Here is a 111,691-nt window from a genome sequence, read left to right on the forward strand (position 1 = left end):
ACGGAAGTTAAGCCCTCCAGAGCCGATGGTACTCCGCGGGAAACCGCGTGGGAGAGTAGGTCGCTGCCGGATTTTTTCTTCGCGCCCCTGGCGCCCTTCACTGGGCTCCAGGGGCGCTTTTTTTTGGGGCCTGAGGCCCGTGGCCCAGGTCGATCGGCCGGGCCCTTCAGGCTCCTTGCCTGGGCGAGCTGGCGGCGGCGTTCGGTCGCACCTGGCCCGCCTGGGGGCAGCGCTCTCTCGGCGGCAGCGGACAGCGGCAGGGCAGGCGAGCCCCAAAACGCGCCCAAGTCAGCGGATTCTCTAGGTAATTTGGGAGTGCAGTGTTGTTTGACGGACCGTTGCGGCTCCGTCTAAAGTCCCTAGCTCCGCCCGGTTTACTTCCGCCTCCCATGGCACCGTTGCTGCCCGGGTCGGGGCGACTCCACGAGATGAAGCGGCCTACCACATTCGGCAAGTACCTGCTCCTCGAGCGAATCAACGTCGGCGGCATGGCCGAAGTGTTCATCGCCAAGGCCTTCGGCGTGGAGGGCTTCGAGCGCTTCCTGGCCATCAAGAAGATCCTCCCGACGATGGCCGAGGACCAGGAGTTCATCACGATGTTCATCGATGAGGCGCGGATCAGCGTTCAGCTGAACCACGCCAACGTCGTGCACATCCACGAGCTCGGGAAGTACGACGAAACCTTCTACATCGCGATGGAGTACGTCGCCGGAAGGGACCTGCGCACCATCCTCGAGCGCTACCGTCGCCGCAAGGAGATCATGCCGACCGCCCAGGCGGTCTTCATCGCCTCGAAGATGTGCGAAGGGCTCGACTACGCGCACCGCAAGAAGGACGCGCGCGGGCAGGACCTCTCCATCATCCACCGCGACGTGTCTCCGCAGAACATCCTCGTCTCGTACGAGGGTGATGTGAAGATCATCGACTTCGGCATCGCCAAGGCGGCCAACCGCGCGCAGAAGACCCAGGCCGGCATCCTCAAGGGCAAGTTCGGGTACATGAGCCCGGAGCAGGTCCGCGGCATGCCCATCGACCGGCGCAGCGACGTCTTCGCCGTCGGCGTCATCCTCTACGAGATGCTCACCGGCGAGAAGCTCTTCGTCGGCGAGTCCGACTTCTCCACCCTGGAGGCCGTGCGCAACGCCGAGGTGCCGCTGCCTCGCCAGTTCAACCCGAACATCCCCGCCGGCCTCGAGAAGGTCGTCCTCAAGAGCCTCGCCCGCGAGCCCGAGGAGCGCTACCAGTGGGCGTCGGACCTGCAGGAGGACCTGATGCGCTTCCTCCTCGCGGGGGATGCCATCTACTCCGGCAAGCATCTGTCCTCCTACATGAAGGAGGCCTTCGCCGAGGACATGCTCCGCGAAGCGGAGAAGATGGAGCGCTACGCGGCCATCGAGAAGCCGGACCAGATCGAGTCCTCGGGTGTCACCGCGACGCCTTCTCCGCCGACGCGCGCGCAGCGCAAGCCGTCCATGGTCACTCCGGTGGGGCCGCAGCCGCCCGCTCCGGTGCGCTCCTCTTCCTCCGCGAAGCTCACCCCTCCGCCCCTCATTCCGCCTCCCAGCGCCGAAGAGCTCGCCGAGATGGACGGGGCAGGGGACAAGACGCAGATCGTCGACTCCTCCATGGCCCTCAGTGGTGGGGCCGAAGGCGTGCTCTTCGACGACAGCTCGACGGGCAAGAACGCCAACCCCATCGATGACGGCGCGACGGGCGAGACCGAGACTCCGCTCGACGAGAACGAGACGCTCGATGGGAGCGCGCCCAACCCGTTCACCAGCGAGTCCACCATGGCGGCGCCCCGGCCCACGGGCTCGGTGCCCGCGGTTCGTGGCAAGGGAAAGAACGGCGCCAGGTCCCAGGTCGTCATCGGCGAGGGTGAGCCCGAGAACTTTGGCGGCGCCACCATGATCGGTCCGGCGCCCACCTCTCGTGACGGCGACGGCGAAGCCGAGCCTGCCGAGGAGGAAGAGGAGGATCAGCCCGACGAGATGCGGGCCAAGGGCCGCTCCGCCAGGGACCGCTCCCAGCGCGTCGACGAGGACGAGGTGTCCAGCCCCAACGGGCGGGCCCTCGAAGAGGAGGAGGAGCCCCACGAGACGGACAAGGCTCCCGTGGTGGCCAACAAGAAAGCCGCCCCCAATAAGGGCGGCAAGGCCGCCAAGCCTGGCCCGACCGGGCCTCGCAAGCCCATCAACCCCAAGGTCTTCATCATCGCCGGCGCCGCCGTGCTGCTGCTCGGCGTGCTCGGGACCATCGTGGCGATTGCCTCCGGGTCCAACAAGGGCAGCGTCATGTTCGCCGTGGAGCCCGCCACCGCCAAGGTGGCGCTACGGGTCGATGGCCAGCCCGTCAGCCCCAATGCCGTCATCGAGCTCGAGCCCGGGCAGCACCGGGTGTTCGCTGGCGCCGACGGCTTTGCTCCCCTCGAGCAGACGATCACCGTCGTCGAGGGCCAGAAGCCTCTTCCCGTGGTGCTGAAGCTCAAGCCCGAGGGCAATGCTGGCACGGACGAGCAGCCCCCTCCCGACAAGCAGCCTTCCGAGCCTGACAAGGTCGCGGGTGGCGACTCGACGGAGACGCCTCCAAAGGATCCGGCCAATCCCGATGCCGTGGCCAAGAACCCCGACACGCCCAAGGACAGCCCCAAGCCCCCCGAGCCGGAGAAGCCGAAGACGTTCGCGGCCGTCTTCGTGGGTGACACGGGCGCGGAGATCCAGGTCGATGGCAAGTCCGTCGGCCAGACGCCCAACGCCAAGGCCGCGAACCTGGCCATCGGGAAGACCTACAAGTTCGTGGCCCGCCGTTCGGGCTACAAGCCGTTCACGGGTGAGTTCGAGTACGACGGCAGCCCCGAGGTGAAGGTCGAGTTCGCGCTCGAGAAGGAGGCCCCCAAGGATCCTCCCAGGGACGACCCGCCCAAGCAGGTCGAGCGCCCCAAGCCCCCTGTCGCCAATACGCCCAAGGCCCCGGTCAAGACCGGCAAGTTCGCCGCCAGCACCAAGCCCGCGGGCGCGCAGATCTGGGTGGACGGCAAGTACTCACAGCGGGATACCCCCGTGGCCATCGGCAGGCCGCTGCTCCTGCCCGTGGGCGAACGCAAGATCGTCTTCAAGCTCAACGGCAAACAGACCAAGCCTCAGACCGTCACCATCACCGAGTCGGAGGTCGCGAAGCTGATCAACGTGCCCATCGAGTGAGCGGGCATGTGTCACCCTCCTCGATTGTTCGGTATGGAGGGCCACCGCTGCGGGAGTGCTCTCGCTGACGGAGCTTCACGGTAAGGTGAATCGCCATGCAAACGAAGCCCAGCCGAGTGCCGGTCGAGACCGGTCCCGCCCCACAGCCCATTTCGTATCCCACTCGCCGGGAGTTCCTCGAGCCCGACTGGCGGCGCATCCCCGCCTACAAGGACGTCTCCGCCGCCGAATGGGAGAGCTCCGTCTGGCAGCGCAAGCACACCATCAAGAACCTGCGCGAGCTCAAGGCCGCGCTGGGCTCCCTCCTGCCCGACGATCTGGCGGAGAGCATCGACCGTGACCAGAAGGAGCGGGCGACCATGTCGCTGCTCCTCCCTCCGCAGATGCTCAACACCATGAACGTGGAGGACCTCTGGAACGATCCGGTCCGCCGCTACATGCTGCCGGCGTTCGCGGACCGTCGCACCGACTGGCCCAATCACCCCAAGGCCAGCCGCGACAGCCTCCATGAGGCCGAGATGTGGGTGGTGGAGGGCCTCACCCACCGCTACCCCACCAAGGTGCTCGCGGAGATGCTGCCCACCTGCCCCCAGTACTGTGGGCACTGCACCCGCATGGACCTGGTGGGCAATGACGTGCCCCAGGTGCCCAAGCACAAGTTCGCCATCGGGCCCAAGGAGCGCTACGAGCAGATGCTGGACTACCTGCGCCGCACGCCCACCGTGCGCGACGTGGTGGTGTCCGGCGGCGACATCGCCAACCTGCCCATCCAGCAGCTCGAGCCCTTCGTCAGCGCCCTGATGGACATCCCCAACATCCGGGACATCCGTCTGGCCAGCAAAGGCCTCATGGGCATCCCCCAGCACTTCCTCCAGGACAGCGTCCTCCAGGGGCTGGACCGGCTGGCCAAGAAGTCCATCGAGCGGGGCGTGGACCTGGCGCTCCACACCCACGTCAACAATGCCCAGCAGCTCACTCCGCTGGTGGGCAAGGCCGTGCGCAAGCTGCTCGACATGGGCTTCCGCGACGTGCGCAACCAGGGCGTCCTGCTGCGCGGCGTGAATGACAGCGCCCACGCCCTGCTGGACCTGTGCTTCACGCTGCTCGACCATGCGAAGATCCTGCCGTACTACTTCTATATGTGCGACATGATCCCCAACTCGGAGCACTGGCGGCTGTCCGTCGACCAGGCCCAGAAGCTCCAGCACGACATCATGGGCTACATGCCCGGCTTCGCCACGCCGCGCATCGTCTGTGACGTGCCCTTCGTCGGCAAGCGCTGGGTCCACCAGGTCGCCGAGTACGATCGCGAGCGCGGCATCTCGTACTGGACCAAGAACTATCGCACCGGCATCGAGGCCAATGACCCCGATGCGCTCAACCGCAAGTACGAGTACTACGATCCCATCGACACCCTGCCGGAGTCCGGTCAGGCGTGGTGGCGCGATCAGCTCAAGGCGGCGTGATGGACTCGTCCCCCCAGACGGGTGGGGCCTCAGCCACTGGCCCATCGAAGGCCCGGGCCGGTCGTGCTCCCTCGAGCGCCGAGGGCCGCCGCCGCCTGTTTCCCCAGGCGACGGATGCGGAGTGGGGTGACTGGCGCTGGCAGCAGCGCCACGCCGTCCGCAACCTCGAGCAGCTCGAGCGCTATGTGCCCCTGACGGCCGACGAGCGCGCAGGCGTCCAGGAGACGGCCTCGCTGTTCCGCATCGGCATCAGCCCGTACTACCTGTCGCTCATCGACCCGGAGCATCCGTTCTGCCCCGTGCGCATGCAGTCCATCCCCGTGCGGGCCGAGGCGCGCGTCCGCCCCGGTGAGCTGACCGATCCGCTGGGCGAGGACAAGACCCGGCCCGAGGAGGCCATCGTCCACAAGTATCCGGACCGGGTGCTCTTCCTCGCGCTGGACACGTGCTCCGTCTACTGCCGGCACTGCACCCGCCGCCGCATCACCAAGGGCGGCGAGGCCGAGCTGAGCAAGGAGCAGATGCGCCGCGGCATCGAGTACATCCGCAGCCACCCCGAGGTGCGCGATGTGCTCATCTCCGGGGGCGATCCGTTCCTTCTCAGCGATACCCGTCTGGAGGAGCTGCTCGCGCCGCTGCAGGAGATTCCCCATGTGGAGATGATCCGCATCGGGACCCGGGTGCCGGTGTGTCTGCCAATGCGTGTCACCGACTCGCTCGCGCGCACGTTGCGGCGCTACGCGCCCGTCTATGTGGTGACGCACTTCAACCACCCCAAGGAGATCACTCCCGAGGCCAGTGAGGCCTGCGAGCGTCTGGTGGACCATGGCGTGCCCGTGGAGAACCAGGCCGTGCTCATGCGCCGGCTCAACTCGGACGCTCGCATCATCAAAGAGCTGTCCCACGCCCTGCTGCGCATCCGCGTGCGGCCGTACTACCTCCACCAGATGGATGTCGCCGAGGGCTGCGAGCACCTGCGCACCCCCATCTCCAAGGGCGTGGAGATCCTCCAGCAGCTCCGGGGCTTCACCACCGGGCTCGCCGTGCCGCACCTCGCCGTGGACCTGCCCGGGGGCGGCGGCAAGGTCACGCTCCAGCCGGACTATGTGGTCGAGCGCGGTGAGCGGGAGACCCTCTTCCGCAACTTCAAGGGCCAGCAGTACGCCTACCCCGAGCCGGAGCAGACCGACTGCTCCTGCCCCTATGACGAGGTCTGGCGGGCTCGGGCCCGCTGAGGGGGCGGCGGCGGCGGCTACCTCCTCTTCGACTTCGCCTTCTTCGCGGGGGCGGGCTCGGGAGTGGTGGCGATCGGCGTCGTCGCATCCTCGATGACGGCATCGCCGGGGGCTGCTTCCGTGAAGTTCTCCAGCCCCTCCTCGCCCGGGGGCAGGCCCTCCTCGACTTCCACTCCCGCCTCCTCCGTGGACTCCAGCACCACCGGGTTCTCGTCGCTGAAGCCCCGCTGGATGGGGATCTCGTCGGGATCCAGGCCCTGCTCCTCCTTCCGCCTCCGCTCCGCCTCCTTGGCCTCCCTTGCCTCCCGGGCGGCCTTGTCACGAGCCTCCAGCTGCTTCTCCGCCTGGGCGACGGCCTCGCGCTCCTCGCGGTCCATCTGGGCCACGTGGCGCGAGTACTCCTTGTCCGACACCCCGTGCTTCTCCAGCACCGCCAGGCCCGCTGCCTGCTGCTCCTTCGCAGCCTGGCCACGCTCCTCGTTGCTCATCTCCGAGGGCTTCCGGTTGCCGTAGGCCGCGTCCACCTTGGCCTTCGCGGCCTGCTCGTCCCGGCGGATCTCCGCGATCTTCTCGGGCGTGAGTGCCTCCTGCGCCACGGCCAGCCCTGGCACGGCAAGCCAGGAGGCGACAAGCAGGACGGACGTTCGGCGGGACATGACGGCTCCTCGAGGGTTGCCTCAATCTAGGAGGGGGAGGGGGACCCGGGCAATCCGCCCGTTGGCCGACTCCTCCGCACTCAGCCGTTCTGGCACCGCGTACACCCGGCGTTGGCCTGGGCGCACTGCTCTCGCGCCTGGACGCAGCGCGGCGGCAGATCCGTCCGGTCCGGGTGGGCCTCCACCAGCCCACACAGTTCCTCCGCCACCGTGCAGGTCTGCTGGGCCACCGTGCAGCGGTCCGGGCAGGGCAGCTCCTCGGACTGCTCCTTGAGTCGCAGCTCCTCGAGCTGGGCAGAGGCTGCATCGATTCGCGAGTCGTCGGTGCCAGCCACCCGTTCCACCTGCTTGGGACAGCCAGCGAGCACCAGGGCCAACAGGGCAAGGCAGGAAGCGCGCATGGCCTTCCCTTATGCGCCGGCCCGCCACCGCGTCCAGCGTGCTCAGCGCAGGCCGGGGATGCCGGGGCCGGGACGAGGCGGCGGGGTCTCCGGGGGCCGCGTCCAATAGAAGTACGCCGCCAGCGCCAGCAGCAGCCCCACCGCGATCCTCCGGAAGAGGTCCTCCCGCTGGCGGCGAGGAGAGGCGGCCTCCACGCGCTCGGCGGCCTCGAGTGCCGCGCTCACCTCCTGGCCCACCGCGAGCAGCCTCCGGCAGAGCCCCACCGTGTCCGCGAGGGCCGGGCTGGCGGAGGCGCCCTCCCGCTCCATCGCCGCCGAGAGCTGCCGGGCCCAGGCCGCCTCCTCGTCCGGGCTCCCCGGGGGGCGGGCACTCCCTCCGGCCGCCACCGTGAGTGACAGCGCCTCCCGCAGCAGGTTCACCGAGAACGCCTCCGGCGACACGCCGTAGAAGGCCGCGCAGGCCTCCAGGGACGCTCCCTGGGCCAGCCGCCGCCGGAGCAGCGCGGCCGAGCGGGGCGGCAGCGCTCGCAGCAGCGCCCCCAGCGCGGTGGGAGCCAGTGCCGAAGGATCGAAGGTGGGGGGCATCGGCTTGTCAGTCTCCCTCATCCGGTGGCCGTTTTCTTGAGCCGCGATCCAGGCCTCCTACACTGTCGGGACCATGTTGCGTCCTGTTGCACTGCTCCTCGTCCTGTTCATGGCCCTGCCCGCGGCCGCGGTGGAGACCATGCGCATCGCGATGAGCGAGGGGCGAGACGAGGTCCAGGTGAGCGGCCAGGGCCTGTCGCTCGGGATGGATACCGAGGATGCGACCTTCCACCCGCTGGGCAAGAGCCGGGTGACGGTGCGGCGCAAAGGCCGGAAGCTGGAGGTCAACGGTGCTCCCGTCGTCGGCGACGCGGTGCGCTTGCGCGCCGGCTGGGTGTCCGATGACGCAGGCGTCCCCGGAGATGCGCCCCTGCGCGCCGGGGACATGCGGGTCCGCGGGGACGTGGTGGTGCGGCTCTACCGGGACGGGCTGCAGCTCATCAACGTCATCCCCCTGGAGGACTACCTGGCCGCGGTGCTCGGCAGCGAGATGCCAGTCTCGTTCCCTCCCGAGGCGCTCAAGGCCCAGGCCATCGCCGCCCGCACCTATGCCCTCCAGAAGAAGCTGGAGGCCTACGGGAGCGCCTTCTACATGGGCAGCAGCGTGCTCCATCAGGTGTACGGGGGCGTCACCAGCGAGGACCCCCGCACCCGCGCCGCCGTGGAGGCCACCCGGGGCGAGGTGCTCACCTATGAGCTCGCTCCCATCGAGGCCTACTTCCATGCCTCGTGCGGCGGGCACACCGAGTCCGGTCAGGCCGCGCTCCAGCGCGATCTGCCCTACCTCCAGGCCGTCGAGTGCCCCTGCGGCAAGCTGCCCTCCAGCCGCTGGTCCGCCACCGTGAGTGAGCAGGAGCTCCGGGATGCGCTCGAGGGCTCTCCCGAGGGCCTGCGCATCGCTGGCCGCACCTCGACGCACCGGGTCACCCGGATGAGCACCTCCGGCGGAGCGACGCTGGATGGCGCCCGCTTCCGGCAGCGTCTGGGCTATACCAAGCTCAAGAGCCTGGACTTCGAGGTGGAGCGCACCGCCCACGGCTACCACTTCACCGGCCGCGGCTATGGCCACGGGGCCGGGCTCTGCCAGTGGGGCGCTAAGGTGCTCGCGGACGGGGGCTGGAGCTACAAGGACATCCTCTCGCACTACTACCCGGGTGCCGAGCTCCAGCAGCTCTACTGAGTTCGGTTCCGGGGCGGCACCGAGGCTGCTACAAGCGCCCCCGTGTCGTCCCGTCTCTCCGACTATGACTTCGAGCTGCCCGACGCGCAGATCGCCCAGCAGCCCCTGGGCTCTCGTGACGCGTCGCGCCTGATGACCGTGAGCCGGGCCACCGGCGCCTGGGAGCACCGGCGCTTCTCGGACCTGCCCACGCTGCTGCGCCCGGGCGATCTGCTCGTCCTCAACGATGCGCGCGTCATCCCCGCCCGCCTGCTGGGCGCCAAGGCAGGCACCGGCGGCCGCGTGGAGCTGCTCGTCGTCCGCCCCGCCGCCAGCACCCTCACTTCCACCGCGCTCGCCCAGGCCCCCGAATCCAGTGACTGGATCTGCCTGGGGCAGGCCTCCAAGGGCCTCAAGCCCGGCGCGCGGGTGGACTTCCCCGGCGGGCTCACCGCCGAGGTGCTCGAGGTCTTCGGCGGAGGGGAGTACCGCGTGCGCTTCCAGGCCCCGCCGGGCGCCTCCTTCCAGGAGCTGCTGGCCCAGGCCGGGCGGCTGCCGCTGCCGCCCTACATCAGCCGCGAGCCGGATGCCGCGGACGCCGAGCGCTACCAGACCGTGTATGCCCGCTCCTCCGGCTCGGTGGCGGCGCCCACCGCCGGCCTGCACTTCACCGAGGCCACCTTCGCCGCCCTGGAGGCCCGAGGCGTCCAGCGCGCCATGGTGACGCTGGACGTGGGCCCGGGCACCTTCCTCCCCGTGCGCGAGGAGGAGCTCGACAAGCACAAGATGCACCCGGAGCGCTACGGCGTGCCCGAGGAGACGGCCGCCGCGGTGAATGCCGCCAAGGCCGAGGGCCGCCGGGTGATCGCCGTGGGCACCACCGTCGTGCGCACCCTGGAGGCCGCCACGGACCCCCAGACGGGGCGGCTGCGCGCCGGCATGGGCGACACCACGATCTTCATCCGCCCGGGCTTCACCTTCCGCCAGGTGGACGTGCTGCTCACCAACTTCCACCTGCCACGCTCCACCCTGGTCATGCTGGTGAGCGCGCTGCTGGGCCGTGAGCGCACCCTGGCGGCGTATGCCGAGGCGGTCCGCGCGGGTTATCGGTTCTTCTCGTATGGCGATGCCATGCTGGTGACGGAGTGAGCGATGGGCGAGCAGAAGGGTAGGGGAGACACGCGGGTGCCACCGAGCCTGGTGCGCTTCGAGTTGCTCCACGAGGACTCGGGCACCAAGGCGCGGCGCGGACGGGTGCACACCCCCCACGGGCCCGTGGAGACGCCCATCTTCATGCCCGTGGGCACCGTGGGCAGCGTCAAGGCCGTGGGCCCGGACGATCTGCTCACCCTGGATGCCCAGATCATCCTCGGCAACACCTACCACCTCATGCTGCGGCCCGGAGAGGCGCTCGTGGGCGAGATGGGCGGCCTGCACCGCTTCATCTCCTGGAACCGGCCCATGCTCACCGACAGCGGCGGCTTCCAGGTCTTCAGCCTCTCCGAGAAGCGGAAGATCACCGAGGAGGGCGCCGCCTTCCAGTCCCACCTGGATGGTGCGCGCCACATGCTCACCCCCGAGCGCTCCATCGAGATCCAGGAGACGCTCGGCGCCGACATCATCATGGCCTTCGACGAGTGCCCGCCCGCCAAGTCCGAGCGCTCCTACATGGAGCAGTCCATGGCGCGCACCACGCGCTGGCTCCACCGCTGCGCCAAGGCCTGGAGCCGCGAGCGCTCCTCCCTCTTCGGCATCGTCCAGGGCGGGCTCCACGAGGACCTGCGCAAGGCTCACGCCGAGCAGGTGTGCGCGGTGGACCTGCCCGGGTACGCCCTGGGCGGCTACTCGGTGGGTGAGACGCCCGAGGCCATGCACGCCGGCGTCGCGTACTCGGCGCCGCTGCTGCCGCGCGACAAGCCGCGCTACCTGATGGGTGTGGGCACCCCGGTGGATCTCGTCACCTGCGTGGAGGCCGGGGTGGACATGTTCGACTGCGTCCTGCCCACCCGCTGCGCCCGCAACGGCCTGCTCTTCACCTCGGAGGGCAAGGTCGTCATCCGCAATGCCGTGTATGCCAAGGACCCACGTCCGGTGGACCCGGCGTGCTCCTGCTACACCTGCCGGACGTTCAGCCGGGCGTACCTCCGCCACCTCTTCGTGGCCCAGGAGATCCTCGCCATGCGGCTGAACACGCTGCACAACCTCCACTACTTCCTGGGGCTCATGGCCCAGGTGCGCCGCGCCATCTCCGAGGACCGGTACGCCACCTTCGCCCGGGAGTTCCGCGCCCGGGCGGCGGATCAGGAGGCCGAGCGCACCCGCGCTCGCTGAGCACAGGGGGGGCCCAGGTGTTGGGAAGGGGGCTTCGCCTCCCGCGTTCACTTGCTCACGATGGAGGCTGCTGCTAAGAGGCGCACCCTTCTGGGTTGACCTTTACCCACACCCGGGTGGGGGTCGAAACCGAACCTTCCAAGCGACGAGGCGGTACGTGGCAGACAGCTTCCTGATTCTGGCGCAGGCCCCGGCCGGGGGCGCGAGCCCCCTGGTCAACATGGGCTTCATCGCCCTGCTGGTGGCCATCATGTACTTCGTGATGATCCGTCCCCAGCAGAAGCAGGCCAAGACGCATCGCGAGCTGCTCGCGGGCCTGAAGAAGGGCGACGAGGTCGTCACGCAGGGTGGCATCCTGGGGAAGATCCACCAGGTCGCCGAGCAGACGGTGACGCTGGAGGTGGCCAACGGGGTGCGCCTGCGCGTGCTCAAGCGGTCCATCTACGCCAAGGGCTCGATCGCTGACGACGCTCAGGCCTCGGCCAAGTCCGAGGACAAGGACAAGAAGGAGGAGAAGTAATGGACCGCGGCTGGTGGTGGAAGTTCGGAATGATCGTCGCGGTGACGCTGGCGACGCTGTGGCTGCTCATTCCCACCTACGTCTCGCTGGTGCAGATGAGCCCGGCGGAGCGCAACAACGTCGCCCTGCTTCAGCAGAAGCTGGACGCCATCAAGATCGCTCCCCCGGCCAAGTACCGGCTGAACCTGGGGCTGGATCTGCAGGGCGGCATCCACATGGTGATGCGTGTGGACACCAAGACGGCGCTGCAGAAGCGCACCGAGCGCCGCGGCCAGCAGATCGCGCGCTGGGTCACCCAGGACAAGAAGCTGGGTGAGGTGAGCGCGGACACGGATCCGGAGCGGCTGCAGCTGACGCTGACGGCCAAGGATCCGGCCACCATGGACGCCATCGAGAAGGAGGTGCTGGCCACCTTCACCGACTTCAGCCGCGTGAGCCGGGAGGGCGGCAGGCTGGTGCTGGCGCCGGACGAGAGCCAGGTGACGCGCTTCGAGCAGGAGTCCGTGGACCAGGCCATGCTCGTCATCCGCAACCGCATCGACAAGTGGGGCGTGGCCGAGCTGGACGTGCGCAAGCTGGGCACCGACTCGATCCAGATCTCCCTGCCGGGCCGCTCGGATCCGGAGCAGGCCAAGGAGCTGGTGGGCACCACCGCGCAGCTCGAGTTCCGGATGGTGGATGACACCAACCCGAACTTCTTCCGGGAGATGCTCCAGAAGACGCCGCCCCCCGAGACGGCCGGCATCAGCGTCACCGACGAGGAGGGCTTCACGCAGCTCAAGGGCTCCAACCGCGAGGCGCTGCTGGAGTACGTGAAGGGCAAGGTGCCGGAGGGCCGCCAGGTGCTGCTGGAGTGCGTGGCCAACCCGCTCCGCAAGAACGAGTGCCTGGCCTACCGCACCTACCTGGTGCACCGCGACGTGCCGCTGACGGGCGAGAGCCTGGAGAGCGCCAGCGCCAATATCAGCCAGATCAACGAGCCCGAGGTGAACATCACCTTCGACGCGGTGGGCGCGCGCGAGTTCGAGCGCCTCACCGAGGCCAGCGTGGGCAGGCGGATGGCCATCGTGCTGGACGAGTACGTGCACTCGGCCCCGCGCATCAACGAGAAGATCGGCGGCGGCAGCGCGCGCATCACCATGGGCCGCGCCGGTGGCAAGTCGTTCGACGAGTGGTTCCAGGAGGCCAACACGCTGGCGCTGGTGCTGAAGGCGGGCGCGCTGCCCGCGCCGGTGACGGTGGGTGAGATCCGGCAGGTGGGCGCCTCGCTGGGCGAGGAGCTCATCAAGAAGGGCAGCCTGGCGGCGCTGGTGGGCCTGGCGCTCGTCATCCTCTTCATGGGCATCTACTACAAGAAGACGGGCCTTATCGCGGACGTGGCGCTGCTGCTCAACGGCCTGCTCATCCTGGCGGGGCTGGCGCTGTTCAACGCCACGCTGACGCTGCCGGGCATCGCCGGCTTCGTGCTCACGCTGGGCATCGCGGTGGACGCCAACGTGCTCATCAACGAGCGCATCCGCGAGGAGCTGGACCACGGCAAGACGGCGCGGCAGGCGGTGGACCAGGGCTACGATCGCGCCTTCTGGACCATCTTCGACGCGCACGTCACCACGCTGATCGCCGGCGCCATCCTCTTCGCCACGGGCACCGGCCCCATCCGCGGTTTCGCCACCACGCTCATCGTGGGCCTGCTGGCGTCGCTGTTCACGTCCATCGTGGTGACGCGCGTCATCACCACCTACTTCGTCCACGGCCGCAACGCCCAGACGGTCTCGGTCTGAGAAAGGGACGCCATGCGCATCATCAAGAACAAGACGAACATCGACTTCATCGGTAAGCGGAAGATCGCCGTCTTCGTGTCGTCCATCGTCAACCTGGCCATCATCGTCGGCATCGCCACGGTGGGGTTCAACTACGGCGTGGACTTCGCGGGCGGCACGGTGGTGGAGCTGAAGTTCAACCAGCCCGTCACCGCGGCCGAGGTGCGCAAGCGCGCCGAGGCGGGCGGGCTGCATGACGTGTCGGTGCAGGGCATCGGCTCGGAGGACGAGAACGCCTTCCTGCTCCGCATGGGCGGCGTCACCCAGCTCAACGAGGAGAACGCGGAGAAGGCCAAGGTCGCCATCAACGGCCTGGGCAACGTGCGCAACGTCTACACGGACCTGGCCAACGGCATCATCAACGTCCGTGCGGGTTCCGCGCTGGATGTCGCCGCCATCAAGAGGGCGGTGGAGGGCACCGGCACGGGCGTGCAAGAGGTGCGCACCCTGCCTCAGGCCCAGGGCGGTGGGTTCGACTACCAGGTGGTGGCCAGTGGCATGGCGGACAAGGTCCGGGCCGCGATGAGCCAGGGCCTGTCGGCGCCGGACTTCCAGGAGCGCCGCGTGGACTACGTGGGCCCGCAGGTCGGCAAGCAGCTGCGCAACAAGGGCATCGCCGCGCTGCTGTACGCGATGGTGGCCATCCTCATCTACGTGGCGTTCCGGTTCGACTTCAAGTTCGGTCCGGGCGCGCTGCTGGCCATGCTCCACGACGTGGTGATGGTGGCCGGCTTCTATCTGGTGAGCCGGCGCGAGTTCAACCTCACCGCCATCGCGGCCCTGCTGACGATCATCGGCTACTCGGTCAACGACACCATCGTGATCTACGACCGCATCCGCGAGGACATGGCCAAGTACAAGGGCAAGCCGCTGGCTGAGGTCATCAACATCGCCGTCAACGACACGCTGGCCCGCACGCTGCTCACCTCGCTCGTCACCGCGCTGTCGCTGGTGGGTCTGCTCATCTTCGGCGTGGGCGAGATCTGGGACTTCGCCATGGCGATGCTCGTGGGCATCCTCGTGGGCACCTACTCGTCCGTGTACATCGCCAGCCCGCTGACGATCTGGCTGGATGAGCGCGCCGCCGCCCGCGAGGCTGGGGCCAAGGGTGGCATGAAGACGAAGACGGCCTGAGCCGTCACCCCGCTTCGTTCGGAAGTGGAAGCACAGGCCCTCCTCCCCCTCGGGGAGCGAGGGCCTCGCTTTTTGCGCGAGCAGGGAGAACCCTGGCGCGGGGTTCCGCTAGAATGCTCCGGCGATGACCCAGGCCCCGACCCACGTCACCGACTGCGCGCTCGATCGTGTTCGTCCCCCGGAAGCATCCACCCGTGCCGCCGGGCCCGTCATCGCCATCGATCTGGGCACGACGAACTGCCGGGTGGCGGCCATCCAGGGCTACAACCCGGTGTGCATCCCCTCGGAGCGCATGGAGGGCTCTCCCTCCGTCGTGGCGCTCGGGCCCGGCGGGCGCATCCTGACCGGACACGCCGCCCGGGGGCAGCAGGCCGCCAACCCCGCGCTGGCCGTGTGGGGCATCAAGGGGCTGCTGTCCGCGCCGTACGGGGACCGGAAGGTGAAGTGGCTGTACGACCAGCTCCGCTGCAAGGTGGTGCGGGGTGACGACGGGCTGCCCGCGGTGGTGCTCGGGGACCGGACGTTCGCCGCGCGGGAGCTGGCGGCGCTGATCCTGCTCGAGGCCCGGGAGCGCGCGCAGAACTTCCTGCGCCAGCCCGTCTACCGCGTGGTGCTGACGCTGCCTCCCGTGCGCAAGGAAGACCCGCTGCCGCAGATCATGTCGGCGGCCGCCGGGCTGGCCGGGATGCACGTGGAGCGCACCATCTCCGAGCCTACCGCCGTGGCGCTGGGCGCCTTCGGCAAGCACAAGGGCAAGCCCGAGCGCACCGCCATGGTGTGCGACTGGGGCGGAGGCCGCGTCCAGGTGTCGCTCGTGCGCTACGCGGCGCGGCAGTGCCAGGTGCTGGGCAGCGAGGGCAACGTGGCCCTGTGCGGCGCCGAGCTGGACAAGCGCGTGCTGGACCTGCTGCTGCGCAAGCTCCCCACGGGCGTGAGGGTGGCCGGGGACGCGAACAACCCCGCCGCGCTCTACCGGGTGGCGAGCGCCGCCGAGTACGCGAAGATCCTGCTGTCCACGCAGACGGAGACGCGCGTGCGCGTGCCCTTCGCCGCCACCGTGAACAACCAGGTGGGCGACTTCGATGTGATGCTCTCCCGGCAGGAGCTGGAGGGGCTGGCAAAGCCCCTCGTCGACGCCGCCCTGAAGATGTGCGAGCAGGTGCTGTCGCAGAAGACGATGTTCCCCGGGGACGTGGACGAGGTGCTGATGGTGGGCGAGCAGTGCCGCATGCCCCTGTTCCAGCAGCGCGCCAAGGAGTTCTTCGTCGGCGTGCCCATCTACGTGGACGAGCCCGGCCCCTCCGTGGTGCTGAGCGCCGCGAGGCTGGGCTCCTCCACGAGCACCCCGCCTCCCAGCTCGACGGCGCCTCGGCGCTGAGCCTCAGCCACCGCGTGGTCCACGTGCGCCAGGTGCCCGCCCGGCCTCAGTTCCCGCGAGAGGCACGTCCGGTCGAGGTGCCGGCCGCGCTGGGGCCGGGCTGCCGGTCGATCTCGCTGGAGGGGTAGGCCTTCGCCGCTTCCAGGTAGTGCTGAGGCTGGATGCGGCGCCGCTCCCGGCGGCTGAGCCCCTCTGGAGTGATGAGCTGGGGCTCGCCGCCGGGGGGCGCTTCCACCTTGAGCCCGTCACAGAAGAGCCACTCGGTGCGGCCGTCGGGGTGCTGCCGGGCGAAGTACAGATCTCCGTTGCCGACCGTGGGGCTGGGCGTGCACCACGACTGCTTCGCGGTGGCCTCGCGCATGGGCGCCTCCTCCTTCCACTTCTGCTGGGCCTTTCGGAGCTCGACGGCGGCCAGCGCGGCCGGTGCCTCGTCCAGCCGGGCCGTCGCCAGGCTCAGCAGCTCGGCGCCTCGTTTGGAGATCTCCGGAAAGGCTCCGGTCCGCTGGAAGGAGCACTGGCTCAGCCCCTGCAGGTTGCGACGGTGGATCTCCATGACGGGCGGCAGGCTCTGGAGCGCCTGCTGCAACAGCGCCAGGTGCTCGGCGTGCTGGAGCGCGTCGGGGTTCGTCGCCTCCTCTGTGCTGAAGAGGAAGCGCGAGAGCATTCCATTCACGGAGCTCAGTTCATCCACCAGCCAGCGGGGCTCGGTGTCGCAGAGCGCCGCATGCTCTCCGCCATAGCTTCGGTACTCCGCGCGGGACATCCCCAGCGAGTAGCGCTGGAGCGGCGCCGGCTTTCTGGCCGCGCAGGCGCCCATCAGCGCGCACAGCCCCACGAGAAGGATTCGAGGTGTCCTCATGCCCCGAATCTAGCACTTGATTTGAGCTCAAACAATCCCGGGGCCGGGCCCGTTTCACTCTCCGAGCGCTCCGTACTTCACCAGGGTGAAGCGGTACTTCGCCTGGGCGCGCATCTTCGCGGCCAGGGCGCCGTGGAGGGACTCGTCCCAGCGGGTGTACTTCTCGATGAACCGGTCCGAGGCGGCCTTGTCGCCCGCGCGCTGGATGGCGAGCACCTCGCGCAGCAGCTTGCCGACGACGTCGTGGTACTTGTCGTAGCGGATGTGGAGCCCGTCCGAGCGGGGCTCGAGCAGGCCGTTCTCGAGGAAGTAGTTCATCTGCATGAGCTGCATCATCTGGTACGACTGATCGCGCCGCGGGCGGACGATCTGCAGCACGCGCTGGATGCCGCTGGCGTAGAGCTCTCGCAGGGTGGTGTCGTCGTAGAAGAGCCGCTCGCGCAGCGCCTTGCCGAGGTACAGGGACACCAGGTCCGACTTCATCTCCTCGAAGATGCTCGAGTTCTCCTCCAGGGCGTTGCTGTTCACCGCGCGGCCCTTCACGTCCCGGTCCACGCCCAGGTAGTGGCCCACCTCGTGCCAGAGCGTCCGGTTGAAGTTGCCGCTGAGGCCCAGGTGGCCGCGGTAGGGCTCGGCCATCACCGCGTCCCACGAGGCGCGTCCGTTCGCGAAGAGGTCCGGGTGCTTCATGATGTTCTCGCGCAGCAGGATGGTGCGGCCGTAGCGCCGGGCGTGCAGCGGATCGTTGGGCAGGATGGTGGCGGTGTTGATGCCCCGCGCCTGCGCGAAGTCCGCGATGATCTGGTAGACGCCCACCGGGATGTCCGAGCTCACCGTCTTGTGCGGCTCGTAGGGCAGGCTGTTCTCGAAGGCCTGGAGCCCCTGCAGCGCCTTCTCGAGCCGCGCCGTCGCCGCGTCGTCCCGGATGAGCAGGCTCAGTGAGTAGAACGCCTTCACGCCGAACAGATCGTCGTCGTACACCTCGTAGGCGCCGATCTGGGCGTTGAGGCGCTGGAACCGGCCTCGCACCCAGGAGGCGTCGCCGGACTCATAGTCGTTGGCGAGCAGATCCCTGGCGCGGTTGCGGAGGTAGCCGGCGAACTCGGGATCGACGCCCTCCACGGCCGAGGCCGCCTCCCAGATGAGCCCGTGGGCCTTCGTCATCTGCGGCGCGTAGGCGACGGCATACGGCACGGCGTACAGCATCGCTGGATCGGGCTTCGCCGCGAGCGCGCGGAGCCGGTCGCCCAGTCCCGGGTGGAGCCCGTCGATGACGGGGTAGCGCTTGAGCGTGTCGAGATCCTTGCGCAGCAGGGCCGCGTCGGCCCGGCGGACGACGGTGCGCTGATCGAGGATCGAGGCGCGGAGCTGGGGGTGTCGCTGCAGCACCTGCTGTACCTGCTCCTTGGTGATGCCCCACGGGTAGACGTTCATGCCGGGGACGACGGGGTCCGCGGCCAGGAACGGGATGCGATGGTTCTCCAGCGTGTTGGCGATGGGGCCCTGGAACAGCCGGTAGAACGTCCGCTGCTGCTCGGCCAGAGGCGTCTTCTGTCCCTCGAGCCGCTTCCGGAGCTCGAGCGCCTGCCGGTGACGGGAGTCCTCGTAGATGTCCTGGAAGAGCTTGCCCACCTCCAGGAGCCTGGCGACGGCGGTGCGCTCACCGGGGGTGAGGCCGGACAGGTCCGGCGTGAGCCGGATGGTCTGGGTCTTCGCGAGGACCTCCTGGGCTTGATGGTCGGTCCAGGTGGGCGTGTCTGAAGGCGCGGTCGTGACGGTGGCCATGAGGAGCAGGAGGGGGACGCGGAACATGCGCGGAGAGTACCCGCCCGCCTCGAGAATGCCCAAGACAGGTCCTGGACTCGTGGTCAATGGGCCACGTACTCGCGGCACGGCTGACACACCGAGGAGCTGGCCAGGGGGGGAGTGAACTGGCCCGTCACTTGCTGCTAAGGCACCCCGCAAACCCCGCGCGAAAGCCTCCATGAGCCTGCCGCTGCTGACGCTTCCCCTTCTGCTGCTCCACGCCGCCTCGGTCTCCCCCGCGACCGTCCCTGCTCGAGGGGCGCAGGAGGCCATCCTCACGCTCGACAAGGCCGGGCGCTACATCGTCAAGGCCCACAGCCCTGCGGGCACGGCGTGTGACATCGTCGATCACGTCCGCGGACCGTTCGAGCACTCCGGCCAGGTGGGGCGCTCCAGCTGCGAGCTGGACCTGCTGCTGGACGCGGGCACGTACAAGCTGCGCCTGCGCTCGAAGTCCAAGGGCAAGGGGAACGTCACGCTGTCGGTGACGCCGTACACGGAGCTCAACCCCGCGCCGGTGCGCCTGGAGCCTCGGCGCGAGGTGAAGCAGACGCTCAAGGCCCGCCAGCAGGCCTCGTACTGGCTCAAGCTCGACCAGCGCCAGCCGGTGACGCTGCGCATCGCCGGGCGGCACGTGGGGGACGTGCGGCTGTGGCGCACGGGCGAGTGGCTGGAGCCCATCACCGCGCGAGACACCACCCCTCGGCCCCGCCCCGGCCAGCCCATCCACGAGTGGTGGTTCGAGTCCATGCTGGAGCCCGGCGTGTACCTGCTCACCGCGTATGGCTCGGGCTCCATGAAGTGGACCCAGACCGAGCCGGCGGATGACGCGGGGCTCACCGTGACGTGGGGCTTCCCGAAGGCCTCCGAGGATCGGATCGCCACCGTCACCCTGCCGGAGACGGGCCTGGCCACGCTGGAGTTCCCGGCCGAGCCGGCGGCGTTCTTCCTGTCGCGCGAGGGGGGCTCGAAGACGACCACGCGCCTGAGCCTGCACGGCATGGGAGATGACGGCTCCACGAGCGTGTTCTCCTCGGCCGAGACCACCTGCGAGATCGACGGCAAGGCGCTGGTGCCCGAGTGCGGCACATCCTCCAGCGTCAAGCGCCGCCGGGTCGCGCTCATCCGGGGCGAGCCGGGCGCCCGGCTCACGCTGCGGTGGGCTCGGCTGCTGGAGAGCCAGTGGCAGGACGGCGTCTACGCGAGCGGGGCTCAGTCGGTGCGCTTCAACGTCGTGAAGGGGGGCGACTACTTCGTCGGGATTCATGAGACGCCGCTCGACCAGGACTTCGCGCCCGTCGGCTGCGCGCTGAGCCAGCTCTTCTCCAATGGCGAGACGCTGCTGCAGCGGCGGGATCTGCTCCAGGTGGGGCCCGAGACGCCGTTCCGCCGCGCGTTCAACTACAACGGCAGCTCCGCCACGCTGCAGTTCGAGCTCACCCGCTCCGGGCGCTACGTCTTCCAGACGGCGGGCGAGCGGAAGAGCCGCTGCGAGCTGTTCCGCTACGACGGGGACAAGGTCACCCGTCTCACGGAGACCCAGCCGGAGGCGAAGACGTGCCGTGTCGCCTTCCCCGCGACCCCGGGTATGTACGAGCTGCGGCTGTACGGCGGGACCGAGGGCATCGAGAACGTGACGCTCGCCGCGGACGGGCCGCAGCCGCCGGCGGACACGGCTACCAAGGTGTCGTGCTCCTTCCCCAGGGTGCGCCTGAGCGACAACTCCACCTATGCGCTGACCAGCACGCGCAGCTCGGAGCGGGCGCTGCGAGGGCTGTTCGTCCGCCCGCTGCCGCTCACCTTGAGCGAGTCCATGGCGCTGGTGGTCGATGGGCGACGGAGCGTGAAGATCCCCGTGGCCAGCGGGCGACCCGTGGAGATCCGGGCGCTGGGCGGCGAGGCGTTCAGCTGCGCGCTCGGCGAGACGAAGGTGGAGGCCAAGGGAGGCACCTGCGCGCTGCCGGGCAACGCCGGGGAGCTCACGATCGAGAACCCCGGCACCTCGGCCATCACGCTCTCGCTGCGTCGGCCGCCACCGCCGCCTCCCGCGCCTCCGCCGCTGGTGGCGTTCAGCCCGAACCTCGCGCCGCTGCCGGTGCTCGCGCCCGCGACGCCCATGTGGCTGGACTTCGAGCGGGAGCAGTCGCACGCGCTCACCTTCGACGTGAAGGACGCCGGGCTCTACCACGTGACGAGCCAGGGGCTGCTCTCCACCGAGTGCCGCATCCGGACTCCGGTGGTGCAGGAGGTCGGCGCGGCGTCGGGAGGAGGACGCGGGCGCAACTGCCTGGTGTCCTCGTACCTGCGGCCCGGCCGCTACCTGCTCAACGTTCGCACGGTGGGCCAGAGCCGAGGCCGTGGTGCGGTGCTGCTCGAGCGGCGCTCGGTCAAGGCGGCGGAGGGGCTGAGCGGCGAGGCCCAGATCTTCTTCCGCGCCGACGCGGGCGATCTCATCCAGCAGAAGCTCCGAGTGCCGAAGCGGGGGACCTACACGCTGAGCACCGCCGCGCAGAGCGGGACGCTCCAGTGCCGGCTCGATGATCCGCAGGGCTGGCCCGTGGTGCCCATCCCGGCGCCCTGCACCAACTTGATGAACCTGGCGCCCGGGAACTATCTGTGGACGCAGCTGCCGCTCACGGTGGAGAGCATGCGCCGTACCTCGCTGGAGCGCGTACGGCCCACCGTCACGCTCAAGGGCAACAAGGTGCACGCGCTGCCGTTCAACGCCTGGTCTCGCGTGGAGCTGGGCAAGGACGGCAAGGACGAGTTCTCCTTCGAGCTGCCCTCCGGGCTGGACGTGTTCTTCGCGCTGACCCACGGCATGCAGGGGCGGCTCTACCAGGTGGGCGCGGACAACCAGCTCAAGCCGATCGACACCATCGCCCCGATGAGCGCGGACCTCACCCAGCCTCAGGCGAGCGCCGTGCCCCGGGTGCGCACGTACGTGCCACCTCCCGAGCCGGTCTCGGAGGAAGGGGAGGGCGGCGGCGAAGGTGAGGGCGAGGAGGGCTCGTCCGAGGAGAGCTATCAGGAGCCCGAGCCCTCCTATGAGGAGGAGGCGGAGGAGTCCCCCAGCCCGCCCGTCGCGGAGCCGCTGCCGGAGACGGATGCGCCCGCTCCCGCGGGGCGGGTGCTGTCCCTGGCGCCGGGACGCTACCGGCTCATCACCGAGCACAGCCGGGGGGACGTGGCCATCACCTACGCGGTCTACCTGCGCGTCGACACGCTGGCGCCGGGGATCGTCCGCGCGGTGTACGCACCGGCCCAGGTCCCGCTGCGCCTGCCCGCCGAGGGCACCCTGCGGCTCTCCACCAAGGGCGACACGGACGTGCGCTGCCGCATCTTCGACAGCGAGGGCCGCCTGGTCGTCGAGAACGCGGATCGCGGCGCGGACTGGAACTGCGCCATCGCCGAGCCGTTCGCCGCGGGCGACTACACGCTCGTGCTCGAGAGCCAGACGCAGCAGCCCGGCCCCACGCGCGTCTCCGTCGCGGTGGCGAAGGTGACGGACGCGGGCGTGCTCGCGGACAAGGCGACGCTCAAGCTGGATGCGGGCGTGCAGCGCGCGACGCTGCCTCCCCAGGCCGACAACGCGGTGCAGGAGGTGGCGCTGCGCTCCAAGACGGCCATCTCGTGCGCGCTCGAGGATGACAGGGGCGCGGTCGTCACGCGGCAGCTCGACACGCGCGAGTGCATGCTGCTCGTGCGCCCCGGCGGCGCCACCTGGCGCGTCCGGGTGTGGACGCTGAACAGCAGCGCCCAGGTGACGGCGGCCGTGGTTGCCCACCCGGTGGTGCCTTCCTCGGGCGGCAGCATCGCCCCCACCGCGGCGGTGCTGACGAAGGTTCCCCAGCCCGGTCGGTACCAGACGGGCGCCGGGCTGTACTGCCTGCCCGCGAGCCAGAAGGGGCCTCTGGAGCGGTGCGCGGGCGAGGTGTCGCTGGAGGCGGGAGACTGGATCTTCAGCGGCGCCGGTGGGCAGGAGGCCTCGCTGAAGCTCAACGAGGTGGTGGATGCGCTCAGCGAGCCGAAGACCGAGCGCGTGCGCCTCACCCGGGCCGCGTCGCTGCTGCGGCAGTCCACCCGGGCTCCCTCGCTCCACCTCTTCAAGGCCAGTGTGCAGGTCGGCGACCGGAGCAACCCCGCCTGTACGCTCGTGGGAGGCACGTCGCGGCAGGATGACTTCATGTGCGTGGCGGCGACCGGCCCTACGCAGCAGTCCCTGGCCCGCTGGTGGACGCCGTCACCCAGCGCGAGCGAGGCGACCCTGACGCGGCTCTCGGTGCCGATCCCCTCGGCCGCGGGAGCGCTGCAGCCAGGACTGCAGAACCTCACCTGGACGCAGGGCACGGCGCTCCAGCTGCGGATGCCCTCCACTCCCACCCGCGTGCAGCTCGCGCTGCCTCGGAATGCGTGGGCGGTGCAGGTGGAGGAGCAGGGCACGGCGGTCGACCTGTGCGCGCCATCTCCGGCGCTCGCGGCCTGCGTGCTCACCGGCAAGGGAGGCTCCATCTTCGTGTACTCCCCCGAGGAGCCGCGCACGCAGGCGGAGGTGGTCGCGATCGATCCCACGCCGCGCCGCGAGAACCTGGAGCGCCTCTATGAGCGGGTGAGCACCGCGCCCGCTCAGCAGCCCCTCGCCTTCGCCTCGCAGCCCACGCCGCGCCTGCTGACGGTCTCCGGGGCGCTCCGCTGCGTGACGACACTCGATGACGGCACGCGGCTGGAGGGGTGCGAGGCCCGCATCCCGGCAGGCCGCGCGGGCGAGACGGTGCTCGATCTGGGCGTGGGCGGCGTGCGCGCCGTGCTCACTTCCCCCACCGAGCTGAAGAGTGCCGCGCTCGGGCCCCTCTCGGCCCAGGCGAGCCCCGACCTCCCCGCGGCTCGGGCGCTCAAGCTGTCGGGGCCGCGCGTGGAGCGCTCCTTCACGCTGGCCTCCGACGCGGTGGTGCACGTCCGGGCGGACTCGGGCGTGTGCGGCCTGGCCCAGGGGGCCACGGTGCTCCGGGTGCAGGGCAGCGAGAAGGGCTGCTCGTTCGATGAGGTGCTCAAGGCCGGCAGCTATCGCCTGGCGGTTCGCGGCTTCGCGGACCGGGCGCTCTCCGGCACCGTCACCTGGACCCAGGAGCCCGTGAGGGAGCTGAAGGAGGGCGTGGCCAGCGAGGAGAGCTGGATCACTGCCTCGCAGACGCGCTTCTTCCGGTTCTCCACGCAGTCTCCGGGCCGGATCGGCCTGGGCCTGCAGGTGCCGGCGGAGCTCCTCGAGTGCACCGTGCTCGATCAGGATCAGAAGGTGCTGGGGGAGGGCTGCCAGCAGTTCCTCCAGCTCGACAAGGGCACCTGGCTGCTCGCGATCCACGCGCCCGCCAACGCCCGACCCCTCAAGTTCAAGCCCGTCCTCGTGGGACTCGCCGGCGCCAAGGCCGACGTCCCCGAGGAGTACCTGCGCGACTTCTTCCAGCGGATTGGAGAGAACCCGTGATTGCCGTTTCCCCGAGAGCCCTCGCGCTCCTCGCATTGCTCGCGGCCTTCCCCGCCGCGGCCCAGGACTACCGCCCCGCGGACGAGGACCAGCGTCCCGTGGGAGGCTCGGTCCGCATCCTCCCCGAGCAGTTCCTGCGCGGGTTCGATCCCGTCACCGTGTACTTCGACGACAACGAGGGCCCCGGCAAGCGTCCCGCGGATGACGGCGCGAAGCGGCTGAAGATCTCTCCGACCTGGCCCGGCCAGTACTTCTGGGCGGACAAGAAGACGCTCCAGTTCCGTCCCGCCGAGCCCTGGCCTCCGCTCCAGCGCTTCGCCTTCGAGGCCTCCGGCGCGCGCAAGGTGCTGGCGACGATGATGTCCGCGCCGTCGGCGATGTCTCCCTACGCGGACAGCACGAACCTGCGGCCCTTCCGCACGCTGACGCTCACCTTCCCGCAGCCGCTCCCGCTCGCGGCGCTCAAGCAGATGCTCACGCTCGAGATTCGCGACCTGCCGGGCCTGGCGGACTCGCCCACGCGGGTGGTGAAGGACTTCAACCTCTCCCAGCTTCCGCGGGACAACCAGCGCAGCCCGGCCGTCTACGCCATCACGCTCGACGAGGACGTTCCCGAGGGCAAGCAGCTCCGGGTGACGGTGAGCCTGGCGCTGGGCGAGGAGGGCAAGGTGCTCTGGACGGGGCGGCTCTCCACCCGGCCGGCCTTCCACCTCCAGTCCATCCAGTGCGGCTCGGCGAGCTTCGCGCTGACGGGCGGGGCCTCGGTGCCTCGCGACATGGCGCTCTCGTGCGGCAACCAGGGAGACCTGCCGCAGCTGGCGTTCTCCGCCGACGTGCAGGACCTGACGCTCACCGCGCTCAAGAAGCTGGTGCGCCTGGAGCCCGCCGTCCCGGATCTCCACTTCGAGGGCTACGGCAGCCGCGTCGCCCTGCGCGGAAAGTTCGTCCCCGACACGCTCTACCAGATGCGGATCTCCGCCGCGCCCATCCGGGACGACAGCGGCCGGCCGCTGCGCGATCCCGGCGACGTGCAGGTGTTCTTCCACCTCGGGTGGAAGACGGCCTTCCTTCGCTGGAGCCAGGCGAACGCGATCATCGAGTCCAAGGGGCCGCGGATGCTGCCGCTCCAGGGCTACGGCGACGCGCGGGCGGACGTGCGCATCTACCGCGTCGATCCCCTGCATGAGGGGCTCTGGCCCTTCCCCGAGCGCCCCGTCGTCATCAACGAGGAGAGCGCGCCGCCCTTCCCGGGCGAGGAGCCCTCCACGCCGGCGAACACGGCGGGCTACATCGGGCCCGAGGAGCTGATGTCCCATATCCGGCTGCTCGGCTCGCCGCTGATCTCGCGGGTGGTGGATCTGCCCCTGGCGAGCAAGAGCGGGACGACGAGCTTCGGCCTGGATCTGGGGCCGCTGCTGGACGAGGCGGTGGGCCGCCAGCGTCCGGGCTCGTACCTGGTGGGCCTGCGCCGGCTCACGGGAGCGCCCGAGCGCGCCTATGTCCGCGTGCAGGTGACGAACCTCTCGCTCACGGCGGTGGAGGAGCGCGACCGCGCGGTGTTCTTCGTCCGCACGCTGGATGACGCGAAGGAGGTCCGCGGCGCCAGGCTCGTGATCGAGGGCCAGCGCCGGGTGCCGGATCCCAAGCGCCCCGGCCAGATGATGTACGTGCCCTTCTCGCAGCCGCTCACGACGGATGACGGGGGCCGGGCGGTGCTCGGGCCGCAGTCGGACTGGCAGAGCATCAAGCGCATCTCGGTCCAGAGCGGGGATGACATCCTGGTGCTGGATCCTCGAGATCCGCCGGCTACGTTCGCCCGGAACCACTGGTCCCCGTCCTCCGGGTTCCTCGAGTGGATCGGGCAGGACATCCCGCCTCCGCCGAACGATGCGCTGCTCGGGTTCCTCTTCACCGAGCGCCCCATCTACAAGCCGGGGGAGAAGGTCTTCATCAAGGGCTTCGTGCGGCGGAAGACGGGCGGCGAGCTGCAGCTGGTCCCCGCCGCCGCGAGCACCTACGAGCTGCGGGTGACGGGGCCCGGCAACCAGAGCTGGACGCTGCAGACCACCTTCAGCGCGCTCGGGTTCTCGGCGGAGTTCGCGGAGAAGGACGTGCCCACCGGTGAGTTCCAGGTGGTGCTCCTGGAGAAGAAGACGCTGACGGAGGTCGCCCGGCGCTCGTTCCAGATCGAGGCGTACCGCGTGCCCCAGTTCGAGGTGCAGCTGTCCTCCTCGAGCACCGTGCGGCTGGACGCGCCCTTCAAGGTGAAGGCGGTGGCGCGCTACTACGCGGGCGGCAACGTGTCCGGGCAGCCCATCGCGTGGACGGTGACGCGCCGGCCGCACTACTACGTGCCGAAGGGGCGCGAGGGCTTCCTCTTCGCGTCCAGCACCCAGTTCGCCCGCGAGGGCCAGAGCCGCGCGCCGGAGACGATCAGCCGCAACGCGGAGCTGGACGAGGGCGGCGCGGACGAGATCCAGGTGAACCCCGCGCTGGACCTCGACGGGAGCGCCCGCGTCTACCGCTTCGAGGCGACGGTGACGGGCGCGGACAACCAGCCGGTCTCCGCCGCCACCGAGGTGAAGGCGCTGCCGCCCTTCGTGCTGGGCATGAAGCTGCCGCGCTACTCGGACAAGCCCTTCGAGCTGAAGCCGGAGATCATCGCCGTCGGCGTGGATGACAAGGCCGTCAAGGGCCAGGACGTGACGGTGCGGCTGTTCCGCCGCGTGTGGCACAGCCAGCTCCGGGAGACGCACTTCGCCACGGGCGACGCGCGGTACGTGACGGAGCAGGAGGACGTGAAGCTCTCCGAGCAGGTGGTGAAGACGGACGTGCAGCCGGTGTTGCCGTCCTTCGCGCTCAAGGAGGCGGGCGTGTACGTGGTGGAGCTCATCGCCCGCGACAAGCTGGGCCGCGTGCAGACGCTCACCGCGGACCTGTACGTGGGCGGGCAGACGCCCGTGGCCTGGAAGAAGCCACGCCAGGGCGTGTTCGAGCTCGCCACCGACAAGCCGAAGTACCGGCCGGGAGACACCGCCCGCATCATCATCCAGAGCCCGTTCCAGCAGGGCCGCGCGCTGGTGGTCGTCGAGGAGCCGGGTGGCAACACGTACACCTGGCGCGAGGTCTCCGGCGGCAAGGCGGTGCACGAGCTGACCATCAAGCCGAACCACGTCCCGAACGTGGCCGTGCACGTGGCGCTCATGCGCGGCCGGCTCGGGGAGGGGAAGACGGAGGATGCGCGCTATCGGCCGCAGACGCTCGGGGCGTCCATCGACGTCGAGGTGGAGCCCGCGCGCAACCAGGTGGCGGTGGAGCTCAAGCACCCGGACACGGCTCGGCCGGGGACGAAGATCCCCGTGGAGATCTCCCTCAAGGATGACCGGGGCGGGGCCGTGGCGGGCGAGGTGACGCTGTGGCTGGTGGACGAGGCGGTGCTCTCGCTCGCGCCGGAGGGCCCGCTGGATCCGCTCAGCGCGTTCATCATCCGGAACTCTCGCGGCACCACGCTCCGGGACTCGCGCAACAGCCTCGTCGGCAAGCTGTTCGAGCAGGAGGATCCCGGCGGTGACGGCTCCGAGGAGGATGCCGCCGCGATGAGCGGCAAGCGCATCGTGCGCAAGAACTTCCAGACCGTGCCCTTCTACCAGGCGACCGTGCAGGTGCCCGCGTCGGGCCGGCTCACGCTGGAGGTGCCGCTGTCGGACGACCTGACCAACTTCCGGGTGCGCGCGGTGGCGGCGTCCGGCGGCCAGCGGTTCGGCTTCAAGCAGCAGACGCTCAAGGTGCGGCTGCCGGTGCTGGTGCAGCCGCAGCTGCCGCGCTTCGTGCGCCAGGGCGATCGGTTCTGGGGCGGAGCGGTGGGGCGCGTGGTCGAGGGCAGCGGCGGGCCGGGCGCGGTGAGCATCCAGCTCTCCGGCCCCGTGGAGGCCAGGCCCTTCGCCCAGGCCGTGGACCTGCAGCTCAACAAGGCCATGTCCTTCGTCACGCCCATCCAGGTGAAGGAGGCGGACGTGTCCAAGCCCCACTCGCTCACCGTGCGAGTCGACGTGGAGCGCAAGTCCGACAAGGCCGGGGACGCGTTCGAGGTGCAGATCCCCGTGCTCCCGGACCGGGTGACGGAGCAGTTCGCCTACTTCGACACGCTGAAGGCCGGGAAGAGCGCGCTCAAGCCCATCCCCGAGCCGGCCCGCCCTGGGACGGCCTCCCAGGAGGTGGTCGTCTCGTCGGTCCCCGGTGTGCTCGAGCTGTTCGCGGGCCTGGACTACCTGGCGGCGTACCCGCACGGCTGTCTGGAGCAGAAGATGTCCAAGCTCTACCCGGAGGTGGTGCAGAGCTCGCTGTTCCAGCGGCTCGGGGTGGAGACCGCCTTCTCCAAGCAGGTGGGCGTCCACGTGAAGCGGCTCCAGGAGGAGATGACCACGTACCAGGACTCCAGCGGCCTCTTCGCCTTCTGGCCCGGTGGCCCGGGCGACGTGCAGGTGACGGCGCAGGCGGTGGAGTTCCTCGAGTCCGCCAGGCGCGCCGGGCTGCCGGTGGATGCGAAGCTCCTGGAGCGCTCCACGGAGGCGCTCAGGCGCGTGCTGCGCAGCGACTACGCCGGGTTGCTGCCGGACTGGCGCTACAACCAGCAGGTCGCCGCGCTGAGGGCGCTCGCGTGGACGGACAAGCTGGACGAGCACTACCTCGTGGACCTGTTCCAGCAGCGCGAGCGGATGGACGTGATGGCGCTCGCGGACCTGGCGAGCACCATGTCCCGCGAGCCGAAGATCTACCGCACCAACCTGGACGCGCTGAAGGGCGAGCTGTGGGATCGGGTCATCATCAAGCTCAACCGCGGCAAGCCCACGTTCGAGGGCGTGAAGGCGGGGCGCAGCTCCTGGGGCTACGGCTTCCTCTCGTCCCAGCCGTCCATGGTCGCCGCCGTCTTCGAGGCGCTGCTGCGCCTGGCCCCGGAGGACAGCCGGCACGACCTGATGCGCGACGCGCTCCTGTCCTACGCGAGCCCCACGCAGGGCTTCCAGAGCACCTATGAGAACCGGCGGGCCATCGCCGCGCTGGCGCTCTACCTGGATCGCGCCAGGCCGAACGTGCCGAACACCACCGTCGCGCTCTCGTCCGCCAGGCCGCTCACCGTGAACGGAGACGTCAAGTCGGCGAAGGTGACGATGGCCACGGACAAGCCCCAGGAGGCCACCGTGACGGGCGGACCGGTGGGCGTGCGCGTCGCCTACAAGTACGTCCCCGCCACGCCGGGCGACAAGGTCGCCTCGACGCAGCAGGGCTTCCTCGTCTCTCGCAGCGAGACGCACCTGCACGCGGATGGCTCCGACCAGACGCGCTTCCAGGACAAGGCCGGCGAGACGCAGATCCTCAAGGTGGGGGACATCCTCGAGGTCCACGCCCAGCTCGTGAACGATCAGCCGCGGCCCCATGTCGCCTTCGTGGTGCCGTTCGCCGCCGGCCTGGAGCCGCTCAACCCCGCGCTCGAGAACGCCGGCTCGGACGCTCAGCCCTCGCAGGCGGACTCGATCACGCCGGCGTACGTGCAGCGGCTCGATCACGAGGTCCGCTACTATTTCCTCCAGCTCCCGCAGGGGACGCACACGTTCCACTTCCGCGTCCGCGCGGCGACGGAGGGCTCGTTCGTCCACCCGGCGCCCTATGCCGAGCAGATGTACCGCCAGGAGGTGCGCGGCCGGGGCGAGGGCATGCGCATCGTCATCCAGGGGGCCAATGAGCGCTAGGCGGACAGCCGCGGACGCCCTCCGGCGTCTCGCTCCTCGGCTCCGATCGAGGCGGACGTGGCTGGCGCTCCTGGCGCTGCTGCTCGTCGCCGGGGGGCTGTATGTGTACGCCCTCGACGACGCGCTCCTGTCCGTCGAGCCCTCGCGGCTGGTGCTCGATCGGCGGGGGCGCTACCTCGGTGAGGTTCCCGCCGGGGATGGGGAGCTCGGCTACTGGCCGCTGCCCTATGTGATGCCGGAGCGCGTCGTGGCGGCGACGCTCATCACCGAGGATCAGCACTTCCACGACCACCCCGGCGTCTACCTGCCGTCCGTCGCGCGCGCCGTCCTGCAGAACACCCGGAACGTCCGGGTCATCTCGGGAGCGTCCACGATCGCGATGCAGGTGGCGCGCATGCAGGAGCCGGGGCCGCGCACGCTGCTCCGGAAGGTCTCCGAGGCCCTGGAGGCGCTGCTGCTCATCCGCCGCCACGGGCACGAGCAGGTCCTCCGGCAGTACCTCATGCTCGCGCCCTACGGGAACCGGGCGCACGGCGTCGCTCGCGCGGCGCGGCTGTATTTCGACAAGCCGGTGGAGGATCTCTCGTGGGCCCAGGCGGCCTTCCTCGCCGGGCTGCCGCAGATGCCGGGCCGCATGAACCCGTACTCCCCCGATGGCCTGCGCCGCGCGACCAGGCGCAGCCACCGCATCCTCCGGGCGCTCCACGCCAAGGGGCTGCTCTCGGCGGTGGAGCTGGAGCAGTCGCTCGGCGCGGAGCTGGGCATCGTCCCGCGCCCGCGCCGGCGCTCCGAGGCGATGCATGCGGTGCTCGAGTGGAGCGCTCAGGCGAAGCGTCGCCAGAGCCCCATCTCGGTCGCGACGATCGATCTGGAGATCCAGGAGCAGGCGGCAGCCATCCTGAGGGACAACCTGGAGCGGATCGAGGACTCGGGGGCGGGCAACACCTCCGCGCTCGTGGTGGACACGGCCACGGGAGACATCCTCGCGTGGGTCGGCTCGCGGGACTTCTTCTCCGAGGAGCACAAGGGCGCGATCGACTTCGTGCGCACCCGTCGCTCTCCGGGCTCGGCGCTCAAGCCGTTCCTCTATGCGCTCGGGCTGGAGAAGGGCGCCTTCACCGCCGCCTCCGAGCTGCCCGACACGCCCATGGACGTCCGGAGCGACGCGGGCGGCGCGTACCTGCCCGAGAACATCAACCACACGTTCATGGGCCCCATGCTCCTGCGCGAGGCGCTGGGCAACTCGCGCAACATCCCCGCGCTGCGGGTGCTCTCGGAGGTGGGGGTGGAGCCCGCCCTGCGCTTCTTCGAGAAGGCCGGAGTGGGGGACATCCGCTGGGAGCCGGATCGCTACGGCCTGGGGCTGGCGATCGGGAACCTGCCCGTCACGCTGGAGGAGCTGGCAGGGCTGTACGGAGTCCTCGCTCGCGAGGGCGAGAGCCTGCCCCTGCGCCGCTTCGTGGACGAGCCGCAGGTCCCCTCCCGGCGCCTGCTGAACCGGGAGGCCGCGCAGCTCGTCCGGCACATGCTCGCCGATCCGCTGGCGCGCCGGCCCATGTTCCCCGCGGGAGGAGCGCTCGACTATCACTACGCCGTCGCGGTGAAGACCGGCACCAGCCAGGGCTACCGGGATGCCTGGACGGTGGCGTTCAGCGACCGGCTGCTCGTGGCGGTGTGGATCGGCAACCATGACTGGCGCCGGATGCGTGGCGTGGGAGGCGCGAACGGCGCGGCCGCCGCGGCACACCGGATCATGGATCTGGTGATGGAGGACCACCGCCCCTGGCAGCCCATGCTGGACGCGTTCCCTCCGCCCGAAAGGGCCGTGGCGGTGGATGTCTGCCCCCTGTCCGGCAGGCTCGCGAGCGTGGACTGTCCGCACCGCAAGAGCGAGTGGTTCGTCCCGGGCAGCGCGCCCACCCAGCACTGTCCGTTCCACGCCCAGGTGAAGCTGGACCGGCGCAACGGGCTCAGGGCGAGCCCCTCGTGTCCTGAGTCCGAGGTGATCTCCCGCGTGATGCTGGACCTGCCGGACACGTACACGCAGTGGGCGCGGAGCCAGCACCTCGATGTCTCTCCCCGGTTGGAGAGCCCCCTGTGCCCGGCGCATGAGGAGGCCCTGCAGCCGAAGGTCGTCATCCGCGAGCCGCGAGGCCAGGTGCGGCTGCTCTTCGACCCGGACACGCCGGCCTCCGCCTCCACGCTGCGACTGGCGGCGGAGGTGACGCCCAGCACGGAGCCCATCGTGTGGCTCGTGGACGGTGTGCCCGTGGCCACCGTGTCCTATCCCCATGAGTACCGCTGGAGCGTGACGCCGGGCCGGCACGTCATCACCGCGGCCATGTCACGGCACGCGGAGGTGAGCTCCCCGCTCACCGTGGTCGTCGAGGACTGAGCCTGCCTGGCAGGCGGCGGAAGCGCCCTGAGAGGGATGCTGTCTCGCGCTCCCTCGTTCTCCCGCCTGCTGCTGCGCGCCCGGAGGGCCCCCAGCGTGAGGGAAGCGCGAGGAGAATCCACATGCAAGAGCAAGAGACCCAGTCCTGGTCCGGCCTGGGCGTCGGCACGGATCGTCAGTCCTTCCTGAACAAGGTGGCCGAGCAGCTCCCGGACTATGAGCCCGTGAAAGCCGTCGAGGCCGTGTTCTGTGCCCTGACCGAGCGCCTTCCCGGCGGCATCATCCAGCAGCTCCTGGAGCAGCTGACCCCGGATGTGCGCGACATCGTGGGACGCTGTCACAAGCGCCTGGAGGCCGGGCCGGAGAAGCTGGACAAGGACGACTTCTATCTCCACGTGGCCAACCACCTGAACGCCGAGCCGGAGAACGTGCGGCTGGTCCTCTTTGGCGTCTTCGCGGCGCTGCACACCCAGATCACCCTGGCCGAGTCCGAGAAGGTGGCCAGCCAGCTCCCCGACTACGTGAAGGGCACCTGGGTGGACTCGCGCCGGGTCGCGGACCGACCGTACTGACAGGCCCCCCGGGGACCGTGGCCCGCCGTTGACTCCCCAACACGAGCAGGCTGGCGGGCCGTCGCGGCCTGCTCGGGACATGCGAGAGGAGAGGTGCTAGCCCTCTCCCTCCGATGCCCGACTCCCTCGACTTCAGGGCGCTCTTCGACCGCTCGCCCAACCCATACATGGTGCTGGACCGTGGGCTGCGGTACGTCTGGGCCAACGCGGCATATCTGCGAGTCACGGCGTCCCGGCTCGAGGACCTGCTCGGGCGCTCCCTGTTCGAGGTGTTCCCGCACGATCCCGAGGATCCCTCCAACCGGAGCGCGCGCGAGCTGAGGGAGTCGCTCGAGCGCGTCCTGTCCGGGCGCGTGCCGGATACGCTGGCGCTGATTCCCTACCGGGTGCCGCGTGAGACGGCTACGGGCCCCGTCCTGGAGGAGCGCTACTGGAGCGCCACCCACACGCCCATCCTCGACGAGCGGGGCGAGGTGGCCTTCATCCTCCAGCACACCGTCGATGTGACGGAGGTCCAGCGGCTCCAGCAGGCCATGAGCGCCGCGGAGGCGCGTCGGGGCTCCGTCAGCTCCGCGGAGCAGGTGCAGGCGGGGCTTCTCGGTCGCGCCCAGGCCGTCCAGGAGGCGAACAGGACGCTGGATGCCGAGCGCCGCCACCTGCGCCGGCTGTTCAAGCAGGCCCCCGGGTTCATGTGCTTCCTGCGCGGGGCCCAGCATGTGTTCGAGCTGGCCAATGACGCCTACTCTCAGCTGATCGGCCATCGCCCCGTGCTCGGCAGGCCGGTCAGGCAAGCCCTCCCGGAGATCGAGGGGCAGGGCTTCTTCGAGCTGCTCGACAAGGTGTTCGCGACGGGAGAGCCCTTCGTCGGCCGGAACCTGCCGGTCTTCCTTCAGCGGAAGCCCGGGGCACCGCTCGAGGAGGTGTTCATCGATCTGGTGTACCAGCCCATCATCGAGCCCGACGGGAGCATCTCGGGCATCTTCGTTCAGGGCCACGACATCACCGCGCAGAAGCGCGCCCAGGACGAGCTGCGGCGCTACCGCGAGCACCTCGAGGAGCTGGTGCGTGAGCGCACCCGCGCCCTGGAGGAGAGCGAGGCCGAGCGGCGTCAGGCCCAGGCGGAGCTGCACCACGCACAGAAGATGGAGGCCGTGGGCCAGCTCACGGGAGGCGTGGCGCACGACTTCAACAACCTGCTCCAGATCATCGGCGGCAACCTCCAGCTCCTGCAGAGGGACCTCGCCGGCAGCGAGCAGGCCGAGCGGCGCCTCCAGAGCGCCATTGGCGCCGTCGATCGCGGGGCCAGGCTTGCGTCCCACCTGCTCGCGTTCGCGCGCCGGCAGCCCCTGGAGCCTCGGGTCATCCACCTGGGGCGGCTCGTGCGCGGCATGGACGAGCTGCTGCGGCGGGCCCTGGGCGAGGACATCGAGGTCGAGACGACCATCGGCGGCGGCCTCTGGAACACCTTCGCGGACCCCAATCAGCTCGAGAACGTCGTCCTGAACCTGGCGATCAACGCCCGGGACGCCATGCAGGGCGCGGGCAAGCTGACCATCGAGGCCGACAACGCCGAGCTGGACGCCCACCATGCCCAGCTCCATCCGGATGTCACGCCCGGCCAGTACGTGCGCCTGTCCATCACCGACACCGGCTGCGGCATGCCTCCCGAGGTCCTCGAGCGGGTCTTCGAGCCGTTCTTCACCACCAAGCCCGAGGGGCGCGGCACGGGCCTGGGCCTGAGCATGGTGTACGGCTTCGTCCAGCAGACGGGCGGCCACATCAAGATCTACAGCGAGGTGGGGCGGGGGACGACCATCCAGATCCACTTCCCGCGCTCGCTCCAGGTCGAGGAGCCACACACCGAGCTGGACACCGGACCCATCGAGGGGGGCACGGAGACGATCCTGGTGGTCGAGGACGACGCCGGGGTGCGCACCACGGTCGTGGAGATGCTGTTGGAGCTGGGCTATCGCGTGCTCAAGGCCTCGGACGGACAGAGCGCGCTGGCCATCCTCCAGAGTGGCCTGCCCATCGATCTGCTGTTCACCGACGTGGTCATGCCGGGGCCGGTGCGCAGCACCGAGGTCGCCCGGCAGGCCCGGGCGCTGCTGCCCGACATCGAGGTGCTGTTCACCTCGGGCTACACGGAGGACGTCATCGTCCACGGCGGCCGGCTCGACTCCGGCGTGAGCCTGCTGAGCAAGCCGTACCGCCGCGAGGAGCTGGCCCGGAAGGTCCGCGCGATGCTCCGCCAGCGCCAGCAGCGGCTCGCCGCGAAGCCGGCGGAGGGCAGCGAGGCTGGTCGCACGCCCGAGTCCACCAAGAAGGAGCCCCTGCGCATCCTCCTCGTGGAGGATGACGAGGCGATCCGCTCGTCCGCGAGCGAGCTGCTGGAGGAGCTGGGGCACGGCGTGCGGGCCACGTCGAGCGCGGAGGAGGCGCTGGTGGAGCTCGGGGCCGAGAGCTTCGACGTGCTGTTCACGGACGTGAACCTGCCTGGCGGCTCGGGGGTGGAGCTGGCTCGCGAGGCGGTGCGCCAGCGTCCCAGGCTGCGCGTCATCATCGCCTCCGGCTACGGCAGCGCGGCGCTCTCCGAGGAGGGCGGACTGAAGGGGGCCGTGGTGCTGCCCAAGCCCTATGATCTCTCCCGGCTCGGCAGGGCGCTGGAGCAGGTCATGGCCCAGGCCTGAGCTCCTCGTTAACGAGGCTAGGCGTTGATACCCTCTCACGTGTTCTCGGCTCGGAGTTCCTCTCTCGTGCAGATTCGCCCGGTGACGCTCGCTCGGCTGTTGTGCCTCTTCCCCCTGGCGATGCTCGCCGCCTGCAGCGCGCATGGCGCCTCGCAGGGCGCGCCGACGTCCGGGTTCGAGATCATCCAGAGCTGGCCCCATGATCCGAAGGCCTTCACCCAGGGCCTGGTCTACCGGGACGGCAGGCTGTACGAGGGCACGGGCCTCAACGGTCGCTCCGAGCTGCGCGAGGTGAACCTCGAGACCGGTGAGGTCCTCCGCCGCGTCGCGCTGGAGGACCGCCATTTCGGCGAGGGGCTCACGCTGCTGGGCGGCAAGCTCTACCAGCTCACCTGGCGCTCGCAGGTGGGCTTCATCCACGACGCCGCGACGTTCCAGCCCGCGGGGCAGTTCCGCTACACCGGCGAGGGCTGGGGGCTGACGAATGACGGCACCTCGCTCATCATGAGCGACGGCAGCAGCGTGCTGCGCTTCCTGGATCCCGCCACGTTCACGGTCCAGCGCACCGTCAAGGTGAAGGACGGTGGGCGCGAGGTCTCCCGGCTCAACGAGCTGGAGTTCGTGGACGGCGAGGTCTACGCGAACGTCTGGGGCACCGATCTCATCGTTCGCATCGACCCGGCCACGGGGAGGGTGACGGGGTGGATCGATCTCACAGGGCTGCTGGCGCCCAGCGAGCAGCACGGCGATGAGGACGTGCTGAACGGCATTGCCTACGATCCGGCCACGGGTCGCCTGTGGGTCACGGGCAAGCTCTGGCCAAGGCTGTTCCAGATTCGCGTTGCTCCCAGGTGAACACTCCACCTGTTCGCCTGTTGTCCTGACGGCCGCGAGAACCGGGCCCGCGCCTGCCTGGCGCGTTCGGTTCGTCCATTTTAACCGCCTCGTTCATTTCCCTCGTTGGAAGGCTGTCGAGGGAGGCGTTGTGAGCGGGATCGGGGAGACGTGGCGGATGGATGGCGGGATGGTGGCGGGGGATGGGAAGGCTGAGCGGCGCAAGTGGGGCAGGGCGTGGGTGTGCGTGCTCCTGCTGCTCGCCGCGTGTGGCTCTTCCACGGAGGTGGTGGAGCCCGGTGCTGGGGATGGGGATGGCACGGAGAACGTGAAGCCCGAGCCTGAGACCCCACTGCCCACGCCGGAGACCTGTCGGCCCGCGAGTTGCGCGGATCGAGACGCCTCCTGCGGCGCGATCGAGGATGGCTGTGGCGGCGTCCTGGACTGTGGCGGGTGCCAGGGGGGCCTGGTCTGCGGTGTTCACCATCCCAACATGTGTGGCGTCCCGGCCTGCAAGCCGCGGACATGCGCGGAAGTACAGGCCCAGTGTGGCCCGGTGGACGATGGCTGCGGCGGCACGCTGCAGTGCGGCACCTGCGCCGTCGGCCAGACGTGCGGTGGCGGCGGCAAGGCCAACGCGTGTGGAGTGCCGGACTATGGAATGCGCACGGCCTGCTCTCCGGATGGCGTGTGCGTCCTCAACCCGGCGCCGGTGGCCCAAGACCTGAAGGATGTCTGGGGCCGCTCCGTGAAGGACTTCTGGGCGGTGGGCGATGCCGGCTACATCGTCCATGGTGGGGAGACCGGGCTGAGCATGGTGACCACCCGGGCCGATCTGTCGGGCATCTGGGGCAGCTCGGCCGAGGCTGTCTGGGCGGTGGGCTCGAAGATCCTGCACTTCGATGGGCGCCGCTGGAGCGATGCCCTGATCCCCGCGCGCTTCCTGACCGACGTTCACGGCACCAGCGCCCGCAACGTCTGGGCGGTGGGGGAGAAGGGCATGGCCTACTCCTGGGATGGCAGCCGCTGGGCGGAGGAGAACACCGGGACGGGCGCTGACCTCTATGGCGTCTGGACCCACCGCGACCAGGTGTGGGTCGTGGGCTCCGGGGCCACTGTCCGCGTGCGAGAGGGAAAGCACTGGCGCTCGCTGCCGGCTCCCTCTCCGGGCGTCACCTTGACGGGCGTCTGGGGCACCGGGCCCGGCGACGTGTGGGTGACGGGCTCGAAGAGCGGGGCCGTGTTGTTCCACTGGGACGGGCGCATGTGGTCCTCGTATCCGCTGCCCTTCTCGGCGCTGTATGGAATCTCCGGAACCGCCCAGGGCGAGATCGTCGTCGTGGGTGAGGAGGGCGCCGCGCGCTACGACGGCAGCACGTGGATGCCCGTCCTGGAGAAGGCCCCGTCCCGGCTCCTGGGGGTGTGGCACACGGCGGATGGCGTGCTGACGGTCGGTGCGGCCGGGCGCATGCACCTCTCCTCCGAGAGGAATGTCTGGATCCCGCTCGATCGCGGCGCGCGCGCCGACTTCGTCTCGCTGTCCACCCCGAGGGAGGACGACTACTGGTGGTTCGCGGATGGCGCCACCGTGCGAGTGGGGATGGATGGCACCGGGTACCCACGGCCGGGGCCGGCCAATGTCCTGGTGGAGCAGTCGCCGGGGCTCCTGTGGGCCGCGGGTGACCATGGCCGCGTCAACCTCCACATGTCGTATCCCACCAGCAGCGGAACCCACTTCTTCTACCTGCCCGAGACCTTCAGCTTCCGCGGCGTGTCCCCCATCGCGGGCCTGATGGCCTGGCTGGTCGGGATCGACTCCGCGAGCGGAGAGGGGCTGCTCATCCAGCTCAACGGCCACGCTGGGTGGAACCGCCATTTCCTGTCGGGGAACGGTGGCGTGAACGCCATCCACGGCGCCACGCTCGATGACGTGTGGGCGGTGGGGGACTCCGTCATCGCGCACTGGGACGGGACGGCCTGGACGGAGACGCGCGATGCCCTGCTGCCGAACTTCCGCGCCGTCCGGGCGCTGGACCGGGGCCTGGCCTGGGCGCTCAGCCCGACCGGCCTCTGGCAGTGGAATGGCTCGCAGTGGACGGCGATGGCTCTGCCTCCGGGGCTGGGGCCCACTGCCCAGCTGCATGCCCTCTTCGTCGACTCGCGTGACGAGGTGTATGTCGCGGGGGATGACGGCGTGCTGCTCCGCTACAACGTGGAGAGCGGCGCCTGGAACCGAATCGAGACGGGAACGCGCAAGAGCCTGCGCGCCTTCTCCGGCAATCGGCAGCAGCTCATCATCGCGGGCGAGGATGGCACCGTGCTGAGGCTCTACCGCTGAACCTCCGGCGGAGGCTCGCGGGTCCGCCCTGACCCGCGAGGGCGGGGCTCGGGGGCCTCGGGTAGGCTCTCCGGAGTCTGCCCCATCCGGAGGATGAAGTGACCGCCGTCTCGCTCGAAGCCCCCTGCCCACGCCATCCGGAGAACGCCGCCGAGGAGCTCTGTATCCGCTGTGGCTCCTTCGCCTGTTCCGCGTGCATCGTCGATCGGCAGGGCGATCGCTACTGCGTCGACTGCGCGCGGCGCCTGCCTCCGCTGGGCGGCTCCTGGTACTCCATCATCGCGGGGATCCTGTCCTTCCTGTCCCTGGGCTGCGCTCCACTGGGCCTGGTGGCCATCGTGCTGGCGGGGATCGATCTCACGATGATCTCCGCCGGCAGGAAGTGGGGGCGCCAGGGCGTCTCCCTGGACCTGCTGGCCATCGGGCTCTCGCTGGTCGGGATCCTCCTGGGCGCGCTCATCCTCTACCGCGCCATGAATGGCCAGATCGGAGAGGTGTGAGGGCTTCAGGCTAGACGGCCGGTCCCATCGAGGGCGTCTGCGCCGGCAGCGCCTTCACGATGGTGCTGGCCACGAAGGCGCCCAGGACGGCCATGCCGATGGCCACCAGGTATGAGCCCAGGTCGAGGCCGAGCAGGCCTCCGATCACGAAGCCCATGATCTCTCCGATGATCCAGAACCCCGCGCCGAGCGCGCCCCAGCCCTTCGAACGACCCTTCTCCTTCGCGGTCTCGGAGAGCTTCCGGGTGAGCCAGACGATGACGATGATTTCGAGCATGGGCCCATTGAAGCAGACTCGAAGGCCGCTCCGATAGACGGGGGACGGGTGCCCTGGGACTCAGGCCCGGAGCACCACCACGTGGCCCCAGACGGGCTCTCCCCGCTCGGTGCGTAGCACGGCCTCCCGCTCCACCACCGGCGTGAGCCCCGTGGCGCGGGCTTGCTCCCTCACGTAGTCCAGGTGGTGCAGATAGCGCCCGGTGGGCTGGAGCCGGTAGCCCGGCTCGGTGCCTCTCTCGACCGTGAAGGCGAACAGGCCTCCCGGCACGAGCCGCCGGGCCACGCGCTCGAAGAGCGCCTCCAGGGCACCGAGGTACACCAGCACGTCCACGGCGACGATGAGCGTGTGGCGCTCCTGGGACGCGGCGAGCAGCTCGTGGAGCTCTCCGGTGTGGAGCGCGTCGTACACACCCCGCGCCCTCGCGCGCTCCAGCATGCCAGGGGACAGGTCGATTCCTTCGAGTCGGCGAGCCAGGGGCCGCAGCAGCACGCCGGCCAGCCCGGTGCCGCAGCCGAGCTCCAGCACGTCCTGCTCGCGCCGTCCGCCGAGGGCCTCCTCGAGGGCCTCGAGGACATGCTCCGGCGCGCGGTAGCCGAGCTCCCGGCGCAGCTTGTCGTCGAAGTGCGAGGCGTACTGGTCGAAGAGGGCGGCCACGTAGGACTCGGCCGCGCGCTCGGGGAGGACGGCGCCCGTCTCGGCGGCCTCCAGCCAGGCGATGGCCGCCTCCTGCTGTTCCTCGGGGATGCCCAGGGCCCGGCAGCGCTTCGCGTGGAGGCGGCGGCGCAGGGGCACGTTCTCCTCGGCCCGACCGGTCTCGCTCAGGAGCCGCATCAGCGCCCCCAGCGCGCCCTCATCCTCCGGGAAGCGCTCGAGCAGCTCACGGAGCGCCGCCTCCGCCGCCAGCGGCTCGCCCCAGTCGCGCAGCACCGCGGCGCCGTGCATGCAGGACACCTGTCGGGCTCCCATGAAGCCGCGCTCCGCCAGCCGCGCGCGCCAGTCCAGGATGGGTGTCATTCCTCGTGCTCCCCCCCGGCGACGTTAGCCTGTCGCCGCGGGGCACGTCACCGTTGGTGGCCAAACCGCGCGTCCGTGGAGGGGTGCTCCGCGACGAGCGCCCGCAGCCGCTCGAAGCTAGCTGAGGCTCGGGGCGCTCCTCACTCAATGCGTCGTCGTCTCCCTCGTCTCGGATCGAAGCGGGCCTCCTGCCCATCAAGAGGCCTATGGCGTGACGGAGCTCGCGCGCCTCAAGGGAACAGAAATAACGGAAAAATATGTCTTGACTGAGATACTCAATTTATAAGAAAACGAGAAGCGAGTTCGGCCTTCGCCGGACCAGAGAGGTCAATCCCCCATGCGCACTCGTCGTTTTCTTACGATCCTCCCGCTGATGCTCCTCGGGAGCTCCTGCGGTGTTGAGACCCTGGATGAGGCCGGTTCGGCCACAGTGAGCGCCCAGGACAGCGCCCTGTCGCAGGCGAAGGTGGCTCCGGGGCAGAGTGTGCGTCGTCTCCAGGAGGAGCATCCCGGCTTCCTCCGGGGCGTGGGGCAGCTGTCGTTCAAGCGCGGGCTGACCGACACGCGCGGCCAGCAGCACGAGCGCCTGGCGCAGCTCCACGACGGCGTCCCCGTCTTCGGCGCCGAGGCCATTGCCCACCTCAACGATGACGGCTCCATCGCGGAGGTGACCGACAAGCTGGTGCGCGACCTGCGCGTGGACACCACGCCCAAGCTCCGGGCGGACGAGGCCTCCAAGCGCGCCATCGCGCAGCTGGCCGGCTCCAGCGTGAAGGGCTCGCCGAAGGTGGACCTGCAGGTGCTCCCGCGGAGCGACGGCGCCCGGCTGACCTGGCGGGTGCAGTTCGAGGCCGTCAACGCCAAGGGCGAGCCGTCGATGCCCAACCTCTTCATCGACGCGCACTCGGGCGAGCTCGTCATGCAGTTCGACAACCTGAAGACGGCGCGCAACCGCAAGACGTACACCGCCGGCAACGGCACCCGGCTGCCCGGAACGCTGGTTCGCTCCGAGGGGCAGGCCCCCTCGAGCGACGCGGTGCTGAACATGGCCCACGACAACGCGGGCTTCACGTACGACTTCTACTTCTCCAAGTTCGGGCGTGACAGCTACAACGGCGCGGGCGCCGTCCTCACCTCGTCGGTCCACTACAGCCGCAACTACGTGAACGCGTACTGGGACGGCGTGCAGATGGTGTACGGCGACGGCGATGGCGTGGACTCCTCGGCGCTGACGGTGCTCGACGTGGTGGGCCACGAGCTCACCCATGCCGTCACCGACACCTCGTCGGACCTCATCTACTCGAACGAGTCGGGCGCCCTGAACGAGGCCATGTCCGACGTCTTCGGCGCCTCCATCGAGGCGTACCGGGACGGCGCGGTGAGCGGCAACACCTGGAAGATCGGCGAGGAGTGCTGGACGCCGGCCACCGCGGGTGACGCGCTCCGCTACATGAACGATCCGGCGCTGGCGGGTGACTACGACTACTACCCGACGCGCTACACGGGCACCTCGGACAACGGCGGCGTGCACTGGAACTCGGGCATCGCCAACCTGGCCTTCAAGCTGATGGTCACCGGCGGCACCCACCCGCGCGGCAAGACGAGCAACGTGGTGCCCGCGCTCGACGCGAGCAACTCCTTCAACAGCCTGATGATGGGTGCGGCCATCTTCTACCGCGCCAACACCGTCTACCTGACGCCGAGCAGCACCTTCAGTGACGCTCGCAGCGCCACCGCGCGGGCCGCCACCGATCTCTACGGCGCGACCGCGGCCGCCGCCGTCAACGAGGCCTGGAGCGCGGTGGGCGTGCAGCCGGCTCCGACCTGGACGACGCTCGCCACCCAGAGCAACCTCTCGGGTGCCCGGAGCAGCTCCACGAGCTTCAGCTACGTCACGCCGACCGGCGCCACGGGGATGAAGTTCGAGATGTCCGGCGGCTCGGGTGACGCCGACCTGTACGTGAAGTTCGGCAGCGCCCCGACGACCAGCAGCTACGACTGCCGGCCCTACGCCGCTGGCAACGCCGAGAGCTGCACGTTCAACCCGGCGAAGCAGGGCACCTACTACGTGCTGATCCGCGGCTACTCGGCCTACTCGGGTGTGACGCTCAAGGTGAGCTCCGCTCAGTAACTTCGAGCCACTCAGCAGAGCTCTTGTCGGCGCGGCCGCCCGTCCCGGGGCCGCGCCGATGTTTTTTCCTTCTCAGAAGATGCAGGCCCACCGGCTCGCGCCGCAGACGCAGATGCCGGGCGTTTCCTCCGCCGTGCAGCAGTCGAGCCGGGCGCGAGGCTCGTAGCAGCTCCTGCCGTTCGTGGCCTCGCAGCTGCGCCGGGTGGTGCACTCCGTGGGCGGGGTGGGGCAGTCCTGGCGGACGCCGTCACACGTCACGTGAAAGTTGTCGCTCGCGGTGCATGTCTCTCCCGTGCAGGACAGCGTGCTGCCGTCTCCGCAGGTCGCCGTACAGGTGACCAGGGCCGACTCGACGGTGGCCAGGCTCTGCTGAGCCGGGACCTCCTCGATACCGCCACAACCCATCAGCACCACGCCTGCGAGCACAACGAGAGGGAACCAACGACGCTTCATGACTGCTCCTTGTCCGGTGTTCAGTGGAACCGATCAGAGGACAAGGGCTCCGGGCGTTTGTTGCAGGCGCCGGGGGCAGGTGGGTGCACGAGGAGTGGCCTGCAAGGCACGTACCTCTCGCTGGCCAGGAGGCCTCACCTCCCGGAGCCGCCCACGCCCTGCTGCCGCTCGGGGACGATCCACAGGTAGAGGGTGCGCCCGTTCATCTCCACCTCCTTGGCGGGCTTCCAGTCGCCCATGTCGAAGGCGTGCGACACGACGCGCGTCCCCGGCTTCAGCTCCGCCAGCAGCTTGGGCTTGAGGCGCTCGTTCACGGTGGGCAGCAGGTAGAGCGTCACCACCGTGGCGTCCTGGATGTCGGCGTCGAACAGGTCTCCCTGGCGGAACTCCGCCCTGCGCGACACGCCGGCGGTGCGCGCATTCTCGTTCGCCTCGGCGATGCGCTCGGGGTCGATGTCCACGCCCACCCCGCGGGCCCCGTACTTCTTCACGGCGGTGATGACGATGCGGCCGTCACCGCTGCCCAGGTCGTAGACGATGTCCCGGGGCCCCACTCCGGCCAGCACCAGCATCTGCTCCACCGCGTCCTCCGGCGTGGGGACGAAGGGCACCTCCGGGGCGTCCGCCGCCTCCTCCACCGAGACGGGCGGCTGGGGCAGGATCAGCGGGGCCGTGTTGCCCTGGGCGAGAGCCGTGGTGCCGACCGCGAGTGACAGCAGGAAGAGGATGCGCTTCATGTGGCCTCCTTGGGCTGTTGCAGGGAAATCGAGCGTGAGTCCCGCGCTGTCCGTCGGCTGGAGCGGCCTCGGCGCATGCGCTCCGCGAAGAGCAGCACGGCGCCGGTGCCGAGCACGACCATGCCCGCCAGCGCTCCGATGCCCGCGTACGCCAGGCTGGAGTAGAGGACGTACGCGCAGGTGCCGATGAAGAGCAGGGGCGTGAGCGGGTACAGCGGGACGCGGAAGGGGCGCGGCGTACGGGGCTCGCGCCTGCGCAGGACCAGCAGGGACACCCCGGTCAGCAGGAAGAAGAGCCAGAAGACGGGCGCGGTGTACTCCACCATGGTCTGGAAGCCCTGGCGCGTCACCGTGCCCAGCCCCACCAGCGCCAGGGCGAGGGTGCCCTGCACCAGCAGCGCCTGGGCGGGCGTGTTGGCCCGCGCGTGCCAGCGGCCCAGGCCCTGGAAGAGCGTGCTGTCGCGCCCGAAGGCGTAGTGGGTGCGCGCGCCGGTGATCACCGTGGCGTTGGCGGAGGTGAGGGCGGACACGGCGACCAGGACGCAGAGGGCCTGCGCGCCTCCGCTGCCCAGCGCTCGCTGAGCCAGATCCGCGGCCACCGCGGACGAGCCGGCCATGCCCGCCAGGCCCAGGCCGCGCAGGTAGGCCCAGTTGACCAGCAGGTAGAGGGCCGTCACCACGCCGATGCTCACCAGCAGCGCCCAGGCGAGGTTGCGCCGCGAGCCCTTCACCTCCGCGGAGAGCGTGGCCACCTCGTTCCACCCGCCGTAGGTGAGCAGGACGAAGACGAGGGCCAGCCCCCACGCGGCCATGGGCGAGCCGGAGGCCGGGGGAGGGGGCGCCGAGGGGGCGGGGGCCAGGAGCAGCCCCGCGACGATGATGGCGCCCACGCCCAGCACCTCCAGCGCGGTGAGCACGTTCTGGGTGCGCGTGCCCTGCCGCACCCCGGCCACGTTCATGGCCGTCAGCCCCACCACCACCGCCGCCGCGTACACCGAGGAGGAGTAGGGCCCCAGCGGCGCGAGCTGGGTGGCGTAGTCCCCGAACACGAAGGCCAGCAGGGCGATGGAGCCGGTGGGGATGACGGTGAGCCGGGCCCACGCGAAGAGGAAGGCGGGGCCCTGGCCCAGCGCGCGGTGGAGGTAGTGGTAGTCGCCGCCCGGGTGCGGCCAGGTGCTGGCCAGCTCCGCGTAGCACAGGGCGCCGATGAGCGAGGCCACTCCCCCGAGCAGCCACGCGAGCATCAGCGCCTGCTCACTGCCCAGCTGCGCCGCCACCAGCGAGGGGGCCTTGAAGATGCCGGCCCCCAGGACGATGCCGACGGTGAGCAGCACCGCGTCGAGGATGCGCAGGGTGGGCGAGGGAGCGGCGGCCTCCACCGCGGTTGCTGTCGCCTTCCCGCGCCGCCTGCCGGCCCTCGGCTTCTTCTCTCGCATGTGCCCCGCTCCGCGACCGAACCGTCCGATGCACGCCACAAGCTGCGCCGGCAGGGACTTCGCGGTGAGTGCTAGCACTCGGGCTCCCTGGGGCCTCGTCCGGGAGGAGAGGGGCCTCCCTGGCGGCTCGCCGGTGCCCGGGCTCCCAGGCGGGCAGTGCCTCAGGTGGCGGGCGCGGGAGACAGCTGGATGTCGGCCAGCACGCCGAAGTGGTCCGAGGGGAACTGGCCCTGATCATCGGGCTGGTCCAGCACGATCTTGCACGAGCGCACCTCGCCCCGTCCGTTCGACTCGATGGCCGTCACGAAGATGAAGTCCATGCGGCGGTCGTTCTCCAGCCAGCGCCAGCGGCGCGTGAGCGGGTTTCGCCGGGCCCACGTCTCCCCGGAGGCATCCTCGATGGGGTGCACGCGGGCGTAGGCGTCGTGCAGATACGCGCGCCGGCCCTCCAGCGTGTGCCGGCCTCGCAGGAAGCGGATCTCGTCGTGCTCGGGCGTGGCGTTGAAGTCGCCCGCGATGACGTTGGGGAGATCGCGCAGCTGGGCCCGGACGATGTCCGTCAGCACCACCACCTGCTGCTCGCGCATCACGCCGTTGTCGGGGTGGTGATCCAGGTGCGTGTTGAAGAGCCCCAGCAGGCCCGCCTGCGTCTCGATGAGCGCCTGCTGGACGATGCGGCCGCCCTCCGCCGAGGGCAGCGGCCACACGCGATGCTCCCGGATGGGATGGCGCGAGAGGACGGCGAGCCCCTCCTGGACGGCGCCGGGCTCGCCCTTCGCGCGGGCCCAGACGTGCTGGAAGCCGAGCCGCTCGGCCAGGGTCGCGGCCTGGTTCGGCAGGTGGTGCTCGTGCTCGCACACCTCCTGGAGCGCCACCGCGTCCAGGAAGAGGTCCGAGAGCCCGCGGCCGATGAGCTCCATCCGTCGGTCGATGGGCTCGCCCATGCCCATGAGGTTCAAGGTCACCACGCGGAAGGTCTTCATGGGGGAAGCCTTATCCGGCCCCGCCCGTCGCGGCTCAGCTCGACGTGAGCGCGGTTCGTGAAGTGAACATCTCCGGGCCGCCCTGCCTGGCGGCTCACCTCCGGGAAGCGGCGGGGAGCTGGAGCTTGTCGAGGATCGCCTCCATCTCCTGGCGATCCTGGGGCGTGACGCTCGGGTCCTTCGCGAAGAAGGAGTAGCCCTCCAGCGCCAGCCGCCGCGCACGGGGCAGATCCATCCCCGCCCCGTGGAGCGCCTCGGCGAGGGTCAGGCCGATGGCGTGAGTCATGCTCGGGTGGCGACCGTCGATGCTCCGCAGGGCCTGCTCGAGCAGCGACACCGCCACGCGGTGATTGCCGAGCTCGATCTCCGCCTGCGCGAGTCTCCAAAGCGCGCCCGGCTTACGCGAGGGGCTGGGAGTCCCGAGCTCCTCGAGGATGGCGACCGCTTCCCGGGCGTGGCGCCTGGCCTCTTCCGTTCGCTCGAGGCCCAGCAGCGCCGCGGAGATGAAGTCGAGGTGCAAGGCCGCCCACTCCGAGCGAGGTCCCTCCACGTGCTGGCGGAGGGACAGGGAGCGCTGGAACAGCGCGAGTGCTCCGGCGAAGTCCCGCTGCAGGAGCGCCACCCGGCCCTCGAACACGAGGAGGTTCGCCACCAGGGGACTCTCCGGCCCGGAGAGCTGCTCGCGCAGGCGCACGGCTTGCTGGAACGTGGCGCGGGCGGCGGGCAGCTCTCCCTTGCACTGCAGTCCCCTGCCCAGCGCGACGAGCAAGCCGAGGCTCTGGGGCGTGTTCGCGGCGGCACGCCTGTCCTCGAACGCCTTGGCCCGCTCGATGTGGGGCACTGCCTCGGCGCACCGGTCCTGCTCCATCAGCACCCCGCCGAGCATGCGCTCCAGGTCGGCCTCCAGCTGCTCGTCTCCCACCCGTGCGACCGCTGCCTGGGCCTCCCGGACGAAGTCGGCATCCACCGCTGGCATCAGCAGCATGTCGCCGTAGACGTAGACGAGGGCGATGCGAGCCTCCGCGACCAGTCGGTCATAGCGGCCGGCTTCGGCGGCCCACACCGCTTCCAGCAGCGCCTCCTCGGCCTGCTTCGCCTTGCGATCGCTCATGTAGAGGCGACCGAGCTCCTGGAAGGCCTCCGCTCGCGTGGGGGCGTGCGCCAGCTCTGGCAGCCGCTCGCGCACCGCCGCCATCAGCTCCAACCCCCGCACGTGTTGCCCGAGGGCGCGCAGGGCGCGCACCTCGCTGAGCTGTCGCTTGATGGACTCTACCAGTTCGCGCGCGGGGCCTTGCGCGGGCAGGCCCTTGATCGCGGCCTGGGCATGCTGCGCGGTGCAGGACTCTAGCTCGGGGAGTCCCCAGGCCGCGCTGGCGGCGGTGTGGACGGAGCGGGGGCGCTCGCGCGAGAGCAGCTCCGTCAGGGCCTGGAAGTCACGGGCCCGATGCTCGAGGCACTGCATGCGCGCATCGAGCAGGGACTCGGACTGCTGTCCGTGAACCCGCGTGGCCTGGCAGGCCTCGGTGTAGTGGGCCACCCACTCGGCGGAGTAGCTGTCCAGGGCTCTGTCGACTTCCCTCCACGCGGTCTCGGCCAGCGCGTCGCCCCCGGAGAGCAGCTCCGCGCGCACGGCCTGCCTGCGCTCCGGTCCCCAGAATCGCTCCCAGCGCTTCTGCCCGTCCTGGCACGGCTGTGGCTCTCCCCATCCTCCGCCCACCACGCCACCCACCACGAGCAGCCCCGCCGCGGCCGCCACTGCCAGGGGGATGCGCCAGGTGGAGAGCGGCTCACGCGCCAGCGCCGCGAGCAGCTCGCGCATCGAGGCGAAGCGCTCCTCCGGAGTGGGAGAGAGGCCGCGCTGGAGCACGCGGCGGATGCGCGCGGGAACCCGGGGGTGGCGCGGCAGGGGAAGGGTAGCGGGACGCTGGCCGCAGAGCGCCTCGTGGAGCGCGACGCAGAAGCTGTACTGGTCGGTGCGCGCGTCCACCTCGCCGCCCTCGAGCTGCTCGGGGGCCATGTACGCGGGAGTGCCCGCCCGCGAGCCCCTCCACGTCGTCCTGGAGGACAGAGAGGAGGGGAGGGCGCCTGGCGCTCCCGCGGCCTCGGGCAACGTGTCCGGGCCCTCCATCAGCCGGGCCAGTCCGAAGTCCGTCACCTGCACCCGCCCGTCCCGGCGGATGAGGACGTTGGAGGGCTTGAAGTCCCGGTGGACGATGCCCGCCGCGTGCGCCGCGTGCAGGCCCTCGCCGGCGGCGAGAAACACCTCCAGCACCTCGCGCCGGGGGCGGGGCCGCTCGCGCAGCCAGCTCTCCAGCGTGCCGCCGTCGGCGAACTCGAGGGCGAGGAACAGCTGCTCGCCGATCACCCGGGCTTCGTAGAGCGTCACCACGTTGGGGTGGGAGAGCCGAGCCAGGGCCTGGGCCTCGGTGAGCAGCCACCGGCGCCGCGCCTCGGGCGAGCCCTCGAGCTGCCGCGGCCCCTTGAGCAGCTTCAGGGCCAGCTTGCGGTCCAGCGCCGGGTCGAACGCGGCATACACCACGCCCATGCCCCCCGCGCCGAGCTCTCCCAGGATGAAGTAGCGATCCAGCCGGGCGCCTGGGACGAGCGGAGGCAGCTCGCCCTCCTGCTTCGGCGGCATCTCCAGGGACTCGGCCCGGGCCAGCTCTCCGACGAGGCGTTGACACAGCGCGCAGTCGTCCAGGTGCGAGTGGAGCCCCTCGGCGCGCGCCTCGGGCAGCGCGCCCGCCACGAACTCCAGGATGACGTTCTCGTTGGGGCACTCCATCACTTCATGGACGGTCGGAGTTGGCGGTTGTTGCATTCCAGGGTGCCAGAAATCGTCGGCGCAACAAACGCCGGGTGGCCTTGTCCAAAGGCTGGAACGGACTCAGCCGTTCCGCGCGAAGCGGCCGTGGGGCTCATGGGCCGCGCTCATCAAAGGAGAGGTCATGAATCGCCGTTGGGTTTCACTTGCCGTGCTGTTGGGAGCTGTCCTGGTCGGGTGCGGGGGCGTCGAGGCCGAGCCAGAGGTGGTGCCTCCCGTGAGCGTCGCCAGCACCTCCCAGGAGCTGGTCACCTGCTCCGCGAACTGTGTGATGGGGGAGCGCGTCTCCTGTCAGGGCTCGACGTGCTCCGCCACGGATTACAGCCACGTGACGTGTGACGGCGTCACGACCTTCTGCCCCACGTGTGATGACCACCCCTACTGCGAGTTCCTGCACGGGGGCTCCTGCGCTCCGAAGGGCTCCACGATTCCGTGCTGCTTCCTGGGCGGTGGCGGAGAGGGTGGCTGCGTCTGCGGCAATGGCGAGTGGATCTGTACGATTTGACGCAGGCGGTATTTCAGCGGTCCTCTGTCCGAGGTCCCGCGCCGCGGGCGCAAGGTCTGGAGGAGGCCTTGGGCCTGCGGCTGTCTCGGGCGTCATGTTAAGGAGGGGGCCATGCCCCTCTCTCTCGGACACGTCTTGCTTGCGACGCTCGCGCTGGCGGGCTCGAAGTCCAACCCTCCTCGCGGCGCCGCGCCCACGGGCGCGACGGGCCCCGCGCTCTCGCACCTGAAGAGCCGGGACCCCGACGCCTGCGACTGGGTGCGGCAGCCCATCCCCTCGGGAGAGCCGACGACGGTCTTCTCCTTCGACAGGAACTGCGCCTCGGCCGTCGTCTCCTGGAGCCGCGATGGCAAGCAGGGCCTCGTCTTCGTCAGCGGGGATGGCCCGGACGCCAGCTCCATTGCCTGGCGGGTGGATCTGGTGAACCGCACGGGTGCCCCGCTGGAGCTGCGCGGCCTGCCCGAGGAGAAGGGCGCCGCGGACACGGACCTGCCCATGATCGAGCAGCTCACCTTCGATCCCCAGGGCCGCCCGGTGGCGCTGGTCAGCTACACGCCCGCGCTGCAGCCCCCGGAGCCGGGGCCGGACGGCAAGCGGGCCATCTCCTTCCAGGGCGAGCGCTTCCCGGTGGCGGGTGGGCAGGGAGAGCCGACGCTCGTCATGGCCTGGCGGCTCGAAGGGGACACCTGGAAGCGCGTGGAGGTGAAGGCCACCACCTCCGGCGGCTTCGAGTCCCTCAAGCTCTTCCGGACACTGCAGCGCACGGCCTCACAGACGGCGGTGGGCCAGGCCAAGGGCAAGGCGCTGCCTCCCAAGGATCCCGCCCGGAAGGTGCTGAGCGCCGCGTTCCCGGACAAGAAGGACGGCGCAGAGGCGAAGTGGCTGCGGCTGACCACCTCCGGCGGGCCGCTCTACTACCGCCGGGAGCAGGCGGGAGATGGCTTCTCGGACTTCGCCCCCGTGCGCTGGGGCGCCAAGGGCGGCAAGCTGGCGCCGGTGGAGGGCGTCCCGGACGCCAAGGAGACCGCGGTGTCCTTCCAGCTCCAGAAGGATCTGCTGCTGGTCGACGTCGGGACGAGCCCTCGGCCCAAGACGCTGATCCTCGACGCGAAGACGAAGAAGATCCTCCTGGCGCAGGAGGATCTCATCGCCCCCGCCCTCTGGCCTCAGCCGTCCAAGCGCTGAGGCCAAAGGGGCGCCGCTCCTACTTCTTCACCTCGGGGAGCGGCTTCCCGTCGGCGTTGGGGATGCCTTCCAGCCCGAGCAGCGCGGCCAGGGTGGGCGCGATGTCGGCCTGATCCACCGGCGTCTTCACCACCTGCTTGCGGATGCCGGCGCCGTAGAAGGCCAGCGGCACGTGGGCGTCGTAGCGGTGGGGGCTGCCGTGGGTGGAGCCCTCGGCCTTCTCTCCGTACTTGCCCCAGAAGGAGTTCTCCGCGGGCACCAGCAGCACCTCACCCGCGCGATCCGGGTGGAAGGTCAGCCGCGTCGCCGCGAAGTACGGCCGCTCCGGGTTGGTGCCAGCGATGAGCTCCGTGCGGGTGAAGCCGGCGGCGATCTGCGGCACCTTGAGCGCGGCCTCCAGCGCCGTCTTCTCCAGCTCCTCGGGAGCGATCTTCTTCTCCGCGGCGAGCCTGGTGTTCAGGTAGATGCTCGGGTCCTCCAGCGCGTTGACCCACTCACCCGGGCCGTACTTGTCCTGCAGCGCCTTCTGCACGGCGGCCTTCAGCTCCGCCTTCTTGATGCGGCGTACGTCCTTCTTGCCCTCGCCCGCGAGCTTCTCCGGGGCCGGCGCCGCGCCGTGGTCCGCGCTGAACGCGAACACCACGTTCTTCGCGCCGACCTTCTTCTCCAGATGGGTGATGAGCTCGCCGATGGCGCGATCCACGCCCAGGATCGAGTCCTGCACCTCGTGGCTGTGCGGGCCGTACGCGTGGCCGGCGTAGTCCGGCGCGGTGAAGCTCACCGCCAGCAGGTCCGGCGTCGCGTCCTTGCCCAGCTCCTCGGCCTCGATCGCCGCCTTCACGAAGGACAGCTCCCAGTCGGTGGCCAGCGGCGTGGCGGCGAAGGCGACGTAGAAGTCCGGGCCCGGCTTGTCCAGCTTGCCGGTGATCTTGTGCGGGAACGTCTTGCCCAGCCCCTTGTAGTCGCCCTCGTAGGCGGCCTCGTCCGGCCCGGTGTACTTCGCCGCCGGCTGCGAGCGGTCCCACACCTTGCCGAAGTGCGCGTCCATGGGGTTCTTCGCGTTGAACTCCGTCACCCAGGCCGGCAGCTCCTTCTGGAAGAAGGTGGAGGTGGTCATCTTCCCGGTGGCCTCGGCCAGCCAGTAGGCCTTGCCCTCATGGCCCGCCATCAGCACCGCCGCGCGGTCCTTCAGCGCGATGGCCACCACCTTGGAGTCGGGGTTCTTCTTCTTCAGCAAGTCTCCCACCGTCGGAGCCAGCAGGCCCTGCGGCGACGAGTCATCCTCGGGATCGGCCGGGGCCTCGAGCAGCGGGTGGGTCGGATCGAACAGGGTGGTGATGCTCTTGCCCGTGGAGCGATCGAAGTACTTGTTGGAGACGATGCCGTTCTTGTGCGGGTAGACCCCCGTGCCCAGCAGCGCGTGGCCCGGGCCCGTGTACGTGGCCAGCTGCCGGTAGGTGGAGTCGGTGTAGCGCGTGCCGCCGAGGATGCGCTTGATGCCCTTGGGCCCCAGGCGCGGCTCCATCTGGGACAGCACGTCCGCCCCGAGCTGATCCACCACCAGCAGCACCACCAGCTTGGGCGCCGCGGACGGCTTGCCCCCCTTCGCCGGCTTCGCTGGCGCCTGCGCGGTCGCCACCGAGCTCGCGAGCAGTGCCATCCATCCGAGACGTTTCCAGGCCTTCATTGCGTTTCTCCCAACGAGCTACGTGTTGCGTGTTCTCTGCGCCTGGCGCGGGGCCGCGGCGAGCTCCTCGAAGCTCTCCGAGATCGCGCCAATCTCCCGTGACAGCCCGGACAGCTCCGCGGTCACCCGCTGCGAGCTCTCCGCCACCTGTGAGTCCGCCTGCGCCGAGCGCAGGGTGAGCACCTGGAGCTTCACGGCCTCCAGCTTCGCGTGCAGCGCGGACAGCTCCGCGTCCAGCCGGTCCAGGTGGCCTCGGAGCGCGGTCGCGTCCGCGAGCTGTCCCTCCCGGGCCTTCGCCGCGTCGCGGTAGCGCTCGCTGGCGGCGCGATCCGAGCTCTGCTCCGCCAGCAGCTCCAGCCGGGCGTGCTCGGCGCGGAGCTCCTTCTCTCGCGCCTGCGACACGTGCGACTGCAGCTCCTGGTGCCGCGTCACCAGCTCCATGGCCTGCTTGCCAATGCGCTCGAGCTGCGGCGCGGACACCGCCAGCATGGCGCGCGCGGACTCGGGCACCTTGGACAGCTCCGCCGCCAGCTGCTCCTTCGCGTCCCAGATCGTCCGGGCCCGCTCGCGGTGCGCGGCATCCAGCCCCGGAGGCAGCTGCGGCCCCCCGCGGTTGACGATGGCCAGGACGATCGCGGCCAGCGTGCCCAGCCCGAGCACCCACCACTCTCCCGTCCCCGCCGCGGTGACGCCGGCTGTCGCGAGCACTCCCGCGGCGGGAAACAGCCTCTGCCAGGTGGACCCCTTCACGCGTCCCTTAGAAGTACGAGGCGATCTGGTGGTACAGCTTGTCGATGTCCGCGCTGTCTCCGTGGACCATCAGCGCGTTGGAGCGCTCGCTCAGGGTGCGCAGCAGCTCCTCGTCCGCCTCGTTCCCGTACGCGATGGTGAAGACGCGCGTGCCCTCGGTGTCCTCGGGCCGGGGCAGCCGTTCGATGAGGTCCGGCTTGTTCCGCTTGGAGGCGGTGTCCTTGCCATCCGAGAGCACGACGATGCCGTAGCTGCGCGGCTCGGTCTCCGTCTTGCGCGCCTGATCCACCTCGTCGAACGCCATCAGCACCGCGTCATAGAGCGAGGTCTGCCCGTGCGCGTACAGGCCCTGGACCTTCTTCACCAGCGTCTCGCCCGACTGGCGCACCTTGCCGGGGTTGCCCAGCGCGGTCGGCTGCTCGCTGAAGGCGATCACCTGCACCAGGTCATCCGGCTCCATGCGCTGGAGGAACTTCACCGTGCCGGCGCGGGCGGCGTCCATCGGCTTGCCCTCCATCGAGCCGGAGGTATCCAGGACGACCCACACCGCGGCCTTCTTCTTCGTCTCGTGCCACAGCGTGTTGGCGCGCTGGAACAGGTCCTCGCTCAGGTACTCCAGCTCCTTGCGCTCGGCGTTCGGCGACACGCCATGGTCCTCGTCGAACGGCGCGGTCAGCGGCACGTCCTTGAGCGCGGGCCGGAAGCCATACTTCGGGGCCTTGGCCTGCTGCTCGGGCGACACGAGGAAGTCGAGGAACGCCTTCGCGCCCTGCTTCTGATCCTCGGTGACCCAGTCGGCGTCCACGACGCCCGCGGGGTGCGTCTCCCAGTAGGTGCCCTCCTTCGGGTAGAGCGCCACGAGCGGGAAGGGCTTCGTCTTGCACTTGTCGTTGGCCTTCACCACGGAGGACTCGTACACGGTGACGGCGGACAGGTAGGCCGGGCCGCGGTTGCACAGCTTGTCCGTCAGCCAGCTCGAGCTCTCGCCATAGTGGACGATGGAGCGCTCGATGTCCTTGAGCAGCGACACCACCTGCGGATCCTTCATGTCCGCGGAGGTGAGGTTGGCGCTCTTGTTCGCGCCCGCGTAGATCATGCTGATGACGGAGAGCATCGCCGAGTTCGAGTAGTCGGGGTGCGAGTGCCCGAACTTGAAGGCGCCCCACTCCGGGTGGCCCAGCGCGCTCCAGCCCTTGGGGTTGGTCACCACGGAGCGCAGATCCTTCCAGCCGATCTCCTTCTTCGGCCAGCCGAGCGCCTCGGCCATGGGCTTCCAGAGGGCGATGACCAGCGCGGTGTTGACGGTGTCCTTGGCCTCGGGGACGAAGGCGCGCTGCTCGCGCGTCTGCCAGTCCTGGTTGATGAGATCGATCCAGCTCTTGCCGGCCGGCCCCCAGATGGTGGGCTTGGACTTGCCGGCCAGGATGGCGGCGCGGCTCTCGCCCGAGCGCATGTGCTCGGCCTTGACGACCACGACCTTGCCGTTGATCTCGACGCGCTTCTCGTTGAACGTCTTGACGACGTCGTTGACCCACTCCTTCTTGCCATCCGACGAGGCGTAGAGCACGTCGATGGTGGGCTTGTCCGACTTCGGAGTCGCGGTGGGGCTGGGGTCCGCGGCCTTGCCGCTCGGGGTGGGGGTGTCTCCTCCCCTGGAGGGAGACATCTTGCTGTACAGCACGACGCCGCAGACGAGTGCGAAGAGGACGACGACGGCGACGCTGGTTCCTCGATTCATGACGCTCCTTGCTCGGGGCGCACTCTACGGCACTCGGACCCCCGGCAGAAACTCCCACCCTCTCTTCCTGGAGGAGGGAGGGCGGTAGACTGGGACGGTGCCCAAGCCGATCCGATTCCTGCTGCTGGCGCTCTTGATCCTCGTCCCCGTGGCCTGGTGGGGACTGAGCGCCTCAGGGGGGGAGTCGGCTCCCGCGGTGGCTGCGTCCGCTCCGGCTCCTGGCGCCCCTCCGGCCGAGGGGGCTCCGGCCCCGAGCACCATGGTGGCGCCGTCTCCGAGTGAAGGGGGGAGCACCGAGGAGCCGCTGGATGAGGAGCTCCTGGAGGAGCAGAAGGACGGCACCGGTCCCTGCATCGCGGTGGAGGTGACGGCCCGGGGAGCTCCGGTGCCGGGGGCTCACGTGAAGGCGGTCCGGCAGAAGGCCTACGACATCATCGAGCTGCACCCCATCATCGTGGGAGCGGACGGGCGCGGGCAGGGGTGGTGCAAGCCAGGCGAGTATGTCTTCGCGGCCCAGGCCCCGGGGTTCGCTCCCGAGGTGAAGGGGCTCGTGGTCAAGGAGAGCGACACCGCTCCCCGGGTCCAGTTCTCCCTGAAGCCGGGCAAGAGCCTGCGTGGACATGTCCAGGACGCGGACTCGCGGGAGCCGGTCGCGGGGGCCCAGCTCGTCTTCTCGCTCGACGAGGACTCCCACGTGGTCGACGAGGTCACCGCCGTGAGCGATGCCCGGGGAGACTTCCAGGTGGGCGACCTGGGGGAGGGCAGCTACACCATCATCGCCAGGGCGCCAGGCCATGCCATGACCATGGATGGGGCGGAGGTGCCTGCCTCGGGGCCTGTGATCATCTCGATGCGGGGAACGGCCCGGCTCGAGGGCCAGGTCGTCGATGGCCGCGGAGCTCCCGTGGCGGGTGCCACGGTCGAGGCCAGCCCCCAGGAGGCCGTCATGCAGGAGCTGAAGCCGACCCAGACCGATGCGCGGGGGTTCTTCTCCCTCGAGCTCCCGGAAGGCATCTACATCCTCGCGGCGAGGGCCGCGGGCCAGTCGGCGATTCACAGGGGCGCGGTGACGCTCACTCGCGGCGCGCTGGTGGATGGACTCGTCATCCAGCTGCAGCCGGCGGGCATCTTGTCGGGGAAGGTCTTCGTGCGCTCGAGCCAGAAGCCCATCCGCGGGGCGGACGTGAGGATCCGCGACACCGAGTCGGAGTTCAGCGAGCACTTCCAGACGGACGCGCGCGGAGGCTTCCGCGCCGAGCTGCCGCCAGGACGCTACGGACTCTCGGTGTCCAGGGACGGGTACCCCTCCTTCGATCGGGATGGACTGCGGATCCAGGCGGGCCAGGAGCTGGCGCTGGAGGTCCCCCTGGTCCAGGCGTGCTCGGTGGTTGGCAGCGTGAAGGACGGCGCGGGCCACCCCGTGGAAGAGGCCGAGATCACCCTGCGGCGCTTCACCCACGAGGCGGGAGAGCGGGAGGGCTCGGCCGACGAGCTCGCCCACGAGAGCACGGACGAGGAGGGCAACTACAGCGCCATCGAGCTGGAGGCGGGGCGCTACCGGATCGAGGCTCGACTGGCCCGGGGAGGCAGCCCCGTCGTCCGGGAGATCACCCTGGCGGAGGGCGAGGAGGCGCGCGTCGACTTCGTCATCCCGCAGCTTCTGGGCGAGGTGAAGGGCATCGTGCAGCATGTCGGCGGTGGCCCGCTCCTCCAGCAGGTGGATGTCTCCGTGTCCTCCAAGGGGGACGAGCTGGATGTCAATGCCCCCTGGGTGGAGCCGGATGAGACGGGCCACTTCACCGTCAAGCTCCTGCCGGGGCGGTACACGTTCAAGGCCCGGTATCTCGACTTCGAGAAGTCAGGCCCGGCGCAGTCCGTCACCGTCGAGGGTGGGAAGGTCTCCCTGGTGCGTCTCACGGTCTCGGGCGCGCTGGTGGAGACCTCGGGTGTCGTCGTGGACTCGCGAGGTGCGCCTGCCCCCGAGGCCGCGGTCGCCCTCTCGGGTGAGGATGTGCACACGTCGGGAGAGGCCGATGCGCAGGGGCGCTTCGTGCTGACGACGCCCTCCACGAGCGAAGGCACTCTCGCCGTCATCCAGGCGAGGCGCCAGGCCGAGGATGGCGAGGCCCGGGACGTGCGCGTGGGCAGCCGGGGCGTGGTGGTGCGTCTGGAGGCCGAGGCGGCACTGCGGGGCCGCGTCATCCCCACGCGCGGTGCCGCGGTGCAAGGCTTCGAGCTGTACGCCGAGCGGGAGCGCGGCTCCCGGTCCCTCTTCGACCGGGGCGACTCACGTCCCTTCGCGGGGGACTCCTTCGAGCTGCTGGATGTGCCGGCGGGCCTCGTCGAGCTGCGGGTGCGCACCTCCGACGGGCGCAGCGGCAAGGCGCAGGCGCGGCTCGAGCCCGGGCGGACGGCGAGCGTGGAGATCCCCGTGGGAGAGCTCTGCAGGGTCGTCGGCAGGGTCGTTGGTCCTGCAAGCGGTACGGTGCGTCTGGATGAGGGCAAGCCGGGGGTGCGCAGGGAGACTCTGAAGCAGGAGGGGCGCTTCGAGTTCTTCGCCGTCGAGCCCGGAGCGCACGTGCTGTGGCTGGGTCACAAGAAACTCCCCTTCACGCTCCAGCAGGGCGAGACGCTCGATCTGGGAGTGCTCGAGGAGCTGTGAAACAGCAGACATGACACGCGAGCCGTGTCTCGACATGTCTGCCTTCACTCCTGGCTGGGTCATTGGGGACCGCGCTCGATGAGCGAGGCCGGTTTCTGTGCGCGCTGCCTGTTTTTCATTAAGGTCCTGTCTCGGCGCAATAAGCCTGCCTTTACGACAATCCGCAAAAGGCAGGTTCGCGGAATCCCCCACGAAGCAGTCCGTGCGCCAGGAGAAGCGTATGAGAATGAGGAAGTTTGGTCCGATCGTCGCGTGGCTTGCGTGTGCAGCACCCGCGTTCGCGCAGGCTCCCCAGCAAGACAAGACAGTGTGGATCACCATCGGAACGGATGCGCTGCCCACGGTGCGCGAGTCCTTCCGGGCGGATGGCGCGGAGCTGCCGACCCCGCTGCGAGAGAAGGGCGGTGTGGCGGTGCTGCGCATCCGCGAGTCCCAGCTCGAGAGGGTGGCCGAAGCCATCCACGCGAAGCTCAACCGGTGCGCGGGCTTCATCTCTCATGACTCGGAGGCGAAGGCCCTGTCGGAGGTGGAGCGCGCCACCACCGCGGCGCTGCAGCCCGCGCCGGCGGCGATCGCCTACAACATCAACAACGGCCCGTCGGTGAACGCGATGCTGGGCAGCGTGCAGGAGCTCAACATCCGCAACACCATCAACTCGCTGTCGACGAACTGGACGACGCGCCGCTACAACGTGCAGTCGGGCGCGGACGCGGCCACGTGGCTGAAGAACCAGTGGACGACGATCGCCAACGGGCGCACGGACGTCTCGGTGGCGTTCTTCACGCACTCGTGGCTGCAGCCGTCCGTCATCGCCACCATCCAGGGCACCACGCTGCCCAACGAGGTGGTGGTGATCGGCGGCCACCTGGACTCCATCAACGGGAGCAGCTCCACCGCCGCGGCGCCGGGCGCGGATGACGACGCCTCGGGCGTCGCCTCGCTCACCGAGGCCTTCCGGGCGGCCATGGCCAATGGCTACAAGCCGGCGCGCACGGTGAAGTTCATGGCCTATGCCGCCGAGGAGGTGGGCCTGAATGGCTCGACGGCCATCGCCAACTGGCACAAGACCAACCTGGTGAACGTGGTGGGCGTGCTGCAGCTGGACATGACCAACTACAAGGGCTCCACCTACGACTTCGGCATGGTGACGGACAACACCAACGCCTCGCTGAACAGCTTCACCACCAGCCTGATCTCCGCGTACCTGCCGGGGTTGACGTACACCAACATCACCTGCGGCTACGGCTGCTCGGATCACGCCTCGTGGAACAGCGCGGGCTTCCCGGCCACGATGCCCTTCGAGGCGACGATGAGCACGGACAACCCGAACATCCACACCACGGGCGACACCCTGACGTTCATGGGCGGCACGGCGACCAACTCGGTGAAGTTCGCCAAGCTGGCGGTGGCCTTCCTGGGCGAGGTGGCCAAGGGCGCGACGACGGGCAACACCCCGCCGCCGACGGGTGGCGGCACCACCATTCCCACCGCGACCTTCGACGCGACGCTGAAGGCGCCCAAGTGCGGCGCCGCGGGCATCGGCTGTGACTCGGGCACGCTGCTCAACGGCCGCGCGAACCTGGGGCCCGAGGTGAACAAGCCCAACACCATCAACGCGAGCTGCCAGGACGGCACCTCGGGCAGCTACCACTCGGACGAGTCGATCGACCGCCTGAAGGTGAGCACGACGGCCGGGACGAACCTGGCCGCGGGCAAGCAGGTGACGATCGAGGCCACGGTGTGGGCCTACTCCTCCACCGCGGACAAGCTGGACCTGTACTACGCGGCGAACGCCAACAGCCCGACGTGGACGCTCATCGGCACGTACAGCCCGGGCGGCACGGGCGCGAGGACGATCACCGCCACGTACACGCTGCCCACCGGGAGCCTGCAGGCCATTCGCGCCAACTTCCGCTACAACAGCACCAGCGCCTCGCCCTGCAGCCCGGGCGGGTATGACGACCACGACGACCTGATCTTCGCGGTGCAGTGAGCCACCTCCTCCCCTGCCTCGGCGAGCGGGGCAGGGTGAGGGCGGGCCAGCATCCTCCAGGTGACAGTGCTCGTCAGGCGATGAAAGCGGGCCCAGGGACTTGAGCGCTGGCCCGGCCCGGAGCAGGGTCCGGGGGCTCGGCACCCCCGCCCACGAAGGTCCTGGCGGATCCTCGCCTGACCGGTCCGCAGATGATGCCCTTCGACAGCAAGCGGATGATCTACGGCGGCTTCAAGTCGCTGGTGACGCTCTGAGCGTCCTTCCGCGTCACATGAAGAGGGCAGCCAGTGCGCGAAAGCCGCGCGGGCTGGCTGCCCTCGGGAACTGCCGGGTTTGATGGGTTGGAGTCGTGCGGGCGGGACTACCACCACTGGTACAGGTCGGTGGTGGCGCTGCCGGTGCCCATGACGCCCGCGGTCACGAAGGCCTGGCCGTTGGGCAGCATCGTGGCGCCGAACATGGAGTGGGCGGCGGAGGCCGTCCCCGCGCTAGACCAGGCATCCTGCACCGGGTCGTACGACTCGGCGGTCGCGGTGGCGCCAGAGGTCGAGCCGCCACCGATCACCAGGGCGTGGCCATTGCCCTGGAGCAGGAAGGCGAAGTTGCGGCGCGGCATGAGCAGGCTCGCGGCCGGCGCCCAGGTGTTGGTGGCCGGATCGTAGAGGTCCGCGCTCGACAGGGTGATGGAGTTGTCCTTCATGCCGCCGGCCACCAGCACCTTGCCGTTGGTGAGCAGCAGGGCCTGGTGCCACTGGCGGGGAGACCGCATGGAGCCGGCCGAGACCCACGTGTTGGACACCGGATCGTAGAGCTCCGCGCTGCTCACGAAGTTGAGGCCGTCGAAGCCGCCGGTGGCCAGCACCTTGCCGTTGCCCAGGAGCGTCAGGGTGAGGCGCTCGCGCCGGGAGAGCATCGACGCCACGGGCGCCCAGGTGTTGGTGTTGGGGTCATACAGCTCGGCCCGCTGGGTGGCGGAGCCATTCCAGCCTCCGGCGACCAGGACCTTGCCGTTCCACAGGCGCACCGCGCCGCCCAGGTGGTGGGGGACGCTCATGGAGGCCGCCGCCGACCAGGTGTCGGTGCTCGGATCGTAGAGGTCCACGGTCGCCAGGGGCGAGGAGCCATTGCTCGCGCCGCCTCCGACCAGGACCTTGCCGTTGCCGAGCAGGACGCTGAAGTGATGGATGCGCGCCGTGGGCATGGGCGACGCCGTCGTCCAGGTGTTGCTGCTGGGATTGTAGAGCTGCGCCGTGTTGAGCGGGGTGTAGCCGTCGATGGAGCCGCCCGTCACCAGCACCTTGCCGCTGGGGAGCACCACGGCCGAGTGGTAGCTGCGCATGGCGCCCATGGAGGCACCGGTGCTCCAGCTCGCGGCGTCCGCACGCGAGGACAGCAGACCGATGCAGAGCATCGCGACCAACGAGAAACCACCCAGCACACGTCGATTCAACATGAGAGACATCTCCTGATGGCAGAGGACCCACGGGTCGGGGTCTGGCCTCGCCTGGAGCAAGCGACACGCCAGCCCACGCGGCGGGGCAACCCCTTGGATTCCGAGGGAGAGCGCCTCGCGGGTGTATCAGCGGGAGCGGGCCGGGGCCGGTACACCCCTGGACCACGGGTACACCTGGTACACCGGTGCGCCGTCAGGAGCGGAAGGAGTCCGGCTCCAGCCCGTGCCGCTTGAAGAGCCGGTGCACCTGCGCGCGTGACGTCTCCAGCGCCTGGGCGATGCGGCTGACGTTGCCCTGATGCTCTCGGAGGAGCGCGAGCAGCCGGTCCCGCTCCGCGTCCGGGGGGGCCGGCTCGGGTGGGGTGGGCCCGGGCTTCGGCTTGGACGGCTCCGCCCGAAGCTCCGGGGGCAGGTGCTCCAGGTCGATGCGCTCCGGCGAGAGCGCCACGGCCAGGGCCAGGACGTGCTCGAGCTCGCGCACGTTGCGTGGCCAGTCGTACCGGAAGAGGGCTCGCGCGGCCTTCTGGGTCAGGGACGGTACCGGGGCCCCGGGGGGCACGGCTCGACGCAGCAGGAGCGAGACGAGCAGCCCCAGATCCTCGCGCCGCTCGCGCAGGGGAGGCAGCCGCAGCCGGAGCCCCGACAGCCGCGCGAGCAGATCGCTCCGGAACGAGCCCTCGCGCACCTGCTGCTCGAGGTCCCGGTTCGTCGCGGCGAGCAGCCGGAGGTCCACCTTGATGGGACGCGTCCCTCCGACGGGGAGCACCTCGCTCTCCTGGAGCACGCGCAGGAGCGAGGCCTGGGACTCCAGCGGGAGCTCGCCAATCTCATCGAGGAACAGCGTGCCGCCGTCGGCGCTCCTCACGAGCCCTGGGCGCTCCTCGTTGGCGCCCGAGAAGGCGCCCTTCCGGTAGCCGAACAGCTCGGACTGCACGAGCGTCTCGGGCAGGGCCCCACAGTTGACGGCCACGAACTCGCCGGCCCTCCCCGCGAGCCGGTGATAGGCGCGCGCGAGCAGCTCCTTGCCCGTGCCCGTCTCTCCCTCCACCACCACGGGGACGGGTGTCCGGGCCACCCGCGCCAGCTTCGCCAGCTCCCCTGCGAGCCCCGGGTTCAGCGTGGCGAACCCGGGCACGGGCGCGTGCTGCTCCCGTGGCTCCTCGTCGTCGGGCAGCGCCGGCCCCGCGAAGGCTGCCTCGCGGAACAGCAGGAAGGTGTGGCCGAGCTCGATCAGATCGCCATCCGCGAGCCAGGCGCGCGCGCACGGCTCGCCATTCACCTGGAGCCCGTTCTTCGAGCCCGCGTCCTCGAGCATCCACTGCGCGCCCGCGCGCACGAACCGGGCGTGCTCCTTGGACATCCAGCGGTCCGGCAGGCGGAGGTGAAGTCGCCGGCGACCCGCCTGCTCCTGCCGGCTCCACCCGCGAGGCTCGCCTCGGCCCAGCACGAGCTCGTCGAGCGTGTCCAGCCAGTGGAGGCTCGGGTACTCCAGGGGATGCTCGCACGCGAGCGCGACGAGGAGGAACTGCCTCGGGCGAGCCGCGGGAGCCCAGGACTCCTCATCACGATTGGACAGCGTTTCGTCGTCCGGAGACACGGCTGGGGCACCCGACCAGGTGGCTTGCTGGACTATATGGCGACGCGTCGGATTCGACACGTCGCCGCTTCTTCCGCGCCACCCGGGCAGGGCGGGCCTTCCTGCAAGCTCCTGTTGTTCCCCGAGCCAGGGCGCTGGCCTGTTTCCTGCCTATGGCTGGAGCCGCGGCGCTGCCAGGGTCATGACGCAGCGACACGGATGGAAGCACATGCTCCCGGATTCCTCCTCGGCGACGAGGAGCCACACGCTCGAAGCCACCGAGTCCCGTTCACCCCAGGTCAGACCTCCTCGAGGGGCGGGAGTTGTTCCCACCCGGGTCTTCGAGGACGACGAGCTGGTCGCCTTCCGCTACCGCATCCGAGGCCTGCTCGGGCGCGGCGGCATGGGCGAGGTCTACGAGGCGGAGGATCTCGAGCTGCGCGAGCGCGTCGCCCTCAAGGTCCTCCGCCGGGAGCTGGCCGAGCGCCCCGGCGCCCTGGAGCAGCTCAAGCGCGAGATTGCCCTGGCGCGCAAGGTGTCCCATCCCAACGTCTGCCGGCTCTTCGACGTGGGCTTCCACCTTCGCTCGGGCGCGGGAGGCTCGGAGCGCATCTGCTTCCTGACCATGGAGCTGCTCCAGGGCGAGCCCCTGTCCGCCGTGCTGCGGAGCAGGGGACGGCTCGCACCGGACGAGGTGCTCCCGCTGGCGCGGCAGCTGGCCGAGGGGCTCGGCGCCGCGCACGAGGCCGGCATCATCCACCGCGATCTCAAGAGCGCCAACGTGCTCCTGGTGCGTGCGCCCACGGGGGCAACGCCGCGCGCGGTCATCACCGACTTCGGTCTGGCCCGTGTGGTGGGTGAGGGCTCGGTGGAGCCGGTGGACTCGAGCGCGCGCCTCGTCGGCACTCCCGCATACATGGCGCCGGAGCAGCTCGAGGGAGGGGCCGTCACGCCAGGGACCGATCTCTATGCCCTGGGCGTCATCCTGTTCGAGCTGCTCACTGGCAGCCGTCCCTTCCAGGGCGAGGATGCGCGCGACACGGCCCTTGAGCGGCTGCGCCGGCCAGCGCCCTCTCCGAGGAGGTTCCGTCCCGAGCTGGAGGGCCGCTGGGAGGCCCTCATCCTGCGCTGCCTCGAGCGCCGGCCCGAGCGTCGCTTCGCGGATGCACGCGCGGTGCTCTCCGCGCTCCCTGCTCCGAGGAGGGTTCGCCAGCCCTCGAGGCCGGGTGCCAGGCCGCTTGCGAGCCTGCTCGCGGTCATGATGGGGGGCCTGCTGGCGGGAGCTCGCATCCCACCGCCTCCCCCCGTTCCGCCCCTGGAGAAGCCGGTGCCCGCGCTTCGCTCCCTGGCGCTGCTGGGCTTCGAGGACCGCACGGGGCGTCCGGACACCGCCTGGCTCTCCCGCCAGCTCACCCAGGCGCTGGGAGTAGAGCTGAGGGCCGGTGTGCCGTCGTTCCTGCTCTCCAGCCGGATCGAAGTCGCGAAGACAGCCCTCGGGATGAAGGACGCCGACCCGCTGACGCCCGACACCCTGGCGCGGCTGCGTGGACTCCTCGGATGCGACGTCGTGGTGCAGGGGGCCTATACCGTCAGGGAGGCCGCGGGCTCCGAGTTCCTGCACCTGGAGCTCCGCGTCCTGGACACCTCCACGGGAGAGCCCCTGGCGCTCGTGGAGGAGAGCGGTCCTCTGCGCGGTCTGCTCCCGGTGGTCTCCCGGGCAGGTGAGCGCATCCGTCAGGTGATGGGCGTCTGGGGCATGTCTCCGCTCTCGACGCTGGAGCGTGTGCTGCCCTCCAGCCTGGAGGCCCTGCGGCTCAATAACGAGGCCATGGAGAAGCTCCATCAGCGCGATCCCGCTGCCGCCGAGAAGCTCTTCGAGCAGGTGACTGCGCTCGAGCCCGCTCCGTCCGGTCCGCGCTCCTCGCTGGCCGTTGCCCTGGTCGCCAGGGGTGACCGCGGCCGTGGCAGGGAGCTCCTGGGGAAGGTGCTCACCCACGGGGAATTTCTGCCGCCTTCGGATCGGCTCAGCCTCGAGGCCCTCTACACGGCCTACGCGCCGGACTGGCAGGGCGCCTCGGAGCGGTACCGCCAGCTCCTCGAGCTCCTCCCAGGAGACTTCGAGGTAGGACTGTCGCTCGGGGGCGCCCAGCTCGCGGCCCGCTCCCCGAAGGAGGCGCTCGCCACGGTGGAGCGGTTTCGCGAGCGCTCCCTCCCCACCGTCTTCGCCGTCCTCTTCGACAACCTGGAGGCGAAGGCGGCGCTGAAGGTGGCGGACCTTCCGCGAGCCCAGGCCGCCGCCTCCCGAGCGGCGCTCCAGGCGGAGGCCCTGAGTGACTGGTTCTCCGCCGCCATGAACCGGAGCCTGGAGGCGGACGCACTGCACGCGCAGGGCGCCACGAGCCGAGCACGCGAGGCCCTCCGAGAGGCCGTCCGGCTCTTCCAGCGCGCGGGAGACCGGCACTCGGAGGCCGAGGCCACCCGGAAGCTGGCCCAGATGCTGCCCGCGGAGGATCTGCGCGGAGGCCTCCAGGTCGCTCGAGAGGCGCTGGCCCTCTTCCGGGAGCTGGGGAGTGCGAGCGGGGAGTGCATGACGCTGCTCGATGTCTCCAGCTACCAGCACTCGCTGGGAGAGCTGCGAGGCGCCCTGCGCTCCGCGCGCGAGGCCCTGCCGCTCTGCCAGGGAACGCGCCTGCCCGTCCTGTCGATGTACGCGTGGAACCTCCTGGGCCGGGCACAGCGGAGCCTGGGGGAGCTCCCCGCCGCCGAGGCCTCGTTCCGCGAGCAGCTTCGTCTCGCGCGGGAGCACCAGAACGGGGCGGAGACCACCGCGAGCCTCGCGGAGCTCGTGGACCTGCTCCTGTCGCGCGGAGAGCTCGCGCGGGCCCGAGCGCTCCATGACGAGGCGCAGGCCCTCATCCGGGAGGACGCGCGGAGGGCTCCGGAGGACTTCGCGCTTCTGCGGGCGCGCCTCGCATTCGAGGAAGGGCGCCTCGAGGAGGCGGCGACCCTGGCGGAGGCGGCGGTGACGAGTGTGTCGCAGCTCTCCGTCCCCGCCGTGTACCTGCTGCAGTCCCGGGTGTTCCTGGCCCAGGACCGCTACAAGGAGGCGAGCGCCGCGCTCCTGCTGGCCGGTGAGCCCGCCGTGGCCCAGCTCCGGCTCGAGCTGCGCATCCAGCGGGCGCGGCTGAGTGCCATGCGCGGAGGAGCCCGCGAGCGCGAGGCGGCGTTGGCAAGTCTCCGGGAGATCCTCGCCGAGGCCGAGCGGCTCGGGTGGCACGAGGGGCAGTCCGAGGCCCGTCTGGCGCTCGGGGCGCTCCACCGCGCTCGGTAGGACCGCCAGACGACACAGGGGCCGGCGCGGGAGCTTCCTTGTGGCGAGCGGCGCGCGGGCGCGTTAGGCCGAGGGCCTCGCGGCGCATGCCGTCACACGGAGGGGAATCATGGAGTACCGCAAGCTGGGGCACAGTGGCCTGAAGGTGTCGAGCCTGTGCCTGGGAACGATGACGTTTGGCGAGCCGACCGAGGGCTCGATGATGCACGGGGTGGCCGCCGACCAGAAGACGTCCTTCGCCATCATGGACCGAGCGCTGGAGGCGGGGATCAACTTCTGGGACACGGCCAACGTCTACGGCAACGACGGGCTGACGGAGAAGGTGGTGGGGAGCTGGTTCGCCCAGTCCAAACGGCGCGACGAGGTGGTGCTGGCCACCAAGTTCCGCTTCCGGATGGGCAAGGGCCCCAACGACACGGGCGCCTCGCGCTACCAGATCCGGGCCGCCGTGGAGGGGAGCCTGCGTCGGCTGCAGACCGACCGCATCGATCTGTACCAGGTGCACATGCAGGACATCGACACGCCCGAGGAGGAGACGCTCCGGGCGCTGGAGGATCTGGTGCGCCAGGGCAAGGTGCTCTACATCGGCGCCAGCAACTATGCCGCCTACCGGCTGGTGGACAGCCTGTGGACCAGCAAGACCCAGCACCTGTCGCGCTTCGTGTCGCTGCAGGCCCAGTACAGCCTGGTGGTCCGCGAGCTGGAGCGGGAGCACGTCCCGCTCTGCGAGCAGTTCGGCCTGGGCATCCTGCCGTGGTCCCCGCTGGCCGGTGGCTTCCTGTCGGGCAAGTACCGCAAGGGCCAGCCGCCGCCAGAGGCCTCGCGCCTGGCGAAGTGGAAGGACCGGCTGGCGGGGTTCGACACGCCGCGGAACTGGCGGACGCTGGAGGCGGTGGACGCGGTGGCCGCGGAGCTGAAGGCGTCTCCCTCCCAGGTGTCCCTGGCGTGGCTGCTGCGCAAGCGCGCCGTCACCTCCGTCATCTTCGGCGCGCGCACCGTGGAGCAGCTCGAGGACAACCTCCGGGCCGCCGAGCTGAAGCTGGATGACGCGCAGCTGAAGCGGCTGGACGAGGCGAGCGCCCTGGAGCTGGGTTACCCCTACGACTTCATGCAGCGCATCCAGGGGCGGTGGTAGCCTCCGGCCCGGGAGCCCTCCCATTCACCTTCCGAGCGCCGCGTCGAAGGTGGCGTGCACCTTTGTCACGAGGTGCTCGAAGCGACCGCAGACGCCGTCGGCGCCGCGCACGCAGAGCAGCGGCACGTCGCCGCGGTGGGTGATGAACTGCCCCGGCTCACGAACCTCGGAGGCGAAGCCGAGCTGGAGCGGCAGGCGCCGGAAGTAGACGCTCCAGGCGCTCGGGGGACAGGTAGCAATCGATTGGAATCGACGCGCAGTCGCCATCCATGTCGGGCGTGCCGGCGGCGTCCTGCTCCAGGACCTCTTCCATCAGCCGCACTTGCTCGCCTGGCTTCATCCGCCGCGCAGCCTAACCCCTTCAGGGGTGGGTCATGCGCCCACCTCCCCGTGGCGCGGGAGCCCCCCTGTCGGCCGGATTTGTAGCGAACTGGTATGACAAGCATACCAGTCGGTGACGTTCTGGTCCGACACGGGCACCTCCATGGGAGGGGGAGGGGGCGGGGACGCAGGGGCGGTGGGCGCGGCTCACACCGGGGGCAGGGAGTCGGTCCGGCGTCGCTGACGGCTCTACGGCCGCAGCGCAGAGACCAGCTCCCCCGCCGCGAGCCGCTGGACGCGCTCCGCCTCCGTGTGACGGAAGCGGAGCGCATAGCCCTCGCTGCCGTCGGGCAGTGACGGCTCGTCCGAGAGGCCCGCGAAGAAGGTGGGCGCACGGCCCAGCTCCAAGCGCGGCGCCTCCCGGGCGTCCTCCAGGTGGCGAAGCCGCCGCAGGAAGCGGCCCGCGTCCTCGTTCGGAGCCCGGGTGAGGACGGCCACCCGTCCATTCCGGCGACGCACGTGCACCGTTCGGGTGCGCGCCGCCGCGTGCAGACAGGCGAGCTCCCAGAGGGTCGGTCTGGCACCCGTGCCGAAGTAGGCCAGCGCGTCCTTGCTGAAGTGGGCCAGCTCGCCGCGAGACACATCCACGCTGTGGTAGGGGTCGTCGGTCGGTACCTTCACATCCACCCAGCACAGCTTGCGCGCCTCGAGATCGATGACGAGCGGCAGGGAGATCTTCGCGCTGCCCTGCAGATCGAAGCGCTGCTCCACCGTGCTCGCGTCGAAGTGGCGGCCGCCGTTTCCGTCGCGCACCATGAAGCCCGCGAAGGCGTCCTCCATGCGGTCGAAGGGCACGCTGTTGAAGGAGAAGACCACCGGCACCGCGTAGCGCACGCCCCTGGCCAGCAGCGCGGAGGTGTGCACGTCCAGGAACTCGGCGCCTCCGATGGGGGCGGGGCCGGAGGTGACGTCTCCGGAGTGCACGGCGCCGCCGCCCGCCAGGCGCAGGTTCGTGTAGTCACACAGGTCCACGAGCCACCACTTCGCGTCGTAGAGCGCCACCGACAGATCGAGGTCCACCCGCCGCTGCTTCGGCTCCGTCCAGTGCACGAAGAAGCGCAGGTGCTCGCCCTGAGGCAGGTCCAGCACGCTGCCGCGCGGCACCGCCACGAGCGCGCGTGACGCGGTCTTCTCCGCCAGGGGGACGAGCAGATCGGAGAGCGCCTCGTCGAGCAGCGCCTGGGGCAGGGCAGGGAGCCGCTCCGCGCGCCGGAGCAGCTCGCGCTCCAGCGGGCCGACGAGCTGGCCGATGGTGTCTCCGGACAGGAGCGGCCGTCGATCCTCGGTGCCCCAGGCGTGGGTGGCCTCCCCCTTGGGGAAGAAGATTCGCCGGGAGAAGGGCGCGTTCCGGCGGCGCAGGTGCGCGGCGGCGGTGAGGAGGAGCGCGGGCGCGGCTCGCGGTGCCACCGCCTCCAGGCTGGCGGCGAGCTCCCGCTCCTGGGAGGCACCGTCGCCCGCGACGAGCGCCGTGCGAGCCACATGGTCCAGCCTGCGCAGCAGCTCCCCCGGGCGCTGCCGCAGCAACCGCAGCGCCCCGCTCACGTCACGCCGGCCCAGCAGCTCCTCCACCCGCGAGCTCCACGAGCGGAAGCGCAGCGTGACGCCTCCCTCCACGGGCCGCGAGAGGAAGTCGTCGGGATGGGCACGGGCCTGGGCCAGCATTGCCTGCCCGAAGTCCGTCTCCGGCACGAGCACCGTGCCGCGCAATGTGGTGAAGGCGAGCGCGACGTTCGGGTGCTGCCGCCAGCGCTCGAAGACGTGGAGCTGCCCCGACATGGCCTTCCAGAGGCCCGGGTAGCGGTGCACGTCCTCGGTGAGGTTCAGCGGCGGGAGCGCCTCCATGGCCTTCAGCACCGCGCGCCGCATGGGGCGGGGAGGGCTCTCGAGGGGCACCCGGACCGTCAGGTCGGGGTTCCCGCCGGCCCATGCGACGAGCACGCGGAGGAAGTCCGTCGCGGTCTTCAGATGCGAGGCGGCTCCGCTCAGCACGTCGGCCGTGGCCTCGGGCTCCTGCCGCAGCAGGCTGCCGAGGACGTGGGCCATCGTCTCCTTCACGGGGATGCGCGCGGGAAGCCAGCCGAGCACCTTCAGCCGGAAGTGGGAGACGAACGTGCTCACCGAGTCGAGCTCGTCCGGACGAAGGACGGTGGCGCGCGAGAGCAGCCGCTGCATCACCTCCCGCGAGGCGGCCTCGAGGTCCGTGCCGAGCGACAGCCGCGTCATGCGTCCCTCGCGGCGCACATAGAGACGCTGGGTGGACGGGTGGGTCACCGGCTGGAAGTAGGGCTGGCCGGCAGTCACGCGCCGGTGGCAGATGGGACACGCCCCGTACTCGCGTGGGTCGAAGCAGCTCTGGCAGACGACGTGGGCGCACGGGTCGAGCGCCTGCACCGCGGTCACGTTCCCACACTGGATGCAGGGATGCTCGGCCTCCTGGAAGAGCCACACCAGCACGCGCTGCATGTAGAACGAGTGGGTGTCCTCCGGGACGCTGTGGGGGAAGTTCGTGAACAGGGGCACGAAGGGCCGGTTCCTGCCCAGGTGCTCCGCGAGCGTGTCGAAGACGAAGCGGCCCACCTGCGCGAGCGTCTCCGGGGTGAGCGCGGCGAGCGCGTCCTGGAGCGGGCCGGACAGCGTGTAGCCCAGCGCGAGCAGGTCCGTCTCGAGCGCGCGCACGCCCTCGCGTCCGCGGAGGGAGGGAGTGCTGGCGGCGCGGGAGGTGGGGACGAAGACGCGAGACGTCTTGCGCAGCAGCAGGGCCGCGGTGGCGCTCACGGCACCGGGAACGTCGAGCTCGGGCGGAGCCACGAGGCCTCCAGGGAGGGAAAAGGCGGGGCGGAGAGCGGATGCACTACCAGTAGGAGTTGAGAAGGAAGCACACCCAGAGCCGCCCCGCCGACGGACTATAGCAGAGACACGGCGCTTGGAACCGCCAAGGTGGCGTGGCTAGCGTGCGGGCCTCCCCTCCACAGGCAAGGCCCACGCATGCGGATCGTCCTGCTCGCTCTCATCACTCCCACCCTGGCCTCCGCCGCGGGCTTCCAGCGCCTGCATGCCGAGCAGGCCTCGGCGACCAGCTTCCTCAAGAGCAACTGGAACAAGTACGAGGAGAACTACCACCCCAGCTATGTGCTCGATGACGACCCGAAGACGGCGTGGGTGGAGGGCGCCGAGGGCGACGGCATCGGCGAGTCGCTCACCATTCCCCTGTCCAACCTCAAGTCGGCGCGCGCGGTCCGCCTGGTGATCTTCAACGGCTACCAGAAGTCCCAGGGGCTGCTGGCCGCCAACGCCGCTCCCAGGCAGCTGACCATCTCCGTGCGCGGACTGGGGGGCAGCGAGTCGGCGCGGAAGCAGGTGACGCTCGAGCGCAAGCTGGGAGGCCAGTCCTTCGACATCCCCGTGACGGGCTCCGTGGCCGAGGTGGTGCTCACCATCGACAGCGTCCACCCGGGAGCGAAGTACAAGGACACCTGCGTGTCCGACGTCCAGGTCTTCGTCGACAGCGACGTGCCGTACAGCGCCGCCGTCGAGAAGGGCAAGCGCGAGGCGATGCTCCAGTGGAAGAAGGGGCGCCTGGAGGCCGCGAAGTACTTCGCCTCCCTGCCGAAGACCTACCCCTACGCCGCCACGAGCTTCGAGGAGAAGGAGGGCGCAACCGAGCTCGTGGCGAAGCGCTACTCCGGGCTCGTCGACGAGGACAAGGATGGCTATCCCGACAAGGGGGTGCCCGCGAAGGACTTCGTCCCGCTGCTCGGCCAGATCGAGACAGGCAAGGTCGTGGGCTCGCTGGCCAGCACGGATGTGGCCCTGCTCCAGGAGATTCAGAGGCTCTCCAGCGCCCCTCCCAAGGAGGGAAGGTGGTTCTCCCTCGCCAGCAAGGGGCGCACCGTCATGCCGGAGAACTTCCCGATCCCCGAGCTCATGGCTCCCCTGTTCCACCTCGACGACGCGACGCTCTTCGAGGCCAAGGGCCGAGGCAACGTGGTGCCGAAGATCAAGGAACACCCGCAGCGCGGCTACGAGGAGGGCAAGGTGCTCTCGAATCTGCTGCTCCTCGAGGGCTCGACCACCGACGTGAAGAAGGTGTACTTCACCTACACCCACATCATCATCGAGCGTACGTCGACCACCACCACCACGCATGGCATCGCGCTGCTCGAGGGCGGGAAGCTCACACGGCTGGTGACCTTGGAGAGCGTGGAGGACAGGGAGCTCGCCGGGACGGCGACCACCGTGAACGTGACCGTCCCGACGTACACCGGAGGCAAGGTGTCGCGTCTGGAGACCACCCAGCTCGATGACCGCGAGTACGACTTCGACGGACCGGAGGCGGACTCGGGAATCAAGCTGACGAAGACCGCCTTCGAGGCCCAGACGCGCTCATGAGGCGTGAGGTGCTCCTGGCGGCCCTGCTCGCGACCGGGGCAGGCGCCGAGCCGCCCTCTGCGTGGGACTTCGGCCACTTCATGGAGCCGGTCCGCGTCCCCGGAGTGTCGGCGGAGACCTGCGAGCCGTGCCACACGGAGGTGTACGAGGCGTGGAGCCAGTCCCGCCACCGGCGGAGCCTCGACAACCGCGTGTTCCTCGATGGCTTCGCGGCCGAGCCTCACCCGCGCTGCGTGTACTGCCACGCCCCGTTGGAGGAGCAGGCCCGGGCGGCGCTGCGGTGGCGCGCGGCGCTGATCCGTGAGCGCACCCTGGCGTCGGTCCCCGCCGCATCGCTGGCGCATGAGGGCATCACCTGCTCGACGTGCCATGTGCGCCAGGGCGTGGTGCTGACGGCGAACCCCCGGCCCCCGGAGGCCGATCATCCGCTGCGCTCCGAGCCGAGGCTGGCGGAGCCGTCCTTCTGCGCGAGCTGCCACGAGTTCCTCGGCCACGAGGTGGTGGACGGCAAGTCCCGGCTCACCGACGAGAAGATGCAGACCACCTGGAGCGAGTGGCGTGCGTGGACGGCGCGCGGAGGCAAGGGCACCTGCCAGGACTGCCACATGCCCGGCAAGTCCCACGCGTTCCGAGGCGCGTATGATCTGGCCTTCCTTCGTGGCGCGCTGTCGCTGCGCCTCGAGAGCACGGGAGGGCGGCTCGTCGCGGTGGTGGAGTCCCAGGGAGTGGGGCACGCCTTTCCGACGGGGGATGTCTTCCGTCACCTCCAGCTCTGGGCCGATGAGCGGTCCGTGGCGCGCTTCGGGCAGACGTTCGAGCTCCAGGCGCTGGAGGATGGCACCTTCCAGGTGAGGCGGACGGGGAACACGGCCCTTCAGCCCTTCGTGCCCGCGCGCGTGCCTCTGCCAGCGGGCACCCGGCGCGTCCGCGTCACCTACCACTACGCCGAGGAGCGGCACGCACGGCGCGGCACGGTTCCCCGGAACGAGCTCGTCGTGGAGCTGGCGGCACGCGATGTCTCGGGGGGGGCCCCCAGGAATTCAGCGCGCTAGCCCCTGCGCGCTCACCGAGCGATCGCCAGCGCCAGGCAGCCCGTTCACCGGGCAGCGAAGCTGCCGGGCGTTGGCGTTTCCTTCCAGCACCCCCAGTCTTGAAGGAGGAGGTCTATGGCATGGATGCCAACCGGCTCTCTCGAGGACTGGGGTGGTGGAGCGTGGGACTGGGGCTCGCCGAGCTCACCTTCTCGGAACGCCTCTGCCAGCGGCTGGGGTTTCGGGGCCGCATGGAGCTGGTGCGCGCGCATGGCGTGCGAGAGGTCCTCGAGGGAGTGGGTCTGCTGACGCGGCGCGACCCACGTCCCTGGTTGTGGGCACGCCTCGCCGGAGATGTGCTCGACCTCTGCGTGCTGGGCGTCACCCTGCGCCGGGTGGAGGTGCCGATCGCCTGGCGGCTCGCGGGGACCCTCACGGCGGTGGGGCTCACGCTCGTGGACGCCCTGGCCGTGAGGGGGCTGCGCACGCAGCAGCGCGGCGACGTCATTGGCATGGACCTCTCACCCGAGCCCAGGGAGAGCTGGCGCGGCAGCAGCCTCGCGGAGGAGGTGGGCACCCGCGAGCTTCGCTGAGCCGGCTGCCCGGCCAGTTTCCCTCGCTGGTGAAGGGCCTCCTGGGCGAGACTGATGTGCCCTGGCGCTGGGAGTACAATCCGCCTCTCGCGGAGTGCGCGCCGGGAGCCGCCCGCGGAGAGAGGTGCTCGAATGGTGATGCTCCTGCTGATCCTCATCGGACTCATCGCGGTGGCGGGCGGCTTCATCTGCGTGCATGGGGCCGGCGTCTGGAGACAGCGCGCGCGGTGGTTGGCGGAGGCCCCGCTGACACCGATCGCGGCAGCCAGAGAGGGAAAGGTCATCCGAGTCGTGGGGCAGGTGCTCCCCTCGGGAGGCGTGGGGCCGATCAGCGGCCGCGCCGCGGCCATCTGGCGGATCGATCTGTTCGAGTTCATGGGCTCGGAGGGGGCTCGCGCGGCGGACAGCTCTCACGACATCCGCTTCAGCGAGGAGGCGCTGGCCATTGCCGATGGCTCGGGTGCGACGGCGATGCTGAACGCCTCGTCGGCCCACCTCCTTCTCATCGAGCAGCGGGATGTGGCGAGGCTCAGCGCGAGAGGCAGGCCGACTTCACAGGTGGAAGCGCTCTGCCAGCGGCTGGGGCTGGCACTTCACGGAGACCCGCGGCGCTGGCGCGTCGAAGCACAGGAGCGGATCGTCGCGCCGGGCACCTCCGTCCACGCCATCGGCCAGGTTCAGGTCGACGGAGAGACTGTCTGGCTCAAGCCGCCGAAGGACACCCCGGAGTCCTGCTTCGCGACACAGGACCCGCGGGGATTCTCGGCCCAGCACCGCACGCTGATGCTCTTTGGTGCCGCGCTCTTCGTCACCGGAGTGGCGCTCATTCTCCTGGGCGGCGTCATCGGGTTCGAGGATGAAGACCCCCGTGCGGGATTGAGCCTGGCGAGGAGCGTCGAGGAGCCCCTGCCTGGGCACTCTCGAGGCGGGGCCGAGCACCGCCCGCTCTGAAACGCGGAGCGAGCGGCGCTTCACGGCAGTCGGAGACTAGCGGACGCAGACGCAGCGACCGAAGCTGCAGACGGCGGCGTTCGGCTCGCCACAGACCTTGATGCTGTCGCAGTGGTAGTCCCGGACACACTCGGCAAAGCCCTGCTGGGCGTCCGCCTGCGCCGGGGTGAACGCCACACCAAAGCCGAGACCCATGCCCACCGCCAGCGCGGCCATCGTCAGGATGCTCTTCGTCTTCTTCATGGTGTTTCTCCTGGGAACTGCGAGGCAAACCCCATCGCGAGGATGCGAAGGGGGGGGCGCGATTCTAGGGTAGGTTCGTCCCATGCTCATCTCCTTCGAGACGTAAGGGCCGCGATGACGAACACCCACAGAGCCTTCTCTCTCGCCGTGCTGCTGACCCTGCTCGTTGCTCCCGTCGCCTTCGCTCAGCCCTCCGCCACCGATGCAGGCCCGGCAGCCCCCAGCACCGCTGCCCGGCTCGTTGGCGTCTGGGGGGCGGAGCGCCGCTTCGGGCCGGAGGTGCGGGGGACGCTGCTGCTCACCCGGAGCGGTGACCGCTGGGTGGCGCGGCTGGGAGGCTTCGAGGTGTCCGGGACGGCGGAGAAGGGCGCGCTCTCACTCGCCTTTCCGGGAGGCCAGGGCGAGCTGCGCGCGAAGCTGGACACGGACGGAAAAAGCCTTCGCGCCCATTGGATCCAGCCCCAGACGGTGGTGGGGGACACCCGGTATGCCACGCCCATCACCTTCCGGGCGCTGGGCAGGGACGCCTGGAGCGGCGACGTCACCCCCTGGGACGATCGCTTCACGCTGTACTTCGTGGTGCAGCAGCAGCCGGACGGGAGCGTGACGGCGTTCCTCCGGAACCCCGAGCGGCACTTCGGAGCGCGCTTCGCCTTCCAGGTCTCGCGGACGGGCAAGGCCGTGCGCTTCGCCAACACGAAGCAGCCCGACATGTCGTTCGAGGGCACGTATGACGAGGCCTCCGACCGGCTGACGTTGACGATCGCCTTCCTGGGGCCGTTCGAGTTCACCCGCCGAACGCGGGACCAGGCGGTGGGGCTCTACCCGCGCACGCCCTCCGCGGGCCCGTATGCCTACCGCGCGCCGCTCGCTGGTGACGATGGCTGGGCCACCGCGTCGCTCACGGACGTAGGCATGGATCCCAAGCCGATCACCGCGCTGGTCCAGCGCATCCTCGACGTCGAGCCTGGCACCTCGCCGGCGCCCATCGTCCAGGGCCTGTTGATCGCGCGGCACGGCAAGCTGGTGCTGGAGGAGTACTTCTACGGCTTCGAGCGCGAGCGCCCACACGATCTGCGCTCGGCGGGCAAGACGTTCACCTCGGCGCTGGTGGGGCTCGCGCTCGATCGGAAAGCCCCCTTCACGGTCGCCTCGAAGGTCTACCCCCTGTTCCCGGAGTATCGCGCGCTGCCCAACCCGGATCCGCGCAAGGAGCAGCTCACGGTGGAGCACCTGCTGACGATGTCCTCGGGCTTCGCCTGCGATGACGACGACGAGAGCTCGCCTGGAAACGAGGACCGGATGCAGTCCGAGCCGGGCGACTGGTACGCGTACACGCTGGGGCTGCCCATGGCGCGGGTGCCGGGCGAGAGGCCCGTGTACTGCTCCGCGGGGATCAACCTGCTCGCGGGCGTGGTCCGCAACACCCTGCGCATGTGGCTGCCCGAGCTGTTCGACAGCGGGCTGGCCAGGCCGCTGCAGATGCAGCGCTATCACCTGAACCTCTCGCCCACCGGCGAGCTGTACGGGGCCGGCGGCATCTTCCTCCGGCCTCGCGACGCCCTGAAGCTGGGTCAGCTCTACCTGCAGGGCGGGGTGTGGAACGGCAAGCGGGTCATCAGCAAGGACTGGGTGGAGCGCTCCACCGCCTTCCACGTGACGATGGGGCCGGGGCGGACGTACGGCTACACGTGGTGGCGCCAGGAGCTGAAGGTGGGCGACCGCGTCTATGCGGAGTACGAGGCGGGCGGAAACGGCGGCCAGCTCGTGATGGTGGTGCCGGAGCTGGACCTGACCGTGATGTTCGCGGGCGGCAACTACAACCAGGTCTCGGTCTGGCGGAAGTTCCGCGAGGAGTTCCTGCCCCAGTACATCCTCGCGGCCGTGACCGCGCCGCCACCGGCGAAGCAGGGCCGCTGAGCGGGGTGGGGGCAGCAGCGGCTCGGCTCACGAGGTGAGCCGGAACACGTCCGCGAAGACACCGCAGGGGCCGTAGCGGCGCTGAGGGGCGGGATCGTCGTAGACGACCAGGACGCTGTCGGACTCGTCGAAGTAGCTGAAGTTGGCCACGCCCTCCGCATGGTCGAGGCTCCCCGCCTGGGGGATGTCGAAGAGGGGCTCGAGCACTCCGGTCTTCTGGTCGATGACGCTGTCGCCCTCGAGGTCGAGGAAGTTCCGGATCCGGAAGAGGCGGATGGGCGCCTCCACGGGCAGCGTGGGGCCGGCGAGCACCAGCAGGTCCTTCCCCTGCACGCACAGCTCGCGGATGCCGAGCCCGTCCAGGTGGAGGAAGTGCTTGGCGAAGCGGCTGCCCTTCTTGCCGACTCGGGGCTCGAGGTGGCCGCTGCCCACGTCCTTCAGGCGCATGTCCAGCAGCGCCGCGTAGCCTCGCAGCACGGGGCCTCGCAGCCCGAGGAACACCCGGTCCGTGTCCGTGACGACCAGCCCTTCGATGTCCAGGCCGTTGTCCTTGCTCGGGATGGCGAGCACACCCCCGCCTTTTCCCGGCGGCCGCGCGAGGAAGGGACCGAAGTGGGGATCCCGGCGGAGCAGCTCGACCAGGAGGTTCTCCCCCGGCAGGGACCGTGCGCGGTGGTTCTTCGCCTTGCCTCCCGCGGAGCCTCGCTTGCCGCGTGCCTCCATCTCGACGGGCTTCACGCTGGCCGCTGCCCTGGGGCGCTTCTTCGAGCCGTCCTCCTTCAGCTCGGCGGCGAGCTCGCCATTCACGAAGGGGATGCGGGCGAACACGAAGCGCTGGGGCGCATGCTCCACGGTGGCCAGGCGCTCCAGATCCTTCTCCACGGCCTGCCCCTTGGGCTTCTTGCGCTTCGCGCTGTGACTGCCCACGAGCCAGAGGTAGTCCGAGTGCGCGTCCAGCGCCTCGATGTCGATCTCGGCGTCCTTGTCCACCGCGCCGATGAAGTCCCCCACGTGGAAGCGCTTGTGGTCGCCATAGACACGCGGCTCGGAGGGAGTGAGGCGCTCGATCATTCCGGCCTCGTCGGCGGCCACCCAGAGCTTGCCATCCGGGCCGTGCACCGCGGCCGAGAGATCCTCGGGCACATCGGCTGCGTTCGAGTCGAACCGCAGTAACAAGCGTCCCAGGAGCTGGCCGGGTTGCATGCACTTCTTCCTTTCGGAGCGGGCACGAGGCAGACGCTGACGCGCTGGAGGATTCCAGCGCGTGTCCCAAGCGGCCATCAAGAAAGCCCGTGGAGTCGTGCAGGAGACGTTTGGCCTCGGGCCTGCTCTCCCAAGGGGCCGCGCGCATGCGCCTCTGCCGTCTCCGCCGCCGCGTGCGCCTGGCTACGGGGCGGGAGGCGGAGTGTAGGTGCAGGACGTGGCGCGCCACTGCACGTCCGCGAAGATGTTCTCCAGCGCCTGCTGAAGCGCGACCGCGGTATCGGCCGTGTAGTACTGGCCGCCACCCACCGCCGCGGTGTTGCTCAGCAGGTTGCTGTTGATGGTGAAGCCCACCGTATAGATGAGCAGGCTCTGCTCGCCAGCGGTGTTGAAGTCACCGACCTGCTCAGGCGTGCTGACCTGCAGATCCCGCTGGTGGAGCATCTTCGCCACGTCATCCAGGTAGTAGTTGGGATTGTCGTCCGTGACCAGGGCGATGTTGGTGCCGATGTCGCGGGTGGCCGCCGTGCCCGCGCCACACGGCGCGGAGCTCGGGCAGTACGTGGGGCCTCCATTCACCGTTCGAATCCGGCTCGCGAGGGTGCTGGAGAGGCTGTCACTGGTGGGCTCACCGTCGGTGACGATGATGACCGCGTTCGTCTGGCAGCCCCAGCAGACGCTGCGGTGGTCCGAGGTGAGCGAGGTGTTCTTGAATTCGTACGGATAGCTGTAGCTCGAGCCGAAGCCGAACGTGCTCTGGTACACGCTGTTGTCCGAGGAGAAGTAGTAGCCCACGTTGAGCAGCGACTTCGCCAGCGGAGTGCTCGTGGAGAAGCTCATCGCATTCACCTCGTTGATGAGCGCTCCGCGTACGGCGTTGTCGAACGCGGTCGGGTTGCCCAGGATGACCGAGCACGCAGGGGCGTGCGGCATGAGCAGCTCGGAGCCATAGGAATTGGTGGAGAAGATGGTGAGCCCCGCCCGCGTGTTCTGCAGGTACTTGATGCTCTTCTTGAGCGCGGCCTTGGCGGAGACGTACTTGGGCGGGTTGAAGTTGAGGAACCGGCCCCAGAAGATGAAGTCGAGGCTGTTCATGGGAGGTGAGTCACTCCCATAGGCGCCGGGGACCTTGTAGTAGCCCTTGGTGCTCAGGCAGGTGAGGCACCGGTTGTATTCAGTGGCGCCCGTGGTGTTCCAGTTGGCAACCTGCGACTGACAGGACTGCTCCTTCGAGTCCCACTGCCAGGTGGGCTCGCTGCTGTCGCCCCAGTACATGTACGCGTAGAACTTGTCGTCCTTGAACAGGTTGGGGAACCCCGTGTCCGAGCCCAGGCCCGTGCCACTATCCGGCACCGGGTACACCGTGGCCGGGTTCCAGTTACCCAGCGCCTGCGTCAGGTCCAGCGATGGGTTGACGCACCCGTTCGTCGTCTCATTGAAGAAGGCGCTGTGCAGGCCCTTCTTGACCTGCGGCAGCTCCCTCATCGAGCCGGAGGTGTCCATCAGGAAGTGGATGTTGGGGGGCGCGACCTGCTGCGCGGACGCGGGGACAGCAGCACCGAGCAACAGCAGCCCGAGGCCGAGACGGCGGGTGATGGAGTTCATGGGGCTCCTCATGAAGGGGCAAGTCTGTCCGTCTATGCCTGATTTGCATGGATGGCAAGGTCTCCCACTCTGAGTGAAGTCGCTGGAAGAGGGCGCAGGTAACAAATCGCCGCGTGCGCGTTTTTTTTCCGGCTGCCGCGCAAGGCCCGGCCATGCAGGCCGGCTCCGCCAGGCAGATTCTCGAGACTTCAGGGAGAGACCATCGTGAAGCAGATGAAGAAGTTCCTGTGGCCCTTGCTGCTGCTGTCCAGCGGCTGTCTGGATTCCATGCCGGAGGAGGAGTCGCTGGCGCAGGCCTCGGCGTCCCTGACGGGCAGCGAGGCCCTGGCGGCGCAGGAGGACGTTCCTCCGCGCGCGGATCCCCGCAGCACGGTGATGGCCTCGGACGACGAAGCGTGGCGAATGATCGAGGAGGCGGGCAGGACCGCCACCATCGGCCTCAAGGCCCCGGGCGCCCGCCGAGGCATCTGGCGCGGCAAGAAGCTCGTCCAGCCCATGCAGGTGTCGCAGGCGCGCCAGGGCATCCTGTCCCAGAAGGGCATCAAGCTGCTGAGCGAGGACGATCAGCTGCCTCGCCTCACCGTGGAGATCGCGGACCGCGAGACCCTGGAGCGCGTGCGGCGCCTGCCGTTCGTCGACTACGTGGAGCCGGCCCGCTTCCAGGTGACGCTCATGGACTCGCTCTCGGGCTGTAACAACAACTCGACCGGCGGCACCCCGTACACCCTGGCCACGACCACCGATCCGGTGTCCGGCGACATCATCCCGTGGAACTACGATCGCCTCGAGATCCAGCGCGCGTGGGCCCGCGGGGCGCAGGGCCAGGGCACGACCGTGGGCGTCGTGGACACGGGCCTCTTCATGGAGCAGAGCCAGCTCTGGTACCCCAACTTCCAGGGCGGGTGGAGCACCGGGCGCGATCAGGCCTACTTCGCTCATTACCCCACGAGCTATTACGACACCTGCAACCATGGAACGCGCATGGCCGGCGTCGTCGCGGCCCCCCGGGATGGCGTCAACATCATGGGCGTGGCCTACAGGGCCAACCTCCGGGTGTCGCGGGCCGTCGATGACGTCTATATCGGAGGCATCATCGGCGCGCCGGTGGACCCCATCGTCCGGGGCATCCGCAGCGTCGCCGAGTCGGGCGCGCGGGCCATCGCCATGGCGTGGGGGCAGGCGACCTGGAGCGAGGCCATCTCGGATGAGATCCAGGGGCACTACTACAACCGGGACATCCTCTTCTTCGGGGCCGCGGGAACGTCCGTCTGTCCGTTCACGGGCATCTTCCCGGGGGACATGGGCGAGGTGATCTCCGTGACCGGCCTGAAGGAGGACAACACGGTCCACGAGACGGCCTGCGGTTTCGACACCACCGACATCGGCGCCGTCATCGGCGAGACGCCGAGCACGGGCAAGCTCCCCGGCACCGTGGTGCACTTCGGTGGCAGCTCGAATGCGACGGCGCTCCTCACCGGAGTCGCCGGGCTCGTGTGGTCGAAGTACCCGCACCTCAACCGGGATCAGGTGCGCGACCGGCTCTTCCGGTCCACCTTGCAGGGCTACAACCCGCAGGGCAAGACGGGGTGGGGACGTGTGAACGCCTTCCGCGCGGTTGGTGGCTTCTACTCGCTGTACGTCGAGCCGAACAACTGGCAGCCCCAGCCGGGCCAGTCCGTCACCCTCACGGCCATCACCAAGGGAGACGGCCCGTTCACCTATCAGTGGAGCACGGGCGGCACCGGTTCCTCCACGTCGGTGACCTGCTCCTATCAGGGGCAGATCATCAGTGTGAACGTGACGGTTCGCGATCTCACGGACGGGACGACGCGCAACAGCGGTACGGCGGTCGAGTGCGGCATCGATCCGTGCGACGCCGATCCGTCGCTGTGCGAGCCGGACCCCTGCGACATCAAGCCCTGGCTGTGTGACTAGCCAGGCACCGCTCTCCTCGCGAGCTCCTCGGAGAGCTCGATCTCGTCCGTCACATCCCGATAGACGGTGACCTGGCCGAAGTTGCCATCGGCGAACGCCACCGGCCGAGAGCTCCAGCGGACCACGCGCCGCCGGAACTGCTGGAGCTCGAAGTCCTCTCGCCCCACATAGGGGCCGTCCGCGGGGATGCGCACCCTCCGCATGAAGTCCATGGGGTCCTTGAAGCGCTCCGCGAAGGCGCGGATGAACTCGTCGCGGTGCAGGCCGATCAGCTCGGACACGGTGCGATCCGCCAGCAGGGCCATGAACTCGTTGGCGTAGAGGATGATGCGCCGGTGATCGAAGAGCATCACCGCGTCATCCAGGCCATCGAGCGTGGTCGCCAGGATGTCGGCTTTCAGGCGCGCGATGGAGTGGGCCTTGCGCTCCGCATCCAGCGAGCGCTGGCTCTTCCGGAGCTGGGTGCCGAGCTCGAGCTCGCCGGCCACCCGGCGCGCCAGGGCCATCAGCGCATCCACCTGCTCGGCGGTGATGGACAGCGGCTTCTTGTCGAGGATGCACAGCGTCCCCAGCACCGTGCCCTGGCGGGTGACGAGGGGGGCGCCCGCGTATGAGCGGAACACGCCCTCACGCACCAGCCGGTTGGTGCTGAACACGGGGTGGGTGGCGGCATCCGGGACCACCAGGGGCTCGGCCTTCTCCGCCTCCACCACATGGGCGCAGAGCGCCACTTCGCGCTCGGTGCCGCGCTCTTCCAACAGCTTGCCGCCGAGCCCCGTATGCGCCTTGAACCACTGCCGGTCCTCGAGCACCAGCGACAGGAGGGCGATGGGCACGTTGAAGGTCTGCGCCGTCTCCCGCACGAGGTTCTGGAGCGCCTCATCTGGCGGCCCATCATCGACGAGGTGCAGGCTGGCGAGCTTCGCCAGCCGCTCCCGCTCTCGGGCGAGGGCCGCGGCGCTCTCGGAGGAGAGGCTGACGCTGGGGGCCGCCTGGAGACGCGGGGGCAGGAGGGGAGTCTCGGGTGAAGGCGAGGGCGCGGAACGCTCGTGGAGAGCAGCGGCGGCGGTCGCCTGGGGCAGCGTGCGTCCGAGCGCGCGGAAGAGGGTCCGGCGGAAGGACTCGAAGGGGGCGCCCTTGGCGAGGATCTCCTGGATGCCCAGCAGGTCCTTCCTCTCGAGCGCCGCGTTGCGCATCTTCACGAAGGAGGAGACCACGATGATCCGTGGGCTGGACGAGCGCTTGCGCAGATCGCGAATCAGCTCGAAGCCGTCGACGCCCGCCAGGGACAGCTCGGTGATCAGGACAGCGGGGTCCTCCGTGCGCTGCTGGAGCGTGGTCTTCGCGGCCTTGCCGTCTTGAACGACGACGGGATCGAGGCCCGCCTCCACCAGCAAGTTCTGGAACTTCGAGGCACAGGCGGCATTCGGCTCGACGATCAATCCCCAGGGCATGGGGAGCTTCCCTAGTGGCAATGCCCCTGGAACTCAACCCGAGGGAGTTCTTTTCTCGTGGGTTTGTGCTCGACAGTGGTCATCGGGAGGACGCTGGAAGCGGTCATTCCTGCTGGCACCCGACGACGACAGCGTCAGGGTGGCTCGCTTGCCGAGGGACCGATGCTGGTGCTGAGATGCCGACCATGAGGAGGACCTTGGAGGCGGTCGTCGTGGTGGCGTTGGCCGTGGCGATCGCAGCGGCGGTGCTGTTCTCCGTGCGGTGGTGGTACACCCACCGCGTTCCCACTGAAGTGCATGTGCTCGTGCCCGAGGGCAGGCGCGTCATGCTGCGCGCCGGCAACCTCGAGGCTGCTGGCTCGATGGGACATCTGACGCTCGAGCTGCCACCGGGCTTGCACGAGGTCGAGCTGCTCGAGAACGGGCGCACGCTTCGACGAGTCGAGCTGCAGGCGCCGACGAAGACCCACCGGGTCCTCCTGCCGGTGGGCCGCCAGTGCTTCGCGCTGTATCCGCGAGAGTCGATGCAGCCGCTTCAGGTCCTGGAGTCGGAAGACCCGGTCGATCTCGAGGTCGACCTCGTCTTCAACGAGTCCGAGCGTCCGGCGCTCGATTCCGAGCGGAGGCCCGGCCAGCCCGCGTACGAGACCGAGAAGCGCACCTGGCTGCTGGTGAAGCCAGCGCGGTGTGGCGCTCCAGGCCGCTGAGCCATCGAGCCGCGGCCCGCGTCATGGCCCGCCGCGCTCGAGCCCCGGGATGGTCGCGGCGGCGGCGACGAGGTGGTCGACGAGCAGGCGCAGCCGGGTGGTGGCTCGCGCGCCGCGCACGGTGAGCAGGTGGATCGGCAGGGTCGCCAGTGGGTGGTCCGACAGGACGACGGCCAGCTCGCCGCGCTCGACGAGGTCGGCCACCAGCCACCAGTGGGCCACCGCCAGCCCGCGCCCGGCGAGCAGCGCCTCGCGGATCGCCAGCCCATGGTTGACCTCGAAGTCGCCTTGCAGCCGGACGTTCACCGTGCCGCCGCCCGGGGCGGTGAACGCCAGCCGTGCGATGTCGGGTCGGCCCGCGAAGCGGATGGCGTTGTGGCGGGTAAGCTCCTCGGGCTGGCGCGGCGTGCCATGGCGCGCCAGATAGGCTGGCGCGGCGACGACGACACGTCGCGCATCTCCGAGCTTGCGCGCCACCAGGGCGCTGTCGTGCAGGGTACCGATGCGGATCGCCAGGTCGAAGCCGTCGCGCACGAGGTCGGCGCGCTCCTCGGTGAGGCTGAGATCGATGCTCACGCCCGGATGCTTCGCCTGGAAGGCCAGCAGCCACCGGGTGACATGCAGGATGCCGAAGGCGGATGAACAGGTGACACGCAGCCGTCCCGCCGCCGTGCCGATGGCGGCCCGGGCCGCCTCGCCAGCGCGGTCGACGAGCTCGAGGATGCGCAGGGCTTCCTCGTAGTAGCGGGTGCCTGCCTCGGTGAGCGCGCTGTGTCGTGTCGTCCGGTGGAGCAGCGGAGTCCCCACGCTGGCCTCGAGCGCGCGCAGGTGGCGGCTGATCGTCGATTGGCCGACGCCGAGCTCCCGCGCGACGGCGCTGAGGCTGCCACGCTCGACGACACGGACGAAGGTTTGCAGATGCTGGAGGGCGGCGGTCATCTATCCCTTTTCCGGCAGACCATCATGCGTCTCTTGCGAGTACCGGCAAAATCGCCTCCGGTCTACCTCAAGACGGTCTACCCACCGAAGGAGGCCGCCCATGAACACGCTCATCGTCCTTGCACACCCGGATTCCCGCTCGCTCAATGCCTCGTTGGCACGCCACGCGGCGGCGACGCTCGAGCGGGCCGGTCACTCGGTGCAGCTCATCGATCTCTACCGCGCCGGCTGGTCGGCGGTGTTCGACCGCGGCGACTTCCTGCAACTGGCCGAGGACGAGCGGCTGCGCCCCGTCGAGGCGTCGCGCGTGGCCTACGCGACCGGCCGCCAGGCCCCGGAGCTCGTCGCGGAGCAGGACCGGCTGCGCTGGGCGGACCTGCTCATCCTCCAGTTCCCGCTGTGGTGGTTCTCCATGCCGGCGATCCTCAAGGGCTGGTTCGAGCGCGTCTATGCGTATGGCTTCGGCTATGGGGTCGGCGAGCACTCCGAGACGCACTGGGGCGACCGCTACGGAGAGGGCATGCTGGCCGGCAAGCGGGCGATGCTGAGTGTCACGGTGGGGGGCTGGGCCTCGCACTACGGGCCGCGCGGCGTCAACGGGCCCATGGAGGACCTGCTGTTCCCCATCAACCATGGGATGTTGTTCTTCCCCGGCTTCGACGTGCTGCGGCCCTTCCTCGTCTACCGGGCCGACAAGCTCGATGCGGCCGGGTTCGAGGTGGCCGCCTCGGCGCTGGAGCGGAGGCTGGCGACGATCATGAGCGAGCCGCCCATTCCCTATCGGCGCCAGAACCACGGCGATTACCACATCCCGTCGCTCGAGCTTCGCGCGGACCTGGGCAAGGAGCGCTCGGGCTTCGCCCTGCATGTCGACGACGCGACCTGAGGGATGAGCGTCACCGGTTTTGACGCGAAGTGAGTCCCTGGCTCATCATCCGCGAGCCTCCGATGAGCCGAGACTGCTACGAACTCATTGCCTGTCGGGTCGTCCTCTGCGCCATGGCCGTCTCGCTCGCGTTCCCTGGCGCGGCCCTCGCGGGCGGTGGCCGCTTGGAGCCGGAGCCGCCCCTGCTGCTGCAGCGGGAGAAAGGCCTCGTGGCCATCCGGAGTGTCACCGGCGAGGTCCAGACGCGGCTGAAGAAGGTTCACCGCTACAGCTATGAGCCCTACCGGATCCTGGCGCTGACCGTGGAGCTGGAGAACGAGCTCTCCGCGGCCGTATGGCCGCTGGACTTCGAGGTCTTCCTTGGAGGCTCCCAGGAGCGCTTCTCGAAGAGGCTCCAGGTCACCAGCTGGCAGACGCTCCCTCCCCGGGGCCGCGTCCCCATCACGATCGACGTCCCGCTCGAAGAGCACGAGCCGGCCCACGCCTTCGAGGTAGTCCTCTCCCGTTACGGGTTCGAAGGGGCGCCCGGTGCCGGGCTGCTTCTACAGCTCGCCGCTTCCGAAGGGCCGGTCGATCAGGTGGCCGCCGTCACGTTCTCCAGCGGTGACTCCCTGCCAGCCCACACCCGTGAGCAGCTCGCACGAGACTTCGCCGAGGAGGTGAAGGCAGGCCCTGCTGGCGAGCGCGCCTCGACGCTGGCACCGCTGCTGGCGCTGTATGCGCTGGGCAGGGTGGGCCGCGAGGAAGCGGTGCCCGTGCTGCTCGAGGCGCTCACCCGCGAGGCGGCATACCAGGAGGCCTCCCCTCGGGTGGAAGCCCTCCGGAAGCAATTCCCCGAGAGCCCGGTGCCCCATGCGTTTCCTCACTCCCACGTGCGGGAGGTGGTGGCGGGGGCGCTCGGCACGCTCGCCGTGGACGACGCGGTGCGCGGGCTGGTGCGGGCCGCCTATACGGGCGATGAGCGGCTGCGCAAGCACGCCCGGGAGATGCTGGACCAGGCCTGGCCCAAGACGGGCTCGCGGGTGGCGGGGCTTCGCGGGGCCTCGGCGGCGCCTGTCCCCGAGCTGCTGTGCCAGGGCGGAGATGCCCTGGCGGTGCGGTTGCTGGTGGCACTCTCCGCGCTCGGAGCGGACGGCGGAATGGCCAGGGGCTGTATCGCCGCGCTGCCAGACACGGTGGTGGTGCCGGCCCTGCTGGCCACGCTGCGGGAGCCGCTGCGCACCGCCGAGCCGCTGGCCGTGGAGCTGCTCCAGGCTCGAAGCCGGAGCGCGCTGCCGGCCCTGCGCGAGGCCACTCGCGGCTCGAAGGTGGCTCCGGGGGCGGACGTGGCGGAGCTGGCGCAGGCGCTGGCCCAGAGCGCCCATGCACGGCACCTGGAGCAGTTCCAGCAGGCCATGGCCACGCTGACCACCCTCCTGGACGAGCCGTCCATGGGAGGCGCGAGTATTCCGCGCCAGCGGAGTGAGCGACTGGCCGCGCTCCGCCTGGCCCAGGCGCACGCTGGCGCGGAGCAGACCGGACAGCTCGTGCAAGCGTACCTCCGGGTGTGCTCCCGGAACTGGGCCTCGGAGTGGGTACCGACGAGGAGGGAGCTCTCTGGACTCTCGGAGTTGATCCTGGCCAGCCCTCCGGAGGCGGAGGTGGACTCCATCCTGGAGAGCCTCGCGCGCCGCATTGCAGAGCGGCTCCATGAGCAGGCGGCAGCGCCACTGCTGGAGCAGCTGAAGCCCCTGTTCGTGGACCCCGCGCGCCTTGCCAGCGCGCTCCCAGCCCCCGCGCGCCCGAAGGAGCCCGCGCCAGGGATCGTCTGGGAGCGCTTCCTGCTGGCAGCGCTCATCCCGCTGCTGGCCTTGGTGTTCATCGTCAAGGCCATGGGCAGAAGAGCGAGCTAGGCGCTCCCAGGGCTTCTTCACAGTTCTTCACTCCATCCGAGCGCGAGCACCTCGTAGGCTCGTGGGAGTGGAAGGAGGGGTGCGTATGACCTCAGCCAAGGCAGTGTTGGGCGGCGTCTTGGGCCGCTTCATCTTTCGAGAGGCCACGGTCTCGCTGGTGGAGCCCCTTGGCGCGCGTTTCCGCCGGCTCGTCCTCTCGAGCCCGGCGCTTCGCGGCGTCTCCTGGACGCCCGGGGACAAGCTCCAGGTCTTCCTCCCCGAGGCCGGCACGCGTGCGTACACACCGACGCGCTGGGATTCCGACGCGGGCGAGACCGAGCTCCTCATCTATCTCCATGGAGACGGCCCGGGCACCGCCTGGGCGAGCAGCGTTCAAGCCGGAGCCCGCGTCCAGGTCTTCGGGCCCCGAGGCTCGCTCGTCGTGGGCGAGCGGACGCCTGGGGTCATCTTCGGGGATGAGACGAGCGTGGGCCTCGTACGGGCCCACGGCTCGAACGGTGCCTCGGTGCTCGAAGTGACGGATGCCCGAGCCGTGCGCGAGGTGCTCGACGGCCTGGGCTGTCGCGCAACGACGCTGGTGGAGCGCGCGCCTCAGGACGGTCACCTCGGAGAACTCGTCAGCGCCTTGGAAGGGGCGGTGCGCACGGCTCCGCACCAGCGCCTCGTGCTCTCTGGCCGCGCGGCCGCCATCCAAGAGGTCCGGAAGGGACTCAAGGCCCGGGGCGTCTCCCTCTCCGAGGCGAAGACCAAGGCGTACTGGGCGCCGGGAAAGGTCGGCCTCGACTGAGGCATCCCCGGGCCTGCTCGAGAAGGCAGGCCGGGTTACTCCGGCGCCTGGCCTTGCCGCTTGCCCTTACCCTTGCCCGACTCGCCGGCACTGCCTTTGCCCTTGCCTTTGCCCTTGCTCGACTCTTCGGAGCTCTTCTTCTCTGGTGGAGGGGGCGGCTGCTGTTCCTGCCTGTTCCCGCTGGGCCCGCCTGCGCTGGGTGGGGGCTTGCCAGAGGGCTGAACCCCCTGGGCCAGGGCGCTCGACGCGGGCAGTGCGATCAGCGCGGCGACGGAGAGCACTGCAAGGCGCCTCATGAACCTGCGAGGTGAGGGGGCTGCCTGCGCGAGGATGCGTTCACTCTTGTGAGTCATGGAGCGTCTCCAGGTCCATCGGGGTCCGGGCTCCAAGTCTATCAGCAAGGCTTTGCTACGCGTTGCTCCTGCAACCCGCTGGCAAGGCGCGGATGACGGCACCCATGGCGCCGAGCCCTGGCGTGTCTCGCTGTAACCCCCGTCCGCCTCGGCAACCCACCTGCTGAACCCCGGTCAGTGAACGGCCGGCGCGGTTACCATGGGATGCCGGCGCATCACCTGGAACTGCGAGGGGCTGAATCCCCTGGCGGTGCTCATGAGCGGGTTGAAGTGCATGGCATTGTCCTTGCCCGTGTCACTCAGCGCGTCCTCGGTGCCGTCCTGCTCGATGGAATGGTAGAGGCCGAGGAAGTGCCCCAACTCATGTGCCAGCAGGCGTGCCACCGTGGTGGCGGGCCAGTTGAACCGGGACCCCCGCGGGTCACAATGAGTCCCCGCCAGGAAGATGCCGTCAGCGCTCTCCGCCGTGTTGAAGCCTCCTGGAATGTGGGTGACCCGGCCCAGCGGCCGGTGCCTCACGTGAAACAGGGGCTCCTTCTCGAGCAGGCAGCCCGCGAAGATGACTGGCACCTCGAGGGCATCCGGTGAGCCTCCAGCCGGGTGGGTGCGAGACATCTCGAGGATGCGCATCAGCGAGTGCATCTTCCCCGGTGAGAACGACAAGGGCTCCAGCCCCACTTCGGCGAGATGAAGGGTCCGTGAGACTTCGACCCGCAGCCGTCCTGGGCTGAGCTCCTCATTCATGAGCCGCAAGGCCTGCTCCAGTGTCTCGCGCGCTTCCTCACTGTCGAAGAGAACAGAGCCTGGCGTGAGGACCAGCGCCAGTCGTACCACACGCTGGCCGTGCGCTCCGACGGCACGCTCTGGAGCTGGGGCCGCAACACCGAGGGTCAGCTCGGGGTGGCGTTCGTGCGCGCCAGCCCGGTCTTCATCCCGCTCCCCTGATGCCGTGACGGACGGGAGTTGCTTATCCACGAGCCAGCGCCTCCCGTCCGTTCTCCGGAGCAGCACTCGAGGCCCATGCATTCCTCGCGCGTGTACGTGTCGACGCGCCGCGGCGAGCGGCCCCGCGCCACGGCCAGGTAGCGGGGCCCGTCCGGAGACGCAGGAGGCGAGGTCCGCGCTCGGGCTCGAGCCTCCGTGCACCCCTGTGTGCGCCCACCCGCGACCGCCCGTGAAGGTCCTGTCGCTGTAGCCCCTGGGCCCTGGCTCGTGGGTCATGGACGTGCTGGCGGATCACTCCTATCGTGCCGCGTCATGAGAAACCCAGGGCGCCTCCTGTCGCTCGTCACGGGGCTGCTGCTCGCCTCACTCGTGGGCTGCGCCGACTTCGAACAGGAAGGCATCGACTTCTGTCTGCGCCATCCCGAGCGCTGCGATCCGGATGGAGGGTTCCAGCCGCTTCCGGACGGTGGCAACCCGGACTCGGGCGTGACGGACAACACCGCGCCGTCGGTCACCCAGGCCACCCAGTCGGCCACCGTCGTGCTGGGCGGGGAGACTGTCTCCTTCAGCGTCACGGCCCAGGACGTGGAGACCCGCCAGCTGCGCTTCACCTGGTCCGCCTCCGCGGGCACCCTGGGGAACGCGACGAGCACGGACACCACCAGTGAGAACCAGTGGGTGGCCCCGCTGTGCATGCCGGCCGGCACGCCTGCCGTCATCACCGTGAGCGTCGCCGACGAGCAGGGGAGCACCGCCAGCGGATCCTTCACCGTGACTGTCAACACCTGCCCCGCTCCGTCGGTGGCCGCCGGAGACGCCTGCTCGCTGACCCTCCGCGCCGACGGCACCCTCTGGGGTTGGGGAGACAACGCCTACCGCCAGCTGGGCACTGGAACCTCCAACAACATCTCCGCTGTCCCCGTCCGGTTGCCGGGGCCGACCGCCCTCGTGGCTGTCTCGGCCGGCGCCGATCATGTGCTGGGCCTGCGGTCGGATGGGACGGTGTGGGGCTGGGGAGGGAACTTCTTCGGCCAGCTGGGGGACGGCACGACCAGCTCTCGCGCGGCTCCCGCCCAGGTCCAGGGGTTGGCCAACATCACCGCCATCGCGGCGACCGACTCCTCCTCCCTGGCCCGGCGCAATGATGGCACCGTCTGGGCCTGGGGAGCCAACAGCGTCGGCCAGCTCGGCGATGGTACGACCCAGGAGCGCCATACCCCGGTGCAGGTCTCCGGGCTCACCAACGTCACGGCCATTGCCATCGCGGGCGAGGGGGCCAGCAGCCGCAGCAGCAATCATGCGCTGGCCTTGCGCGAGGACGGCACCGTCTGGGCCTGGGGAGACAACACCTCCGGCCAGACCGGCGATGGCACCACCACGCGGCGGCTCGTTCCCGTCCAGGTCTCCTCATTGACGGACGTCATCGCCATTGCCGCCGGGAGCAGCCACTCGCTGGCCGTTCGCCGCGATGGCACCGTGTGGGCCTGGGGAGACAACGTCGCAGGCCAGCTCGGCGATGGCACCACCACGCGGCGCCTCGCGCCGGTTCAGGTCTCCTCGCTCACGGAGGTCGTCTCCGTCGCCGCCGGGGATGGGCACTCGCTGGCCATGCGCCGCGATGGCACGGTGTGGGGATGGGGCAACAACGCCGCCGGCCAGCTCGGGGATGGGGCTACCACCAACCGCTCCGTTCCCGTGCAGGTGCCAGGGCTGGCCAGTGTCATCTCCCTGGACGCGGGGAGGTTCCACTCGGTGGCGGTACGAGCCGACGGCGCCGTCTGGAGCTGGGGCGATACCGGCGCCGGCCAGCTTGGCATCGGAGTCTCCATCCAGGAAGTCACCCCGGTGCAGATACCAAGCTTGAGCAACATCGTCGGCGTCGTCGCGGGCACTTCCCACTCGATGGCCCTGAGGGGGGATGGCGCTGTCTGGGCCTGGGGAAGCAACTTCTCCGGCGTGCTGGGAGATGGGACGAGCATCGACCGCACCACTCCGGTGCAGGTCTCCGGGCTGGCCAATGCCATCGCCATCGGCCTTGGCAATGCCCACTCCCTGGCCGTGCGCAACAATGGTGCCGCCCTGTCCTGGGGGTACAACGCCTCCGGCCAGCTCGGGGATGGGACGAGCACCGCGCGCTCCACGCCGGGGCTGGTGTCCGGGCTGACGGGCATCACCAGCATCTCGGGAAACCTCTCGACGTCGCTCGCCGTGCGCAACGACGGCACCGCCTGGGCCTGGGGGTACAACGGCTCCGGCCAGCTCGGAGACGGGACGACCACCAACCGAGCGGCTCCCGTGCAGGTGACGGGCCTGAGCGGCGTTACCGCCGTCGCCGCGGGTGGCGCTCACTCCCTGGCCTTGCGGAGCGATGGCAGCGTCTGGGCCTGGGGGAGCAACGGCTCCGGTCAGCTCGGAGACGGCACGACGACCAACCGCTTCACGGCGGTGCAGGTCTCGGGGCTGACCAACATCACCGCGATCGCCGCGGGTAACTCCCACTCGCTGGCCCGGCGCGGCGATGGGACCGTCTGGGCCTGGGGGACCAATACCTCCGGCCAGCTGGGCAATGGCGCGACCGTTGACCGTCTCACCCCTGTGCAGGTGCTCAACCTGGCCAACGCCACCGCCGTGGCTGCCGGCAGCTCGATCTCGCTGGCCCTGCGCAACGATGGCACCGCCTGGGCCTGGGGGAACAACAGCTCCGGCCAGCTCGGAGATGGAACGACCAGCAACCGCACCTCTCCCGTGCAGGTGGTGGGGCTGACCAACCTCACCGCGATCTCCGTCGGGGATTCCCACTCGCTGGCTCGGCGCAACGACGGCACCGCCTGGGCCTGGGGGAACAACAGCTCCGGCAAGCTGGGGACGGGCACGGTGTTGAACCGCCTCTCGCCTGTGCAGACCCCGCTGCCTTGAGCGCCCACTGCGGCTGAGGCTGCCGGGACGCTGCCTCAGCCGCACGGCCTCGGCTGGAAGAGCAGGGCGGGGCGGGTGGGCGGAGTGAGAGGCCCGAGTTCGCTCCCAGGTCCGGTCTGCTCCCTGCCGGGCTCAGTCTGTCCGAACTGGTCTGCTTGTCATACCAGTTGGGAACCGGTCCGCTCACAGGGCGCCTCCCTGTCCAGGCCGCTCGGAGCAGGGAACCGAGGGCAGGAGCCAAAGCTCCTCCCGGCCTACATCGCGCGCGTGCGAGCCATCACGGCCTTCGGCGTCACACCGAGGACGCGGCGCATGCACCGCGCCATGTGGCTCTGGTGGGAGAAGCCTGCCTCGAGCGCCACCTGGCCGGCGGGCAGCTCGCCCCGCATCAGCAGCGACCTGGCCCGCTCCACGCGGCGCTGGATGACGTACTCATGGACGGGCAGCCCCGTGGAGCGCTTGAACAAGGTCTTCAGGTGCGAGGCGCTGATGTCGACCACGCCCGCCAGGCGGGCCAGCGACAGGTCCTCATCGAGGTGCTCCTCGATATATGTCGTGAGCCGCTGGAGCTGCGGCTTCGACAGCCCGTGATGAGGTCTGAGCGGCGCCGGATCGGTGGTCCGGTATCGCCTCCATCACGATCTGCCCTGGCAACGTGGTCTGGAGCTCGACGCCCAGCCCGAGCCGTGGGCGCGGCGGGATGACGGCCTGTTCCTGGGTCCTCATGCGCTCCTCCCTTGCCTCAACAAAAACCGTGGCGAGATTACCATCAGTAACTTACTAAGTGTAACCAGTTCGAGTCCACCCCTGTCGCATGTCCACGGCCGACGCCCCGCGTCGAGCCTCTAGGAGGAGTCCGTCCATCATGTCCGCGAACACGAAGAAGCCCGTTCTCATCATTGGAGGAGCCGGCCTGACCGGTTCCCAGGCCGCCAGGACGTTGCGCCGGCTCCAGCCGGAATTGCCCATCACGATTGGAGGGCGTGACATCGCCAAGGCCCAGTCCCTGGCCCGGGAATTGGGCGGCGCGGACTCGGTGAAGATCGACCTGGAACGGCCGGACCTGGGCCTGCCCGAAGGGATGGCCTTCAGCGCCGTGGTCGTCTTCGTGAAGGACGACACGCTCCATTCCATGAAGTACGCCCAGGCGAAGGGCATCCCCTACCTCAGCATCTCGACGGGCGCGTTCGAGCTCGGGCCCGAGGTGGCGCTCTACATCCACAAGCCCTCGAGCGCGCCGATCCTCATGGCCAGCCACTGGCTGGCGGGCACGGCCACGCTGCCGACCCTCTACTTCGCCCGTGAGTTTCAGCGCATCGAGGCGATCGAGATCGGGGCCGTGCTCGACGAGCAGGACATCGGAGGGCCGGCGGCGCAGGCCGACTTCGAGCGTCAGGCCAATGCCACGCCGAATGCCATGATTCTCGTGGACGGGAAGTGGCGCTGGGTCGGCCCGGAGGAGGCCGCGCGCACCTTCAAGGGGGTGGACGGGACCGAGATCCAGGCGCGGGCCTACTCGTTGTTCGATGGGCTGAGCCTGGCGGCCGCGACCGACGCCCGCTCGGTCCGGTGCGACTTCGCGTTGAGGCAGTCGGCGAACCACCGGCCCGGTGAGCCCTTCTCGACGGAGTTCATCATCGAGATCGTCGGTCAGCTGCGGGATGGGAGGACGGCGCGCGTCCGTCACGAGCTCGTCCATCCGGGGGGCCAGGCGCCGATGACCGCGCTGGGAGTGGCGGTCGGCGTCGAGCGGCTGCTCGGCCTCGCGGGCGGCCCACCGGTGGCGCCGGGGCTCTATCTCCCCGAGAGCGTGATCGATCCCGCCTACATGGTGCAGCGCCTGAAGGAGTTCGGGGCGCAGTTCCGGCGCGTGTGAGCGGCGTCCCTAGCCGCCACCCCTCGTCCCACCCATTCAGAGGAGTCCATCCATCATGTCCACGAACATGAAGCAGAAACCCGTTCTCATCATCGGAGGCTCCGGCGTCGTCGGCAGCCGGGCCGCCCGAGCGCTTCGCTGGCTCCAGCCGAAGCTGCCCATCACGATCGGGGCACGCGATCAGCTCAAGGCCAACGCCCTCGCCAGGGAGCTGGGCGGAGCTGACGCGGTGAAGATCGATCTCGAGCGACAGGACCTGGGACTCCCCCCAGGCGCGGCCTACAGCGCGGTGGTCACGCTGCTGAAGGACGACTCGCTCCGCTCGATGAAGTACGCCCAGGCGCAGGGCGTGCCCTACATCTCCTTCTCGGACTTCGTGTTCGACATCGGGCCGGCGGTGGCGCACTACATCCACAAGCCCGCGAGCGCGCCCGTCCTCTTCCTGGGCCACTTCCTGGGGGGGACGGTCACGCTGGCGACGCTTCACTTCGCCAGGGAGTTCCGGAAGCTCCACTCCATCGAGATCAGCGCCGTCTTCGACGAGGAGGACGTGGGCGGGCCGGCGGCGCAGGGAGACATGGAGCGCGTCGCGAAGGGTGTGCCGAATCCCCTGATCCTCGAGGATGGGAAGTGGATCTGGGCTCACGGGGACGACGCGGTGCGCGGCTTCAAGGGAGTGGACGGAACGCAGTGGCAGGGCAGGGCCTACCCGCTGCTCGACGTCCCGAGCCTGGCGGCCGCGACCGACGCCAGGTCGATCCGGCTCGACTTCGCGCTGAGACCCGCGGCGAGTCGTCCTCGTGGCCAGGGCATCTCGCACGAGGTCATCATCGAGCTCACGGGTGAGAAGCAGGATGGGACGACGGGGCGGGTGCGCCATGAGCTCGTCGATGGGGACGCGCACTCGGGCCTCAGCGCTCGGGGAGTGGCCCTCGCCGTGGAGCGGCTGCTCGGCCTGGCGGGCGGGCCCCCCGTGGCTCCAGGGCTCTACAACCCCGAGGGGCTGCTCGACCCTGCCTATGTCATCGAGCGCCTGAGGGAGTCCGGCACCCGCATCCAGCGGGCGTGACGGGCGGTAGGGGGCCCAGGCTCCCCACCTGGCCCCCTCCGGTCGAGCCTGGCTCCGCCGTCGTGCCGCCCTTCGACGCCTCTGTTACCCTTGCTCACCAGTCCCCTGGTGAGGGTGAGGAGGAGCATCGTGACGTCGAAGCGGATGTCCAAGGAACAGCGGCGGAGCCAGCTCCTGGAGACCGCGTCCGAGATCATCCGAACCGAGGGGACGGACGCTCTGACGCTCGCCCGCGTCGCCGAGCGCGCCGGAGTGACCAAGCCGATCGCGTATGAGCACTTCGGCACGCGCTCGGGCCTGCTCATCGCGCTGTTCCAGGCCTATGACGATCGGCAGACCGAGGCGATGCGCGCCGCGCTGAAGAGCAGCGGCAGGTCGCTCGAGGAGGTCGCGTCCATCATCAGCTCGGCGTACGTCGACTGGGAGGTCGCGGCCGGGCCCGAGTATGGCGCGATTGCCGCGGCGCTCTCCGCCACGGAGGAGATGGAGGAGCATCTGCGCGCCTGCCGCGACACCTTCATCGCGGAGTGCCGGAAGGCGTTCGCGCCCTTCGTGAAGCTCCCACCCCAGCGCAACCACGCCGTCCTCATCGGCATCATCGGAGCCGCCGAGGCACTGTCTCGCGCCGCGGCCACCGGCCGCATCTCCCGAGCCGAGGCCGCCACCACGCTCTCGCGCCTGATGGTGGGCGCTCTCCGGGAGAACGCCGCAGCCCAGGCCACGGGCAGCGGCCGCTAGCCCCGCGACGGCGGCGCTCTTTCTCGTCCGAGGATGACTTCGCCATCCTCCACAAGTTCATGAGGTGAGCCGCTGACTCCAGATTGACCTTGGCCATGGGGCTGCTCTGGAGGGGTCATCCCGTACGCGCACCCACCGTCAACCCTCTTGGCCGGCTGGCAGCCGCCGCGCCTCGATCCCAGGGAGAGTCCGGTCCGCCGCGCAGCCGCGGCTCGGTCACCTGGAAGAAGCTCATCAGATGCTGCAGGCTCTCGGCCTGCGCCGCCATCTCCTCCGCCATGGCCGACAGCTCCTCGGCGGACGACGCGTTGCGCTGCGTCGCCAGGTTCAGGCTGAGCATGGCCTGGTTGATCTGGTGGACGCCCGACGACTGCTCGTTCGAGGCGGTGGCGACGCTCTTCACCAGCCTTGAGGTCTCTCCGATGGACAGGACGAGCACCCGGAGCTGCGCGCCCGAGCGCTCGGCGAGCTTCACGCTTCGAGCCGAGAGCTCGATGATCTGCTTCGCGGAGCCCTGGCTCCTCTCCGCCAGCTTGCGGACCTCGGAGGCGACGACCGCGAAGCCCCTCCCGTGGTCTCCCGCGCGCGCGGCCTCGATGGAGGCGTTGAGCGCCAGGAGGTTCGTCTGATACGCGATGTCCTCGACGACGGAGATGCTCGAGGCGATCTGCTTCATCGCCTCCACCGTCTCGGAGACGGCCCGGCTGCACTCCTCGGCGTCGGACGCTCCCGCGAGCGCGAGCGACTCGACGTGGCGGCTGCTGTCGGCGTTCTGGGTGATGGAGCCGCTCATCCGGGTGAGGTTCGATGACACCTCCTCGGCGGTCGCGGCCTGCTCGCTCGTGCCGGTGGAGAGGGACTGGGACATCGACGACAGCTGCGCGGACGCGGAGGACAGCGCGCTCGCGCCCGTGCGGACCTCCGCGATCACCTGAGCCAGCCGGTGCTGCATGGAGCGGAATGCGTCCGCCAGGAGGCCGATCTCGTCGTTGGATTGGTGCTCGAGCGTCCCGGTGAGGTTGCCCTCCGCGATGCGCGTGGCCACGGAGGAGATCGTCCCCAGCGGGCGGGTGATGCGGCGGACCACGAGGATGACCGCGGCGGCGAGCATCCCGATCGCGATCACCCCCAGCGTGATCGTGAACCGGCGCAGCGCGTGAGCCGGGGCGAGCACCTGGTCGAGGGGCACGAAGACGGCGAGCGCCCAGGGCGTGTTGGTGTCGCCGATCTGGATGGGGACCACGACCTCAATCGCCTCGCCCTCGATGAACTCCGACTGGCCCCGGGTGGCCGCCGGCTTGCCACTGGAGAGCGTGCTCCTCACCAACTCCTCGGCGGGAGACGTCCCGAGCGGCTTTCCCCGAAGCTCCGCCGAGGGGTGCGAGACGAACGCGGCGTTGTGCGAGACGAGGACCGCATGCCCCGTCTCGAAGGGACGGATCTTCGCGACCTCCTCCTGGATCTGATCGAGCGTGAGATCGGCGCCCACGACTCCGTGGAACTTGCCGTTGATCAGGATCGGCACGACGGCGCTGGTCAGCAGGGTGGGCTTGCCGGCGACGACATAGCTGTAGGGGTGCATGATGATCTCCCGTCCGCTCTGCTGCGGCAGGAGGTAGTAGTCGCCGGGGCCGCCCAGGGTCTCGTGCTGGTAGTCGACGCTGGCCTCGAGCCGGATGTCTCCGGCGCCTCGGTTCCAGTAGGGGAGGTAGCGCCCCGTCGCGTCCGTGCCAGGGGTGTTCACGAAGCTCGCGTCACGCCCGTCGAACGCGTTCGGCTCCCACACCGTCCAGATGCCGAAGAGCGCTGGGGGACCTTCGAGGACCTTCCTGAGCAGCAGGTCGCCGTGCTTGCGGTCCGTCACTCCGGAGAGCTTCTGCGCCACGAAGGCCTGGGTGACCGTTCGGGCGGGACTCATCACCGCTTCGAGCCGGGCCTTGATGAGGGTCGAGTGGTGAGCAGCTACCTGGGTCGCGTTGCGTATCGCCGACTCCTCGGCGACCCGTGACAGGCGCTCATTGACGACGAAGATGAGGAGGCCGAGGGCGAGGGTGATGAGGCCACAGAGAGCGACGAGCAGTCGGGTGGTGATGCTGTTGCGAAGAGGCATGTTCTCGAGGAGCCACCGACGAAGTGCCGGGGACTCCTCAGTAAAGCATGGCGCGCGTCACGGAGCCCAAGGCACGCTGGTCCCCGCCCGCATTCGCCCCTGGCTGGAATGCAGGCGGGCTGTCGAGGGACCGAGGCTCCGCTGGTGGCCGGGCTTTGACTCCGAGTGCCGGTCGCTGCGGTATCGTGCCTCACAATGCGTCCGGATTTCGAGGCCGAGCTGCGCGTGGCCCTGGCGGAGGGCCTGCTCTCCGCGCGGGAGGTGGACAGCCTGCGCGAGCAAGCTCGGCGTCTGGAGCGAAGTCCCCTGGCCCTGCTTCGTGAGCAGGGCCGGCTCTCCGAGGACACGCTCATCTCCATGGTGGCGCAAGCCCGGGCCGCCGCGCCCGGTGCCCCCGCCGGGTCGAGTGGGACTCCTCCACGGGCGTCCGCTCCCGAAGCCCCGCTCTTCCCGGTCAGCGGCTGGGATCGCTACCAGTGCGTGCGCTTCCTCGGCGAGGGAGGCATGGGGCGGGTCTTCCTCGCTCATGATCCGAGGCTGGGCCGGAACGTCGCCTTGAAGTTCGTCCGCGGAGACGAGCCCGAGCTCACGCGGCGCTTCCTCTCCGAGGCTCGGGCCCAGGCGCGGGTGAACCACGAGCGGGTGTGCAAGGTGTATGAGGTGGGTGAGGTCCAGGGCCGCGTCTTCATCGCCATGCAGTTCATCGAGGGGCGGCCCCTGAGCGCGCTCGCTCGCGAACTCTCGGTGGAGCAGAAGGTGCTGGTGCTCCGCGAGGCCACGGAGGGCGTGCACGAGGCACACCGCGTGGGCCTCATCCATCGCGATCTCAAGCCCTCCAACATCATGGTGGAGCGCGCGGAGGACGGAACCCTGCGCCCCTACGTGATGGACTTCGGGCTGGCCCGCGACTGGAACGAGGGGGCCACCGCCACCGGCACGGTGCTGGGCACGCCGCACTACATGTCGCCCGAGCAGGCTCGGGGCGAGGTCTCCAGCCTGGATCGCCGGGCGGACGTCTACAGCCTGGGCGCCACCCTCTACAGTGTACTGACGGGCCAGCCGCCCATTCCCGGTGGCAACGGGCTCGAGGTGCTCGACAACATCTCCAAGGTGGAGCCGCGCCCGCCGCGCGCGGTGGATCCGAACATCCCCGCGGACCTCGAGGCCATCGCGCTCAAGTGCCTGGAGAAGGAGCGCTCGGCCCGGTACGACTCGGCTCGCGCCGTGGCCGAGGAGCTCCACCGCTTCCTCGCGGGCGAGCCAGTGCAGGCCCGCTCCAACCGCGTCTGGTACCGGCTGCGCAAGAGGCTGAGCAAGCACCGCCTGGTGGCCTCCGTGGCCGCGGTGGCCTCCGTGCTCGTGCTGCTGGCCCTGGGCTGGGCTGGGATGGCTCGCCGCGAGGCCGCCGCGCGCGAGCGGCTGGCCCGGCGGTTCACCGAGTCCGTGGAGCGCATCGAGGCGCTGGCGCGCTACTCGGACCTCGCGCGCCTGCACGACACGCGCGCGGATCATCGAGTCATCCGGGAGCGGATGGCGGCGCTCGAGGCCGAGATCCTGGAGGCGGGAGAGCAGGCCGTGGGGCCAGGGCACTATGCGCTGGGACGCGGCTACCTCGCGCTCGGAGACGAGGCCAGGGCCCGCGAGCTCCTCGCGTCCGCCTGGGAGCACGGCTTCCGCGAGCCCCGCGTGGCCTATGCGCTGGCCCTGGTGACGGGGCACCAGTACCAGGAGCAACTGCTGGAAGCCCAGCGCATCCGCGACTCCGAGCGGCGAGAGGCTCGCCAGCGCGAGATCGAGCGCCGCTTCCGAGAGCCGGCGCTGGGCTGGATCCGACAGAGCGAGGGCGCCGAGGTTCCTTCCGCCGCCTATGTGAAGGCGCTGCTCGCCTTCTACGAGAACCGCTGGGATGAAGCCCTCTCCCAGCTGGATGCCATCGGCACCGAGCTGTCCTGGTTCCACGAGGCGCCCAAGCTGCGCGGCGACATCCTCCTGGCTCGCGCCATGCGGCACCTGAATCAGGGCGAGCATGAGAGGGCGGTGGCGGACTTCGAGGCGGGCCGCAAGGCCTATGCCGAGGCGGCTGCGCTCGGCGAGAGCGTGGCTTCCATCCACACGGCCCAGGCAGAGCTGGAGCACGGCGCTCTGAACCTGGAGCTCTATGGGAAGGGCAACGTCACCCCCTACTACGCGCAGGCCCTCCAGGCCGTCGCGCGCGCTCTCACGGCGATGCCCGGGCATTACGACGCCTGGGTGCTCGAGTCCCGCCTCCACCGCAAGTTCGCCGAGTATCAGCGGAACCTGGGCGACTACACGGAGACGCTGCCGGAGAAGGCCGTGGCCGCCGCGCGGCACGCGCTGGAACTGGAGCCCTCTCGCTCCAAAGCTCGGCTGGAGCTGGGGCAGAGCTACTGGATCTGGGGCTACACCCGCCAGAGCCACTCCCTGGATCCGCGCGAGCAGCTCCGCAAGGCCATCGAGAGCTTCGAGAGCATCGCCCCGGAGGAGAGGGACTACGACTTCCTCTTCAACCTGGGCATGGTCTACAAGACGTGGGCCGACTACGACGAGCAGGTGGGTGCGGATCCACTGCCCCGCTACGGCAAGGCTATCGAGTCCTATCTCGCCGCCACCCAGCGGGATGGCAACATGCCCGAGGGTTGGATCAACCTGGGCATCGCGTACTACACCCGCGCCAGTCACCCTCGGGCCCCGGATCCCCAGGGAGATCTCACCCAGGCGCTGGCGGCTCTGGACAAGGCCCGGGCGCTCAACCCCCGGCATGTGGTGCCCTGCTTCTACGCGGGGCTGGCGCACGCTCTCATGGCCCAGAAGCTCCGCATCCAGGGCGGCGAGCCTGGCCCCTCCCTGGAGCGCTCGGTGGAGATGTACCGCAAGGGCCTCGAGCTCAGCCCCGGCACTCCCCAGCTCCACAACGGCCTGTGCCTGACGTTGGTCCAGCGGGCCCAGGCGAGCTGGGATCACGGCGGGGATCCCCTGCGGGTGCTGGACGATGCCAAGGCGGCCTGCGAGCAGTCCGTGGCCGTCGCTCCGAAGGGCTACGGCTCGCTCAACCTGAGCGAAGTGCTGGCCCAGCGCGCCCAGTACCAGCGTGCTCGGGGAGAGGACCCCAGCCCGAGCGTGCGCGCGGCGGACGAGGCCCTGCGGCAGGCACTCCAATGGCGTCCGGAGGACGTAGGCGTCATGGCCAATCGCGGCATGGTCCATGCCATCCTGGCCACGTTCGAGGTGGATCACGGGCGTGATCCTCGCCCCAGCATCTCACGGGCCGAGGAGCCGCTCCGCCAGGCACTGGCGCGCAAGCCGACCCACGCCGAGGCCTGGTACTACCTGGGTGAGGCGTTGGGGGCCCGGGCGCTCTCCGCGGGAGCGCGTCCCCAGGACTCCGAGAATGCGGCCCAGGCCTTTCAGAAAGCGCTCGAGCTGGATCCGGAGCGGCAGGAGTTCCGCCTGGGCTTCGGGCATTTTCTCCGCCGCCAGGCCACCCACTTGATACGGAAGAAGCAGGACCCAGGCCTCTTCCTGGAGCGCGGGTTGGAGTTGGCTTCCCCGCTCCTCGCGGGGCGCCCCGGGTGGCCTGACGCCCGGCTCCTGCGGGGCAGCCTGCTCGCGCTCCGCTCGGAGCTCCCCTCCGCCGCTCCTGAACAGAGACAGGAGTGGCGCACGCAGGCGCGGGAGGATCTCGCCAGCGCGCTCTCCGTCAACCCGGGCTTTCAACGGGAGTGGGGGAGCTGGCTCCAGCGTCTCCAATCCAACGTGCCCTAGCGCGAGGTGCGAGTGGGGACACCTCAGGGCTTGGTGGCCACCATGGTGTCGGCGTTGCCCCCGCCGAAGTGGGGCTTCAGACGCATGAGTAGATCGTAACGCAATTCTCCCGCGCTGGGAGGTATCGCGCGATTCACTTCAAAGCTGATGCTGGTCATCGTCGTGATGCGCTGGGAGCGGGACTGACTGTCGAATTGCTCCGTTGGCAAGAGCAGGGGGACCTCCGACGCGGAACGGAGAGAGAGGAAGGCGACCGCACGAACCTGAAGCACGAGCTCGAGTTCGTCTCCCGGAGCGACCACCATGCACTGTTCCGGGACGTCGGAGGGAGCCCACGTTCCCTTCCCGTTGACCACCAGCGTGCGGGTCGGTTTGAGTTCCCCTCCTTCGGAACGAAGCGGGAACTCCTGGTTCAGCGCATTGATGATCAGCTGGTGCTTGGCCATGGTGCTGCTCCTTTCGACTCCTCGAGCCGGGTGCATGCTGCCGCCCTGAACCTGTGCACGGAGCATGCCGCGGCTTCAGCCGTTCCTGGTGCTCAGGCCCAGTTCCTTGAGGCGCCGGGTGAGCGCCTTCTTGGAGACCTCCAGGCGTCGGACCATCTCGTCCAGGTCGCCCTCGCACTGCTGGTGGCAGGCGGTGATCTCCTCCGAGCTCAGAGTCCCCGCCCTGCGGATGTTCGGGTGTTTGTCGATGAGATCGTAGATGGAGGAGCGCGGGATTCCGAGCCAGTCCGCCGTCGTCTTGAGATCCCATGCGTGTTGCCGGAGCGCCGAGATCAGCTCTTCTCCCGTAACCTCGGTGGACTTGCGCCGAGCCACCGCCGGGGCGGGTTTCGGGGGGGGCTCCGAGGGCGAATCCCCGGAGGTGGGAGGTGAGGGGAGGGGCGCCGAGGCGGAGTCCAGCTCCTCGGCGAGCCGTGGGTCCACCTGGAGGACGGGTTGGCCCCTGCTGCCAATCACCAGCTGCCGGGTGAGGTTGCGCAGCTGGCGCACGTTGCCGGGCCAGGCGTAGCGCAGCAGGCGCAGCGCGAGCGACGCCGGCAGCCAGGGCTCGGCATAGGGGTCCCGGGGCGTGAGGAGGTGGGCCTCGCCAATGGCCGCCAGCTCCTCCCGGGCGAAGTGCTGGAACAGCACTCCGAGGTCCTCGCGGCGCTCGCGCAGGGGTGGCAGCCGGATCTCGTAACCCGCCAGGCGGTGCAGCAGCGGCGCCTTGAAGCGCCCGTCCCGGATCTGCTCCTCCAGGTTGGCGTCGGTCGCGGCAATCAGTCGGACATCCGTCTTGATGGGGGTGTGTCCACCCACCGGGTACAGCTCGCCGGTCTCCAGCACCCGGAGCAGCATCACCTGCACCTCCGGAGGGGCCTCGCCCACCTCGTCGAGGAAGAGGGTGCCTGCCTGGGCGGCGCGGAAGAAGCCCTCCCGATCGCGGGTGGCTCCGGTGAAGGCGCCCCGGTGCGCGCCGAACAGCTCGGCGGCCGCCAGCTCCTTGGGAATGGCTCCCAGGTTCACGCTGATGAAGGGACGCTCCTTGCGCGGGCTGTGCTGGTGGATGGCCTGAGCGACCAATTCCTTGCCCGTGCCGGTCTCTCCTCGGACCAGCACCGGGACTTGGAGATCGGCGATGCGCTGGATGTGTTCGCGCACGCGCCGGATGCCCGGGCTCGCGCCCACCATGCCCAGCATGTCCCCCGGGGCTTTCGTCTGGCTCGAGGCCAGGTGCAGCAGCAACACCACCCGCCCGGAGAGCTCCAGAGGAATCCCAGCCGCCAGCTCCTGCGGTGTGAACTCACGGCTCGTCACGTGCTGCTCGCCCACCGTCACCCGGGTTCCACCCTCCGCCACTCGCAGCCGGAGCCGCCCTCCTTCGCCCGGAGAGAACACGATGGGGTGGCGGCTCACGAAGGGATCGGCCAGGGGCTGCCCGAAGGTGTCTCCTGGCCGGGTGAAGTTCGGGCCATTGCGAGACAGGGCCACCTCCCGGCCCGTGGCGACAGCCTCCAGCACGAGCCGCTCTCCGGCCCGGGTCGCCGTGGGGTGGGAGATGAGGGTCAGTGCTGGCACCCCTTGATCCGAGGACGCCACCGCCGCGCTGTGTTCGTGGCCGGCGGCCGTGGAGACCTCGGCGATTCCCGAGGGGGACAAGGACTCGCGGGGCTCGGAGCGAGACATTGGGCCCGACTGTACCACTCAAGGGCTCGGCGACATGTCGCCGATGGTTCCCAGACTGTCGCCGAAGGATTTGAAGCGTCGCGGACCTGCGCCACGCGAGGCGCTCCCTCGGAAGCGGCACGTCGCGCGTCGTGGCACGTGGGTTGCTCATGCCCAGGCCACGGGACGACCTGGGGTGCTGCCAGGCGGCCTGAGCTGCATCCCCACGCAGTCAGCAGTGCTCTCACACCCCTTCAAAGACAAGGAATTGCCATGAAAGCTCATGACTTCAAGCCGTGGTGCCATGCCCTCGTGCTCACCTCTCTGCTGGTGGGTTGCGGAGGTGTCGAGGGCGGAGGCGACGCGGTCGAGGACTCGAACCCGGAGGCCGTCAGCGCTGCCCTCGCGACGAGCGCGCGGGGGCGGGTGACCCCCGAGAAGCACTGCGTCACGAGGGCCCAGTCACTGAAGCCCGGCGCGCCGCTCCCGGAGCCGTCCGCCGCTCCCCCGGAGGATTGCTTCCCCACGTTCTCCGAGGCGATCTCCTTCGCCACCCGAGGCGCCATCCGGCTCCCCCTGACGGCGAAGCCGGCGGATCTCAAGGAGGAGGATCTGAAGGCGGCACCAGTCCCGTCGGGCCTGCCCTACGCGATCGGCATCGGATACACCGAGACGGGCTTCTCAGGCAGTTCGATCGTCTTCACGGCTGTCGAGAACTGCGGCGCCATCCTCTACGCGTCCATGCCCTCTGGCTGGAACGACGCCATCTCCTCCATGCAGACCTTCATGGGCTCCAGGTGCAGGCACTCGTTTCTCTTCGAGCATGTCAACTTCCAGGGGGCCTCGCTCGACTGTGGCCTGGGGTGCAATTCTCTGGGCGTGTTGAACAAGCAAACCTCGTCCATCTTCTGGACGCAGTGACGCTGTAGAGGAAGGACGGGAGCATGGGCAGTCCTGTTCCCGTCCTGGCTCGAGAATCGAAAGCCGGCTACCAGGGGCAGTTGACGACGTCCACGGTGCGGGTGACGGGCGTGGCGCTGTTGCCGCCGCTGTCCGTCAGTGTATAGGTCACCGTGTACGTGCCCGCGGCCCAGCCATTCACATCGCCGCTGAACCGCACCTGGGGCGTGAGGTCGCCGTAGCACCCGTCCGTTCCGGTATAGCCCGGCTCCTTCCACTGGCTGCCGCAGGTGTGCGTCATGCGCGTGGCGCCCTTGAGCGTGAGCGTCGGCGCCACCCGGTCATCCACGATCACCGTGCGCGTGGCGTTCAGCGAGTGCCCATGGTTGTCCCACGTGGCGTACGAGACCCAGTAGGTGCCCTCGGCCTTCGTGTTCGGACCCGGACCGGAGGCGTCCGCGCCCGTGTTGTAGGCGTACACGGGCAGCGGGTTGCCGCACCCGTCCACCGCGGTGGCGCCCGCGTCGCTGTACGGGGCCGAGCCGCACTCCAGGATCTGCTGCGCACCGCCGTTGATGACGAGCGTCGGCGGAAGCGTGGTGCAGTCGGGGGGCGCATCCTCCTGCACGTCATCCACGAGGCGCGCGAACAGGCGCGAGGACGGGGCGTCCTTCACGTACAGCGCCATCAGGTGCCCAGGCCCCGTCGCGGCGATGCCCGGCTGGTGGGACTGCGACGACGAGTCGAGCGCCGAAATGGTCAGCTCCGCTCCGGCTCCGCCCGTGGCGGGGATCCGCGTGAGGAACAGCTTCAGCCCTCCGTCCCGCGTGCTCAGCCAGGCCACCCGGTAGTCCCTGCCGTCGAAGGTCACGATGCCCTGCTGGACGAGCGACTGCCCCACGGTGGAGACGGCATCGAGCACCGCGCCATCCGAGCCCCGCACGCGCGTCTGCTGGAGGCTGGTCCCGCGCTTCCAGGTCACCAGGAAGTTGTTCCCGTCCGAGGCGACGTCCGGAGCGTCCTCGTCCACGGAGTTGGAGGTGATGTTCACGAGGGGGTTGAGCGCCTGCCGGGTCTGCGCATCGAGGCGCAGGCCCCAGATCTCGCTCGACGCGGTGTAGTGGCTTCCGGACCAGACCACCATGTAGCGGCCACCGCCGTAGGTCACGCGCGGCTTCGCCCCGCTCTGCACGGCGAGGATGGGGCTGTACGTGTCGACCAGCTGCCCATCCGAGGCCCGCACCCAGGCTCCCCGGATGGCCGGCCTGGGAACCCCGCTGCCGGGGTAGTAGTAGCCACTCCACACCACCAGGTAGTTCGTCCCGTCAGAGGCCACGGACGGGTACATGTGCGACAGCTCCCCGTAGGGGTTGGGCTCGATGACGCTGAGCTTGCGGGGCGCGTCGAGCACCGCTCCATCCGAGGCCCTCACTCGCGCCCCGTAGACGATGGCGTTCGCGTTCCAGACCACCAGGAAGTGGGTTCCGTCGAAGGCCACCGCCGGGAAGACTTCGTCGCTGCCAGTCGTGGCGATGGCGATGCGCTGGGTGTCCAGCACGGCGCCATCCGAAGCCCTCACCCGAGCGCCAATGACGTTCACGGAAGGGGAGGAGGAGGGGGAGGAGTTCACGACCTCCGTCCAGACCACGAGCGAGAGGCCATTGCCCGCGGCGACGGCCGGCATGATCTGCCCGACCCACTGCGGCATGTACGGATCCGCCAGGGGGAGCTCGGGCGAGACCACGGGCGTGGAGGAGGTGCTCGCCTGCGTCGAGGACTGGAGCGTCCGCGCCTCATTCGCGGCCACCGGCTCGGCGCCGTCGGTCGAGCCGCACGCGGGGAGCACTCCGAGGATGAGCGCGCCCAACACGGCGGCTCGAGAAAAGGGCACAAGGCCCCGGGGGGAAACAGCACAGGATGTTTCGCGCATAGAGGCGCCGTATCTCACGGCTCGCGGGCGCGACAGAAACAGAAAAAGCTGCCTACGTTGAACTACGCGGACAGCTGGTGAAACGAGATGACTGCCCGTGAGGCTTCACCGCCAAACGGGCAGTGGAGGACTCCCATGCGCGTGCTCGGGAGCCCCAGCCACGGCTCAACGACAGCCGTAATCCGAGCAGGACTTGTATGTATAGGTGTTTTGTCCGGTGTAGGACCAACTGCCGCAGCTGGAGCTGCAGTTGTCGGACTTGAAGCAGTACCTGACCTTCTGCCGGTTGATGTACCTGCCGCAGAAGATCGTCATCTCATAGGGGTTGCCGGGGTTGCAGAAACAGCCGATGTCCGCGTAGCCGTTGCCGTAATCACAGGAAGTGTCCGTACCGTACTGGTAGTACCCGGCCGGGACGCAGGCCTGTTGGGTCACGGGGCCACCTTCCTCGGATGAAACAGGTGTCTCGTCCGCGACGATATCCTCCGACACGTTGTCTTCCGTGGGGCCGCAACCCGCGAGAACCGCGCCGAGTGCGACAGTCACCAGCCAGTGGAGCTTCATGATGTCCTCCTTGGGACTTGATTGAGGCGGACGAATCATCGTCATCCCCACGCGGCCGTCAACGAAGTCTCGACCGTTGCCACTGACCGCGGGCAGGCCCCCGGAGGCGGTCCAGGCTTCGAAGGACTCCTCGCTGAAGTCATCGCAGTTCATGCTGTGGAACGAGCGCGAGAGTCCCCGGAGCTGCTGGACGTAGCCCTGGGTGAGCCTGACTGTTGATGGTCCTCAGGGAGCGCGTGTTTCTGATCCTCAGTCGACCGGGATTCCAGATCTCAGATCTCCACCGTCATCGTCGCCCCGGATCGACAGAGCCTGCGAGATGAGCGGCACCGCTCGAGGTCCGCCTTCAGTGTCCCGCACGGCGTGGAGCCCTGCAACTGAGAGCGGTGGACTAGCGGGGCGCGCGCGGCAGCCTGGCGCCAATGAAGTCCGCGACATTGGCCGCGTGCGGGTGCCCGCGATTGGCCAGCACGATCACCTCGTACCCAGATAGGGGATAGATGGCGAAGTCGGCGTTCACGCCCGGTGCGCTGCCTCTGTGTCCGTAACATGCTTCACCGTTGCGAACATCCACGCGCAGGCCGAGCGACCATTGCGAGTTCCCCGCCTGGACGTTGGCGGTCGTGAGCATGTCGAGATGCCTGGCGTCGAGCAGCCGGGCATCCCTCAACACCGTGCCGAAGCGATGCAGATCGTCGACCGTCGAGTAGCCGCCACCGGCGGGCAGACCGGCGTAGAAGGGCAGCGGCTTGAGCCCTGTTCGCGCGGCCCCGGTATAGGGCAACGCCGTGTTGCCAGCGGACGCCACGGGTGAGGTCGCCGGCATGCCGGCGGTGCGGAAGACATTCCGCTCCAGGTAGGCATCCCAGGCCAGGCCCGACACCTGCTCGACAATCGCGCCGAGCAGGATGAAGCCGAAGTTGCTGTAGCCCCAGCGCGAGCCGGGCGGGAATGCGGCCTCCCGTGTCCCGAACAGCCGGATGAAGTCGGACGGCGTATGGAGCTCCGCTGCATGCGCATCGTAATCGGCACCGAAGAAATCCCCCGTGCCGCCGGTGTGCGTCAGGAGGTGCTTCACCGTCACCTGCCGCGCGAGCGCCGTGTCTGGATGGGCGGGCAGGAGCGAGGCGATCGTGTCGGTCAGGCGAAGTCTGCCGTCCTGTACGAGCTGCAGGACGGCAACGGCCGTGAACATCTTGCCCATCGAGCCGATGCAGAACCGTGTGGCAGGCGTCGCGTGGAGTCCTCTCTCGACATCCTGCGCGCCGTAAGCCTCTCGAAACAGAACGTCCCCATTCCTTGCGACCAGGACTGCACCGGAGAAGCGGTCGGCGGTCGCCTCCACTGTCAGCTTTTGACGAAGCTGGGCCAACGCCTCGTGCTCGCTGAGCCGCCGGATGGCGAAGTCGTTGGGCGGAGGCGCACCGAGGAATGAGAGATCGTCAATGCGCCCATCGCCGATCGAGAGCATGACCTTGGAGAAGCGATCCCAGTTGCGATCGCGGACCCAGGCCGTGATCTGCCCCGGCGCTGTCTGCTCGCGACGCAACAGGGTGAAGCCACCAGTCGCCTCGCGGAGCCCGAGATCGTCGTCCAGATATGGGACCAGGGTGGGAATGTGCGCTCTCACGAAGTCCGGATAGGTCGACGCGCGCTCATCGTTGAACGCGGCAAGCCACTGCTCCAGCCAGTCTTCGGGTGCGGCAACCCGTGTGGCCGATGGCACCGGATGCTTGGAGCGTGGAACGCAGGCGAGCGTCAGCAAGGCGGCCATGAGCTCGCGTCTCGACAACCTCATCGCTTGCCCCTGGCCTCGTAGGCGGCGGTGATTCGCTCGAAGAGGGACTGCCGCTCCAACGCCGCCTCCAATCGATCGAGGGCATCGAGGAGGCCATCTACCTCCGCGTCGATCTCGAGGGAGGCTTGCTCGAAGGCAGCCCACAAGGGCGCGAGTCGGGCTGCGAGGGCTCTGCCCGCGGTGCTCAGGGACAAGAGTCGCCGACGGGCGTCCGTGGGGTCGGGCTCCTGCCGGATCAGGCCGGCCTTTTCCAGTGAGACACGAGTCTGGCTGACGGAGACATGGGTGATGCCCAGCGCCTCCGCCAGGGCGCCGACGCTCATGGGCCCGTTCAGCGCGAGCTGGTTCAACACTCCGAACCAGCGCTGCTCGAACTCCACTCCCCGAGCCGCGTAAGCGCGCGCCGCGTCATTATCGATCCGCTCGGAGAGCCGACGCAGCCGCGCACCGAGCGCCGCGCCAGCTTTCGCCCGCACATAATCCATGCTCATCAACCTCTCATGCGTAGGCGCCTACGCATAACAGGTAGCGAGCTTCAGTCAATGGCAATTCAGGGGACCGCGTCTCCAGGCACGACCTGGCACATGTGGACCTTGTCGAAGCCCTCCTGAGGGATGCAGTTGAGCACCCACGGCGTGGCGGTCCGCGGGGCGAGCGGCTGGAGCTGCTTGCCGAGCAAGCAAACGGCGCGGTCGGTCGTGAGCCAATGGCACCTGGTGGCTGTGATGGGCTCCATGGGAGTGTCCTGGGCCAGCTCGCGCCGGAGCGCCACGGGAATGGGCGGCAGCCTCCCGGTCCGGAGCCAGTCGAGCTCGGCATCTCCCTTCGAGATCTTCCGGGTCCGGGTGCACATGGAGGTTCCAAGGCGCCCTTCATACAGCTCGGCGTAGACGAGGTACGCCTCTCCGGACTCGAAGGAGTAGCCACAACCACCGCCGCCGTTGTCCGTGTCCACGACGATCTTCGCCCCTGCGGTAGCGCCCTTGAAGGCCTCGATGACTTCGATGCGGACCTGCCGGGACGCCACCGAGAGCACGCGGGCATGAACGATGACACTGGCCGTGTCGCGAGCCGTGCGAAGCGCGGTCGGCAGGTCGGCCCAACCGGCACAGCTACAGGCGTGGGCGGAGGAGGGCAGGGCGAACAGCGCGCTGCCCAGCAGCAGGACGATGAGCCTCATCCACGCCATCCTACCCGCGGGCTCAAGGAGCGGCGCTGGCCTGCGTGGCGACCTTGCCGGGCTCGACACTGGTGACGATCGAGGGGATGGGGCACGCGCTGCCCCTCGCCGTCGTGCCCCGACTCGCGGCGGCGCTCCTGAGCCACATCGGGTGTCTTGCTTCAGGACAGTGCGCCGGTCACACTATCCGCGGAAACAACAATCCCTGGGAACGACTCAAAACCGGAAAAACGTTGGGGTTTCGTGGCTCTCTTGTAACATCTCTTTACTTTCGCAACCCGGAAACAGGTGCCACTTCACTCCAGCTGGCGCGAGCCGTGAGAGCGCTCCCCTGGTAATTCCAGCCACTTGCATCCTTGGTACGGCACGTGCTTCGGGTCCCGCTGCGCACTCAAGCGCCAGGAGGATCCCCCGAATGAAGAAGCTCCTTGGAGCGCTGTTGGTGGCTGGTGGCATGACGGCCTGTGGTCCCTCGGATCTCGCTCCGGACGTTCCGGATGCCGAGCCCACGCTGGGAACCCAGGAGTCCAAGGTCATCGTCGGCTCGGTGAACTGGACCAGCGCCACCTCGACGAGCGGCACCATTCGCACGCGCTCCAAGGCGGTGGGCTACCTCTCCATCCCGGCCGTCGGCAGCCGCTGCACCGCGTGGCTCGTCTCCAATGACGTGGTCATCACCAACAACCACTGCATCGGCTCCAGCTCCGAGGCGGTAGGCGCCAAGGTGGCCTTCAACTACGAGGACGGCGTCGCCTCGGCCAGCCGCATCTGGTACGACTGCTCCACCTTCATCCGCACCTGGACCAACGAGGACATGACGGCGCTGCGCTGCAAGGCCCTCAACGGCGCCCTGCCGGGCCAGACGTACGGCTTCCTCACCGTGTCGAGCACCAACGCGGCTACCGGCACCACCGGCTACGTCATCCACCAGAACTGCGACTACTACTCGAGCTCTGGCTGCGCCCCGACGAAGAAGTACTCCCCGGGCAGCGTGAAGAATGGCAGCTACAACACCAAGGAGCTGTCCTACGACATGGACACCCTGGGCGGCTCCTCCGGCTCGCCGGTGCTGTCCGCCTCCGGCCACACCGTCATCGGCCTGCACCACGTGGGCGTGGGCGGTGACTCCATGGGCCGCGGCACCGTCAACCTGGGCGTGAAGGCCAGCCTGGTCAAGGCGCGGCTGGCGGAGATCGGCCTGTAGGCCACTCCCGCCGCTCCGGAGGGGCTGGGGACGCGACGCTGCTCCAGCCCCTTCCGTTCGGGCCTCACCGTATCGGCCACGGCTTCGCCTTCTTTTCCGCGTTCCCTCGAGCCGGATCAGCTGCACGTCTCCAGCCCAGGAGTGTCGGCGGAGTTCCAGAGCCAGGTCGTTCGAGTCGTTCGCCGACGTCGAAGGCGAGCGCCTAAGTAGGTAGGCAAAAGTTTCTTTACAACAAGGAACGGAGCCAGAAGTGGCGGGAGAGGACGCCCGCCTTGCGG

The 111,691-nt window shown here is 69.6% G+C and carries 77 protein-coding genes and 1 rRNA gene; 44 read left to right on the plus strand and 34 right to left on the minus strand.

Annotated features, from left to right (window positions below; genetic code table 11):
• From rrf to KY572_RS41540, 4 genes are all read left to right on the plus strand, one after another.
• A 5S ribosomal RNA gene (gene rrf, locus KY572_RS41525) occupies nucleotides 1-72 on the plus strand; the annotation flags it as partial.
• 356 nt (nucleotides 73-428) lie between these two features.
• A complete protein-coding gene (locus tag KY572_RS41530; protein WP_224249300.1) occupies nucleotides 429-3,200 on the plus strand; it encodes a serine/threonine protein kinase in 2,772 nt (923 codons plus the stop codon).
• A gap of 95 nt (nucleotides 3,201-3,295) precedes the next feature.
• Nucleotides 3,296-4,666: a KamA family radical SAM protein gene (locus tag KY572_RS41535; RefSeq protein ID WP_224249301.1), complete on the plus strand. Its 1,371-nt coding sequence runs from the start codon at nucleotides 3,296-3,298 to the stop codon at nucleotides 4,664-4,666.
• Nucleotides 4,666-5,901 carry a KamA family radical SAM protein gene (locus tag KY572_RS41540; protein WP_224249302.1) on the plus strand — a complete coding sequence of 412 codons (1,236 nt, stop codon included), beginning with the start codon at nucleotides 4,666-4,668 and terminating at the stop codon, nucleotides 5,899-5,901. Before KY572_RS41535 ends, KY572_RS41540 begins: the two co-directional genes overlap by 1 nt.
• Nucleotides 5,902-5,918: 17 nt before the next feature.
• Here KY572_RS41540 and KY572_RS41545 read toward each other — a convergent pair whose 3' ends face one another.
• The 3 genes from KY572_RS41545 to KY572_RS41555 all read right to left on the minus strand — a co-directional run bounded on the left by KY572_RS41545 (nucleotide 5,919) and on the right by KY572_RS41555 (nucleotide 7,564).
• Nucleotides 5,919-6,557 carry a hypothetical protein gene (locus KY572_RS41545; RefSeq protein WP_224249303.1) on the minus strand — a complete coding sequence of 213 codons (639 nt, stop codon included), beginning with the start codon at nucleotides 6,555-6,557 and terminating at the stop codon, nucleotides 5,919-5,921.
• An 80-nt stretch (nucleotides 6,558-6,637) separates the two neighbouring features.
• Nucleotides 6,638-6,958 carry a hypothetical protein gene (locus KY572_RS41550; RefSeq protein ID WP_224249304.1) on the minus strand — a complete coding sequence of 107 codons (321 nt, stop codon included), beginning with the start codon at nucleotides 6,956-6,958 and terminating at the stop codon, nucleotides 6,638-6,640.
• 42 nt (nucleotides 6,959-7,000) lie between these two features.
• Nucleotides 7,001-7,564, minus strand: coding sequence for a hypothetical protein (locus tag KY572_RS41555; RefSeq protein ID WP_224249305.1), 564 nt, complete (start codon nucleotides 7,562-7,564; stop codon nucleotides 7,001-7,003).
• Nucleotides 7,565-7,616: 52 nt separating this feature from the next.
• Between KY572_RS41555 and KY572_RS41560 the strand changes: the two genes are divergently transcribed.
• From KY572_RS41560 to KY572_RS41590, 7 genes are all read left to right on the plus strand, one after another.
• The gene (locus KY572_RS41560; RefSeq protein ID WP_224249306.1) at nucleotides 7,617-8,723 is read left to right on the plus strand and encodes a SpoIID/LytB domain-containing protein; all 1,107 of its coding nucleotides are present in this window, start codon (nucleotides 7,617-7,619) and stop codon (nucleotides 8,721-8,723) included.
• A 42-nt stretch (nucleotides 8,724-8,765) separates the two neighbouring features.
• Complete coding sequence (gene queA, locus KY572_RS41565; RefSeq protein WP_224249307.1) at nucleotides 8,766-9,851, plus strand: tRNA preQ1(34) S-adenosylmethionine ribosyltransferase-isomerase QueA; 1,086 nt, start codon at nucleotides 8,766-8,768, stop codon at nucleotides 9,849-9,851.
• Between the two features lie 3 nt (nucleotides 9,852-9,854).
• The gene (gene tgt / locus KY572_RS41570; RefSeq protein WP_224249308.1) at nucleotides 9,855-11,033 is read left to right on the plus strand and encodes a tRNA guanosine(34) transglycosylase Tgt; all 1,179 of its coding nucleotides are present in this window, start codon (nucleotides 9,855-9,857) and stop codon (nucleotides 11,031-11,033) included.
• A gap of 157 nt (nucleotides 11,034-11,190) precedes the next feature.
• A complete protein-coding gene (yajC, locus tag KY572_RS41575; protein ID WP_224249309.1) occupies nucleotides 11,191-11,553 on the plus strand; it encodes a preprotein translocase subunit YajC in 363 nt (120 codons plus the stop codon).
• Nucleotides 11,553-13,334 (plus strand): protein translocase subunit SecD, encoded by a 1,782-nt coding sequence (secD, locus tag KY572_RS41580; RefSeq protein ID WP_224249310.1) that lies wholly within the window; start codon nucleotides 11,553-11,555, stop codon nucleotides 13,332-13,334. Before yajC ends, secD begins: the two co-directional genes overlap by 1 nt.
• 12 nt (nucleotides 13,335-13,346) lie before the next feature.
• On the plus strand, nucleotides 13,347-14,507 hold the full coding sequence (gene secF, locus KY572_RS41585) for a protein translocase subunit SecF (protein ID WP_224249311.1): 1,161 nt from the start codon (nucleotides 13,347-13,349) through the stop codon (nucleotides 14,505-14,507).
• Between the two features lie 124 nt (nucleotides 14,508-14,631).
• On the plus strand, nucleotides 14,632-15,885 hold the full coding sequence (locus KY572_RS41590; protein ID WP_224249312.1) for an Hsp70 family protein: 1,254 nt from the start codon (nucleotides 14,632-14,634) through the stop codon (nucleotides 15,883-15,885).
• Nucleotides 15,886-15,931: 46 nt separating this feature from the next.
• Here KY572_RS41590 and KY572_RS41595 read toward each other — a convergent pair whose 3' ends face one another.
• Both KY572_RS41595 and KY572_RS41600 read right to left on the minus strand, forming a co-directional pair.
• Nucleotides 15,932-16,744 (minus strand): hypothetical protein, encoded by an 813-nt coding sequence (locus tag KY572_RS41595; RefSeq protein ID WP_224249313.1) that lies wholly within the window; start codon nucleotides 16,742-16,744, stop codon nucleotides 15,932-15,934.
• A gap of 54 nt (nucleotides 16,745-16,798) precedes the next feature.
• Nucleotides 16,799-18,592, minus strand: coding sequence for an NUDIX hydrolase (locus KY572_RS41600; RefSeq protein ID WP_224249314.1), 1,794 nt, complete (start codon nucleotides 18,590-18,592; stop codon nucleotides 16,799-16,801).
• Nucleotides 18,593-18,728: 136 nt separating this feature from the next.
• On the opposite strand from KY572_RS41600, the gene KY572_RS41605 reads away from it, so the two are divergent.
• The 8 genes from KY572_RS41605 to KY572_RS41640 all read left to right on the plus strand — a co-directional run bounded on the left by KY572_RS41605 (nucleotide 18,729) and on the right by KY572_RS41640 (nucleotide 39,108).
• A complete protein-coding gene (locus KY572_RS41605; protein ID WP_224249315.1) occupies nucleotides 18,729-24,032 on the plus strand; it encodes a hypothetical protein in 5,304 nt (1,767 codons plus the stop codon).
• On the plus strand, nucleotides 24,029-29,779 hold the full coding sequence (locus KY572_RS41610; protein ID WP_224249316.1) for an alpha-2-macroglobulin: 5,751 nt from the start codon (nucleotides 24,029-24,031) through the stop codon (nucleotides 29,777-29,779). The genes KY572_RS41605 and KY572_RS41610 overlap by 4 nt, the downstream gene beginning before the upstream one ends.
• Nucleotides 29,769-32,174, plus strand: a complete 2,406-nt coding sequence (locus KY572_RS41615) for a penicillin-binding protein 1C (RefSeq protein WP_224249317.1) — start codon at nucleotides 29,769-29,771, stop codon at nucleotides 32,172-32,174. The genes KY572_RS41610 and KY572_RS41615 overlap by 11 nt, the downstream gene beginning before the upstream one ends.
• A gap of 122 nt (nucleotides 32,175-32,296) precedes the next feature.
• Nucleotides 32,297-32,746, plus strand: coding sequence for a DUF2267 domain-containing protein (locus KY572_RS41620; protein ID WP_224249318.1), 450 nt, complete (start codon nucleotides 32,297-32,299; stop codon nucleotides 32,744-32,746).
• Between the two features lie 113 nt (nucleotides 32,747-32,859).
• On the plus strand, nucleotides 32,860-35,436 hold the full coding sequence (locus KY572_RS41625) for a response regulator (RefSeq protein WP_224249319.1): 2,577 nt from the start codon (nucleotides 32,860-32,862) through the stop codon (nucleotides 35,434-35,436).
• Between the two features lie 66 nt (nucleotides 35,437-35,502).
• Entirely contained in the window at nucleotides 35,503-36,291 is a 789-nt protein-coding gene (locus tag KY572_RS41630; protein ID WP_224249320.1) for a glutaminyl-peptide cyclotransferase, read from the plus strand.
• Nucleotides 36,292-36,421: 130 nt separating this feature from the next.
• On the plus strand, nucleotides 36,422-38,608 hold the full coding sequence (locus KY572_RS41635; protein ID WP_224249321.1) for a hypothetical protein: 2,187 nt from the start codon (nucleotides 36,422-36,424) through the stop codon (nucleotides 38,606-38,608).
• A gap of 98 nt (nucleotides 38,609-38,706) precedes the next feature.
• A complete protein-coding gene (locus KY572_RS41640) occupies nucleotides 38,707-39,108 on the plus strand; it encodes a hypothetical protein (RefSeq protein WP_224249322.1) in 402 nt (133 codons plus the stop codon).
• 10 nt (nucleotides 39,109-39,118) lie between these two features.
• Here the strand turns inward: KY572_RS41640 and KY572_RS41645 are convergent, their stop codons facing one another.
• Both KY572_RS41645 and KY572_RS41650 read right to left on the minus strand, forming a co-directional pair.
• Nucleotides 39,119-39,385, minus strand: coding sequence for a hypothetical protein (locus KY572_RS41645; RefSeq protein ID WP_224249323.1), 267 nt, complete (start codon nucleotides 39,383-39,385; stop codon nucleotides 39,119-39,121).
• A 60-nt stretch (nucleotides 39,386-39,445) separates the two neighbouring features.
• A complete protein-coding gene (locus KY572_RS41650; RefSeq protein WP_224249324.1) occupies nucleotides 39,446-40,402 on the minus strand; it encodes a class I SAM-dependent DNA methyltransferase in 957 nt (318 codons plus the stop codon).
• Nucleotides 40,403-40,832: 430 nt separating this feature from the next.
• On the opposite strand from KY572_RS41650, the gene KY572_RS41655 reads away from it, so the two are divergent.
• A complete protein-coding gene (locus KY572_RS41655) occupies nucleotides 40,833-42,533 on the plus strand; it encodes a M4 family metallopeptidase (protein ID WP_224249325.1) in 1,701 nt (566 codons plus the stop codon).
• A gap of 72 nt (nucleotides 42,534-42,605) precedes the next feature.
• Here the strand turns inward: KY572_RS41655 and KY572_RS41660 are convergent, their stop codons facing one another.
• From KY572_RS41660 to KY572_RS41680, 5 genes are all read right to left on the minus strand, one after another.
• Entirely contained in the window at nucleotides 42,606-42,986 is a 381-nt protein-coding gene (locus tag KY572_RS41660) for a hypothetical protein (RefSeq protein ID WP_224249326.1), read from the minus strand.
• Between the two features lie 134 nt (nucleotides 42,987-43,120).
• A complete protein-coding gene (locus KY572_RS41665) occupies nucleotides 43,121-43,723 on the minus strand; it encodes an SAM-dependent methyltransferase (protein WP_224249327.1) in 603 nt (200 codons plus the stop codon).
• Entirely contained in the window at nucleotides 43,720-45,159 is a 1,440-nt protein-coding gene (locus KY572_RS41670) for an APC family permease (protein WP_224249328.1), read from the minus strand. The genes KY572_RS41665 and KY572_RS41670 overlap by 4 nt, the downstream gene beginning before the upstream one ends.
• A gap of 161 nt (nucleotides 45,160-45,320) precedes the next feature.
• A complete protein-coding gene (locus KY572_RS41675) occupies nucleotides 45,321-46,142 on the minus strand; it encodes an endonuclease/exonuclease/phosphatase family protein (protein WP_224249329.1) in 822 nt (273 codons plus the stop codon).
• Nucleotides 46,143-46,236: 94 nt separating this feature from the next.
• Nucleotides 46,237-48,963, minus strand: coding sequence for a protein kinase domain-containing protein (locus KY572_RS41680; protein ID WP_224249330.1), 2,727 nt, complete (start codon nucleotides 48,961-48,963; stop codon nucleotides 46,237-46,239).
• 127 nt (nucleotides 48,964-49,090) lie between these two features.
• Between KY572_RS41680 and KY572_RS41685 the strand changes: the two genes are divergently transcribed.
• Both KY572_RS41685 and KY572_RS41690 read left to right on the plus strand, forming a co-directional pair.
• Nucleotides 49,091-49,471, plus strand: a complete 381-nt coding sequence (locus KY572_RS41685; protein WP_224249331.1) for a hypothetical protein — start codon at nucleotides 49,091-49,093, stop codon at nucleotides 49,469-49,471.
• 111 nt (nucleotides 49,472-49,582) lie between these two features.
• Nucleotides 49,583-50,656: a hypothetical protein gene (locus KY572_RS41690; protein WP_224249332.1), complete on the plus strand. Its 1,074-nt coding sequence runs from the start codon at nucleotides 49,583-49,585 to the stop codon at nucleotides 50,654-50,656.
• A gap of 19 nt (nucleotides 50,657-50,675) precedes the next feature.
• Here the strand turns inward: KY572_RS41690 and KY572_RS41695 are convergent, their stop codons facing one another.
• The 3 genes from KY572_RS41695 to KY572_RS41705 are packed head-to-tail and all read right to left on the minus strand — an operon-like array spanning nucleotide 50,676 to nucleotide 54,831.
• Complete coding sequence (locus tag KY572_RS41695; RefSeq protein ID WP_224249333.1) at nucleotides 50,676-52,316, minus strand: alkaline phosphatase family protein; 1,641 nt, start codon at nucleotides 52,314-52,316, stop codon at nucleotides 50,676-50,678.
• 45 nt (nucleotides 52,317-52,361) lie between these two features.
• Nucleotides 52,362-53,093 (minus strand): hypothetical protein, encoded by a 732-nt coding sequence (locus KY572_RS41700; RefSeq protein WP_224249334.1) that lies wholly within the window; start codon nucleotides 53,091-53,093, stop codon nucleotides 52,362-52,364.
• Nucleotides 53,094-53,100: 7 nt separating this feature from the next.
• Nucleotides 53,101-54,831 carry a VWA domain-containing protein gene (locus tag KY572_RS41705; protein ID WP_224249335.1) on the minus strand — a complete coding sequence of 577 codons (1,731 nt, stop codon included), beginning with the start codon at nucleotides 54,829-54,831 and terminating at the stop codon, nucleotides 53,101-53,103.
• Nucleotides 54,832-54,928: 97 nt separating this feature from the next.
• Here KY572_RS41705 and KY572_RS41710 point away from each other — a divergent pair, with 97 nt between their 5' ends.
• Both KY572_RS41710 and KY572_RS41715 read left to right on the plus strand, forming a co-directional pair.
• Entirely contained in the window at nucleotides 54,929-57,493 is a 2,565-nt protein-coding gene (locus KY572_RS41710) for a carboxypeptidase regulatory-like domain-containing protein (RefSeq protein WP_224249336.1), read from the plus strand.
• 226 nt (nucleotides 57,494-57,719) lie between these two features.
• Complete coding sequence (locus KY572_RS41715) at nucleotides 57,720-59,486, plus strand: M20/M25/M40 family metallo-hydrolase (RefSeq protein ID WP_317987971.1); 1,767 nt, start codon at nucleotides 57,720-57,722, stop codon at nucleotides 59,484-59,486.
• A 361-nt stretch (nucleotides 59,487-59,847) separates the two neighbouring features.
• Here the strand turns inward: KY572_RS41715 and KY572_RS41720 are convergent, their stop codons facing one another.
• Both KY572_RS41720 and KY572_RS41725 read right to left on the minus strand, forming a co-directional pair.
• Entirely contained in the window at nucleotides 59,848-60,939 is a 1,092-nt protein-coding gene (locus KY572_RS41720; protein WP_224249338.1) for a Kelch repeat-containing protein, read from the minus strand.
• A 193-nt stretch (nucleotides 60,940-61,132) separates the two neighbouring features.
• The gene (locus KY572_RS41725) at nucleotides 61,133-62,536 is read right to left on the minus strand and encodes a sigma 54-interacting transcriptional regulator (RefSeq protein ID WP_224249339.1); all 1,404 of its coding nucleotides are present in this window, start codon (nucleotides 62,534-62,536) and stop codon (nucleotides 61,133-61,135) included.
• 208 nt (nucleotides 62,537-62,744) lie between these two features.
• Between KY572_RS41725 and KY572_RS41730 the strand changes: the two genes are divergently transcribed.
• Nucleotides 62,745-65,846 (plus strand): serine/threonine-protein kinase, encoded by a 3,102-nt coding sequence (locus tag KY572_RS41730; RefSeq protein WP_224249340.1) that lies wholly within the window; start codon nucleotides 62,745-62,747, stop codon nucleotides 65,844-65,846.
• A 109-nt stretch (nucleotides 65,847-65,955) separates the two neighbouring features.
• On the plus strand, nucleotides 65,956-66,981 hold the full coding sequence (locus tag KY572_RS41735; RefSeq protein ID WP_224249341.1) for an aldo/keto reductase: 1,026 nt from the start codon (nucleotides 65,956-65,958) through the stop codon (nucleotides 66,979-66,981).
• A gap of 24 nt (nucleotides 66,982-67,005) precedes the next feature.
• Here KY572_RS41735 and KY572_RS41740 read toward each other — a convergent pair whose 3' ends face one another.
• Both KY572_RS41740 and KY572_RS41745 read right to left on the minus strand, forming a co-directional pair.
• Entirely contained in the window at nucleotides 67,006-67,248 is a 243-nt protein-coding gene (locus KY572_RS41740) for a hypothetical protein (RefSeq protein ID WP_224249342.1), read from the minus strand.
• Between the two features lie 303 nt (nucleotides 67,249-67,551).
• Nucleotides 67,552-70,170, minus strand: coding sequence for an MXAN_6230/SCO0854 family RING domain-containing protein (locus KY572_RS41745; protein WP_224249343.1), 2,619 nt, complete (start codon nucleotides 70,168-70,170; stop codon nucleotides 67,552-67,554).
• 177 nt (nucleotides 70,171-70,347) lie between these two features.
• On the opposite strand from KY572_RS41745, the gene KY572_RS41750 reads away from it, so the two are divergent.
• From KY572_RS41750 to KY572_RS41765, 4 genes are all read left to right on the plus strand, one after another.
• Nucleotides 70,348-71,751, plus strand: coding sequence for an NADase-type glycan-binding domain-containing protein (locus tag KY572_RS41750; protein ID WP_224249344.1), 1,404 nt, complete (start codon nucleotides 70,348-70,350; stop codon nucleotides 71,749-71,751).
• Entirely contained in the window at nucleotides 71,748-72,803 is a 1,056-nt protein-coding gene (locus KY572_RS41755) for a hypothetical protein (protein ID WP_224249345.1), read from the plus strand. Before KY572_RS41750 ends, KY572_RS41755 begins: the two co-directional genes overlap by 4 nt.
• A 119-nt stretch (nucleotides 72,804-72,922) precedes the next feature.
• Entirely contained in the window at nucleotides 72,923-73,375 is a 453-nt protein-coding gene (locus KY572_RS41760; RefSeq protein WP_224249346.1) for a hypothetical protein, read from the plus strand.
• 132 nt (nucleotides 73,376-73,507) lie between these two features.
• Nucleotides 73,508-74,326: a hypothetical protein gene (locus KY572_RS41765; protein ID WP_224249347.1), complete on the plus strand. Its 819-nt coding sequence runs from the start codon at nucleotides 73,508-73,510 to the stop codon at nucleotides 74,324-74,326.
• Nucleotides 74,327-74,362: 36 nt separating this feature from the next.
• Here the strand turns inward: KY572_RS41765 and KY572_RS41770 are convergent, their stop codons facing one another.
• A complete protein-coding gene (locus KY572_RS41770) occupies nucleotides 74,363-74,569 on the minus strand; it encodes a hypothetical protein (RefSeq protein ID WP_224249348.1) in 207 nt (68 codons plus the stop codon).
• A gap of 114 nt (nucleotides 74,570-74,683) precedes the next feature.
• Between KY572_RS41770 and KY572_RS41775 the strand changes: the two genes are divergently transcribed.
• The gene (locus tag KY572_RS41775; protein ID WP_224249349.1) at nucleotides 74,684-76,489 is read left to right on the plus strand and encodes a serine hydrolase domain-containing protein; all 1,806 of its coding nucleotides are present in this window, start codon (nucleotides 74,684-74,686) and stop codon (nucleotides 76,487-76,489) included.
• A 27-nt stretch (nucleotides 76,490-76,516) separates the two neighbouring features.
• Here the strand turns inward: KY572_RS41775 and KY572_RS41780 are convergent, their stop codons facing one another.
• Together KY572_RS41780 and KY572_RS41785 are read right to left on the minus strand one after the other, a co-directional pair.
• Nucleotides 76,517-77,692, minus strand: coding sequence for a DUF3616 domain-containing protein (locus KY572_RS41780; RefSeq protein WP_224249350.1), 1,176 nt, complete (start codon nucleotides 77,690-77,692; stop codon nucleotides 76,517-76,519).
• Nucleotides 77,693-77,875: 183 nt separating this feature from the next.
• Nucleotides 77,876-79,297, minus strand: a complete 1,422-nt coding sequence (locus KY572_RS41785) for a pilus assembly protein (RefSeq protein ID WP_224249351.1) — start codon at nucleotides 79,295-79,297, stop codon at nucleotides 77,876-77,878.
• Nucleotides 79,298-79,510: 213 nt separating this feature from the next.
• Between KY572_RS41785 and KY572_RS41790 the strand changes: the two genes are divergently transcribed.
• The gene (locus tag KY572_RS41790) at nucleotides 79,511-81,232 is read left to right on the plus strand and encodes a S8 family peptidase (RefSeq protein WP_224249375.1); all 1,722 of its coding nucleotides are present in this window, start codon (nucleotides 79,511-79,513) and stop codon (nucleotides 81,230-81,232) included.
• Here the strand turns inward: KY572_RS41790 and KY572_RS41795 are convergent.
• Nucleotides 81,229-82,686: a GAF domain-containing protein gene (locus KY572_RS41795; protein ID WP_224249352.1), complete on the minus strand. Its 1,458-nt coding sequence runs from the start codon at nucleotides 82,684-82,686 to the stop codon at nucleotides 81,229-81,231. The genes KY572_RS41790 and KY572_RS41795 overlap by 4 nt on opposite strands.
• Before the next feature lie 197 nt (nucleotides 82,687-82,883).
• On the opposite strand from KY572_RS41795, the gene KY572_RS41800 reads away from it, so the two are divergent.
• Nucleotides 82,884-83,393, plus strand: a complete 510-nt coding sequence (locus KY572_RS41800; RefSeq protein ID WP_224249353.1) for a hypothetical protein — start codon at nucleotides 82,884-82,886, stop codon at nucleotides 83,391-83,393.
• A 21-nt stretch (nucleotides 83,394-83,414) separates the two neighbouring features.
• Here the strand turns inward: KY572_RS41800 and KY572_RS41805 are convergent, their stop codons facing one another.
• Entirely contained in the window at nucleotides 83,415-84,332 is a 918-nt protein-coding gene (locus KY572_RS41805) for a LysR family transcriptional regulator (RefSeq protein ID WP_224249354.1), read from the minus strand.
• Nucleotides 84,333-84,432: 100 nt separating this feature from the next.
• On the opposite strand from KY572_RS41805, the gene KY572_RS41810 reads away from it, so the two are divergent.
• The 3 genes from KY572_RS41810 (at nucleotide 84,433) to KY572_RS41820 (ending at nucleotide 87,897) form a co-directional block, all read left to right on the plus strand.
• On the plus strand, nucleotides 84,433-85,218 hold the full coding sequence (locus KY572_RS41810; protein ID WP_224249355.1) for an NAD(P)H-dependent oxidoreductase: 786 nt from the start codon (nucleotides 84,433-84,435) through the stop codon (nucleotides 85,216-85,218).
• Nucleotides 85,219-85,280: 62 nt separating this feature from the next.
• The gene (locus KY572_RS41815; protein WP_224249356.1) at nucleotides 85,281-87,110 is read left to right on the plus strand and encodes a hypothetical protein; all 1,830 of its coding nucleotides are present in this window, start codon (nucleotides 85,281-85,283) and stop codon (nucleotides 87,108-87,110) included.
• Between the two features lie 85 nt (nucleotides 87,111-87,195).
• Nucleotides 87,196-87,897, plus strand: a complete 702-nt coding sequence (locus tag KY572_RS41820; protein WP_224249357.1) for a siderophore-interacting protein — start codon at nucleotides 87,196-87,198, stop codon at nucleotides 87,895-87,897.
• Nucleotides 87,898-88,424: 527 nt separating this feature from the next.
• Here KY572_RS41820 and KY572_RS41825 read toward each other — a convergent pair.
• Nucleotides 88,425-88,994 carry a M43 family zinc metalloprotease gene (locus KY572_RS41825; RefSeq protein ID WP_224249358.1) on the minus strand — a complete coding sequence of 190 codons (570 nt, stop codon included), beginning with the start codon at nucleotides 88,992-88,994 and terminating at the stop codon, nucleotides 88,425-88,427.
• Nucleotides 88,995-89,006: 12 nt separating this feature from the next.
• Between KY572_RS41825 and KY572_RS47565 the strand changes: the two genes are divergently transcribed.
• A complete protein-coding gene (locus tag KY572_RS47565) occupies nucleotides 89,007-89,195 on the plus strand; it encodes an RCC1 domain-containing protein (RefSeq protein ID WP_263452428.1) in 189 nt (62 codons plus the stop codon).
• A 312-nt stretch (nucleotides 89,196-89,507) separates the two neighbouring features.
• Complete coding sequence (locus KY572_RS41835) at nucleotides 89,508-92,111, plus strand: RCC1-like domain-containing protein (protein ID WP_224249359.1); 2,604 nt, start codon at nucleotides 89,508-89,510, stop codon at nucleotides 92,109-92,111.
• Between the two features lie 254 nt (nucleotides 92,112-92,365).
• Here the strand turns inward: KY572_RS41835 and KY572_RS41840 are convergent, their stop codons facing one another.
• Nucleotides 92,366-92,611 (minus strand): helix-turn-helix transcriptional regulator, encoded by a 246-nt coding sequence (locus tag KY572_RS41840; protein WP_224249360.1) that lies wholly within the window; start codon nucleotides 92,609-92,611, stop codon nucleotides 92,366-92,368.
• 365 nt (nucleotides 92,612-92,976) lie between these two features.
• Between KY572_RS41840 and KY572_RS41845 the strand changes: the two genes are divergently transcribed.
• The 3 genes from KY572_RS41845 (at nucleotide 92,977) to KY572_RS41855 (ending at nucleotide 95,794) form a co-directional block, all read left to right on the plus strand.
• Nucleotides 92,977-93,987, plus strand: a complete 1,011-nt coding sequence (locus KY572_RS41845) for a Rossmann-fold NAD(P)-binding domain-containing protein (protein ID WP_224249361.1) — start codon at nucleotides 92,977-92,979, stop codon at nucleotides 93,985-93,987.
• 55 nt (nucleotides 93,988-94,042) lie between these two features.
• Nucleotides 94,043-95,056, plus strand: a complete 1,014-nt coding sequence (locus KY572_RS41850) for an NAD-dependent epimerase/dehydratase family protein (RefSeq protein WP_224249362.1) — start codon at nucleotides 94,043-94,045, stop codon at nucleotides 95,054-95,056.
• A 129-nt stretch (nucleotides 95,057-95,185) separates the two neighbouring features.
• The gene (locus tag KY572_RS41855) at nucleotides 95,186-95,794 is read left to right on the plus strand and encodes a TetR/AcrR family transcriptional regulator (RefSeq protein WP_224249363.1); all 609 of its coding nucleotides are present in this window, start codon (nucleotides 95,186-95,188) and stop codon (nucleotides 95,792-95,794) included.
• Between the two features lie 115 nt (nucleotides 95,795-95,909).
• Here KY572_RS41855 and KY572_RS41860 read toward each other — a convergent pair whose 3' ends face one another.
• Nucleotides 95,910-97,904, minus strand: a complete 1,995-nt coding sequence (locus KY572_RS41860) for a methyl-accepting chemotaxis protein (RefSeq protein ID WP_224249364.1) — start codon at nucleotides 97,902-97,904, stop codon at nucleotides 95,910-95,912.
• Between the two features lie 195 nt (nucleotides 97,905-98,099).
• On the opposite strand from KY572_RS41860, the gene KY572_RS41865 reads away from it, so the two are divergent.
• Entirely contained in the window at nucleotides 98,100-101,687 is a 3,588-nt protein-coding gene (locus KY572_RS41865; RefSeq protein ID WP_224249365.1) for a serine/threonine-protein kinase, read from the plus strand.
• Between the two features lie 23 nt (nucleotides 101,688-101,710).
• On the opposite strand, the gene KY572_RS41870 is transcribed toward KY572_RS41865, so the two are convergent.
• Nucleotides 101,711-102,133, minus strand: coding sequence for a hypothetical protein (locus KY572_RS41870; protein ID WP_224249366.1), 423 nt, complete (start codon nucleotides 102,131-102,133; stop codon nucleotides 101,711-101,713).
• A 75-nt stretch (nucleotides 102,134-102,208) separates the two neighbouring features.
• On the minus strand, nucleotides 102,209-103,858 hold the full coding sequence (locus KY572_RS41875; protein ID WP_224249367.1) for a sigma 54-interacting transcriptional regulator: 1,650 nt from the start codon (nucleotides 103,856-103,858) through the stop codon (nucleotides 102,209-102,211).
• A 252-nt stretch (nucleotides 103,859-104,110) separates the two neighbouring features.
• Between KY572_RS41875 and KY572_RS41880 the strand changes: the two genes are divergently transcribed.
• Complete coding sequence (locus KY572_RS41880; protein ID WP_224249368.1) at nucleotides 104,111-104,758, plus strand: hypothetical protein; 648 nt, start codon at nucleotides 104,111-104,113, stop codon at nucleotides 104,756-104,758.
• 67 nt (nucleotides 104,759-104,825) lie between these two features.
• Here the strand turns inward: KY572_RS41880 and KY572_RS41885 are convergent, their stop codons facing one another.
• The 5 genes from KY572_RS41885 to KY572_RS41905 all read right to left on the minus strand — a co-directional run bounded on the left by KY572_RS41885 (nucleotide 104,826) and on the right by KY572_RS41905 (nucleotide 110,209).
• A complete protein-coding gene (locus tag KY572_RS41885; RefSeq protein ID WP_224249369.1) occupies nucleotides 104,826-106,607 on the minus strand; it encodes an immunoglobulin-like domain-containing protein in 1,782 nt (593 codons plus the stop codon).
• A 225-nt stretch (nucleotides 106,608-106,832) separates the two neighbouring features.
• The gene (locus KY572_RS41890) at nucleotides 106,833-107,384 is read right to left on the minus strand and encodes a hypothetical protein (protein ID WP_224249370.1); all 552 of its coding nucleotides are present in this window, start codon (nucleotides 107,382-107,384) and stop codon (nucleotides 106,833-106,835) included.
• A 238-nt stretch (nucleotides 107,385-107,622) separates the two neighbouring features.
• Complete coding sequence (locus KY572_RS41895) at nucleotides 107,623-109,005, minus strand: serine hydrolase domain-containing protein (RefSeq protein WP_224249371.1); 1,383 nt, start codon at nucleotides 109,003-109,005, stop codon at nucleotides 107,623-107,625.
• Between the two features lie 20 nt (nucleotides 109,006-109,025).
• Nucleotides 109,026-109,520, minus strand: a complete 495-nt coding sequence (locus tag KY572_RS41900; RefSeq protein ID WP_224249372.1) for a MarR family winged helix-turn-helix transcriptional regulator — start codon at nucleotides 109,518-109,520, stop codon at nucleotides 109,026-109,028.
• A 59-nt stretch (nucleotides 109,521-109,579) separates the two neighbouring features.
• Complete coding sequence (locus KY572_RS41905) at nucleotides 109,580-110,209, minus strand: hypothetical protein (RefSeq protein ID WP_224249373.1); 630 nt, start codon at nucleotides 110,207-110,209, stop codon at nucleotides 109,580-109,582.
• 415 nt (nucleotides 110,210-110,624) lie between these two features.
• Between KY572_RS41905 and KY572_RS41910 the strand changes: the two genes are divergently transcribed.
• Entirely contained in the window at nucleotides 110,625-111,413 is a 789-nt protein-coding gene (locus tag KY572_RS41910) for a trypsin-like serine peptidase (RefSeq protein ID WP_224249374.1), read from the plus strand.
• Nucleotides 111,414-111,691 lie beyond the last annotated feature (278 nt).

The sequence above is a fragment of the Hyalangium gracile genome (assembly GCF_020103725.1).
Taxonomy (GTDB): Bacteria; Myxococcota; Myxococcia; order Myxococcales; family Myxococcaceae; genus Hyalangium; species Hyalangium gracile.

Coding starts and splice junctions, on each gene's coding strand:
- KY572_RS41910 (WP_224249374.1), top strand. CDS start 110,625: ATGAAGAAGCTCCTTGGAGCGCTGTTGGTGGCTGGTGGCATGACGGCC.
- KY572_RS41595 (WP_224249313.1), bottom strand. CDS start 16,744: ATGAGGACACCTCGAATCCTTCTCGTGGGGCTGTGCGCGCTGATGGGC.
- KY572_RS41760 (WP_224249346.1), top strand. CDS start 72,923: ATGGATGCCAACCGGCTCTCTCGAGGACTGGGGTGGTGGAGCGTGGGA.
- KY572_RS41905 (WP_224249373.1), bottom strand. CDS start 110,209: ATGAGGCTCATCGTCCTGCTGCTGGGCAGCGCGCTGTTCGCCCTGCCC.
- KY572_RS41845 (WP_224249361.1), top strand. CDS start 92,977: ATGTCCGCGAACACGAAGAAGCCCGTTCTCATCATTGGAGGAGCCGGC.
- KY572_RS41690 (WP_224249332.1), top strand. CDS start 49,583: ATGCCCCTCTCTCTCGGACACGTCTTGCTTGCGACGCTCGCGCTGGCG.
- KY572_RS41890 (WP_224249370.1), bottom strand. CDS start 107,384: ATGAACTGCGATGACTTCAGCGAGGAGTCCTTCGAAGCCTGGACCGCC.
- KY572_RS41680 (WP_224249330.1), bottom strand. CDS start 48,963: ATGCAACAACCGCCAACTCCGACCGTCCATGAAGTGATGGAGTGCCCC.
- KY572_RS41750 (WP_224249344.1), top strand. CDS start 70,348: ATGCGGATCGTCCTGCTCGCTCTCATCACTCCCACCCTGGCCTCCGCC.
- KY572_RS41735 (WP_224249341.1), top strand. CDS start 65,956: ATGGAGTACCGCAAGCTGGGGCACAGTGGCCTGAAGGTGTCGAGCCTG.
- KY572_RS41715 (WP_317987971.1), top strand. CDS start 57,720: ATGAGGAAGTTTGGTCCGATCGTCGCGTGGCTTGCGTGTGCAGCACCC.
- KY572_RS41810 (WP_224249355.1), top strand. CDS start 84,433: ATGAACACGCTCATCGTCCTTGCACACCCGGATTCCCGCTCGCTCAAT.
- KY572_RS41555 (WP_224249305.1), bottom strand. CDS start 7,564: ATGAGGGAGACTGACAAGCCGATGCCCCCCACCTTCGATCCTTCGGCA.
- KY572_RS41875 (WP_224249367.1), bottom strand. CDS start 103,858: ATGTCTCGCTCCGAGCCCCGCGAGTCCTTGTCCCCCTCGGGAATCGCC.
- KY572_RS41560 (WP_224249306.1), top strand. CDS start 7,617: ATGTTGCGTCCTGTTGCACTGCTCCTCGTCCTGTTCATGGCCCTGCCC.
- secD (WP_224249310.1), top strand. CDS start 11,553: ATGGACCGCGGCTGGTGGTGGAAGTTCGGAATGATCGTCGCGGTGACG.
- KY572_RS41670 (WP_224249328.1), bottom strand. CDS start 45,159: ATGCGAGAGAAGAAGCCGAGGGCCGGCAGGCGGCGCGGGAAGGCGACA.
- KY572_RS41545 (WP_224249303.1), bottom strand. CDS start 6,557: ATGTCCCGCCGAACGTCCGTCCTGCTTGTCGCCTCCTGGCTTGCCGTG.
- KY572_RS41665 (WP_224249327.1), bottom strand. CDS start 43,723: ATGAAGCGCATCCTCTTCCTGCTGTCACTCGCGGTCGGCACCACGGCT.
- KY572_RS41540 (WP_224249302.1), top strand. CDS start 4,666: ATGGACTCGTCCCCCCAGACGGGTGGGGCCTCAGCCACTGGCCCATCG.
- KY572_RS41765 (WP_224249347.1), top strand. CDS start 73,508: ATGGTGATGCTCCTGCTGATCCTCATCGGACTCATCGCGGTGGCGGGC.
- KY572_RS41785 (WP_224249351.1), bottom strand. CDS start 79,297: ATGAACTCCATCACCCGCCGTCTCGGCCTCGGGCTGCTGTTGCTCGGT.
- KY572_RS41530 (WP_224249300.1), top strand. CDS start 429: ATGAAGCGGCCTACCACATTCGGCAAGTACCTGCTCCTCGAGCGAATC.
- KY572_RS41860 (WP_224249364.1), bottom strand. CDS start 97,904: ATGCCTCTTCGCAACAGCATCACCACCCGACTGCTCGTCGCTCTCTGT.
- KY572_RS41685 (WP_224249331.1), top strand. CDS start 49,091: ATGAATCGCCGTTGGGTTTCACTTGCCGTGCTGTTGGGAGCTGTCCTG.
- KY572_RS41550 (WP_224249304.1), bottom strand. CDS start 6,958: ATGCGCGCTTCCTGCCTTGCCCTGTTGGCCCTGGTGCTCGCTGGCTGT.
- KY572_RS41705 (WP_224249335.1), bottom strand. CDS start 54,831: ATGAATCGAGGAACCAGCGTCGCCGTCGTCGTCCTCTTCGCACTCGTC.
- KY572_RS41805 (WP_224249354.1), bottom strand. CDS start 84,332: ATGACCGCCGCCCTCCAGCATCTGCAAACCTTCGTCCGTGTCGTCGAG.
- KY572_RS41720 (WP_224249338.1), bottom strand. CDS start 60,939: ATGTTGAATCGACGTGTGCTGGGTGGTTTCTCGTTGGTCGCGATGCTC.
- KY572_RS41895 (WP_224249371.1), bottom strand. CDS start 109,005: ATGGCCGCCTTGCTGACGCTCGCCTGCGTTCCACGCTCCAAGCATCCG.
- KY572_RS41850 (WP_224249362.1), top strand. CDS start 94,043: ATGTCCACGAACATGAAGCAGAAACCCGTTCTCATCATCGGAGGCTCC.
- KY572_RS41645 (WP_224249323.1), bottom strand. CDS start 39,385: ATGCTCGAAATCATCGTCATCGTCTGGCTCACCCGGAAGCTCTCCGAG.
- KY572_RS41770 (WP_224249348.1), bottom strand. CDS start 74,569: ATGAAGAAGACGAAGAGCATCCTGACGATGGCCGCGCTGGCGGTGGGC.
- KY572_RS41535 (WP_224249301.1), top strand. CDS start 3,296: ATGCAAACGAAGCCCAGCCGAGTGCCGGTCGAGACCGGTCCCGCCCCA.
- KY572_RS41590 (WP_224249312.1), top strand. CDS start 14,632: ATGACCCAGGCCCCGACCCACGTCACCGACTGCGCGCTCGATCGTGTT.
- KY572_RS41880 (WP_224249368.1), top strand. CDS start 104,111: ATGAAAGCTCATGACTTCAAGCCGTGGTGCCATGCCCTCGTGCTCACC.
- KY572_RS41695 (WP_224249333.1), bottom strand. CDS start 52,316: ATGGCACTGCTCGCGAGCTCGGTGGCGACCGCGCAGGCGCCAGCGAAG.
- KY572_RS41790 (WP_224249375.1), top strand. CDS start 79,511: ATGAAGAAGTTCCTGTGGCCCTTGCTGCTGCTGTCCAGCGGCTGTCTG.
- KY572_RS41780 (WP_224249350.1), bottom strand. CDS start 77,692: ATGCAACCCGGCCAGCTCCTGGGACGCTTGTTACTGCGGTTCGACTCG.
- KY572_RS41775 (WP_224249349.1), top strand. CDS start 74,684: ATGACGAACACCCACAGAGCCTTCTCTCTCGCCGTGCTGCTGACCCTG.
- KY572_RS41625 (WP_224249319.1), top strand. CDS start 32,860: ATGCCCGACTCCCTCGACTTCAGGGCGCTCTTCGACCGCTCGCCCAAC.
- KY572_RS41615 (WP_224249317.1), top strand. CDS start 29,769: ATGAGCGCTAGGCGGACAGCCGCGGACGCCCTCCGGCGTCTCGCTCCT.
- KY572_RS41675 (WP_224249329.1), bottom strand. CDS start 46,142: ATGAAGACCTTCCGCGTGGTGACCTTGAACCTCATGGGCATGGGCGAG.
- KY572_RS41740 (WP_224249342.1), bottom strand. CDS start 67,248: ATGGCGACTGCGCGTCGATTCCAATCGATTGCTACCTGTCCCCCGAGC.
- KY572_RS41605 (WP_224249315.1), top strand. CDS start 18,729: ATGAGCCTGCCGCTGCTGACGCTTCCCCTTCTGCTGCTCCACGCCGCC.
- KY572_RS41795 (WP_224249352.1), bottom strand. CDS start 82,686: ATGCCCTGGGGATTGATCGTCGAGCCGAATGCCGCCTGTGCCTCGAAG.
- KY572_RS41730 (WP_224249340.1), top strand. CDS start 62,745: ATGCTCCCGGATTCCTCCTCGGCGACGAGGAGCCACACGCTCGAAGCC.
- tgt (WP_224249308.1), top strand. CDS start 9,855: ATGGGCGAGCAGAAGGGTAGGGGAGACACGCGGGTGCCACCGAGCCTG.
- KY572_RS41825 (WP_224249358.1), bottom strand. CDS start 88,994: ATGAATGAGGAGCTCAGCCCAGGACGGCTGCGGGTCGAAGTCTCACGG.
- KY572_RS41650 (WP_224249324.1), bottom strand. CDS start 40,402: ATGACACCCATCCTGGACTGGCGCGCGCGGCTGGCGGAGCGCGGCTTC.
- KY572_RS41755 (WP_224249345.1), top strand. CDS start 71,748: ATGAGGCGTGAGGTGCTCCTGGCGGCCCTGCTCGCGACCGGGGCAGGC.
- secF (WP_224249311.1), top strand. CDS start 13,347: ATGCGCATCATCAAGAACAAGACGAACATCGACTTCATCGGTAAGCGG.
- KY572_RS41835 (WP_224249359.1), top strand. CDS start 89,508: ATGAGAAACCCAGGGCGCCTCCTGTCGCTCGTCACGGGGCTGCTGCTC.
- KY572_RS41620 (WP_224249318.1), top strand. CDS start 32,297: ATGCAAGAGCAAGAGACCCAGTCCTGGTCCGGCCTGGGCGTCGGCACG.
- KY572_RS41820 (WP_224249357.1), top strand. CDS start 87,196: ATGACCTCAGCCAAGGCAGTGTTGGGCGGCGTCTTGGGCCGCTTCATC.
- KY572_RS41660 (WP_224249326.1), bottom strand. CDS start 42,986: ATGAAGCGTCGTTGGTTCCCTCTCGTTGTGCTCGCAGGCGTGGTGCTG.
- KY572_RS41900 (WP_224249372.1), bottom strand. CDS start 109,520: ATGAGCATGGATTATGTGCGGGCGAAAGCTGGCGCGGCGCTCGGTGCG.
- KY572_RS41815 (WP_224249356.1), top strand. CDS start 85,281: ATGAGCCGAGACTGCTACGAACTCATTGCCTGTCGGGTCGTCCTCTGC.
- KY572_RS41865 (WP_224249365.1), top strand. CDS start 98,100: ATGCGTCCGGATTTCGAGGCCGAGCTGCGCGTGGCCCTGGCGGAGGGC.
- KY572_RS41870 (WP_224249366.1), bottom strand. CDS start 102,133: ATGGCCAAGCACCAGCTGATCATCAATGCGCTGAACCAGGAGTTCCCG.